Origin of the sequence: Undibacterium sp. Ji22W (genome assembly GCF_049340305.1) — a bacterium.
In the GTDB taxonomy this organism is placed as follows: Bacteria; Pseudomonadota; Gammaproteobacteria; order Burkholderiales; family Burkholderiaceae_D; genus Undibacterium.
In genome coordinates this window covers 1,383,976-1,499,318 of the sequence record NZ_JBMPOU010000001.1, presented here as the reverse complement: position 1 = coordinate 1,499,318, position 115,343 = coordinate 1,383,976, and the positions used below count along the sequence as shown (strand labels likewise).

Sequence of the window (115,343 nt, the reverse complement as noted above, 5' to 3'; positions counted from 1 at the left end):
TGCTGTTGATCGCATTGGATGACCATCGCAATATTCATCGCGCTTCCGATGCTTTGCATATGACACAACCGGCGGCTTCCAAACAGCTCAAAGATTTGGAAGAAATGTTGAACGTCTTATTGTTTGAACGCCTGCCACGCGGCATGGAACCGACGATTTATGGCGAGACCATGATACGTCATGCGCGTATGGCACTGAATAATTTGTCTCTAGCGCATGATGATATTGTCGCGCTCAAGGCGGGTCTTACCGGGCAAGTAGAGGTCGGTACGATTATGACTCCGGGTATGGGCTTGTTGCCAAAAGCAATCGCTCGTATTAAACAGCAAGCCCCTTTGATGCGTATCGGAGTGCATATGGAAACCAGCAATATCCTGCTCGATATGCTGCAAAGAGGCACACTAGATTTCGTGGTTGGTCGCATTATAGAAAGAGAAAACAGCGCCGAACTCAATTACGAAGAACTCACCGATGAGCCAGCCTGCGCGGTCGTACGGGTCGGGCATCCACTCGCGAAGAGCAAAAATTTACAACTTAAAGACATTTCAAATTTGCCCTGGATTTTGCCTCCGCATGGCAGTATCTTGCGCCATCGTTGCGATATGATGTTCCGGCGTGCAGGCTTAGAGCCGCCGATTAATGCTGTCGATTCGACCGCATTGCTTTTTATCGGTGCTTTGTTGCGCGAGACTGATTCGTTAAGTGTTATGCCTATCGAAGTCGCTAAATATTATGCGTCCTTGAATGTATTAAGTATTTTGCCCATCGAGTTGCCATGCAAGATGGACGCTTTCGGAATTATTACAAAGCAAAATTACTTAATGTCCCCAAGCGCAGAACTGTTAATCAATGCAGTGCGTTTTGCCGCTACCGAAATCTATTAGCTAACCAAAAAAATGGTAACCGGGCTCCAGATGCTTCGTCGCTTTTATAGCGTCGGATGAAGGGAGCCGGTGTCAAAAAATTGGTTGCAATCAATTTGACATCGTGCATTGCGAAATAATCTTTGTACGAAACAAGGACTTCCCCTAATTCGTAGACAAAACTTAACTTCTACATTGGCGTTGTTAAAAATCGAGGGAATTCATTCGATTTAATTACTGTGCTGCCACTTGCGATCGTAAAACGCTTTATTTGGATCAAGTTTTTAATCCAGTAGCCTAGCTTTGACCATAATAATAACTAACTATTAATTGCATTTAATGAAATTTTATGTGGGTATTTACAGTCTCTAACTTGCTATTTGTAATAGCTAAAAATGAGAAAAATCTATAAGCCATGCGGTTCTCAGCGTGATTGGCATCAATTGGCATTTTTAATGCGGACTTCGATAATGTATTAACCCTACTTCGCAATCTTGCGAAAATAAGTAGGTCAACAGAGGGGGGAGGGCGTCACAGTACAGCCGAGAAGTAACCCATTTTCGTTTGTTGAGACTGTTACTTCGAGTGACGGTTGTCCAAATTGATAAATGTTGTGTCAAACTGGTAAGCACTTGCCTCATGCAGCTTCCATGCTCCATCACCGAGCAACTGCAGAACATGGGTATGGTACTGCAGTACCGCGGGCCGATGCGCGATACTGATCAGTGTAACGCCGCTCTCGCGTAGACGCGCATACAGAGCCGACTCATTGGCACTGTCAAGCGCACTGGTTGCCTCATCGAGAATGACAATGCTAGGCGCATGGACCAAAACGCGTGCGAAAGCAATGCGCTGCTGCTCGCCGACAGACAATAGCTTCTCCCAGTCATTTACCGCAGATAAACCACCTACTCGTTCGGACAATTGCGGTAGATACACCTGACTCAGAATCTCTAGCAATTGCTTGTCGCTTAGTTCAGAGTTCACGCTAGGGTAGATCAATTGGCTGCGCAGCGTACCCATCTGTAAATAGGGTTGCTGCGGCAGAAAGAAGAAATCCGCCAACGGCGGATGATGGATGAGGCCGCTACCGGTGTTCCATAATCCGGCAATCGCCCGCAATAGCGAACTTTTGCCGCAACCGCTGTCCCCGGTAATAAGCAGCGCTTCACCGCGTTGCAATACCAAGCTCAGATCCTTGATAAGCACACGCTGCGAGTGCGGCGGACGCAGTGTGAGTGATTCTAGCGCGAGCTGTGTGCCAAGACGAAGTTGAATTCGCACGGACTCGACCTCAGTTGCTGATTCTGGTGTTAACGGCGGCAATACGAGGTCAGATAGCGCCTGCAGGCGTCCAACGCCAGCCACGAAGCGGCTCAGGCTCTCAAAGTTTTCCACTATCATCCCTACCGCCCCAAGCACGGCAGCGAATGCCCCGACCGCCTGCGTCGCTCTCCCTACCTCCAGCTCGCCGGATAAGACTTGCTGGGCAAGTATTGCCACCGGCAACACCAAAGTAAGTTGACTGAACGTGCGCTGATACAGATTAAGAGAACGCTGCTTCTTGATCAGTTTGTCGTAGTTTTGGATCACCCGGTGAAGCTTGCCGTCAATATGCGCGCGTTCCTGAGCTTCGCCGCGGTAAAAGGCGATCGATTCGGCATTTTCGCGTACACGCATCAGGCTGTAACGGAAGTCCGCCTCGCGTCGCAGTTGCCAAAAGTTTAGGTGAATCAATGGATTGCCGAATGCATAAAGTGCAGCACCGGTACCGATGAGGGCGTACATCACTAATACGCCGACCAGCAAATGCGAAATCGACCATAGCACAGTACTAAATGCCACTAGCTGCATGGCAGATCCCAAAAAAATGAGCAGGAAATTGATGGACCTACCTGTAAAGGTATTAATGTCTTCGCTGATGCGCTGGTCCGGGTTATCCAAATCGCTGTTTGCACCCAGTGCATAGTATCTACGATCTTTAAGATAGCCGTCGAGAAAGCGTCCGCTGAGCCAGAGTCTCCAACGATTCGCAAATAGGTCACGCATGTAATAGTAAAAAGCGTAAGTGGGCACTGCAAATACCAGCACAATCAGGCAGGTGCGCATGGATGCCCAAAAGCGTACGCCTTCTTTTGCCGCCAATGCTGAAGTCATCTCGCCAGCCTGATCGTTCAGCATGACTGCGAACTTAGTTTCAAACAGCATTAACACGATCAGCAGCACCAAGAGGATCCAGGCTGCCTTCCATTCTTCGCCCAGCCAGTAAGGCTTAGCGACAGCAATAAATTGCCGCCATGCATGGGGTGACAAAAACGCGGTGCGGCGCTTCTTAGGTGGTGTCCGCACATCTGCAGTTTCCACATTGGGGCGCATGTTGCTTAAGATAGTCATGGTCAGATTCTGTGGATGGTTCTTTTTAAGTATCGGATCTGGCACGATATCGTTCTGTGCGGAAACAGACATAGTCCTGCCAAGCAGGATGAAAAACGGGAAATTTACGATGCGTGGCAATGATGTGTGCTGGTCGCGCTTATAAAGCTTTGCAAGTTCGTTTTTGTTTAGCGAAAAGGCGTGTTTCCACTAATCTCTTTCACGTATCGTTCAATTATTTGTTAACAGTAATTCCAGTCAAACTACATGCATCTTTAACTGTAATGCGTTCATCTGGGTTTCAACCTCCTGTGCTCACATCCGTACCTTGTCTTTTGTTGGAAAGGATTTGCTGATAGACTTACGCCCCTTACGGCGGATATCTGCGACCCCTTAGCCATTTTTATGCGCTGAAAAATCCGTAATAGATCCGTAGTGCGCCTCCAAAAACGCATAAGTTTGATTAAGTTTAAATAAGATTGATTGTTGAATAAATGAAGTCTGTCATAGAGAAAAGCCCCGTAAAGCCAAGTAGACGCTTATCTGTAGCACCCATGATGGATTGGTCTGATCGCCATTGTCGTTTATTTCATCGCTATATTTCTCGTCATACTTGGCTGTATACCGAAATGGTAACAACTGGCGCTATTTTGCATGGTGATATTGCCCGTCATCTGGATTTTAATTTGGAAGAACACCCGGTTGCTTTACAACTCGGCGGGAGTGAGCCTGCTGATCTGGCACTTGCAGCAAAGCGTGGCCAAGAATGGGGGTACGACGAGATTAATTTAAATTGTGGTTGCCCTTCAGAACGCGTACAAAAGGGCGCCTTCGGTGCTTGCTTAATGGCTGAACCAACGCTTGTAGCCGATTGCGTAAAAGCGATGCGAGATGTGGTTGATATTGACGTCACAGTTAAGCATCGAATCGGAATTAATGATGTCGACTCATATCCATTTGTGCGTGATTTTGTCGGACAGATTGCAGATGCAGGTTGCAAAACTTTTGTTGTGCACGCACGCAATGCGATCTTGAAAGGTTTATCCCCTAAAGAAAATCGTGAAGTACCACCGCTTAAATATGAATACGCATATCAGTTGAAAAAAGATTTTCCTGCGCTGGAAATCATTATTAATGGCGGGATAAAAACATTGGAAGAAATTGACTTGCATTTGCAAAAAGTCGATGGCGTCATGTTGGGACGTGAGGCTTATCATAATCCTTACATAATGAGTAGTTTTGATGCCCGCTATTATGGCGACGATACTGCCGTGAAGTCGCGTGAAGAAGTCGTGAAAGCCATGTTGCCCTACATCGCACACCAGCTTCAAAAATATGGTGATAATGGTAAAGGCCTAAAATTAAATAGCATTACACGTCATATGCTAGGATTAACTTTCGGCTTGGTTGGTGCTCGCGCATTTCGTCAAACCTTGTCAGATACAAAAAAACTTGCCTCTGGTAATCCTGAGTTGTTATGGGAAGCAATGCTCAAAGTACAGGCTGCAAACGCTACTTAGTCGTTGGGTTTTATCTGATGTGGTGTGATGAGATGTTTCAAATTTGCTGAACTCGTAATAAATTGTAATAAATCCGATTGCGGCAGGCAGGATTAACTATATTGAAGATGTTTGTTGAGTTTGTTGTAATCCTGTCCTTGAGAGGATATTGACCCGCTAAATTTTAGCGGGTTTTTTTTGCTTTGAATTTATCTCGGTCTGCAACCGCGAAAATTGGCCTTTTTGATTAGTCATTCTGCTCCCACGAATCGAATTTTGAAAACATTTGCCTGAATTGACAATTTCTCGTATAATGCGAGGCTCGCTTGATGGCAACATCGTTAAGTTGAATTCAGTGGTGGTCGTAGCTCAGTTGGTAGAGTCCAGGATTGTGATTCCTGTTGTCGTGGGTTCGAGCCCCATCGTCCACCCCACTAGATTTAAATAAAAAAGCCCGCTTCTTGCGGGCTTTTTTATTTTCTGCATTTTTCTACACTTCCGTTATTTTTTGTACATGAGCCGTCAAGAATATATCGCTGGCAGTGATTTTTTACCCTCCCTACAATAAAAAAAGAAAATATTGAATTGATAAGCAAATGGCGTTTTGTCAGTGCCGCGTTCGGCTGATAGCCCAAATTGCGGATCAACTCTATTTTCACATTCAGAAAACTCAAGGGAGATGTAAATGAACAAAAGCAAAAAGATGGGATTCATAGCGTTGATTGCTATGGCAATGATCGGGTGTGGTGGGCAGTCAGACGCACAAAAGATGAGTGCAAGTGACAATATGGCGCCACCAGCAACCGCCTATAACGCCACGGTCAATTTAGGAGGTAATGCGTTTATTACGAGCGCAGGTACAGGCGCAGGGGAAATTATCAATGACAATGGTTTGGCGAATTGGACGAACGCATCGACGATCACCAGCGTCTATTTTCGTTTGACACAAACAGGGCAATTGAAATTAGGATTAGTTGCACGTTTGTCCGGTTCGACCGCAAGCACCGTCAAAGTGAGTATTAATGGGACTGCTTATAACGTTAATTTAAGTGGGTCGAATTCTAAAACCTATGATGTTGGTACTGTCAATATTGCCGCACCGGGATATGTCAGAGTGGACTTGCAGGGCGTCAGCAAAAACGGTGGGTATTTTGGTGATGTCTCCGCTGTAAAAATTGCCGGGACAGCAGCAACTAGCGGAATGAATTATGCAGACGATGCGGCGAATTATTATTGGTCGCGTCGTGGCCCATCGGTTAATTTTGGTTACAGCACACCGGCAAATACCGAGTATTTCTATAACGAGATGACGATTCCGGCGGGCGAAGATAAGATTGGTTCCTACTTCATGGCAAATGGCTTTTCGCAGGGCTATATGGGCATACAGGTTAAGTCCACCACTGAGCGTTGGATTTTGTTTTCTGTCTGGGATGCTGATAATGGTGGTAAAACGACTCTGGTGAGGAAAGGTACTGGGGTCGTCGACAATAGCTTTGGTGGTGAAGGCACCGGTGGGCAGAGTTATTTGGTATATAACTGGGTTGCTGGAAATACCTACAAATTTATCACCCGCGCTATTCCCGATGGGGCAGGCAGTACCTTATATTCTGCCTGGTTTTATGCTCCAGAGACCGCGTCTTGGCGTTTTATCGCAACGTGGAAACGTCCTAGTACAACGACCTATTTAACTGGGAATCACTCTTTCCTTGAGAATTTCATTGATACGAATGGCTATTTGGGGCGCAAAGTATTGGTTGGAAATCAGTGGGCACGCAATACGTCTGGTGTGTGGAGTGAGGTCACGCAAGGCCAATTCAACGGCGATGCAACTGCTGCAAACAAACAACGTATGGATTTTGCCGGTGGCTTGGAAAACGGAAAATTCTATATGCGAAATGGTGGTTTCTTCGCAAATTATGTCACCTTGGGACAAACGTTTAATCGCCCCGCAACAGGCATTGCGCCGAGCGTGAATGTAGCGACATTGCCGTAAAAAACTTGCGAACGAATCTGATTGGTTCGTTCGCAGATGTGTCATACACTCGTCATACTGAAACTTTACAATAGGAACATCTGCTGTACATACAACCGATATGTATGATGGCAGGCAGGTGTGCATTGTCCGGCTCGTTCCGGGCAGCACACCGATATTGTTTGCCTACTGCATCGATCTCATTCCTTGTGTAAAATCCCTGACCTTTTCTCTATATTTTATTGTCTTGCGGTAAGAAATTAGCTGCGATATAGTGATTTTTTCGTTTCTGAAAGATGACTATGCGTGCTATTTTTTCTCTGATGTTTTGTTTTGCTTTTCTGCCTTTTGCAGCACAAGCACAAAATCTTTCGCCAGTTCAACATCCATTGTCCGGTAAGATCGTGAATGCACAGGCTGCATATGTTACAGAGCAACGGGCCTTCGATTTAGTACGGCAATATCGATATGTCTTCGTTGGCGAAAAACACGATAATCCTACACATCATCAACTCGAACAACGTCTAATTCAAGAGCGGTTCAAAGCTCCAACGCAAGTGCCGCAAGGACGTGTCGTGTTTGAAATGTTGGATAGTAGTCACGAAGCCGCGATTGCTCAGCTTCAACCAACAGATACCTTGGAGCACATGAAAAGTACCCTTAATTGGCCTACAAAAGGTGGCTGGGATTGGGCGGCTTATTCACCGTCGTTTCAAGAAGCATTGAAAAATTCTGCTTTGGCCGCTGGGAATATTGATCGGCAATTTATTACTAGCGTCTATAAAAATGGCGAGAAGAATTTTGTCGATGTCCCTAGATTCTCTACCGCCATCAATCCACCAGAAGCGTTGAAAAACTATTTGCTTGACCAGATATTTGCGTCGCATTGTGGCATGCAAAGCCGTGAGACCTTGATGCCGATGTTGCACATACAATTAGCGAAAGACGCGAGTATGGCATCGGCAATGGCAGCGACGCCAGCCGCGATGCTGATCGCTGGCGGAGAACACGTACGTGCGGAAACTGGCGCCCCTTGGCATTTACGAAAAAAACAGCCAAGTGCTGAGGTGATGGTGCTACAAATTGTAGAAGTGCAGGCGGGCAACGTTGATGTGGCTAGCTATATTAAAAAGGCAGGCGTCGCTGATCTGTACTGGTTCACTGAGGCGACCGAAGCGAAAGATTATTGTGCCGGCGTGAAAGGAAAAGCGGCGCAGTAATTCATGTTCACTTTCTTTTAAATTGGCAAAAAAAGGCGCGCAATTTGAATTGCGCGCCTTTTTTTCTTGATTAAACTGAACTAGTAATTTAATCCACGTAATTAATTTTCGTGCTCAATTCAGTGAATTAATTTACGCGACGTTCGAAAGTCATTTGTTCGATTTCTACCCGGCGATTTGGCTCAAGGCATTTGATCAAGTCTGTGCGTTTTTTGTTGTTGCAAGTGACTACCGGATTCGCTTCACCTTTACCGACCGCGTTCAAACGGCCTGCAGCGACACCACTACTGACCAGATAATCACGTACAGCAATTGCGCGTTTCTCAGATAATTTCAAATTGTATTTGTCTGAACCTAAACGGTCAGTGAAACCTGAAATCACAACATTGGAAACATTCGGTGTTTCTTTTAATGCTTTCGAGATTTCATCTAATTTTGGTTGAGAGCTCGCTAATACGGCGCTATCAAAGGCAAATAATTCTGTCGACGACAAAGTGTATTTTTCAAATTTTGGTGCCGGTGGTGGTGCTGGCGGTGGAACTTCTTTTTTTACTTCGACGATTGGTTCTGGTTTTGGTTCTTCTTTAACGACTGGCACAGGTTTTGCAACTTTGTCGAAAAAGTAGTTCAGACCGACCGATGCGTAAGTTGTGTAAGCCCTTTTGAAATTATATTCAAGACCAGTAAGGTACGCCATATTGCGACGCACATCTGCTTGCAAACTTAACTGTTCAGTCAATTGTGCTTGCAAACCGATACCGGCACCGAGGAATGGTGCACTCTTAGATTTGACTGAGGATAGTTTAGAAAACTTGTCGTGTTGACCGCCAACGCTGAATAACAAGAATGGATGCACAGCTTCGCGCGATTGCATGTACAAAGCATCGATACTCATCAAGTTTTGCTTGTATGTCGTGCCAGCTTCTTTTGTACGAGCACTGATGCCGCCTAATTGAACATCCCAGCTTTGGTTAACAGCTTTACCAAAACGCAGACCGAGACCTTGGCCGTCTTTTGTTATGCCAAAACGATTGTCTGTATTGGTGTAATTTGCACTAGGAGCGACATACCAAGAAGGATTAAGGTCGAGATTTTGTGCTAAAACGTGAGCGCTGCTGGTTGTGCCGATGAGTGCAAGTGCTAATGCGATTTTTTTCATAGGGTTTCTCATGATTAGTTGCGAAATGGTCAGAAATTTGAACTGGCGAATTGTATCCTGAATGATAAAAGTTGAAGGTCAAAAATTGTTACATCTTCGACAATTGGATGTGTAAATTTATGCATCGTTTCGTCTGAAATTTGTTATGCTGCGGCACGCATAAACACGGTCAACATAGTTGATAAATCTTCTTATGAATATAAGCTTGCCTTTAATGTGGGGTTGGGTCACCACACCTCTTGAGTTAACCTCATTTCTCTTGTCTGTCATTACGGTGGCATTGAATATCCGGCAAATACATTGGGGCTGGATGTTTTCCATCTTGTCATCTCTCCTGTACTGCGCCGTATTTTTTGATGCGAGACTTTACGGTGATAGCGGTTTGCAAGTAGTGTTCGTGCTGGTCTCAATATGGGGTTGGGCACAATGGTGGCGTCATGGAGATGTGTCGCCACCATTGGTAGTCACACGGTTAGATCGCTTTGGGCGAATATTTTCGGTGCTGGCAAGTTTGCTGATTTTTGCCGCTTTATATTTCTTTCTAAAATCGGCGACAGATACAGACGTACCGTTGGCAGATAGTTTCTTAACCGCTGGTAGCTTAGCGGGACAAATTTTATTGTCGAGAAAGAAGTTGGAAAACTGGTATGTGTGGATCGTTGTCGATGTTTTGTATGTGGCACTTTACGTCTATAAAAACCTGATGTTGACTGCCGTGTTGTACGCTATTTTTGTCGTGATGGCGATCATAGGTGCACGTACTTGGAGGGCTTTATGTCCAAAATGATAGAAGTAAATTTTGTGCAAAGAATAGTGATTTTGGGAGCAGAGTCATCTGGTAAGTCGCAACTGGCAGAAGCATTGGCCAAGCATTATCAGACTGTGTGGGTGCCTGAATACCTGCGAGAATTTGTGGAGCTTAAGCAGCGTGTACCATTAGAAGAGGAGCAGCTGCAAATTGCAATGACGCAGCTTGAGCGTGAACATGACTTATCGAGCAATGCAAAAAAATGGCTTTTTTGTGACACCTCGCCAATGATGACGGCACTGTATAGCCGATATTACTTCAAGCGACTTCCCGCTCCGTTGGAGGTGCTTGATTTGCAGCATGACTATGACTTCACCATCGTGACCGCGCCTGATATCCCTTGGGTCGCAGATGGTCTGCAAAGAGAATCACCCGCTGTCAGGCAACAAATACATGCGCAATTGGTTGAGACGCTAGATGAACGTGACATCCCATTTTTGTTGGTGGAAGGGACTTTGGACGAGCGCCTTAAACAAGTAATTTTTACTTTAGATTTTTTGAGTTGAGAGGTGTATGCGATCGATCCTTCAGTTTCGCCTCAACGGCAGAAGCAGAAGGATCAATGCAGGGGAGAGTAAGCTTAAGTCTGCTTGAATTGTATTCGCTGAATTAGCTGTATTAACTGTTTTCGAGCAAGCTCTTTAATTGTTCCAAACGTGACGGGTGACGTAATTTTTTCATCGCCTTGGCTTCGATTTGACGAATCCGCTCACGTGTTACGTCAAATTGGTTGCCGACTTCTTCTAGCGTATGGTCGCTTGCCATTTCTAAACCAAAACGCATACGCAAAACTTTCGCTTCACGTGGACTCAAAGCATCTAAAATTTCTTTTAACTTGCCTTGTACCGACGCCTGCATTGCTGCTTGCATTGGCGATAAAGTGATGTTGTCTTCGATGAAATCGCCTAATTGTGAGTCACCATCGTCACCGATAGGTACATCGAGTGATACTGGTTCTTTCGCGATTTTTAAAATTTCACGGACTTTGATTTCTGGCAAGTCCATTTTCTCTGCAATCATCGCTGGATCAGGCTCAGTACCATTTTGTTGCAGGCATTGACGCTTAATCCGATTGAGTTTGTTGATAGTTTCTATCATGTGCACCGGCACGCGAATCGTGCGTGCCTGATCGGCGATCGCGCGTGAAATCGCCTGGCGTATCCACCAAGTTGCGTAAGTCGAAAATTTGTAGCCGCGACGATACTCAAACTTATCGACAGCCTTAAGCAATCCAATATTGCCTTCTTGAATTAGATCTAAGAACTGCATCCCGCGATTAATGTACTTCTTCGCGATCGAGATTACCAAACGCAAGTTGGCTTCCGTCATCGCTGCTTTTGCATCACGCGTGCGTTTTTCTGCCGAGATCATTTTTTTATGAATCGCACGTAAATCTGTCAGCGGAACTTTGGCGGTTTGCTCTAGGACGATAAGGCGGCCTTGCAGTTCACGTGCTGCATGAATATGACGTTTAAGGACCGCGCCATAGGCCTCACGTGATTCCACTTCTTGATCTAACCAATCACGATTAGTCGCATTTTTCATGAAATGATTGATAAAGTAGGCACGTGGCATGCCACAGCGATCTACCAATAATTCCAGCATGCGCTTTTCGGTCTGACGTAATTCCGTCATTTGTTTGCGCAAAATATCGCACCATTTCTCTGTCGTCTTAACGCTGAAACGGATGCTTTCCATTTCTTTTGCGACATTTTCTTGTGCGTCTTGATAACTTGGTGACTGATACGCATTTTTCTCAATTTGCGCAAACATATCATCAAAGCTAGTTTTGATGGAGGCAAATTTTTCTAAGGCCGTGGCCTTCATTTGCGCCAATTGTTCTGCACTTAAGGTGTTACTGCTTTCTGCGGCACCACCTTCATCATCATCGTCTTCGTCTTCGTCATCTTCCGCGCTTACCAAGATGGCCGGTGCAGGAATATCTAAGCTATCAGGAACATGGAAGCCATCGATGATGTCATCAATAATGACGTCATCGGATTTGACTTTCTCCGCTGTGATCAAAACCTCTTGAATGACGGATGGGCAAGCTGAAATCGCTTGTAACATATCTTTTAAACCAGATTCGATACGTTTGGCGATTTCAATTTCGCCACTACGCGTCAATAATTCTGCACCACCCATTTCACGCATATACATACGGACGGGATCGGTAGTACGGCCAAAGTCAGAATCAACGGTAGACAAAGCGACTGCAGCCGTTGCTTCGGCATCGTCGTCACTGACGGATGTCGCCACATTGTCGGACAACAGTAACATCGTTGCATCAGGGGCTTGTTCGTATACGGCGATGCCGACATCATTTAAGGTGCTGATGATGCCTTGGATCATTTCTGGATCATCCACATTTTCCGGTAAATGATCGTTGATTTCCGCGTGCGTCAAATAGCTGCGATCTTTACCAAGTTGAATCAACTTAGTTAAGCGCTGACGGTATTCTTCTAATTGCTCTTTGCTCGCCGTGCTGGTGCTGACTTTGCCTGATTTAACACGGGCAGCACGTTTCAATTCCGCCGATTCCAAAGCATTAAATGCATGAATTTCTTCGTTATATATCTGCGGAGAAGATGGTTTTCGGCCGCGACGCGCAGCTTCCTTCACAGTCGGAAACGCGTATGCAGAAGTATCAACTTCGGCACTGCTGCTGGTGACGTTACTGACAATAGGCGTTTTTGCGACGCGCGCTTTCGCTACTGTTTTTTCTGGAGCGCTCGCTATCGTGTTTGCTATGTTTGCGCTTGTTGCAGAAGCTACAGGCACGTCAGCGGCTTCGTTTGTCGCAGTTTCGACCAGCTTGGCGATGATTTTCTTTTTCTTGACTTTGATCACTGGCGCTGGGCCGGTTGGCACATTCGATAACATATTGTCGTATTCGTTATCATTCTCGGTAGACGCTTCGATCTCGGGCTGTGCGTTTGGCTCGATTATGGTTGCAGCGACGGCTGACGAACCAATTTCCGTGGTTCTGTCTTCTCGATTGGTATCAGTGACTGTATCCATGTCGAGGTCTACCGTGCCAAGTTCTGCGCTTTCGCCAGTAGTTACATCTGTAGCGCCTGTGCTGGTGATATCGGTGTTGCTAACCACCGCTAAGCGCGAACGTCGTTTAGTAACGACCGTGACGGATTGGACCTGGGTCTTAATGACATCTCCAGAATCGAGTTCTGGCGAATCTGTCAGTACCGGCAAAGCAAAAGTTCGTGTTTCTGCCTGAACTGCCGGAACCTTCACTTTTGAAATGGAGAGAGGTTTGCCTAATTTGAGTGTCTTAGAAGCTGGAGCGACAGTCGTAGTGCTATTGTGCGATTCGGATGGTGTTAAGCTGTTTTTCATGTAACAAATCAAGTGCGACAACAAATGCCAATCAAATTTGGATGGCAACAACAAAAGCAAAAGTATGATTCCTGGCAAGTACAGTGTTCGAATCGAGTAACAAACTTTGAACGAATTTCAAAGTATTTCTAGGCTCAATAGACACTCACTGAATCAATTAAATAAAAAACCCGCGATTGCGGGCGAGAGTATTAAATTGATTTTTTTGCGTATTTTTATGCGAGGTCGGGATTATCCACGGCTTACCTGTTCTTGACAAGTATTACTGACATTTAGTTTGAAGAGTTTCGTCTAAATTTTATACAGCTTTCACAGATGTATTGAAAAAAACGCAATGAACAATAAGGTGCTTAGTATTTTTTTGAATTTTCTGCAGCTTATTTTTGGTTTCTTGTGATCTCCATTTGTCTATATTGTGCTCGCTTCGACGATTCAAAATGAAATCATAGAGGAAATGCATGAGCCTTGTTACAATACGCGTTTCGTTTGTGCTGCCGTAACTTCTGACCCACAATATTTTAACTTGTCGTGTGAGGCGCGGAAGGATGAGATTGATTCATCTGGACAGGGCGCAGAAGTTCGATTCACATTTCACCACTTTCTTTTTTAGATCATGATTGATATTCAACTACTCCGTAAAGACATCGATGCCGTCGCCGCGCGTTTAGCAACGCGTAAATTTGTGTTAGATGTATCGACTTTTACTACTTGGGAAAATGAGCGTAAGCAGATTCAAATGCGTACTGAAGAATTGCAAGGGAAGCGTAATTCTTTGTCCAAGCAAGTTGGCATGTTAAAGGGCAAAGGCGAAGATGCTTCTGCAGTAATGGCGGAAGTCGCTGCAATTGCCGATGAGCTCAAATCTTCTGAAGTCCGCTTGGGTGAAGTACAAGCAGCCTTAAGTAATTTCATGTTGACGATTCCTAACTTGCCAGATGAGTCTGTGCCAGTCGGAACAGATGAAACGGGCAACGTGATTGTCCGCACCTTTGGTGCTGCACCGGTTTTTTCGTTTGCAGTAAAAGATCATGTTGATGTCGGTGCGAATCTGGGTTTGGAATTTGATGTGGCCGTTAAATTAACTGGTTCACGCTTTGCGGTGTTGAAGGGCGGCATCGCCCGTTTGCATCGCGCGTTAGCACAGTTCATGTTGGACACACAAACCATGGAGAATGGTTACACAGAACATTACACGCCTTACATGGTGAACGCAGATTCTATGCGTGGTACCGGTCAATTACCGAAATTTGAAGAAGATCTATTTGCGGTAAAAAAAGGTGGTCAAGATGGTGAAGGTGAATCTTTGTATTTGATTCCTACAGCAGAAGTCACTTTGACAAATACAGTTCGTGATGAAATTCTTCCTTTGGAAAGTTTGCCACTGAAGATGACTGCGCATACACCATGCTTCCGCTCGGAAGCGGGAAGTTATGGTCGCGACACGCGCGGCATGATACGTCAGCATCAGTTCGATAAAGTGGAGTTGGTGCAGATCGCACATCCAGAACAGTCATTTGAAGCCTTGGAACAGATGGTTGGTCATGCTGAAATGATTTTGCAAAAACTCGGTTTGGCATATCGTGTGATGAGCCTGTGTACTGGCGATATGGGTTTTGGGGCGGCGAAAACTTATGATTTGGAAGTCTGGTTGCCTGCACAAAATACTTATCGCGAAATTTCTTCTATTTCCAATATGGGCGCATTCCAAGCACGTCGTATGCAAGCGCGTTTCCGTAATGCCCAAGGTAAGACGGAATTTGTACATACTTTGAATGGTTCCGCATTAGCCGTTGGTAGAACGCTGGTAGCGGTGCTAGAGAACTATCAGCAGGAAGATGGCAGTGTAATCGTGCCCGAGGCTTTGCGGCCGTATATGGGCGGTATTGAGCGATTGCTGCCGAAGGCCTAAGGGCTAAGAAATAGAAAGCTTGAAATAAAAAACCCATCATCTCGATGGGTTTTTTTTGATCCGACAAGTGGCACAATTGGCCGAGTTTGCTGCTTTAGTCGTCTATGTTGGCATTGCGACTTCGTTATTGACACTAAATTGGTAGTCATGGAAGACGTGTTCGGCAGTCAATAATTCATAGCTACCATCAGGCAATTGGCGAGTCGTATCTTTCAATCGATACGTCGTCTGACCGCAAGTCCAGCATTTGAAGTTGCGCATATGAGTGCACAAACAAGTTTTGTCCATGACTTTAAAATCTTTGTTGTCAGGATTTGCTTCTACTTCGCGGTTATAGGCTTCGATGTAAGAGCAATTGCCATTGCCATCCAAAAGGTAACCGTAAGCTTCGCAGCCAGGTCGAATATTGGAACCGATCGCAGGCGTGTTGTTCAACATGCGCATCGGGTAGCCAGTCGGGGAAATCGTATTTACGATGATTTGCTCTTCTTGCGCTTTAAAATATTCTTGTTTCACGTCGTCAGGCAAGCCGCATTCTTTCGTCACAGTGAAGCGGGTAGCAACTTGCACGCCTCCCGCGCCGGCTTCTAAATAAGAAACAGCATCGCTGCCAGTGAAAATGCCTCCCGCTGCGATCACAGGAATTGCCAGATTTTCATCCTTCAAATATTGGATAACTTCAGCAACGATGGTGTGCAAATCGTATTTTGCCCAATCCAAACCAAATCCTAAGTGTCCACCTGCTAACGGACCTTCAACAATGATGTAATCGGGTAAGCGATTAAGTTTGGCATTTTTGCGCAAGAATAATTGCAGGGCACGTACCGAAGAGACAATAATTCCCAACTTCGCATCGCGGAAGCGCGGATGATCTTCCATTAGACCAAAAGAGCCTAAATGCAAACCGGCGCTTAAGGTGATTCCATCAATCCCGGCATCGAGAGCCGAGGCGAGGCGTACACGTAAAGTGTCGCGTGGGCCGTTCATCGTCAATTTTTCCATGCAGTTGACGAATATCATCCCGTCACCTTGCTTGGCTTCCATCGTGCGGCCTATATGTAATTTAGTCGCTTCTGCCAATAAATCTAAATCAAACTTGATATCTGTTTTGTCAGAGTTATTGATGTTGTATTTGTAGAGTTTGGTTTTATCTTTGATGAAACTTGTATCGAAACGACGATCAGAAACATCATGAACCAAGGCGTCGGAAATGTGACCAATACCATTTAAACGTGCTGCAACTAAAGCTAATTCTGCGGTTGAAATATCCACACCCATGCCGCCAATCATAATTGGGACAAGTTCATGTTTGCCTAGGCGCAGGCGAAAATCATCTACACGTTTCATTATTTTCCTTGGACAACTTGGTATTTAAATTATGTCGCGGCGCATTTATTATTCTTGAGCTTACTATGTGCGCACTGTCTGGTCATTATGCAATTTTGTGCAGTTTCATTAGTATCAGAAATCTTGGTTGAAATTCTTAACTAGAATTCGATTTCTAATCATGCTTTTTACTTATCGATAATTTGGAACTGCTCGAAATGGCACGGCACTGCAAAATTTCTACAGGCGCAATTCTACCCTAGGTGCTCTTTTTTGGGCTTGTCATGATTGAAAAACCCAAGATTAATAGGGTTTTCTGCGATTTTCTTTAATGCAGATCAGTTTTGCTGCTTAATTTTTGCTAGATAAGAGCGGCGCACGCTCTGTTACAATGCATACTTTGGTGAAATTGCATTTGACAGTGCGCAACCATATCTTTCACCCGTTTATTATTTTTCAATTTATTTTCTATGCAAATTTCTCAAGATTCCGTAGTCACTTTAAACTACACCATGTTTGATGAACAAGGCAATATCATCGACAAAAATCATGATCCTATCGTGTATTTGCATGGTGATTATGATAATATTTTGCCAGCAGTTGAAGCTGCTTTAGATGGTCAGGAAGCAGGTAAAACTATTTCCGTGACGATGGAAGCAGAAGATGCATTTGGTGAGGTTGATCCAAGTCTGGTACATGAAGAAGACGTAGGGTTATTTCCGCCGGATCTGGAAGTTGGCATGATGTTTGAAACGCGAGATCCCGAGACTGGAGAAGCGGCGCAATTTCGTGTGACAGCGATTGATGCAGGTTTGGTGACTGTTGATGGCAATCATCCTTTGGCAGGTATGAAGCTGCGATTTGACGCGGAAATATTATCGGTTCGTACTGCCACGGAAGAAGAAATCGCACATGGACATGTGCATGGTGAACACGGGCACCAACACGATTAATGAATAAGTATGCTTCATTTCGCACAGGCATAATGTGCGTGAGATGGCACGGGTTGGGCTGATGCAGTAGGTCGAGAGAGTCGTCCAGTAACGATTATTGCCGACTCTCGTTTTTTTGGCTGAAAAACTCAATATCAATTTTTCTGTAGTTCAATTTGACAGCAGTGTTTGTTTGGGTGAAGAACACGATCTGTTATTCGAGTGACTTTCATTGTGGGTATACAAGACATGAAAGACTATTACTTTATTCTGGGCGTGGCGACCAATGCGTCGTTGGCCGATATCAAAAAAGCTTATCGCGTCAAAGCGGCAGAATTCCATCCTGACCGCAATAGTTCGGAATTGGCTCCGGTAAAATTTCATGCCGTAAAAGAAGCTTATGACGTGCTTTCAGATGAGGCTGCACGCGCTTCCTACGATGAGAACCGTCGTCGCAATTTGTTAGAGTCGCCACTAGAAACTGCGACCGAAATTTGGAAAAATTATTTGTCAGGAGTATTGCAGTGAAATTCTCACGTTATTTTCAAGAGTTAATGTTGGCCTACAAGGCGGAGTTAGATGATTTGCGTTCGGATTCGGAAGGCAAAGACGTCATGCGTCATCGTCTAAAAGAAAAGCGTGAACAGTTGAGCTTTTTATTGCCGATGATGGCGAGCAATCCTGAAATGTTGGCGCCTGCATTTCATGATGCGTTTTTGTTCATGAATCCCTTGAGCTTCGAAGCATTGGCGTCGAAAGAAGCGAATAAATTACCAAACTGGAAAAGTTTATCGGGTGCGGTGAAGTTAGAGCCGTGGGCTGAAAAAATGGCGCAGATGGTTTTAGCCGAGGAAGCTGGCGATGCATTCATGGTGACGGCCGCATGTTTGGAATACCTGAGTCGTAGTCATCATACGCGCGCTTCTGCAGCGAGTAGTAATGAGGATGAGGCTGAATCCGACGAGCATGATCAAGATGGTGATGCAGACCTGCATGAAAACGGCGATCTAGATGGCAATTATGGACGCCATGGCCGCGACGATGGTGACGATGGCGATGATATGGATCTAGAAGAGGCGGGTGCAGATTGGCTGGCTGAGCAAGGTTTCGATCGCAAGGACTGAGGTCATTTTATGATTCAGGCCCAGTTAATTTCTATTTGAATTGTAATTCACATGGAATTTCGGCATACAAATTAAGACAGAAGGAATGAAAAATGAATCTCCCAGCTCTGGTAGAAGCACAACATTTAATTCAGGTCGGTGACATCGCCGGCGCGGAACATGCTTTGGCAACGCTCGCTGAAACCGAGGGTGACCAAGCTCTGGTTGCTGCCTTAGATGAATTTCCAGCCAAAGATTTATTGGCGATTATTCGCGAGTACGATGCATCCAAAGAGTCGTTAGTGAATTTACTCGTGACTCCGGAACAATTCGCACAAGCTGTTGTTTTGGAAAAACGTTATGCTGATCTTACGCATGAACAACTGCGCGGCATGATTAATTCTGTGATTTTCCGAGAAGGCGCGGATGCGGCCGAGTTTCTGTATGAAATTGCAGAAGTGGAGGGCGGTTATGATGCAATCGCCGATTATTTGCAAGATCGTACCCAAATGGTGGAACATTTCTATCGTTATGCGACTTTTGATTTGTATGAGTATGGCGACGACAATAAAACCCAGGCAATAGACGATGACCTTCTAAGCCTGACACGTGATACAGAAACGCGTGCTTCTGCCATTGATAGAGCTAGCGTGGAAGATCATGATTGGATGGAAGTCACGTATTTGTTACGTTACGAATTGCCAGAAATTTTCCGTGAAGTGCTGATGAAATTGCGTGCCCGCTATCAAGTGTATTTACGTAATCTGCAGAACGATGAATTTGCTGAAACAGTCGCTAGCGAAGAAAGTGAAGATGAAGACGTTGGTGCACCGAAGAAAAATAATGATGACGGTGATGATGACAATGATGAAGAATCTGCCTTGTAAGAGATAGATCAAATTATGTCTGAAACATTGCAAGCAATCGCACTTTACGACGACCGACCGTTTTTTGAAACGGCTCTGCGTCATGGATTGCGTTTTGCCATCATTACGCGAACTAAAGTTGATGCAATTGAAGCCGAAGCACCCAAAGGTCTGGTGCAAATTGCCGATACTTTTGGCAGTAAATACTTGCGCCCCGAGATAGAAACGGCACGCAAGCGTATTGTGAATCTCGCAAGCCTATATTTGTTAGAGACGTCCCAAGGTGATTTAGATATCGCTGCAAAATTAATTCGTGATAATACGTTTTTGAGTTTGTCGCGTGGTGGATCTGGTTTGCTCAAAGCGTTGCATGCTTTACCTGAATATGCATTGTTGGGGCGCGAGAGAAAAGCACCGATAGAAGAATTTCTTGAGGTTTGGTCTTTGAAGGAAAAGCCGCAAGAGTATCGAAATTTATTGGAGCACAGAAAAAACAATGCCTTAGAAATTGAAGCTGGTTTGTGGTTTGGTCGTAGCATGGACTTGACTCAGACAGAATTGCAAGAAGAGGATGTTGAGGCAAGTGCGGTTGTCCGTACAGCGATATTGAAGCGCTTGGTGAATGAAGGCGATGCTCCGATAGAAAATCAAATTGAATTTGCGATGATCCTCGAAGCACTGCGTACACAATCGAAATCTAAAACCAAGGGCAAAAAGAGCGTTATTTTCGATGTTGACAAAGCAAACGCTTTAATGATTTCGGACGACATTCCAGCAAAATTTCATGAGATGAGTTTGCAAATTCTTGATGAGATTTTGAAGCGTGATTTACCGCTGATTTTAGATGCCAAGAATTCTTTGGACCGCTTAGTCTTTGAATTGAAAGAACGCTATTTTATTTGCGCGCATGAAATCGAAGATACTTCTGATTACGATGCTCTAGTGTCGAAGGAGTGGTCTAAACTTACCAAGGGCAAGACCGATATTGATTCTTTACTGACCTTGTTTTTATGTATTGCAATGGATGTGCCTGCAAAGACGAGTTTGCCTGAGAAGTCAGCAAAATCTATCGTGAAAAAGATACGCGATCAGGGGTTGGATGGCGAGAAGGCTGTAGCGTGGATTAAGGCGACTGCGCCACACGAAAAACAAGAAGGTTTACTGGAAGACTGGCAAGAATTTGTGGGGGAGGCGCTAACGTATTTGCTCGATGATTGGGATACCAATTACAGCGGTGCTTTACGATTCTTGCAGGAAAATTGCCACATCGAAAAAGCGGCAAAAAAATAAACTATGGGTCGGAGTTGATAGTCGTTGATAGCTCTTGATCTTGGGATCAAATCCACAAAGAAACTGCCGCCAACATGCAATATGTTGGCGGCAGTTTTACTTCAGGTAACTCAATTAAAAGATCTAACTTACCATGCTGCCTGCAAGGTGTATTTGCCGTTGGTTGCGCCAGTTCCGCCAGCATAGTAGATCACTTTTGCATAAACAATTTTTGCAGTGGTGCCGGTATTGACATTGCTAATTGTGTCAGTTGCGCCTGTGCCATTGGTGCTGGAAGAAATTTTCGTGCCGGTGCTGCTATACAGTTCCAGATCATAGTCAGAAGTGGCGTTAGGTTTCATTGTCAGTGCTAATGTTTTTCCTGCTGGAATACTGACCTTAAAATAATCCACATCTGTTTTTGCACTCATCGTGGCATTGACCAATGTATTCGCAGTAGCGATATTATTGGCCGTTGCGGTGGTGTTATTGCTTTCTGTCTCACTGATCGTCGTGCCAGGTGGGACGGATGTTGATAGGATATTTTGTGCTTCAAACTTTGCTTTAAAAGTATTCGCGTAAGTAAGATCGGATGGGAATAAGGTAGTTGCTGCATTGACGATCGCGGCGGCCATGGCAGGCATCTTAATGTTAGAACCTAAACCAAAATGCGCTTCCAAGATGATTTTGTCGACGTTATCTCGAGGTTTGCCAGCGGCGACCAGTGAAACAAGTGATTGAAACAGGGGAGTAGACCACAATTCATCAGATTGGAAGGTGGCAGTACCTTCTGTGACGGATTGATGTGCACCGTAGGTTTTGCTGCTATTGTATTTTGCGTCAGTACGGTTGAGCATACGACCAGCCCAGCATGCGCCATGACCATCCCAGCTAAATGCCCATTCTGGATGATAGGTTTTTCCATTTGGTGTACTGTATGAATAAGACGCAGCCCAGTAATCGCCGAATCCTTCGCCCATGCCACCAGTATCTCCGCCGCTCCAGCCAGAATTGATATTGGCTTGAATGCCGTGACCATATTCATGCAAGATCACATCAGCGTCTTCAGAATCATTCACGCAGCCGTGACCAAAAGCCAAATAATCGTTGGTGCCACCACTGTAGTGGGAGTTGTCATCGCCATTCACGCCATCAGTATCAACATTCAACGGACGATTGATGATTGATTTTGTTCCAATGAATCCTAAAGTCTGGATGTAGCGTTGGTTTTGGTCAATATGAAAATAAACATTCGTGTCATCAAAAGCATTGTTGCCACGCTTTGCCGTCCACACACCATTTGCAGTCGTGCTCGGTGCGGTATTTGGTGCTTCGATATTCTTAATATTGATGTAAGGGCCAGATAAATTGTATATGCCGCTGCTCACCGTTAAATCCCGCAAAGTCTTTGTGCTGTATGCGGCGTCAAATGCACTGGCAGCTGAAGTGTCAGTCAAGGCGTCAGTATTGAGTACTGTGCGTGGATCAGGGTCAAATACCAAACCAGAACCATTGATGCCTGAAGCAATCGTGGCACCGACGGCGGTATTGTTGGCGGCGTTTGTGCTAGATGGTGCAATTCCTTTTGCGCTCAATTCTAGCAATGCATGTTGCAAGTTGATGCTTTGCCCTGCAAGTAGGCTACGGTTGCCTAATTGACGGTCAGAGTTTTTTCCCACACGCGGTAACGATGTGGAGTAGGAGTCTAATAGTTCCCCATTTTGCGCGTTGATATATTGTACGAAGCCACCAGTCGGCATTTGTGCTGCGATATTTACTTTATGTGCCAGTTGCACGCCATCTTTTGTTGGAACCCAAACCATTTGATTTGAGGGATTCGCAACCAAAGGATGCTGAACTTTCATATTGCCCCAAGCTCTGTTTAAAGCATCACTGGCGGAAATCTTTTTCTGTACGAATAATTGATTGATCGCATTTGTCTCCATCTTCTCGGAGATGTGCTTGGTTTCGTTGAAGATCTTCAGCAACTCGCCATTTTTCCCTATGGAAACGATAATTTCAGCGCGATCCACAGGCAAACCTCGCAACATTTGTTGATAGTAATAATGCTTGCCGAGCAATGAATCTTGGACTTTAGTCAGCACCAAATTGCTGAGATTTGCTGGTAAACCGAATTCTGCTGCATTTTGACGTAAAACATCGCTCGCTGACGTGGCTTTTAGACCGCTGAAAAATGTGATGTTGTCATTGGTGATTTTGTCGGCTGCACTTGCACTTTGTACAAAGGCTAGCGCTAAGAGTGAAGCGAGAATGTTACGGGTTGGATGTTGCATTATTTATCTCCCTAAAATAATTTTATGTAAGTTTGATTGCGCTCCGACAGGCTCTTGTTGACCTTGTTTTTCGGATAACGCCTAAGCAGTATAGGGGCATTTTTTGTCTGAAAATAGCCGTCACAAACAACGATAAACAACACAATTGCATACATTTTGACGTTACTTTGATTCAAAGTGACGAAAACATTTCCGTCTTGGAAATGTTTTTGAGGAGTTTTATTTTGACATCTATTTTCCTTTTCCGCGAAATGCTCTGTGCCAATTCGCGAAAGTCTGAAATGATTAGTGATACTGTATTTGCCTGAGAACGAGGTTCAAAATCCAATTTTGCCATTTGTCTGGCAAAATAATGGGTTTAGCTTGAACGGTGCGCTGAATATTGTGATGAGTTTGTCGTCAGGATGTAAAAGCGTCGGGCCGGAGGAATTGTGAGCAGTTGTTTTTGTGGATGTGTGAAAATTAGCTCGAATAACGGAATATCGCCTACTGCTGATAAGATCCTGTTATCCAAGCTGTTCTGTTTTATGCGTAAAACCTTGTGTGTCACGCCAGATACAAAAAGACCGTCGGCTTTTTGTGAAAATTCGGGGCAGCATTCGCTCGTATTTTCTTATTCCATTCAGCGGCAGTCTTAGTTTGAATTGATTCTGTTTCTAGAGTTAGATCCGTCGCAACACAAATTAATGTTGATGGAGCACATGTACTGGCAAGCGCCTCTAACATGGCGCTATTGCGATAGGGTGTTTCGATTAGGAGCTGTGTTTGTTTTTCTTTGCGGGATCGATCTTCCAGTTCTTTTATGCGTTTCGTGCGTGCATTTGCATCCGTTGGTAAATAGCCGTGAAAAGCAAAACTTTGCCCATTTAAGCCGCTACCCATTAAAGCAAGTAATAGGGAAGAAGGGCCAACTAAAGGGCATACTTTGATATGCTGCTGATGCGCCAGTCGCACCAGATTTGCGCCTGGGTCTGCCACTGCTGGTACGCCAGCCTCTGAGATCAATCCAACATCGTGGCCGTCAATCAATGGCTGAAGTAAGGCTTGTAATGCAGCATCCGGAGTGTTGACATTTAGTTCTGCTATCTGTAGTTCTTGCATCGGCTTTGTTAGGGGATGGTATTGATTCAAAGTCTTTAAATATGCGCGCGTTGTTTTGGCATTTTCAGCGACAAAATAATGTAGTTGGGCGCTCATCGCTTGTACAGTTTCTGGGATGATATGCGCCAAAACATTGCCTTTTGTCGATTCTGATTGGCCGAGTGTATTCGGAATTAAATAGAGAGTGCCGCTCATGGAGGTCCTTATTTATAATTGGTCTATATGATGATCAGATTGTGAATGTGAGTTGCGCGAAGCTTATAGAGGCGCTAAGCAAAAAATTTGACATCAAGATTGCGTAACATGCTACATAAAGTAATCAATGGCAGACCAGTTAGTGCGGTCGGGTCATCATTTTGTATTGATTCTAGAAGCGCTATGCCGAGGCCCTCATTTTTCGCACTACCTGCACAATCATACGGTTTTTCAATGTGAAGATAGGCGTCCAGTTCTGCATCAATTAAATCGCGGAAACGAACTATCGTTTGGCAATTTTGAATTTGAATGGCGTGATTTTTATGTTGCGATGAGTTGCTGAGTACGCAGAGTGCTGTATGGAAAATAACTGTTTTTCCTCGCATCATTTGTAGCTGTTGCAAGGCTCGGACATGGTTGCCAGGCTTTCCAATTTGCAGCCCCTCCAAGGTCGCAACTTGATCTGAGCCGATAATAATCGCATCAGGGTGAATTTGTGAGATGGCTTCTGCCTTTTCTATTGCCAGTCGCATCGCAGTTTGTTCTGGCCGCTCTGTCAGTTTGGGGCTTTCATCGATATCCGGACTAACCGCCAGAAATGGCAAGCCCAAACGGGCGAATAATTCTTTGCGATAGGTAGAGCTGGTGGCGAGTATGATTTGAGGGATTGATGTATTTGCTAATTTTTTCGGCATTGTGAAGTTCTTTTTCGTATTAAACGGCCATTTTTGTGAAGTTTGAAGAAAAATTTGACGTTCCTTTATGTCTAAATGCGCTAAGGCTTTGACTATCAAGGTGTAATCCTGTTATTATCGCAGGTTTTCTGGGTCTAGAAATCCTATGCAAGCATTTGTCATCGACGCTTTTACGTTTTGTCAGCACCGTGAACAACGTGAAGGTAGTACGAAAATTGCCGAATTTCCGCGTTTATCCGTGGAGTGCGCAAATGGTGATGGTGTATTGAACTGGTCTTTGCAAGGCGGTGTAAATCAATTGGGTTTTCCTCAACTGACACTGACTGTTAATGGACAGCTTCAATTGATGTGCCAGCGTTGCTTAACGTCTTACGATTTCGCAATAGATTCACAAGTAGAATTAATTCTCGCCAAAGACGATGATCATGCCGACGAAATTGAAAGCATGCTCGAAGATGACGAGATTGATGTAGTAGTAGGCAGCAAAGCATTCAACGTCATGGATTTGATCGAGGATGAAGCGTTGCTGGCAATACCCCAATCGCCCAAACATGCAGTATGCCCTGATGTAGTTGGTTCATTCAATCAATCAGAGGCAGCGAACGATGTAAATGCGGTAGATACAGCGAGCACTAGTACTAAAGTGTCTCCATTCGCTGTGCTGAAGAAGTTGCAATGAAAAGTAAGTGGGCGTACCTAGTGGCATTATTCTGAAAAAAACACTCAGGTCGAAGTATTGTTAGGGATTCTTGAGCGGCAAAAAAGATTTGATTGTCGATTCAAGTGTGTTAAATTTTAGAAACATTTTTTGAAGTATTAGGAGTTATCATGGCCGTTCAGCAAAACAAAAAATCACCTTCCAAGCGTGGTATGCACCGTTCACACGATTTTCTGACTGCACCGCAGTTGGGTATCGAGCCAACAACAGGTGAAACACATATGCGTCACCACATTAGCCCAAATGGCTTTTATCGTGGTCGTAAAGTATTGAAAACTAAGAACGACGAGTAATCTGTTCTTAGCGATAAAGCGGCGTTGCGAGTCTCGTACTTGACGCCGCTTTTTTTTATTCAAAAAATGTTCAAAACCAGCTTTTGTTTTTGTTCATTGATTCTTTCATTTTTCACCAACGAACTTAAATCGGATGATTCTTTGCGTCATTCTTGATAAGATAGTCCTCTTAGGGTGAAAAAATAGTAACAAATACATGACAATAAAAATTTCAATTGATTGTATGGGCGGAGATTTTGGTCCATCAGTCACTGTGGCGGCAGCAGTTTCATTTGCGAACCGCGAGCCCGATGTTGAATTTGTTTTGGTGGGGCAGGAAGCTGTCCTGCAGACAGAGTTAAAGAAATTGGGCGCGCAAAGTCATCCACGATTATCGATCGTGCATGCGAGTGAAATGGTAGAGATGGATGACCCCATCGAGATTGCCTTGCGCAGAAAAAAAGATTCCTCCATGCGTGTTGCACTAAATCAAGTGAAAGAAGGGCTGGCGCAAGCTTGTGTTTCGGCTGGTAATACCGGCGCCTTGATGGCGGTGTCTCGCTATGTTCTCAAAACTATGCCGGGTGTTGATCGCCCAGCGATTTGTAGCATACTGCCGAATCAGAAAAAGCTCCCAACTTACATGCTTGATCTTGGTGCGAATGTCGATTGCGAACCTTTGCATTTGCATCAATTTGCGATTATGGGCTCGGCTTTGGTGGCGGCGCTCGAAAATAAACCGCGCCCGACAGTTGGTCTGCTCAATGTCGGCGAGGAAGATATTAAGGGTAATGATGTAGTGAAACGCACTGCGCAGTTGTTACGTGCGGATCATGAGCGTGGTCTCTTAAATTTTTACGGTAACGTTGAAGGTAATGATATTTTCAAGGGTACTACTGATATTGTGGTGTGTGACGGATTTGTGGGTAACGTCACCTTGAAAGCAGTCGAAGGCTTGGGGCGCTTCGTTAAAACAACAATGACGGATGCGTTTAAGAGTAATCCGCTGAATATGCTGGGAGCACTGATCGCACGCGGTGCTTTGAAGCATATTTCAAAAACCATGAATCCATCAAATTACAATGGCGGTAGCTTATTGGGCTTACGCGGCATCGTTATTAAAAGTCATGGTGGCGCTGATAAATATAGTTATGAATGGGCAATACAACGTGCATTCGATGCAGTAAAAAATGATGTGCTTGCGCGCATCACAACATCCTTGGCGGAATTAATGCCAGTGCCCGTAGAGGCAAGTACAGATAGTTCCGGTTTGACTGAACAATAATACAGATAAAGACGCATGACTTTCTATAGCAAAATTATAGGCACAGGAAGCTACCTGCCACCGAGAAAAGTAACAAATCACGAACTAGCAGAACAATTAGCTGCAAAGGGAATTGAAACTTCCGATGAATGGATCGTGTCGCGTAGTGGGATTTCCGCCCGCCATTACGCCGAGCCGAACGTCACGTCCAGTGATATGGCAGTTGAGGCTGCGAAGCGTGCGCTTGAAGCGGCTGGTTTGCAAGCGAACGATATCGATTTAATTATTCTAGCTACCTCTACGCCCGATTTTTTTGGCGGTTTTCCAAGTACTGCTTGTGTCGTACAAAATAAGTTGGGTATCACCAACGGCGCTGCGGCAGTTGATGTTCAAGCGGTGTGTAGTGGGTTTATTTATGCGATGGCAATGGCCGACAGCATGATCAAGTCCGGCTCGCATAAGAAAGCGCTGATTATTGGTGCTGAAGTTTTCTCGCGCATTCTCAATTTTGAGGATCGTACGACCTGTGTTCTGTTCGGTGATGGCGCTGGTGCGATCGTCATGGAAAGATCAGATGAGCCCGGTGTTTTGGCCACAAAATTGCATGCGGACGGAAGTTACGGGCATATCTTATGCGTACCTGGAAGCGTCAATGCTGGTGTGATTGCTGGCAGCGCGTTTCTGTATATGGATGGTCAGGCAGTCTTCAAATTAGCAGTCAATGTGCTGGAAAAAGTTGCTAATGAAGCCTTGGAAATCGCGGGCATGGATGCGAGTCAAATTGACTGGTTAATTCCGCATCAGGCTAATATTCGTATCATGCAAAGTACCGCAAAAAAATTAAAATTGCCTTTGGATAAAGTAGTTGTGACAGTGGATCAGCACGGTAATACGTCTGCAGCTTCTATTCCGTTAGCTTTGGATGCAGCTGTGCGTGATGGCCGTGTCAAGAAAGGTCAGATTGTGATGCTAGAAGGTGTTGGTGGCGGCTTCACATGGGGCGCTGCACTGGTCAAGATGTAATCTTGATAGCTTTGTTGTTTTCATTTAAAAATATGTAGAGTAAAAATATTATGACGCAATTTGCATTTGTATTTCCAGGTCAGGGTTCACAAGCAATTGGGATGTTAAATGGCTTTGCTGGTAACCCCGTTGTTCAAGACACGATTGCAGAAGCTTCTGATGCTTTGCAAATGGATTTGGGGAAATTGATTTCCGAAGGTCCTAAGGAAGATTTGGATTTAACGACGAATACGCAGCCAGTGATGTTGACAGCAGCGGTCGCCACTTATCGTGCTTGGATTGCGGCTGGAGGTAAGCAGCCTGCTATCGTCGCAGGCCACAGCTTGGGTGAATATTCAGCATTGGTTGCAGCTGGCGTGGTCGCTTTCAAAGATGCGGTGCCGCTAGTGCGTTTTCGTGCGCAGGCTATGCAGAATGCAGTGCCAGTTGGCCAAGGTGGCATGGCTGCAATTCTAGGTTTGAGTGATTCGGATGTGATTGCTGCATGCGTAGAAGCTGCAGCGGCAACTTCTGAGGTGGTTGAGGCCGTCAATTTCAATGCGCCTGCTCAGGTTGTGATCGCTGGAAGCAAAGCTGCTGTTGAGCGTGCATGTGAACTGGCGAAAGCAAAGGGGGCGAAACGTGCATTGTCATTGCCGGTTTCAGCGCCTTTCCATTCTTCTTTATTAAAACCCGCTTCAGACCAATTGCGTGAGTATTTGACCAATGTGTCATTCTCCGCTCCTGCGATTGCATTGATTAATAATGTTGATGTTGCGATTGTTACTGATCCAGCCTTGATAAAGGATGCGCTTGTGCGTCAAGCAGCAAGTCCTGTGCGTTGGGTTGAAACGGTGCATGCGATTGCGGCGTCTGGTATTACGCAATTGATCGAATGTGGCCCGGGTAAGGTGCTGGCAGGTTTGACTAAGCGTATCAATAGCGAATTGATCGGTGACGCGATCTATGATCAAGAGACGCTGGAGAAGGTATTGGCTTCCTTAGACTCGAATTAAATTTTAATTAATTGTGGGTTGTGGTCAAGCAAGTAATTAAATTTATTAAATAAAAAATTGTGACAGGCGCATTGCCGCCGAGTCTGACAAGATAGTGAGGGAATATGACGCAACAATTGGCAAATCAAGTGGCTTTGGTAACGGGGGCTTCTCGTGGAATTGGAAAAGCAATTGCGCTCGCTTTGGCGCGAGCCGGTGCGAAAGTGGTTGGTACCGCCACTTCTGAGTCTGGTGCGCAAGCCATTACAGCTTATCTGCAAGAAGTGAGTCCAGAGGCTGGCAAGGGTGTAGCATTTAATGTCAACGATGTTGAGCGTTGTAGCTCTTTGGTTGATGAAATTCAGAAAGAATTCGGTTCCTTGTCTATATTAGTTAATAATGCTGGCATTACTCAAGATCAATTGGCTATGCGCATGAAAGAGGATGATTGGGATAGTGTTATTTCCACCAACCTGAATTCTGTTGCGCGTTTATCTCGCGCCGTTTTGCGTGGCATGATGAAGGCTAAACATGGCCGTATTATTAATATTACGTCTGTCGTTGGTTCTTCTGGTAATCCTGGGCAGATGAATTATGCTGCAGCTAAAGCAGGTGTGGCTGGGATGAGTCGCGCGTTGGCTCTCGAAATTGGCAGTCGTAATATTACGGTCAACTGCATTGCGCCGGGATTTATTGATACGGATATGACCAAGGCGTTAACCGATGATCAAAAGAATGCAATTTTGTCACAAATCCCTATGGGTAAATTAGGTCAGCCAGAAGATATTGCCGCCGCAACTGTCTTTTTGGCATCGCCTGGTGCTGGTTATGTCACGGGAACAACGATTCATGTGAATGGTGGCATGTATTTGTGTTAATATAGTTGTTGTAAATTGAGCGAATTTCGCTGAAATTGAGCGGAGTTGGCGATGCGGCATCTAAAAATGCTCTTTTCGCGCGCAAACCTGATAAAATGCGCGCACTTTCTGTAACCACTAATGGAGACCACATGTCTGATATCGAACAACGCGTTAGAAAAATCGTCGCTGAACAATTAGGCGTCGCTGAAGCTGACATCAAAATTGAATCTTCCTTTGTAGATGATTTGGGTGCAGACTCACTCGACACAGTTGAGTTGGTCATGGCTTTGGAAGATGAGTTCGAAATGGAAATCCCTGACGAACAAGCAGAAAAAATCACGACTGTTAAACAAGCAATCGACTACGCAACTGCGCACGTCAAAGCTTAATTCTGTCGGATTGCTTTATTAATTCCAGGAGAGACGCTTGAGCCTTACGAGTAAACGTCGAGTTGTAATTACTGGCCTTGGTTGTGTGTCTCCTGTCGGCAATAATATCGCTGATACGTGGGCAGCCATCCTCGCTGGTAAGTCTGGCATTGCAACAATCACTAAATTTGATGCGACGCCATTCACCACCCACTTCGCTGGGGAAGTGAAGGGCTTCAATATTGAAGATTATATTCCAGCAAAAGAGGCGCGCAATATGGATACTTTTATCCATTTTGGTATCGCCGCTGGTGTGCAGGCTTTTCAAGATAGTGGCATTATCGTCACCGAAGAAAATGCTGAGCGTATTGGTGTGATTGTTGGTTCTGGTATTGGTGGCTTGCCATTGATCGAGGAAACTAAAGAAGTGTTAATTGCGCGTGGACCACGTCGCATAACACCTTTCTTTGTGCCAGCTTCTATCATTAATATGATCTCAGGTAATTTGTCGATCAAATATGGATTGAAAGGTCCTAATCTGGCGATTGTTACTGCCTGTACGACTGGCTTGCATTGCATAGGTAACGCTGCACGTATGATCGAATACGGTGACGCGGATGTGATGATTGCCGGTGGTGCGGAATCAACGATTTCTCCTTTGGGCTTGGGTGGTTTTGCATCTGCCCGTGCTTTATCTTCCCGCAATGATGATCCATCGACGGCTTCACGCCCCTGGGATAAAGACCGTGATGGTTTTGTTCTGGGCGAAGGCGCTGGTGTCATGGTATTGGAAGAATACGAGCATGCAAAAGCACGTGGCGCTAAGATCTATGCAGAAGTGTTAGGTTTTGGTATGAGCGGTGATGCTTACCATATCACGACGCCTACTGTTGATGGTCCGCGTCGTAGTATGGTTAATGCATTAAAAAATGCCGGATTAAATACGGAGCAAATCAGCTACTTGAATGCGCATGGTACGTCTACACCTTTGGGTGATAAGAATGAAACCGACGCGATCAAAGCAGCATTCGGTGATCATGCCTACAAGATGACGATCAATTCGACTAAGTCGATGACCGGTCATTTGTTGGGTGGTGCTGGTGGTTTGGAATCTGTTTTATCTGTTTTAGCTGTTTATAATCAAGTTTCACCACCAACGATCAATATCATTAATCAAGATCCAGAATGTGATCTCGATTATTGTGCAAACACTGCGCGCGATATGAATATTCAGTATGCGATGAAAAATTCATTTGGTTTTGGCGGTACAAACGGAACGCTGATTTTTGCTAAGGCTTAAATTTCAAGATTGAAAAAATCTTGGTTTTAAACTGGATCGTATTAAAAAAACACCACATAATGTATGTGGTGTTTTTTTTTTGCGAACGGAACTTCTATGCGCTTGGCTATGACAGTGTTGGTTAAGTCATCACAGAGACTAAAGTTATATTTGTTGTGGATATTGGGTCTGGTTTATTGTGGATCGTCGTATGTGGGAATGATGCAGCATAAAAAATTTGGTTTTTATGGCTGGATGATAGTTGTCATAAGTTTGCTTTGGGTGGTGCGATTGATTCGAGGTCAATTGGCTGATACGGTTTCCTATAAATTAGAGATTGATGATGAAGGGCGTATGGTTTTGCACGATATGCATTTAACTTTAAATGAACAAGACTCTTACGCTATTTCCATAGATTCTCCCATATTGGTATGGTCCCAATTGATACTGCTGCACGTTCGTGATGAGTCCGGGATTCGGCGCCGCTTATTGATTTTTCGTGATGCTGTGAGTGCTGATGAATTTCGTCGATTGAGAGTCGCTTTGACATATCTGTCTCAGAGACGGCAGAGGTCTTTGATTGATCCGAATCAAATGTCTGAAGGGAACTTTTAATGCTTGTTAAAGTCAAACGACTAGTTACAATAAATCTCTAAACAAAAAATAAATAAGAACTCGGCAAAATGGGAATGTTTGTGTGACAAACGAGCGCGATATAGATCAACTATTAGTTGAGCGCGTTCAGCGTGGTGATAAAAAGGCGTTCGAGCTTCTGGTTTCTAAATATCAAAGGAAACTATATAGGCTTGTGTCTAGGCTCGTCCACGATCATGCAGAGGCAGAAGATGTGGTGCAGGAAGCGTTTATTAAGGCATATCGCGCTTTGGCGAATTTTCGAGGCGACTCAGCATTTTATACGTGGCTATATCGGATAGGAATTAATACAGCTAAAAACTATCTCGTGACTCAGGGGCGGCGTGCACCTACATCAACGGACGCGGATGTCTCAGAGGCGGAAACTTTTCATGACGCTGATGGACTAAGAGATATCAATACGCCAGAGTCTTTGTTGGCAAGCAAACAGATAGCAGCAACTGTAAATGCTGTAATGTTGTCTTTGCCAGAAGAGTTGCGCAATGCGATTACTTTGCGTGAGATAGAAGGACTAAGTTATGACGAAATTGCTGAAGTCATGCTATGTCCAATCGGAACAGTGCGTAGCCGGATATTCAGGGCACGCGAGGCAATTGCTGAAAAACTGAGGCCTTTGATTGGCACATCGATTGATCAGCGATGGTAGAAAAAATTGAATGTGAATGATCATAGTATAAAAAATAAATGAAGTTGAACCGGGAAGAAATGATGAACAAGAGTAACCATGACGAACTTATTTCTAGCTTGCTAGACAGCGAGCTTTCGGATGCTCAGCTAGATACAATGTTGGATCGTTTGAAGGGGCAAGATGGTCAACAGATAATGCAAACCTGGACTGAATATCATGAGCTTGGTGATGTGTTGCGGTCTGATGATTTAGCCGTGACGCTTAGTCCGAGTTTTTCTGCAAAAATGTCTGCTTTGTTAGATGCTGAACCAGTCCTTCTGGCACCGCAAAAAAACACGCTAAATAACAAAAAAAATGCCGTAAACAAATCTGCCTATTGGGCAGTAACGAGTGTTGCTGCGACTGTAATGCTGGCTTTTTTGATGGCGCCGCAAATCATTCCTTTGCTGAAATCTCCAGGTAACATGGAGGGCACTATGGCGAAAGTTGAATCGACTGATCCATTCTCCGCAGCTGGTGTAAAGTTGGCGTCCAATTCCGCTGCTTCGACTAGTGCTTCGGCTTCTGGCTCTGCGGTTGCTCATCTTAATAAGGATGCTGAGTTTGCCCCTAAATTGGAAAATCAGGTCGAAATGCTGCGTGATCCGCGCTTGGATAGCTATTTATTAGCGCATCAAAAAGTGTCACCAAGCTTAGATAATAGTGCGCGCTACGTTCAGCGTGCCAATGTTGTTTCTCCTACTGAATCCAATAAATAATCTTATGTGGTTTAAACACGTTTTCTTAGTCTTGTTTTCTTTGGCTCTGGTGTCAACATCGGGCAATGTCGATGCACAGGTTAATGAAGATCGTGAGCTCCAAAAAATGTTGCAATCAGTACAGAACGCCGCCAAGAAAACGAGTTACTCAGGGACTTTTGTTTATCAACAGGGAAACCAAACCAAGACATCTAAAATTACCCATGGTTTTGACGGCGACACTGAAGTCGAAAAACTTGAAATCTTGGATGCGAAACCACGTGAGTATATTCGTCGCAACGGCGAAGTTTCATGTTACCTGCCCGAGAGTAAAGTCATTCAAGTTGAACAGAATTTGAGTCAGGAAGAATTTCCTGCTTTACTCAATCAAAACGCACATTTATTGCCTGAGTCTTATTTAATCAAAAAGGCGCAAATGAGTCGTGTTGCAGGTACTGAGTGTCAGGTCTTAAGCTTTCAACCCAAAGACGCATTGCGCTATGGATTTCGCCTTTGTGTGGAAAAAAACTCAGGGCTCTTGCTGGGAATTCAAACATTGAATCCGCGCAATGAAGTGATTGAGCAAATCGCATTTACGCAGATTTCACTTGGTGATGTTGATAAGGCGAAGCTGAAGCCGAGTTTTGCCAATATCTCGCAGTGGAAAATTGAGAACATGACGGTGCAAGCGAATGTGCATTCTGGTTGGACAGTCAAAAATTTGCCAAATGGGTTCAAAAAGACTCTTGAAACTAAACGATTCATTCCTATCTCAGGCAATGCATCGGGCACAGATGCAAATCAAACTAAATCACATCAAGTCGTTCAAATGATGTTCTCAGATGGATTGTCAACAATTTCGGTTTTTGTAGAACCCAATACCGGTAGTCGGACTGAGGGCAGCTTGCAGCAGGGGGCAATGACTATCATGGGAAAACGGCTTGGTGATAATTGGTTGACGGTGGTTGGAGAAGTGCCAAATGCGGCAATTAAACAAGTAATCAATTCAATTCAATTTAAAAAATAGTCCAACACAATTCAGATTCATGGTGACAATATGAAAAAAGGTCGATCATTTCCGGTTGAAAAACATATTTCTATTCTTATCTCATCAGTATTAATCAGCGCATCGGTATTTTCAGCAGTGAGCCTTTTTGGCACGGCAAATAACGCGAATGCCCAAGCGTCTTCATCCGCGCAATCTAATCCGGTAACAACAGTCGCCCCACAAGCTCCCTTACTGGTGAGTGGCTTACCTGATTTTACGCAATTGGTCGAAAAAACTAGTTCTGCTGTCGTAAATATTCGTACCACACAAAAAATCACGCAGGTTCAAGGTGATCCTTTTAACGAAGATGAGCAGGCACAAGAGCTTTTCCGCCGTTTTTTTGGCATCCCAGCGCCGCAACAAGCTCCAAAAAATCGTCGTCAAGTACCTCGACCACAAGAGCAAGAAGTGCCACGTGGCGTCGGCTCAGGTTTCATCGTCAGTCAGGATGGGTATGTCCTGACGAATGCGCACGTCGTTGAAGATGCGTCTGAAGTGGTTGTGAAGCTCACTGATAAGCGTGAATTTAAGGCCAAGGTCATTGGAAGTGATCGACGCACTGATGTCGCAGTATTAAAGATCGAAGGCAACAAGTTACCGAAAATCGCTATTGGCGACTCCGATAAAATCAAGGCGGGTGAATGGGTCATTGCCATAGGTTCACCGTTTAATCTCGATAATACGGTCACCTCAGGAATTATTTCATCCAAAGCTCGCGACACTGGTGACTATCTACCATTGATACAGACTGATGTGGCGGTGAATCCTGGTAATTCGGGTGGACCGTTGATCAATATGCGGGGCGAAGTGATTGGTATTAATTCCCAAATTTATAGCCGCTCCGGTGGCTATATGGGTATTTCTTTTGCTATACCCATCGATGAAGCCATGCGTGTGGTGGAGCAATTAAAGAGCTCTGGCGTGGTGTCTCGCGGTCGTATGGGCGTCGAAATTGGTGATTTGAGCAAAGAAGTTGCAGAAAGCCTGGGATTAAGCAAGGCGCAAGGAGCTCTCGTTGCACGAGTTGAAACGAGCGGTCCCGCAGACAAAGCAGGCATACAGGAAGGGGATGTGATCCTTAAATTTAACGGTAATGCTATCGAGAAGCGCAGCGATCTACCGCGTATGGTTGGTGCAACCAAGCCTGGCAGTAAAGCCATCGTTTCAGTGTGGCGTAAAGGTTCTGCTAAAGACATTACGATGACGGTTGGTGAAGCAGATGCTGATAAGCCAATTCAGAAAAATGACAAGAAGATTAAAAAAGAGAAGGTAGAAAACCATCTCGGAGTTACTGTGTCTGATCTGAACGATGCCCAAAAACGCGGTATGCCCAATGGTAATGGTGTCGTGATTGACAGCGTTGATGGATTAGCCGCTGGCAGTGGCTTACGTCCTGGCGACATTATTTTGATGATGAACAATGTCGATATTAAAGATGCAAAGCAATTTGATGCAATGTTAGCGAAGTTAGACATAAAAAAATCAGTGGTCTTATTGGTGCGTCGTGGCGAGGCATCCCAGTTCTTGGTGATTCGTCCTGCCGGGTAGTCTTTCTGTAAAAAGAAGTAACTAAGGTCGCATAAGGCAACTTGTGCGGCCTTGTCTATTGTGAGAATTCAATTTAAAAGCAGTTCAGAGGCGATATAATCACGGCATTCTCAATTCGTTGCAATTTTTACCCCCATATGTCTGAAATCTCTAGCAATCCTGCAGTTAAATTCACGCTCTATTCGCGCACATACTGCCACTTGTGTGACGACATGCTGGAACAGCTCAAGGCCTATTTGAATGATACAACCATTATTATTGATGTGCTTGATGTCGACGCTGATGAAACTTTGGTCGCCAGATTTGATGAGTTGGTACCTGTTTTATTTGGTCAAAAAGGTGGATCAGACGGTGGACAAAAAGCGCAGCAGATTTGTCACTATTTTTTGGATATGGAAAAACTGAAAGCCTTCTTGCATGACTAAAAAATCCAAAGAAAAAGCTGATCCGACACAAGAAAATTTGTCCTTATTTGCTCTGTACGATTACCAAGACGAGGTGATTTGTGGCGTTGATGAGGCTGGGCGCGGCCCGTTAGCTGGACCGGTCACTGCTGCGGCAGTAATACTTGATCCGGCGCGTCCAATCACAGGTTTAAGAGATTCCAAGAAACTGAGTGAAGCACAACGGGATGCATTAGCGATTGAGATCAAAGAAAAGGCATTGGCGTGGGCAATTGCGGAATGCTCAGAGCAAGAAATAGATACTTTAAATATTCTGCAGGCAACCATGCTGGCCATGCGCCGTGCGGTAGAAGCATTGAAAGTAACGCCGACCTTAGCCTTGATCGATGGTAATCGTTGTCCGGTGATGACAGTGCGCTCTGAAGCGATCATTAAAGGAGACGATAAAGTTCCCGCAATTTCTGCTGCGTCAATTTTAGCAAAAACGGCGCGCGATTATTTATTGGCGCAGTTGCACTTGCAGTACCCAGAGTACGCCTTAGATCAACACAAAGGCTATCCCACTGCATTGCATTTAGAGCGGCTCAAACAGTACGGTGTATCGCCGATTCATCGAAAATCTTATGCGCCCGTGAAAGCGCTTTTGAAAGGCCTGTGACTATGAAACAAATTAGTTCACGCGATAACGCCTTATATAAAGAACTCAAACATTTAGCCGGAAGTGCTAGCGCAAGAAAAAAAGCGGCGAAGACCATGCTTGATGGTGTACATCTTTGCCAAGCATTTTTGCAGCATCGCGGCGCGCCTGAGTTATGTGTCGTTTCTGCGAGTTGTGTGGATCATCATGAAGTCGCGCACATACTTGCTTTATGTGAAGAAGACGGTCTGGATTGTATCGTATTGCCTGATAACTTATATCAGGCTTTAAGCCAAGTTGAGAATGGCGTTGGTATCCTTTTTGTGATTGCCGCGAATCAGGAACAAGCGCCGCTTCAATTAAGCGTGAATACGGTGTTGCTTGATAATTTACAAGACCCGGGCAATCTCGGCTCGATTTTGCGCAGCGCTGCTGGCGCAGGAATTCGGCAAGTATTTTGCAGCACCGGTAGTGCTTCAGCATGGTCACCGAAAGTCTTGCGAGCGGGTATGGGTGCGCATTTTTTATTAGATATTTTTGAAGCTGTCGATTTACATGCCTTGATTAGCGCGTCGAGTATTCCGGTGTTGGCCACCAGTTCACATACCGAGACGACGATTTATCAAATGGATTTGAATCGTCCATTGGCTTGGTTATTCGGGCATGAAGGACAAGGTGTTGATCCAGAATTGATGGCGTTAGCGACTGACACAGTCACAATTCCACAGAAAGCCGAGATAGAATCTTTGAATGTGGCTGCGAGTGCCGCAATTTGTTTTTTTGAACAAGTCCGCCAACAGATTGCGGGTGGTTCAAAATAAACTTGCTGGATTTGGTCCTGACCATTTGCAGTAAAAAAAGCTTGAAGTAGCATTCGTTACTTCAGGCTTTCTTGTTTTTATAGACGAGAATCTGGCTTTACTTCTTGCAAAATCGTGGTGGCGATTTCTTCGATGGATTTTGCAGTGGAAGACAACCAGCGTATGCCTTCACGTTTCATCATCGCTTCTGCTTCATTGACCTCATAACGGCAGTTTTCCAACGACGCGTACTTGCTGCCTGGACGGCGTTCATTCCGGATTTCAGATAAGCGTTCTGGAGCAATGCTGAGACCGAATATTTTCCCCTTAAATTCTGGCAATGCAGACGGCAATTTGCCACGCTCAAAATCATCTGGAATTAAAGGATAGTTCGCCGCTTTAATGCCATATTGCATTGCCAAATACAGCGTGGTTGGTGTTTTACCCGAACGCGAGACGCCAACCAAAATCACATCGGCCAGCGATAAATTTTTATTTGATTGGCCATCGTCGTGCGCCAATGAAAAATTAATGGCCTCAATCCGATTTTTGTATTCTTCAGTATCCGCAATGTTGTGGCTGCGACCGACCGTATGTGTCGATTTAATACCGAGTTCTTCTTCCAAAGGTGCGACAAATGTTTGAATCAAATCCATGTGTAAACCCTTGGATTTAAAAATGACGCCAGCTAAATCTGGTTTCACCAAGGTGGAGAAGACAATGGGCCGATTACCGGTCAGTTCAAAGGCTTCATTGATACGCCTAACCGCATCTTCAGCTTTGTCAATATCATCGATAAACGGCAAGCGAACTTGCTTGAACTTGAGGTCAAATTGCGTGATAACGGAATGCCCAAATGCTTCCGCTGTGATGCCTGTTCCGTCAGAAACAAAGAAAACCGTGCGGTTAGCGGCGGGAACTACGGGCGAATGATGGTCTGGCATAGAGAATAGTTGTGAAATTTAGGTCAAATGAAGAGTGAAAATTGTACAGTAATTGATTGGGTAAATAAGGAATGTAGGGGAAAATGGACAAACTAAATATATCAAATTGAAAAGTCCATAAAATTTTTCTGGCAAATGTGATTTTTGCAGCGCACAAGGTAAAATGCTGATCAATATCACGTTGATGCTGGCAACAAAATAATAAATTAGCCCACATGACAACGAATCAATGCGCAGCCCTGGTTGTGCGGCGAAGCAGTGCGAAAGATTTCTTATCATCAAAAAAGAGGTTGTTATGTCTAACGCAGCAAATATCGAGGCAAACAGTGAATCTGTGTACGTTGCCTCGTTCGAAAACTTACGGATGACCGATGTTGATTCCGTAGGTGGTAAAAATGCTTCACTTGGCGAAATGATTAGCCAGCTTGCTTCTGCAGGCGTGCGTGTTCCGGGAGGTTTCGCCACCACGGCACAAGCATTTCGTGATTTCTTATCGCATAGTATCGATGGTGGTTTGCCTTTGGCGCAGCGCATTGCAGATCGTCTTGCCACTTTGGATATCGAAGACGTCAAGGAATTGGCGAGAGCCGGTGCGGAAATTCGTCAATGGATTATCGATACACCTTTCCAGCCACGTCTGCAAAAAGAAATCGAAGAGTTCTATAACAAGCTCGTTGCTGACTCGACCGCTGAAATGTCGTTCGCAGTACGTTCTTCTGCAACCGCTGAAGATTTGCCAGATGCGTCTTTCGCAGGTCAACAAGAAACTTTCCTCAATGTCGTTGGTATCGACAATGTATTAGAAGCGATGAAACATGTATTCGCATCTTTGTACAATGATCGTGCGATTTCGTATCGTGTACACAAAGGCTTCACGCATGCGGAAGTGGCCTTGTCCGCTGGTGTACAACGCATGGTGCGCTCGGATCTGGGCGCGGCTGGAGTGATGTTCACAATTGATACTGAGTCTGGTTTTAAAGACGTGGTGTTTATTACTTCCAGCTATGGCCTCGGCGAAACCGTGGTGCAAGGCGCAGTGAATCCGGATGAATTCTATGTACATAAACCGATGTTGGAATTGGGCAAATTGCCTGTGATCCGCCGTAACATCGGTTCCAAATTGATCAAGATGGAATTCACAGGCGAAGCCAAAGCGGGTCGTTCTGTGAAGACGGTCGATGTGCCTATCGAACTGCGTAACCGTTATTCTTTGAACGATACTGAAGTCGTTGAATTAGCGAAATATGCAGTGATTATTGAGAAGCACTACGGTCGTCCTATGGACATCGAGTGGGGTAAAGACGGTCGCGATGGCAAGCTCTACATTTTGCAAGCACGTCCAGAAACCGTGAAATCGCAGCAAAAAGCCACTGACGCACAACAACGTTTCAAACTGAAAGGCACGGGCGCAGTATTGGTGTCAGGTCGTGCAATTGGTCAAAAAATTGGCGCAGGTCGTGTGCGCGTGATTCACGATCCATCCGAAATGGAACGCGTGCAACCAGGTGATGTATTGGTCGCGGACATGACCGATCCTAACTGGGAACCGGTGATGAAACGTGCGGCAGCCATCGTTACTAATCGAGGCGGCCGAACTTGCCACGCGGCGATTATTGCGCGTGAACTTGGTGTGCCAGCGGTGGTTGGTTGTGGTGACGCCACTGACTTGCTAAAAGACGGCACACTCGTAACCGTATCTTGCGCCGAAGGTGACGAAGGTAAGATTTACGACGGTTTGATTGAAACCGAAGTTACTGAAGAAGTTCGTGGTGAATTGCCGAAGTTACCTCTAAAAATTATGCTGAACGTGGGTAATCCACAATTAGCATTTGATTTCCAATCGGTACCGAACGAAGGCGTGGGCTTGGCGCGTTTGGAATTCATCATCAATAACAATATCGGCGTACATCCAAAAGCAATTTTGGAATACCCAAATATTGATCCAGACTTGAAAAAAGCGGTCGAATCAGTGGCTCGTGGTCACGCATCGCCAAAAGCGTTTTACGTCGATAAATTAGCCGAAGGTGTAGCAACGATTGCCGCAGCTTTCTGGCCTAAAAAAGTTATCGTGCGCTTGTCTGATTTTAAATCCAATGAGTACAAAAAACTCATCGGTGGTACACGCTACGAACCGGACGAAGAAAATCCAATGTTGGGTTTCCGTGGGGCGGCACGTTATTTGGCCAGCGATTTCGCCGAATCTTTCGAGATGGAATGCACGGCTATGAAACGGGTGCGTAACGACATGGGTTTAACCAATGTCGAAATCATGGTGCCTTTCGTTCGTACTTTAGGTCAAGCAGAGAAAGTCGTGAATTTGCTAGGCCAAAATGGTTTAAAGCGCGGTGAAAATGGCTTGCGCTTGATCATGATGTGCGAAGTACCTTCGAATGCGATTCTGGCTGATGAATTCTTAGAATTCTTCGACGGTTTCTCTATCGGTTCCAATGATTTGACGCAATTAACTTTGGGCTTGGATCGAGACTCCGGCATGGAGCTGTTAGCCGCAGATTTCGATGAACGAGATCCAGCAGTCAAAGCGATGTTGTCACGTGCGATTTCTGCTTGCCTCAAAGCAGGCAAGTACGTCGGCATTTGCGGCCAAGGACCTTCAGATCATCCAGATTTTGCGGAATGGTTGATGCAAGAAGGTATAGAGTCAATTTCCCTCAATCCTGATTCTGTGATCGATACTTGGAAGCAATTAGCTGCCGTTGCTAAGTAAAATGTCGAGGTAAATTCTCGGTAAGTTCGAGCGCGAAGATTCAATGGGGTCTTCGCGCTTTTTTGTTAGATAAGAATGACGAGTGTGGTCTCCGTAGCGATTTCATCCTCGCCGTACTTGCGCTTAAAGTCTTTAAAGCCATGACGAGCATAGGCTACTTCGGCTTAGTGCACTACCGATTATGGTGTCATGTCCACTTCGTAACGCAGGCATTGCCAGGCGTCATTCGAATCTGGCTCATCAATGCAGAGTAGGTTGGTAGCAAGGCGAAAACCTAGCGCCCAGCATACCTACCTGATTATACTATTGGCCATAACCCCACAAAGCGCAAACCGGAACACCAAGGAATCTTCCCAAATCGTTCACGCCTTCTTAGGGGCATCGGCATGTCCTGCATTGGGCGATTTTTCCTTCCCTTCATCTGTTTTAGGGGTATGGAAAATTGAAAAGAATGAGTGGGTAAAAGCATCATGGATTTTTTCCATATCGCTGACCATCGTTTCCCATGAATCTTCAGAAGATGCTTTTAGTTCCTCGAGCTTGGCGATAGCGCCTTTGGATTTCAGCCGTAATTTACCCATCTCCTCCTTGTACGTTTGACGGGCTTCCTCCTTCGCCTCTTGGGCCTCAGATTCCAGATTATTCATCTTTTGATTCAACTTAACCAATTGAGCTTCCATTTTGGAGATGTATTCCGCTCTTTGCGACATAATGGTGTTCCTTTGCTGTGAGTGATGCATCATGTTACGTTGAAAGTTCGGCATGATCGGTACGGTAAGACACGCAGCTCTGTGACATTGACGTGCGATTGGAGTTGGCATCCAGCAACGCATTTTTATGTCAATCCACTAGGAAAATGATGATCCAGATATAGCAAGTAGCTTGAAATGGCCAAAGTTGTATTGCACCATCCGACTGTCGTTAGATCAACAGTGAGGCAGTTTAGTTGTCGATGTAAAAAAGCGATGGTTCGTTATATTCAAGTACTCTATGACGCAATATGCCTTCGGTAATTGACGGCGTACGAAAAGATTGCCGGCTACCGAGTTAAGGTGACAGCAAGCTAAGCCGTCGAGAGTAACCATTTGTTCTTGAACCAAGCGGGTGATTTAATAAAACGATTTCATCAACTCGTCATAATCGGCTTATACATTAAGCCCATCAAAATAAGAAAACGCTAAAATCAGTAATCCCTCAAATTACCTGCAAAAAAACCCTCCACATCGTCGATGTCGAGGGTTTTTTTGTTTGTGAAATACCGATGACAATTTGTTAGTTATCGGGCAGACTGTTGTAATTCTTAATAAGGAGAATAAGAAATGGAAGCTTGGATTTGGTGGTTAGTATTAGCCGGTGTGGTGGTGATTCTTGAGCTGTTCACCGGGACTTTTTATTTGTTGATGTTTGCCGTGGGCTTAGTCAGTGCGTCTATCGCGTCTTTGCTTATCGGCTCGGTGCAATTACAAATGTTGATTGCTGCAGTGATCGGTAGTGCAGCCACGATAGCGCTACATAATAGTAAATATGGTTGGAAGGAAAGAGGCGATACCGCACGTGATCCGAATGTGAATATCGATATCGGGCAGCAACTAAAAGTCGATGAATGGCAAGATCAAGGTAATGGTGTTTTCGTTGCCCGAACCAAGTATCGTGGCGCTATGTGGGATGTGGAGTCGCGTCATGCCAATGGAAGCTCGGGTCTATTTGTGATTGAGGCTGTAGAGGGTAGCCGCTTAATTGTGCGCCCCTGCTAATGAAAAGTCGTAAGTTCGTTTTGATAATGATCTAAACAAAATAATAAAGGAAATAAAATGGAAAATTCTAGCTTTGTCGTGATGGTGTTATTTGTCTTGGCCTTGGTTTTTATCATGAAGACGATCAAGGTCGTACCGCAACAAGATGCATGGGTGGTCGAGCGTCTCGGTAAGTATCATGCAACCCTGGGCCCAGGTCTGAATATCGTGGTGCCATTCGTCGATCGCGTCGCTTATAAGCATATCTTGAAAGAGATCCCGCTTGATGTGCCGCCACAAGTCTGTATCACCAAAGACAATACGCAATTGCAGGTGGACGGTATCTTATATTTTCAGATTACCGACGCGATGCGTGCTTCTTACGGTTCGTCAAATTACATTGCAGCAATCACGCAGTTGGCACAAACCACGCTGCGTTCAGTGATCGGTAAGATGGAATTGGATAAAACCTTCGAAGAGCGCGATCACATCAATACGACGATTGTGAATGCGATTGATGAGTCGGCAGCAAACTGGGGCGTGAAAGTACTGCGCTATGAGATTAAAGACTTGACGCCACCAAAAGAAATTTTGCACGCGATGCAAGCGCAGATCACAGCGGAACGTGAAAAACGTGCCTTGATCGCTGCTTCAGAAGGTCGTAAGCAAGAGCAAATCAATATCGCTACCGGTGAACGTGAGGCATCGATTGCAAAATCTGAGGGTGAAATGCAAGCCTCGATCAACCGTGCACAAGGTCAGGCTGGCGCGATTTTGGCAATTGCTGAAGCGAGTGCTGAAGCGATACGCCAAACTGCGGCGGCGATTCGTGAACCTGGTGGTGCGGATGCGGTGAATTTGAAAGTTGCTGAGCAATATGTCGCTGCGTTTGCGAATTTAGCGAAGACGAATAATTCCATCATCGTGCCTGCTAACATGAGCGATATGAGCGGCTTGATTGCGAGTGCGATGCAAGTGGTGAAAGCTCAGAAATAGTTCTCAATAATTGAAGTGTCAACAAATTAGTTCTAGTTCGAGTACAACAGTTAAAGATTCATGATCAACAAAACCACCGGCGTCTTCGTGAACGGTGGTTTTGTTTTTTTGCTACATAGTCAATCATTTAATTGTAATTTTATATAAATGTTTTTATACTTTTAGTCTTTCAATCACTTAAATGGTGCGGAGATGGAACAGTTTAAAAACGACTTGGAAACTGAATTTAGCGTTGCTTTTCCCCATGACCTGAACAGTGAGGGCAAAAAGCGTCGCCTGATTCTTTTCTGTTCGTTGTTCCCACTAAATTTCGTAGCAGTATCGGGTGGAGCTAAGTCACTTAAAACTGTTGAAAGGTCTGCGACCAGACCTGCAGATTTTTTGATGATTGAACAAAGTCATACCCACGACTTAGCCTTGGTTCTACCACAATCATTGAAAGATATTCGTCAACTCAGTGCGAATGTCGGTGATTATTTGATGAGTGAAAAATTGGATGGTGTGCGTGCCTATTGGGACGGTAAACAATTGTATTTTCGTAGTGGTCGCGTGATCAACGCGCCCGAGTGGTTCACGGAAAATTTTCCTGTCCATGCTATGGATGGCGAATTATGGATGGGGCGTGCGCAATTTGAACGTTTGTCTGGTGCAGTGAGGCGCCAACAAGCCGATGATGCAGAATGGCGAAAAATTCAATACTGCTTGTTCGAATACCCCTTGGCGAAAGGTGATTTTCGTCAGCGTTTGCAAGAATTGCACATTTTGGTGGAAAAATTGCATATCCCTTGGCTACGAGTGATACAGCAAGAGCCAGTAAATTCAGTAGAGCAAATCGAAGCAAAGCTCAGACAACTGACTTTGCAGAAGGCGGAAGGACTGGTTTTACATCTAGCTGGTGCACAATTTCAGGCGGGACGCAGCGAATTTGTTTATAAGTTAAAACCACAACATGATGCAGAAGCAAAAGTGATCGCTATACAAACTGGCCAAGGAAAGTATCTAGGCATGATGGGCGCCTTGCTATTGGAAACACCTGAGGGGAAACACTTTAAGCTTGGTACAGGGTTTGATGATGAACTTCGGCGAAATCCGCCACAGATTGGTACTATGGTGACTTATCGTTATCGCGATTGGACTGCCAATGGATTGCCAAAATTTGCCAGTTTTGTGCGTATATATCAAGCAGATTAAACTGGATAAAAGCGGAGAAATCAGTCAACCATATATTTTTTCTTAAGTGTATCAATTAGCCCCGATGCTTTTACTTTTTCAAATGCGTGACGGATTTTTGCGACGATCATAGGATCAGTTTTTTTGTTTATCGCAAAGTAAAATAGAAATTCATCATTCAAGACATACACCGCTTCCATGGCATCCTTAGAATACGGTAATTGACTCAGTTCATAGTTTGCTCCGCCATTGGTCGCAAGGATAAGATCAACGCGTTTGAAAAAAAGTTTTTTAACGTTCGATGCAGTGGTCGGTGCCTCGTCGATTTGATTGCGTGGGAACAGACCGCGCTCCGTGACTAATTTTAAACTGGATGTGTCACGTACTATGCTGACCTTGTATTTTTTTAGATCATCTATTCCCTTGATCTGAATATCCTTACGATCTCTTAGCTTAAACAACCAGAGTTTTCTGACGCCAATTGGTCCTATCCACTCAAATAGATCTTCACGCTCAGGTGTTCTCGTGGTTGTGTAAAGTATGGTGTTGGCTTCAATACTGGCGTGTTGATAGGCACGACTCCAGCTTAATGTCGTGTAGTTTGCCTCAATCTCTGCTTCATGCAAGACCGCTTTTAGTAATTCGGTGGAATAGCCGGTGAGCTTACCCTGATGCTCATAGCTGTAAGGTGGCCAAGATTGTGTATAAACCTGTAGTGTTTGAGCTTGAAGAGACATGCTTGGCGTTAAAAGCGATAACGCTAAGAATATTTGAGACAGTAGCAAGCAGGGTGCACGCATGTTGCTCTCAACGTCGATGAATAATGATGCTGTATGGTAATGCTGAAAGCCTAGGCTTGCAAGGATTGCGCCATTCTGCGCAACAAACAACAAAATAAGGGACTCTAGCCCCTCATTTTATTGTTTCTTATATTTGGATTTCTTTTAGATTAAATTAAGCTCATATTAAGCTCAAATAGCGGCTTCCAAAAACTCTTGTTGCTCTAGCCAATCTACTTCTAATTGATTCAGTTCTTTCACTACATATGCTTGATCCAATAAGAGATTTTTCAGTTTCTCTTTGTTGACATCATCATAGATGCCGCTATCTTCCAATTGTTTGCTGTATTCATCTTTCTTGACATTCAACTTAGCCATTTGCTCTTCCAAGCGCTTGATTCTGGTCTCGATTGGTTTGCGTAATGCGGTAATTCGCTGACGTTCTTCGGCGTCGCGACGCTTGCGTTCTCTTTCATCGATAGGTGCACTTGGTACCGGTTGCGCTTGTGGTAGTGCAGCGGCTTTCTCTTTGGATTTCACTGGAAGTGCTGCAGCGTTGGCTGCAGCAGCGGCTTGTTCTAACTTGGTTTTGTAGAGCCAGTCTTTGTAATCGTCGAGATCACCATCGAAAGGCAAGAGTTTGCCATCGGCAACGATGATGAATTGGTCAGTCGTGGCACGCAATAAATGCCGGTCATGCGATACAACTACTAGCGTGCCTTCGAACTGCGCTAAGGCTTCAGTTAAGGCTTCGCGCGTTTCTAAGTCAAGATGGTTGGTCGGTTCATCAAGCAGCAAGAGGTTAGGGCGCTGCCACACGATCATGGCGAGTGCTAAGCGTGCTTTCTCGCCGCCGGAGAACGGGGCGATCGGGCTGGTCACCATGCTGCCGGGGAAGTTAAAGCCGCCTAAGAAATTGCGCAATTCTTGTTCGCGTACATCGGGTGCGATATGCGCTAGATGCCAGAGCGGCGATTCGTCATGACGTAGCATTTCGACTTGATGCTGAGCGAAATAGCCTACCGACAAACCTTTGCCGGTGGTGATCGTGCCCGTCAGTGGCGGCAATTCGCCCATAATGGTTTTGATTAGGGTGGATTTACCTGCGCCATTAATCCCCAACAAACCGATGCGCTGACCGATTTGCAAAGAGAATTTCACATCGCTAACGATTTTCTTTTCAGTAAAACTATGGTCAGTCTGTGATTCCATGCGATAGCCGCAATCGACATCATCCATGACCAGCATAGGATTCGGTGCACTCAGTGGTTCACGGAATTCAAATGAGAACTCAGCAGCAGCACGTAAAGGCGCCAACTCTTCCATTTTTTCCAAAGCTTTGATACGACTCTGTGCTTGTTTAGCTTTTGATGCTTTTGCAGCAAAGCGATCAATGAACGATTGTAAATGAGCGCGTTTGCGGCTTTGTTTTTCGATTGAGCTTTGCGCAAGGATTAATTGCGCAGCGCGCTGACGCTCAAATGCTGAATAGTTACCTGAATAACGCTTGAGTTTACGCTCATCGATATGCACAACGACATTGACGACGCCATCTAAGAAATCTCTATCATGTGAAATGATGATCAGCGTGCCGGCATAACGTTTGAGCCAATCTTCCAGCCAGATAATTGCATCCAAATCCAAATGGTTGGTCGGTTCATCGAGCAATAAAAGATCTGACTTGCACATCAGTGCTTGCGCCAGATTAAGACGCATACGCCAGCCGCCGGAAAAATTGGCGACCGATTGTTCCATCTGACTTAGGGTGAAACCTAAACCCAATAATAATTGTTCGCCACGTGAACGTACGGTATAGGCATCAGCATCGGCCAACGCGCCATACACTTCACCGATCGCTATTCCATTGTCATGTGACTCGGGTTGCGCTTCGAGTTCCGCTAATTGTGCCTCGAGCTTACGTAATGTGACGTCACCATCAATCGCATAATCAATCGCGCTGCGGTCAAGTGCCGGCGTCTCTTGGGCGACATGAGCCAGTTGCCATTTGGCAGGAAATTCTATGCTGCCTTGGTCTGGATGCAGTTCACCACGTAGCATGGCAAACAGACTGGACTTGCCAGCGCCGTTGGAACCGATCAGGCCGATTTTGTCGCCTGGGTTGAGGGTGACATCGACGCTGTCGAAGAGAGGTTTGGTACCGCGGGCGAGGATGACCTGTTGAAGACGTATCATTATTGACTAACAAAAAAATGGAGAAGTAGTGAACTACAAAAATAAAAATGCTCAAAACGCTTTTTTTGGGCGTTTTGAGCGATAAAACGATTTACACAAAAAAGTCTGGCAATTTCTGATGCGATCTTTGATGTGATTTAATTAGCCTCTTGAAGCTGCTCAGCCGTCAGCATGAAAACCATATCGTCACCAGCGCTGGTCGATAGCCAAGTTAAACCAAATTCGGCAAACGCCTCTTCAGCGAATAGCCGTTCATTCCCAATCTCTACCATCAAAATGCCATTTGGTTTGAGGCGCGATGCTGCACCGGCTACAATTTTACGCACCAGATCCATACCATCGTCGCCACCAGCCAAAGCAATTTGCGGCTCATGCAGATATTCTTTCGGCAGCTTGCTCATGGAGCTAGAATTCACATAAGGCGGATTGGTGATAATCATGTCATAGAGCTTGTCCGGTACATTGCAATACAAGTCGGACTCAATCAAGGTGATGCGATCCTCGAGTTCGTAAGTAGCGACATTTTTTGCTGCGACTTCGAGAGCGTCTTTAGAAATATCGACGGTATCAACATGTGCGTTTTCAAAAGCATCGGCCAACATGATAGGCAAGCATCCAGAACCTGTGCAGAGTTCAAGAATATCGGTGACTTCTTCAGGATCTTGTACCCAAGGTGTGAAGCGTTCTGGAATTAATTCTGCGATGAATGACCGTGGCACGATGACGCGTTCATCAACGTAAAAATTATACGTGCCTAACCACGCTTCATTCGTAATGTAAGACGCCGGAATTCTATCGGTAGCACGACGTTCGATCACCGCAATCGCAGCATCGATTTCATGTGGTAACAGACGTGCATCTAGAAACGGCTCGATTTTATCGAGCGGCAATTTTAAAGTGTGCAGCAAAAGGTAAGCTGCTTCGTCTAAGGCATTCGCACTGCCATGACCAAAAAAAAGCTGTGCCGTGTTAAAGCGTGTCACCGCATAGCGCAAAAGATCGCGCAGTGTTTGGAACGGGAGAGTATTGGCGTTCGTCATATTAATTTTTGTCTAGTAAAAGATTCTCTAACGCGCGGCGGTAGATGTTTTTAAGTGGATCAATGTAGCGCAACTCGATATGCTCATCAATTTTATGGATGCTGCCATTCGGCGGTCCAAATTCGACTACTTGCGGACAGATTTTGGCGATGAAACGACCGTCTGAGGTGCCACCAGTAGTCGATAATTCTGTGATCACGCCGGTTTCATCTAAGATTGCTTTGGCGAGAGCATCACTTAAATTGCCTTTCGGCGTTAAGAAAGGATGGCCACCTATGGTCCACTTTAAGTCGTAATTGAGTTGGTGCTTATCGAGTATCTCATGCACACGTTGCTGCAAACCTTCAGCCGTGCTGGCCGTCGAAAAACGGAAATTAAAATCAATTACCATGTCACCCGGAATGACATTGGAAGCACCCGTGCCACCATGAATATTCGACATCTGCCATGAGGTCGGCAAGTAGTAGTCGTTGCCTTGGTCCCAAACTTCAGCCACCAATTCTGCCATTGCAGGTGCTGCTAAATGGATAGGATTTTTCGCGAGATGTGGATAGGCGATGTGGCCTTGTATGCCTTTGACCGTGAGCTTGCCAGACATGGTGCCGCGCCGGCCATTTTTAATCGTGTCACCAAGTACTTCACTTGAAGTTGGTTCACCTACGATGCAATAGTCAATTTGTTCTCCACGTTCTTTGAGGCGGTTACATACCACGACGGTGCCATCGGTAGCTGGGCCTTCTTCATCGCTGGTGATGAGAAAGGCGATCGACCCAGAATGATTGGGATGTGCCGCGACAAACTCTTCTGTCGCTACGACAAAGGCTGCAATCGAAGTTTTCATATCGGCCGCACCGCGGCCATACAATTTGCCATCTCGATGCGTAGGCGCAAATGGTTCTGATTGCCACTGTGTGACTGGACCAGTTGGTACGACATCCGTGTGCCCTGCGAAAACGACTAAAGGCTGGGTCGTGCCGCGACGTGCCCACAAATTCGTCACGTCACCCGATTGGATGGTTTCGCAAGTAAAGCCGAGTGGCTCTAATAAATTGATTAATGTATTTTGACAGCCTTTATCTTCTGGCGTAACAGAATCTAGGGCGATTAATTGCTCAGTAAGTGCGAGTGTTTTGCTCATGAAAACTTAGATTTCTTTAAAAATGGTTTGGTATTGTTGTTCATTGAAACCAACGCCAATATGCGTCAGTTTATCGCCATAAATTTGTAACACAGGACGCTTGATTAAGGATGGATTAGCCAGAATTAAGTTCATTGCGTCGACCGGATTGTCGGCACTTGATTTTTGTTCTTCTGAAAGTGCGCGCCAGCTCGTGCCTTTGCGATTAATCAATGTAGTAAAGTCGATTTTTTTCAGCCAGATTTCTACTTGCTCGACAGTTAGTCCATCTTTTTTGAAATTGTGAAATTCAAAAGAAATCGTTTGCTGCTCTAACCAAGTGCGTGCTTTTTTCACTGTGTCGCAATTGGGGATGCCAAATAAGGTGATGTTAGTTGATGCACTCATAATTACATGTTCAAATTGAATTCGGTAAATGTCGCTTCAGTATGTTGTTCTGGCTCAGGTTCTTCTTTTGCTTTTTGCGCCAGCGCGGTGTCATTGTTGAGCAACCACAATAAATTATTTGCAGAATCCGCATTCGCCAAGCCTTCTTCCTGCGTGATTAAGCCATCTTTAATCAATTGCAAGAGTGCGCGTTCAAATGTTTGTGAGCCAGGCGCCAGACTTTTCTCAATCGCTTCCTTAATTTGGAAAATATTGCCCTGTTCGATCAATTCGCCTACATAGCGTGTATTCAACATAATTTCGACGGCAGGGCAGCGACCGCCATTGACTGCTTTGATTAAGCGCTGTGAAATCACGGCCTTAATCGCCGAAGCCAGATCGAGCAGTAAGGCACTACGGTTTTCAATTGGGAAGAAACTGATAATCCGATTTAAAGCCTGGTAACTATTATTCGCATGCAGAGTCGCTACCACAAGATGACCAGACTGCGCATAAGCAATCGCTGCCATCATGGTTTCCAAATCGCGAATTTCACCAATTAAAATAACATCAGGTGCCTGGCGCAGTGAATTGCGCAAAGCCGTTTTCAAACTATCTGCATCCGTGCCAACTTCACGTTGATTTACGATAGATTTTTTACTTCTAAACAGATATTCGATCGGATCTTCTATCGTTAATATGTGCCCAGTTTTGGTTTCGTTTCGGTAGTCGAGCATGGACGCGATCGAAGTCGATTTGCCCGAGCCGGTCGCCCCAACAACTAAAATCAGGCCCCGTTTTTCCATGATCAACTCAGACAATACCGGTGGCAAATGTAGGGTCGAAATTGGTGGGATATTTCCAGGTACAAAACGAAATACCGCGGATGTCGATCCACGTTGTTTGAATGCAGATAGGCGGAAGCGACCAACTCCCGCCATGCCTATACCGATGTTGAGTTCATTTTCACGTTTGTATTGCGCGATTTGTTCTGTGGAGAGAACTTCCGCGAGCAAGGCCATAATATTATCTTCATCCATCTTTTGTTGATTGATGGGGAGGAGATTTCCATTGATCTTTAAATGTATCGGAGAATTGATCGCGAAAAACATATCTGACGCGTTTTTTTCCTTCATCAACTGAAACAAACGATCCATTGCCATGATAATTCCCCTATGAAGATAAAGCCTGTTGTTCTAAATTAAGACTTTGCTTGATGTTGTGATCTAAACCTGCAGAATTAAGCGCCGCGCAATAACTCATTGATGCTGGTTTTGGAGCGAGTCTGTGCATCGACACGCTTAACAATGACCGCGCAATACAAACTATATTTTCCACATGCTGATGGTAAATTGCCGGAAACCACGACAGAACCTGCGGGAATACGACCATAAGTCACTTCACCAGTCGCACGGTCATAAATCTTAGTCGATTGACCGATATACACACCCATAGAAATGACCGAATTTTCTTCTACGATCACGCCTTCAACGACTTCTGAACGCGCGCCGATGAAGCAATTGTCTTCAATGATGGTTGGATTTGCTTGCATAGGCTCTAACACGCCGCCGATACCAACACCACCAGATAAATGTACGTTCTTACCAATCTGCGCGCAAGAGCCGACTGTTGCCCAAGTGTCGACCATTGCACCCTCATCTACATACGCGCCGATGTTGACATAAGAAGGCATCAACACCACGTTCTTGCCGATGAAACTACCGCGACGTGCGACTGCTGGCGGTACGACACGAAAGCCACCTTTAACGAAATCTTCGGCGGTGTAATTGGCAAACTTCGTTGGTACCTTATCGAAAAATTGCATGTGTTCGCCGGAGGGCATCACGATATTGTCTTCCAAACGGAAAGACAGTAATACCGCTTTTTTCACCCATTGATTGACATGCCACGTCCCGTCAATTTTTTGCGCGACGCGTAAACTGCCGGAATCGAGTTGTTCCAATACATGCGCAACCGCTTCACGTAATTCTGCTGGCGCATTTTTTGGTGAAAAACTAGCGCGGTCTTCCCATGCTTGATCGATGATGCTTTGTAATTGCTGTGTCATGACGTTATTTATGTAAAGTGAAAGAGAGAAAAATGATGATGTAGATTTTTGTCTTATGCTATTAGATGGGCTTGCTTTGCATTAATTGTTTGGTGTAGTTAGCTATTCTCTGCGCAGCTTCCATACACTCCTCAACTTCAGCCACTAGGGCCATCCGAATACGATTGCTGCCAGGATTGATGCCGTGTGCTTCACGGGCTAAAAAACTTCCAGGCAAAACTGTCACATTATAGTCTCGGTAAAGACCTTGCGCGAACTCTGTGTCAGAGATTTGAATATGCTTATCAACGCCTGCCCAAAGGTAAAAAGCAGCATCAGGTAAGGCAACATCGAGGACTTCTTGTAGAACAGGGGTGACCTGAGCAAATTTCTTTACGTACAAAGCACGATTGTCGATGACGTGTTGTTCATCATTCCAGGCTGCGATCGACGCGGCTTGAATGCTAGGTGACATCGCGCCACCATGATAAGTGCGATAGAGTAAAAATTGTTTGATGATATCTGCATCACCGGCGACAAAACCAGAGCGCATGCCAGGAACATTTGAACGTTTGGAGAGACTCGATAAGGTGATTAACCGCGTGTAATCCTTGCGACCTAATGCGCGTGCCGCTGCTAAACTGCCTAACGGAGGTGTTTCACCGAAATAAATTTCGGAATAGCATTCGTCCGCCGCAATAACAAAATTATAGCGATCCGATAATTCAAATAATTCTTTCCAATCATTTAGCGTTAATACTGCACCAGTTGGATTGCCAGGTGAACAAACATACAGTAGTTGCGTACGCTGCCAGATGGATTCAGAAATTTGACTAAAATCAGGAGCGAAATTTTTTTCCGGATTTGCATTGGCAAAATAAGGCTCTGCGCCAGCCAAGTAGGCTGCACCTTCATAGATTTGGTAGAAAGGATTTGGGCAAATTACGACCGGTAATCCACCTTTATTCGTGGTCGGATCAATCACTGCCTGTGCCAATGAAAATAAGGCTTCACGTGATCCATTAACAGGCAAAATCTGCGTTGCGGCATCTAAGGCGGGAATGTCATAGCGTTGCGTTAACCAATTGCTGATCGCAACGCGCAATCCCTCTACGCCATTAGTCGATGGATAATTGGCTAAACCATTCAAATTTGCTATCAAGGCATCTTTAATCAATTGTGGCGTGGCATGTTTAGGTTCGCCAAGGCCAAGACTGATGGGGCTGTAATCAGGGTTCGGGATAATGCCAGCAAACAGACGTTTTAATTTTTCAAACGGATAGGCTTGTAATTTTTCTAAATTGGGATTCACGGAGAAATTCACTTAAAAAATACGAAAAAATGAGATGTAAAATTAAAACGATGAAAATGCGGCAAAGTAAATAAAAATTCCAAACTTTGAGCGGCCTGTGCCTACGCATTCATTTCAGATTGCTTTAGGGACGTATTATAGCCGCGCTTGGCATACCCAACGCGGGCAAGTTCAAGGAAGTTTTGGCATTCCTTCGCTTAAAGTGTCAAGGCAGAAGATTTTTAGCGTCGCCTGCTTGCCAAAATCTGCAAAACTAGGCCGCCAAAATGTTATGATGCTCCGTCTTACTTGTCCGAACTATAAGTCGAGCAATAGGTAAATTGTCATCTATAATTTTGTTTTTTGCAAAAATGAAGAGCCTATTGACAGCCTGTTAGAAACGGATTGAATTTGTGCATCTTGATCTAATAATCGATAAATAAAAATAACGTGCGCTTAACTTCTATTAAATTAGCTGGATTTAAATCCTTCGTCGACCCCACTCACTTTCATGTTCCCGGTCAACTAGTTGGTGTGGTTGGCCCGAACGGCTGCGGCAAATCGAATATTATCGATGCCGTCCGTTGGGTCTTGGGCGAATCGAAAGCGTCCGAATTACGTGGCGAATCGATGCAAGACGTTATTTTTAATGGTTCGACGCATCGTAAGCCAGCCGGACGTTCTTCGGTCGAACTGATTTTTGATAACAGTTTAGGTAAAGCAGCCGGGCAGTGGGGCCAATATGCCGAGATTGCCGTCAAGCGCACTTTAACGCGCGACGGTACTTCGACTTATTACATCAATGGTCAGCCCGTGCGCCGCCGTGATATTCAGGATATTTTCTTAGGCACTGGCCTTGGACCGCGCGCTTACGCGATTATCGGTCAGGGCATGATTTCTCGGATTATCGAATCGCGTCCTGAAGAATTGCGCGTTTTTCTGGAAGAAGCCGCTGGTGTATCACGCTACAAAGAACGTCGCCGTGAAACTGAAAACCGCATCCACGACACGCATGAGAATCTGGTGCGAGTTGAGGATATTCTGCGTGAATTAAATAATAATTTAGAAAAACTCGAAGCACAGGCTGTCGTCGCCAACAAATACCATTCACTACAAGCGGATCAAGAAGAGAAGCAGAAATTATTGTGGATGTTACGCAAGCGTGAAGCTGCAACTGAACAGAAAAAGTATTTTGCTGAAATCGAAAAATGTCAGCTCGATCTGGAAGAACAAACTGCTAAGTTACGTCACGTCGAGTTAGAGTTGGATCAAATGCGTCAGGCGCACTATGCAGTCGGCGACAAAATGCATCAGGCGCAGGGCAATTTGTACCAAACCAATGCGGAAATTGGCAGTCTCGAAGCGCAGATTAAATTCGTCATCGAATCACGCGCACGTTTGCAATCGCAATTAAATTCCCTTTCCGCTCAACGCGATCAGTGGCAGCGCCAAGGTCAACAATTTCAAGATGATTTGTCCGATGCAGAAATGCACGTCGAAGAATTGGCGATGCGCAGTGAGGAGGCGCAGGAAACGGTAGCGCAACAAAACGAAAAAATTCCAGCGCTGGAACAAATTTGGCGTGATGCGCAACTCAAATCGACCGAATCTCGCGCTAAAATTATGCAGATGCAACAGCAGATCGAACTCGAATCTGCGCATCAACGCAATGCGTCAAATATTCTGAACACCTTAGCGGTACGTCGCGAACGCTTGAATCAAGAAAAGCAAGGTTTGGTCATTCCAGATTCTTCGCATTTGCAAAACCTCGCACTGCAACTCGAAGAGAGAAAGCAGATGTTAGAAGAAACGACGATGCAATTGGAAGAAGCGCAAGAGCGCTTGCCCCAGTTGGAAGAAGAGCGTCGTTCTGCGCAAGATCAAGTCAATAAAGATACAACGCAATCGGCGCAACTCGATGCGCGTTTAGCTGCTTTGAAATCTTTGCAAGAAAAAGTCGAAAGCCAAGGCAAGGTTCAACCATGGTTGGCGAAACATGAATTAGAAAAAATGCCGAAATTATGGCAAAAAGTGCAGATAGAAAATGGCTGGCAAACCGCATTGGAGTCTATCCTGCGAGAGCGTACTTCGGCCTTGGAAATGTCGAATTTGGAATGGGCAAAGGCCTTTTTTAATGACGCGCCGCCTGCGAAGTTAGCCCTATATGCCCCACAAGTTATCGCACCCGTGGCGATGGTGGAAGGATTGAAACCACTGCTCAGTTTACTGCAACTCAATGATGCGGGTGTCCGTAGCGTGATGCAAGATTGGTTGCACAATGTGTATATCGCCCCAGATGCGCCAACAGCTTTTGCCGAGCGGGCGAAATTGCCAGCAGGCGCGAGTTTCATTACCAAAGAAGGTCACCTCATCAGCGCGAATAGCGTGCGTTTCTACGCAGCAGATTCCGAACAAGATGGCGTACTCGCTCGTCAGCAAGAAATTGAAAACATCACGAAACAAGCTCGTGCTCAGCACCTGCTGGCCGATGAAGGTAAAACTCGTGCAGTGCGCGCGGAAGCGTTATTGAGTCAAGCAACTCAGACTTTACAAGAACTGCGTGTGCGTGTTGCTGGCTTAACCCAATCGGTTCACGGTCTACAAATCGAGTACATGAAGTTGGCAGAGGTGCAGGAACGCTTCAATCAACGCAGTACGCAGATTCATTCAGACTTGGCTGAAATTGCTGAGCAAGAGCAAGAACAGCAAACCGCACGCACAGAATCGGAAGCAAAATTTGAAGAGCTCGATATCGCTTTGGCCGAAATGCAAGAAACTCATGAAGATGGACAGACTGCATTCTTGGAAAAAGAGCAGCAATTGAATGATGCTCGTTCCCGTTTGCGTGACTTAGAACTAGCAGCACAAGAAGCGAGTTTTTCCGAGAAAACGCATCGCGTTAAAATGGAAGAACTAAGACGCAATATCGCCACTGCATTAGAACAGTCCTCGCAGTTATTTGCGAATATGCAGCAAGGCCAGCTTGAATTAGAAAGCATGGATGAGCAAACCGCGCACGCTGGTTTGCAAACCCTCTTAGAAAAACGTAGCGATCAAGAGCGCGTCTTGGCTGATGCACGTCATGAGCTCGATCAATTGACACAAAAACTGCGTCATTCGGAAGAATCAAAAATGCAGGTTGAACGTAGTTTACAACCGCAGCGCGATCGCATCGTGGAATTGCAATTAAAAGAACAAGCTGCGCGTCTTAACCAAGAACAATTTGAAGAACAGTTACGTAATTTTGAAGTCGATGAAGCGGCGCTCGAAGGAAAATTACACGATGACTTGAAACCGTCCTATTTGCAAGGCGAGGTCACCCGTTTAACCAATGCGATCGCAGCATTGGGCGCGGTTAATTTGGCTGCTTTGGATGAGTTGACACAGGCAACCGAGCGTAAAACTTTCCTCGATGCGCAGTATGCCGATTTGACAGAGGCGATCACGACTTTGCAAGACGCGATTCACAAAATTGATATCGAAACGCGTGATTTGCTACAAGATACGTTCAATCGCGTGAATCATCACTTTGCCGAATTGTTCCCTATCTTGTTCGGTGGTGGTCAGGCAAAATTGATTATGACGGGTGACGAAATTCTCGATTCTGGTGTGCAAGTGATGGCACAGCCACCGGGTAAAAAGAATGCGACGATTCACCTATTGTCAGGTGGTGAAAAAGCCTTGACGGCGACGGCTTTGGTGTTCTCGATGTTCCAGTTAAATCCAGCACCATTCTGCTTACTCGATGAGGTCGATGCGCCGTTGGATGACTCAAACACCGAACGTTTCTGTAATATGGTGAAACGTATGTCTAGCAATACACAATTTTTATTTATCTCCCACAATAAGATTGCAATGGAAATGGCACAACAATTGATTGGTGTCACCATGCAAGAGCAAGGGGTTTCTCGAATCGTTGCGGTCGATATGGAATCGGCAGCAAGTTTAGTAGGTGAGGGTTAAGCAGTATGTCAGAATTAACGATGAGTTTGATCATTGCAGGTGGCGCATTTGTAGTGGTGGTTTATATTTATAGTAAATGGCAAGAATATCGCGCGCGAAAAAGTGTCGATCGCGCCTTTTCTGGCGGTCATGATGATGTCTTGATGAATGCACGTGATGATGCTGAGCTGGTAAGGCAGGAGCCGCAATTCGATCAAGACGAATTAAGTGATATGAACGAAGGGGAAAATTCGAACACTCCCAGTACTGATCCAGTTATTGGCACTAAGCCTGACTTTGATGCCACGATGTATGGCAAAGAATTATCGGTAGACGATTTGATCGACTGCGTTATTCCACTTGAATTCGAAGCGCCGATTCGTGGTGAGAAATTGCTTAAAGAAGTGAGTGATTTGAAATATGTGGGACGTAAACCCGTGCATTTCATCGGTTTAACACATGATGGAAAACGTGATGAAATTGCGCATGGTGGGATCTACACCGCGCTGTTCGCTGGTGTACAAATTGTGAGTCGTAGTGGGCCGTTGAATGAATTGGAATACTCAGAATTCGTTAGCAAACTGCGTGAGATTGCTGATCGCCTCAATGCCCACTCTGATGTGCCCGATATGAATCGTGTGATGTCGAACGCGCGTGAATTGCATCAATTCGTAGCAGAGCATGATGCGCAACTTAGTGTCAATGTTCTATCCAATGGCGCGCCTTGGGATATCACTACTTTACTCGGAGCATTAGAGAAGCAGGGCTTTGATGTGCGCCCAGATGGTCGCTTAGTCATGCCTGATGGTGACGTCGGCAATTTGTTCACGTTATCGACCAATGTCAGCGCTAGCGAAACCGTAACCTCTAAATTAACTTTGTTACTTGACGTTCCATGCGTGTCCCCAGACTTAGAAGGTTTCGGAGTCATGGCAAAATGCGCGCGTTCTTTGGCATCTCGCCTTGGTGGAACGGTGGTTGATGATGGAAATAATCCTATTTCCGATCAAGCTTTAGCAGAAATAGCCGATCAGGTGCGCGAATTTTGTAATGCAATGGCGGTGGCTGAGATCCCAGCTGGCTCACGTCGCGCAAAGCGCTTATTTAGTTAATTGAGTAGAGCGCTTCAACATGCAAAATGATTTATTTGCCGGTAATGCCGCTCAGCAAACTGGTCGCAAGGAAGAGACTTTGCCAAACTTGGCGCAGCGTTTGCGTCGTGAATTAACACAACATGGCTACAACTACTACACGCTGGATGCACCAACGATACCCGATGCGGAATACGATAAGCTCTTCCAGCAATTGCAAACATTAGAAGCTCAGCATCCCGAACTAAAGACAACGGATAGTCCGACCTTGCGAGTGGGCGGTGCCATACTGCCGGAATTCTCTCAGGTCCAACATGCGGTTGCGATGCTGTCCTTGAATAATGGTTTCGAAGACGAGGATGTGATCGCGTTTGACCGTCGTGTGCGCGAGGGACTAGAGTTCAGTGAGCAAGATGTTGAATATGCGATCGATTTAAAATTTGATGGCTTAGCGATAAATCTGCGCTACGTAAATGGCGTATTCACACAGGCCGCGACGCGCGGTGATGGCTATACTGGTGAAGATGTGACTGAAAATATACGGACAATTCGTAGCGTGCCATTACGATTGCGTTGTGAAAATCCACCTGCGATTTTGGATGTGCGCGGTGAGGTTTTGATGTTTAAGGCTGATTTTGACAAACTGAATCAGCGTCAACGTGATCTCGGTGCCAAAGAATTTGCCAATCCTCGTAATGCTGCTGCGGGGAGTCTGCGTCAACTTGATTCGACAATTACGGCGCAACGTAATCTGCGTTTCTTTGCCTATGGAATCGGCCTGTTGGAAGGTTCAGAATTGCCAGCCTCGCATCGTGATTTGCTCGATTGGTATCAAAGCATAGGCATTCCTACTTGTGACGAAAAAGCCTTGGTTAAAGGTGCGCCTTCGCTGTTAGATTTTTACCGTAGCATACAAGAAAAACGCGCGCAGTTACCGTACGAAATTGATGGTGTGGTCTACAAAGTGAATCGCTTTGACCAGCAAGCAACTCTGGGTTTTGTGTCACGCGCACCGCGCTTTGCAATCGCGCATAAGTTCCCAGCTGAAGAGGCTTTAACGACAGTGCTCGATATTGAAGTTCAAGTGGGTCGCACAGGCGCGATCACGCCAGTTGCTCGTTTAGCGCCCGTGTTCGTCGGTGGCGTGACTGTCACCAATGCGACTTTGCACAATGAAGAGGAAATTCAGCGCAAAGATGTACGCGTTGGTGATACCGTTATTGTGCGTCGCGCTGGTGATGTGATTCCAGAAGTCGTTGCCAGTGTTTTGGAAAAGCGACCGGAACAAACTAGCGTATTTGTATTGCCAAAACAATGCCCGATTTGTGGTTCCGATATTGTTAAATTGGAAGACGAAGCCATTGCACGTTGCTCTGGCGGTTGGATCAAATGTGCGGCGCAGCGTAAAGGTGGTTTGTTCCATTTTGCGTCACGTAAAGCTTTGAATATCGAAGGCTTGGGCGAGCAATTGATTGAACAGTTGGTCGATAAAAATGTGGTGACGACGGCCGCTGATTTTTATAAGTTGGGCTTGATGGCATTGGCTGAGCTTGATCGTATGGCAGAAAAATCTGCTCAGAACGTGCTCGATGCCTTGGAAACTTCAAAATCAACCACCTTGCCCCGCTTTATTTACGCGCTTGGAATTCGCCATGTTGGGGAGTCGACGGCCAAAGATTTGGCGCTGAGCTTCGCCGATATGGAAACTTTGATGGCAGCGACGGAAGAACAGTTGTTGCAAGTGAACGATGTCGGTCCTGTGGTTGCGCAATCGATTATTCGGTTTTTTGCTGATCCGTTTAATGTCGAGTTGGTGCGTCAGTTGATTGCTTCTGGAATACACTGGCCAGTAATAGAAAAATTGGATTTAAGTAATTCTGTGTTTGCGGGCAAAACCTTGGTATTAACAGGGACTTTACCGACATTGAGCCGCGAACAGGCGGGTGCATTGATTGAGAAAAATGGCGGCAAAGTTGCAGGTTCCGTCTCCAAGAAAACCAGTTTTGTAGTGGCAGGTGAAGATGCGGGCAGCAAGCTATTAAAAGCCCGAGAGTTGGGTGTTGCCGTACTTACTGAGGAAGAATTGCTTGCTCTCTGCAAACAATAATAATGAAAAGTAGGTTGGCGCTGAACAAAGTGAAGCCCAACAAAGCAACATGGCAAGTTAAGCAAAAATATAAAAAAGTAAGACATTGGTGAGGGACACAAATGCAAAAAATTAAGAAAGCCGTTTTCCCAGTAGCTGGATTTGGTAGTCGGTTTCTACCAGCGACGAAAGCACAACCAAAAGAAATGCTGTCTGTCGTTGATAAGCCGCTGATTCAATATGCTGTGGAAGAAGCTGTAGAAGCAGGCATTACCGAAATGGTGTTCATTACAGGGCGCAATAAGCGCGCGATTGAAGATCACTTTGATACTGCCTATGAATTGGAAAGCGAGCTTGAAGCGGCTGGAAAACATGCCTTGTTAGAGATTGTTCGGAGCGTCATCCCGAGCAACATCAATTGTATTTACATCCGCCAGCAAGCTGCTTTAGGTTTAGGGCATGCTGTTTTGTGTGCTCGCCCCGTCGTGGGCGACGAGCCATTTGCGGTCTTGTTAGCGGATGATTTGATGGATGTGCGTCCCGGACAAAAAGGTGTTACTGCGCAAATGGCAGATTTGTACGCGCAAGAGGGCGGCAGTATCGTCGCTGTACAAGATGTTTTGCGTGAGTTCACCAATCAATACGGTATCGTTAGCGGCTCAGCTTATAAGCCGAATTTGGAACGCATGCATGGCATCGTGGAAAAACCAAAACCAGAAGATGCACCATCCACGCTTGCGGTGGCAGGACGCTATGTATTGTCGGGAAAAATCTTCAATTATCTAGAAAATTTGGGTAAAGGTTCCGGGGGGGAAATCCAATTAACCGATGGTATCGCAGCGATGCTTAAAGACGAGCCAGTGTTTGCCTATCGTTGCGACGCAAAACGCTATGATTGCGGCTCCAAATTGGGCTACCTCAAGGCTAGTGTTGCTTTAGGCTTAAAGCATCCTGATGTAGGTGAAGAATTTGCCAAATATTTGCATGAATTGATGGGTTCTAAGTAATTGCTATTGATACTAACTGGAGATGTGAAGCTATGATCTATCCAATTTTGAAAATGGGTGACCCGCGCTTACTCAAAGTATCGGATGCTATCCAAGAATTTGACACGCCAGCTTTGCATCAGTTAATTGCGGATATGTTTGACACCATGCAGCATGCCAATGGCGCGGGTTTAGCAGCTCCGCAGATTGGCATCAATCTGCAATTAGTCATTTTCGGCTTCAAAAAAAATCCACGTTACCCCGATGCGCCGAATGTGCCTGAAACTGTATTGATTAATCCCGTGTTGACGCCTTTGTCGGATGAAACTGATGATGCCTGGGAAGGCTGTTTGTCCGTGCCAGGCATGCGCGGTTTGGTACCACGCTGGAGTCGTCTGCGTTATGAGGGTTTTGATCAGTTTGGTCAGAAGATCAGTCGTGATGTGGATGGTTTTCATGCACGAGTCGTGCAACATGAGACGGATCATTTGAATGGGGTTTTGTATCCTATGCGGATTAAGGATTTGACGCAGTTTGGGTTTACTGAGGTTTTGTTTCCTGAGTTGGATCCTGATGAGGATGATTGAGTTTTTTTTGATTCGTATTAATTTTACGGTTGATTTATTGTCTGTAGGTCGGGGGTAGCCCGACAGCTAGTTACCTTTTTTGCTTCGCCAAAAAAGGTAACCCAAAAAAGGCGACCACGCAGCCACTGCCCTTCGGGTGCCCAATTGTGCAAGACAAAAATGGGGAGAGTCAGAAACTCGCTACGCTCAAACATCTGACTCTCTTTTTCCCATTTCTGCCTCGCACAATTGGCAGTGTCAGAAGTGGAACTGCGTCAAAGTCAAAGTCGAAAGCAACAGCAACAGCAACAGCAACAGCAACAGCAACAGCAACAGCAACAGCAAAACATTAAATACCGACAGACTTTAGTTTTCTATTAGCAGTTGTTTGTCGCTGTTTTTGACGTTGTTTTTGATTTTGCTTTTGACCTACCCCCGTTTGAGACGATGTAATTTGTGCTTGGCAGAAAATGGGATCAGGGTTGCGATTGTTTGAGCGAAGCGAGTTTTCGCAACACCCCATTTTTGGACACGCACAAATTATGCTGGAGCGAAGCGTAAGCACCCGAAGGGCGAGTCTACGGTCGCCTTTTTGGGATTACCTTTTTTGGCGAAGCAAAAAAGGTAATTGGCTGTCGGGCCACACCCGACCTGTGAACGATGAGTTTATGTGAAGGTGAAAAAGAAATTAGGCTCAACGCCTTTGACCCGCAAACGTAAATCAACAACAAAAAAGGAGCAAACCAATAAAGCCAGCTCCTTTAAAAAATCAAATCAAAAAATCAAAACGGCTCATCATCCCGCAAATACCGCCATTGCCCCTCAGGCAAATGCCCAAGACGCACTTTACCAATACGCACACGTTTCAAACCAACCACCCGCAATCCCACCATCTCACACATACGACGAATCTGGCGTTTTTTGCCTTCTTTGAGAATGAACTGTAATTGGTCTTCATTCATCCAGCGTACCTTCGCGGGAATCAGTTTCTTCCCATCTAAGCTTAAGCCATGATTGAGTAAGCGCAAATCACCAGCAGGTAATTTACCTGGCTTGGTGTACTCGACGCGAACCAAGTATTCTTTCTCAACATCGGTATTCTCACCAATCAAGATCTTCGCGACGCGACCATCTTGCGTCAGTACCAGTAATCCAACTGAATCAATATCCAAACGCCCCGCAGGTACCAGACTGCGTAATTGCGTTGGGTGAAATTCGTTTTCAACTTTGCATTCGCTCCAACGATTTTCTGCTTTGACTAATGCAATCGCAGGCTCATAGCCGTCTTCTGCTTGCCCGCTGACATAGCCAACTGGTTTGTTGATAAGTATCGTTACGCGCTTGGATTGCTCGGCTGCGGCCTGACGTTCTACAGTGACTTTTTGATCGGGAAAGACTTTGCTGCCTAACTCGGACACGACCTTGCCGTCTACGCGTACCCAACCCTTTGCGATCCATTCGTCGGCTTCGCGGCGTGAGCACAGTCCTAATTCGGACATGCGTTTGGAGAGTCTTAATTGTTCTGTCATAACTAATTTCTTCTTATTGATTTTGATGGTTCATCTAGATGCGCAGCGCATCTAGTAATTCAGATTCAAATTGGATTTGATTTTTAGGATTATGTAATGCGGCTCCATCGACCAAAAAGACATCTTCTACTCGTTCACCCAGCGTCATGACCTTGGCTGTGTGTAGATTGATTTTATATTTGGCGAGGACGCCAGCAACTGAATACAGCAAGCCATTTCTGTCATTCGCCGAAATCGATAACAAGAAATATTGACCTTTGTCGTCTGGGCGTAATTCCACGGTTGGCACCAAAGGGAAATTGCGAGACAAGCGTGACAAGCGTCCTTGATTCGGTGTGCTCAATGGAACCTGTTTGGCCAAGACTTCTGCCAATTCATGTTCGATTAAATTAATGATATCGCGATAATTGCTGGCAAATGCGGGTTCGGTTACTAGGAAGGTGTCGAGCGCATAACCACTTTTCGTGGTGTGAATTTTCGCATCGAGAATCGCAAAATTCTTACTGTCAAAATAATTGCAAATACGGGCAAACAAATCTGCTTGATCCGGTAAGTAGACAGTGACTTGCAGGCCTTCACCTATCGGTGCCACGCGACATTTGACGATGGGAGTAGGGCTGCCTAGTTTGTCATGCAATACGCGCGTTTGCCAGGCAATGTCGGACGCGTCGTGTCGCAGGAAGTAAACAATGTCGAGTTCGTTCCATAACTTTACATGGGCATCATGTTCTATGCCGACTAAACGCAAAGCCTTAAGTGCTTCTTCTTGGCGATTTTTCAGTTCACGATCCGAGGAAGGGGTTTCTCCTCCAAGCACACGTAGCGTAATCTTATACAAGTCTTCTAATAACTTGCCTTTCCATGCATTCCATACTTTGGGGCTCGTGCCACGAATGTCCGACACGGTGAGTAAATATAAAGCGGTCAAGTGGCGTTCGTCTTTGACCAAATTAGCAAATGCTTGGATGACGTCGGGGTCAGATAGATCTTGCTTCTGTGCGACCTGCGACATGGTTAAGTGTTGTTGCACCAAGAAAATGACTAATTCGGTATTGTCTTTGGAGATACCGTGGTCAAAGCAAAATTTACGTGCATCTGCCATACCCAAGACAGAATGATCGCCGTTGCGTCCCTTGGCAATATCGTGAAATAAGGCGGCGATATACAAGACCCAAGGCTGATTGAAATTTGCCATTAACTGGCTGCAGAAGGGGTATTCGTGCGCATGCTCAGTCATGGTAAAGCGACGCAGATTGCGTACGACCATTAGGATGTGTTGATCTACCGTATATGCATGAAACAAATCGTGCTGCATTTGCCCGACTATGCGGCGGAAGTTGGGTAAATAACGACCGAGAATGCTAGTTTGATTCATGCTACGCAGCACATGGGTAATGCCACGTGGTGACTGCAATATTTGTAAGAAAGTGCCGCGATTAAAAATGTCGTGACGGAATTCTGCGTCGATTAAATTCCGAGCGTGCCACAAAGCACGCAAAGTCTTGGCTGTCATGCCTTTTAGGTTTGCATTCTGCGATAAGAGTAAAAACACTTCTAACATTGCAGAAGGTGTTTGTTCAAACACGTTTTCTTCAACGATATCGATTAAGGCGTTGACTTCATTAAAGCGCTCATTAATGACTTTTGCCTGATGCGGCAAAGGAAATAGAACCGCTTCAATATTCTGCAATAAGATGGTGTTGAGCTGCGTAACCGCTTTTGCCGCCCAATAATAGCGTTGCATCAAATATTCGCTAGCGCGGCGCGATTCGGTGGTTTCAAAACCAAAAGTGGCTGCAATGGCAGTTTGCAGATCAAATACCAAACGATCTTCGCGACGACCTGCTTGTATGTGCAAACGCACGCGTATGTCTTTGAACGCGCGTTCATTGCGTTTAAGTTGATGCGCTTCAGTGGCGGTAATCAAACCGCGTGCCGCGAGCTCTGCCCAAGAGTCACCGAGTTTGGCGGCTTTCGCGACCCACAAAATAACTTGTAAATCGCGCAATCCACCCGGACTTTCTTTACAGTTCGGTTCCAGGCTATACGGTGTGTCTTCGTATTTGACGTGACGTTGATGTAATTCCAGAAGCTTAGCTTGGAAGAACTGTTGAGGATTCATCGCCTCATCATAGCGGGTTTTAAGTTCACGAAAACTATTGCGACTACCTGCCAATAAACGTGCTTCGAGCAATGCTGTTTTGACCGTGATGTCGGCCGCGGCTTCGGTCATGCATTCGTCTATCGTGCGTATGCTATGCCCAATGTCCAGACCGATATCCCAGAGTATTTGTACTAGGTTCTCGAGTTTCTCTTTAAGCGCTTTGTCTGGATCATTGGTTAGCAGAATTAAGACATCGACATCGGAATAGGGAAATAATTCGCCGCGCCCATAACCGCCGACTGCCACTAACGCAAGTTCTTTTGGAAAGTTAAAGTTTTTCCAGATTTCACTTAAGTTGGCATCGACGCAGCGACACAAATCTTTGAGCAAGGATTCAGCCTTCGGTTTATCTTTGAAGGATTGAATAATGATTTGCTGTTCGGCCTTGAGCTTTGCTTTGAAAGCCATGGCATTCGCGATGGCTGTTTTCATCAGGTTTTGGCTTGTGCTGTCGTTTGGTCCGAATTTTGCGCACTAATAAATGCTGGTGGTAGGGGCGAGCCTGCGGACAATGTTAATACTTCATAGCCGGTCTCCGTGACCAAAATCATATGTTCCCACTGCGCAGATAGACTGCGGTCTTTTGTCTTAATCGTCCAACCGTCATTCATTTCACGAATTTCTCGGCGACCTGCGTTGATCATTGGTTCAATGGTAAAGATCATGCCTGGTTTTAATTCGTCCAGAGTACCTGGGCGACCGTAATGCAAAATTTGTGGCTCTTCATGGAATACTTTGCCAATGCCGTGGCCACAGAACTCACGTACTACGCTGTAGCCGGCTTTTTCTGCATGTTGCTGAATTGCATGGCCAATATCGCCTAAATGATTGCCGGGTTTGACTTGTTGTATCCCCAGCCACATACATTCGTAAGTGATTTCGCTTAAGCGTTTTGCTAATATGGATGGCTCTCCGATGAAAAACATACGGCTATTGTCACCATGGTAGCCATCTTTAATGACGGTAATATCTAGATTTACGACGTCCCCATTTTTCAATACTTTATCGCCTGGAATGCCGTGACAAATTACATCGTTGACTGAAGTGCAAATCGCTTTTGGATAAGGTGTGTAGCCCGGTGGGCAATAATTCAGTGGTGCGGGAATTGAACCTTGCACGTTCGTCATGTAGTCGTGGCACAAACGATCGAGTTCGCCAGTAGTAACGCCTGCTTTGACGAAGGGGGTAATGTAATCAAGTACTTCAGATCCTAAGCGACCGGCAATGCGCATGCCAGCGATATCTTCAGCGGTTTTAATGGAAATAGATGACATGCGTTCTCTGCAATCAGAAGGTAATAAGGGAATTAGAGGAGTTTAAGGCTGAATTATAGACGAGGAGTAACAAGCGCGCTGTCATAGCTATAGAATAAACGCCATTTTTGCGAATTTATTTTTGGTCTACTCAACCTGTTTGGTGAGGGCGCAAGTACCAATGATGCTTGAGTTCGTCTCTGTACTTGATCAAAGTGACTGTTTCGGGTTAGAATAGATGGTTAGCTTGAATAAATTGCATGCTAATCAAATTTAGTAGTAAATATTTTGTTTCTTAAAGATCGAATCTGGTCGAAAAGGGTGTTTCTCTTCTAGTGTAAAAAGCAGAGGAATCACTGACTCGATTCAAGACCTAACCCTGGAGTTATTATGTCTGTAACAATGCGTGAAATGTTAGAAGCTGGTGTTCACTTCGGTCACCAGACCCGTTTTTGGAATCCAAAAATGGCACCGTACATCTTTGGTCATCGCAATAAAATCCATATCATGAATTTGGAAAAAACATTGGCGATGTATCAAGAAGCAATGAAATTCATCCGCCAATTGTCCTCTAACCGTGGTACGGTTTTGATGGTTGGTACTAAGCGTCAAGCGCGCGAATTGATCGCTGCTGAAGCAAACCGTGCTGGTATGCCTTTCGTAGATCAACGCTGGTTGGGTGGTATGTTGACTAACTTCAAAACAGTCAAAACATCTATCAAACGTTTGAAAGATATGGAAGCTTCTATTCAAGACGGTTCTGTAGAGAAGTTGTCGAAAAAAGAAGGCTTGATGTTTGAACGTGAAATGATCAAGTTGCAAAAATCTATCGGCGGCATTAAAGATATGGGCGGCGTTCCTGATGCAATTTTCGTGGTTGACGTTGGTTACCACAAAGGTGCGATCACTGAGGCAGCTAAATTGGGTATCCCAGTGATTGGTGTAGTTGATACTAACCATTCTCCAGCTGGCGTTACGTACATCATTCCTGGCAATGATGACTCTTCTAAAGCAATTGCTTTGTACGCTCGTGGCGTAGCAGATGCAATTTTGGAAGGCCGTGCCAATGCAGTGAATGAAGTGCTGGAAGCAGTTAAGCCAAGCGACGAGTTTGTTGAAGTAGAACAGGCTTAATTTCGCGCTGGCGCTTTTTAGGGTTTTTTTGAAATTCTTGATTGAGCGCAGCGTTTGAAAAGTAAAAAAGGGGCCAACGCGTGTTTGCCCCTTTTTTTAAATCGAATTTATATTGAACTTGTGCATCTTGTGATGCAATGAATTAGGAGAGAAACATGGCAGCAGTTACAGCAGCGATGGTGGGCGAATTACGTGCAAAGACAGATGCACCAATGATGGAATGCAAAAAAGCATTGACGGAGGCAGAAGGTGATATGGAACGTGCGGAAGAGATTTTGCGCGTTAAATTGGGTAGCAAAGCTTCTAAAGCAGCTTCCCGTATCACAGCAGAAGGCGTAGTTGCCTCTTTCATCTCTGGTGGCGTTGGTTCTTTAGTAGAAGTTAATTGCGAAACTGACTTTGTTACTAAGAACGATGACTTTATCGGTTTTGCAAACAAAGTTGCTAAATTGATCGCTGACGCAAACCCAGCTGATTTGGCTGCATTGGCCGCATTGCCATTGGAAGATGGCACAGTTGAAAGTATTCGCGCTGGTTTGATCGGTAAGATCGGTGAAAACATGTCAATCCGTCGTTTCCAACGTTTTGAATCTGCTGCAAAAGTCACTTCTTACTTGCACGGAACACGTATCGGCGTGGTAGTCGAATTTGACGCTGCTGATGAACAAATTGGTAAAGACGTTGCGATGCACATCGCGGCAATGAAGCCAGTTTCTTTGTCTATCGAACAAGTTCCTGCTGAGCTGATCGAAAAAGAACGTTCAGTCGCTTCTTTGAAAGCAGCAGAATCTGGCAAGCCAGCTGACATCGTTACAAAGATGGTAGAAGGTTCTATCCAGAAGTTCTTGAAGGAAGTATCTTTGTTGAATCAGCCATTCGTGAAAAACGATAAGCAGACAGTTGAGCAAATGTTGCAAGCTGCTGGCGCATCTGTAAAAGCGTTTACGATGTTCGTGGTTGGTGAAGGTATTGAGAAGAAGCAAGATGACTTCGCTGCTGAAGTGGCGGCGCAAGTTGCTGCTGCTAAACAAGCGTAAGCTGAATTAAAAAGAAAACGGGCCGAAAGGCCCGTTTTCTTAAGAGTAGTATTATTAATGAGTGTTAAAGAGTGGCATTTGTAGTATTGGCAGTAAAATGAAAAATCGTGCTAGTGCAAGCGATTATCGCAAATGTTTTATATTGGGTTTATCTTTGTTCTCTGAAAGCAGAGCAAACCTCACAGAATTTTTGCAATAATCCCTTCCCAACTTTAAAGGAGCCCAGATCGTGACTAAACCAGCTTATAAGCGTGTGCTTTTAAAACTCTCTGGTGAGGCTTTAATGGGGGATGATGCCTATGGCATCAATCGCGCTACCATTGAGCGTATGGTGGCTGATGTCGCTGAAGTTTCCCGTATGGGTGTGGAGCTGGCGATTGTGATCGGTGGCGGCAATATCTTTCGCGGGGTCGCACCTGGTGCGCAAGGCATGGACCGAGCCACAGCTGATTATATGGGTATGCTGGCGACTGTCATGAATTCTTTGGCTTTGGGTGATGCTATGCGTCAAGTTGGCGTGACTGCCCGCGTGATGTCGGCTATTGCGATTGAACAGGTCGTTGAGCCTTATGTGCGCCCTAAAGCCTTGCAATATTTGGAAGAGGGTAAAGTGGTGATTTTTGCTGCTGGTACTGGCAATCCTTTCTTTACTACCGACACCGCTGCAGCATTGCGCGGAGCAGAGATCGGTGCTGAATTGGTCTTGAAAGCCACCAAAGTCGATGGCGTGTACACTGCCGATCCTAAAAAAGACCCAACTGCCACTCGCTATACCACCATTTCTTTTGATGAGGCGATATCGCGTCATTTGCAGGTAATGGATGCGACGGCCTTCGCATTGTGCCGCGACCAGAAGTTGCCGATCAAGGTATTTTCCATTGTTAAACCAGGTGCTTTGAAAAATCTGATTATGGGTGGAGACGAAGGCACCTTAGTCCACGTATAATGCGCGGCTTTGGAACGCATTGCGTTTCATGGCTTGGTACCGCAAACTTAATTTGTTTTGAGGCCAATGAGAGCGTAAGCTCTCATTCTCATTTAGTTCAGGAGTAAATCATGACAGTTGCCAGTGTTAAAAGTAGCGCAGATCAGCGCATGCAAAAATCTATTGAAACCTTAAAGGCAGATTTGTCTAAGGTTCGTACCGGCCGTGCTCATCCAGGTATTCTGGATCACGTGATGGTAGACTACTACGGTTCACCGACGAATATCTCACAAGTCGCAAACATCACTTTGATCGATTCTCGTACCATCGGTGTGCAACCGTGGGAAAAGAAAATGTTGACCGTGATTGAAAAAGCAATCCGTGAATCCGATTTGGGCTTAAACCCTGCTTCACAAGGCGATTTGATTCGTGTGCCGACACCACCGTTGACAGAAGAGCGTCGTAAAGAAATGGTGAAATTGGTGAAGACTGAAGGCGAAGATGCCAAAATCGCCGTGCGTAATATTCGCCGCGATGCGAATGAGTCTTTGAAGAAATTGTTGAAAGACAAAGATATTTCTGAGGATGATGAGCGCCGCGCGCAAGATGATATCCAAAAATTGACGGACAAGTTTGTCGCAGAAGTTGACAAGCTCTTGGCTGAAAAAGAAAAAGAAGTGTTGACGGTTTAAGCGTCAGCGTCTTTCTTTCTTTTTTTGTCCAATCCCGGAGTTTCATGAATCATTCAAGCTCAACGAAAACAGTCCCTGATGCGGGACTGATGCCGAAGCATATTGCCATTATCATGGATGGCAATGGGCGTTGGGCTACTAAGCGATTTCTACCACGAGTAGCTGGGCACGTTAAAGGCGTTGATGCGGTGCGGGGCATCGTTGAAGCCTGTATTAAACGTGATATAAAATTTCTGACTTTGTTCGCTTTCAGTTCTGAAAACTGGCGACGTCCCGCCGACGAAGTGTCTTTGTTGATGCGTCTTTTTGTGACGGCTTTGGAAAAAGAAGTTAAGAAGATGCACGATAATAATATTCGTCTGAAAATTGTCGGCGACCTGTCCCGCTTTGATCTTCCGTTGCAAGAGGCGATTAAGCAGGCGCAGGAATTGACCGCGGCGAATACACGTTTGACCGTGACAATCTGCGCTAATTACGGTGGCCGTTGGGATATTGTTCAAGCAGTCAATAAGTTGATGTCTGACGAACAAGCTCCAACGGAAATCACCGAAGAAATGCTGGAATCGCAACTCTCGATGGCGTATGCGCCTGAACCAGATTTGTTTATTCGCACCGGCGGGGAAACACGTATTTCTAATTTTTTGTTGTGGCAACTCGCTTATACTGAATTGTTTTTTACCGATACTTTTTGGCCAGACTTTAATGCCAAATCTTTGGATGAGGCGATAGCGTCATTTCAGTCGAGAGAGCGGCGATTTGGTCGAACGAGTGCGCAGTTAAGTGAAAATCCTCAGACCTGAAGTCAGTGTTTCTGAAGGTGGAGTCTGCGCTTTAAATTAATCTACTTGGTCATTGCGTTTGCCCAATCATTCAACCTACTATTTACTCCAAATTCACCACGGGTAACTCCTATGTTAAAAACAAGAATTATTACAGCCATCGTGTTGTTGTCTATTTTGGTGCCCATCGTATTTTCTGGATCGAGTTTGGCGTTTACCGCTGCTGCTGCACTTTTTCTGGCTGCCGCAATGTGGGAAAGTCAGCGTTTATTTAACAAGCCCGGTGCGATTATTATTTCCGCGGTGTGGGCTTTCGCATTTGCCTATTTGACGTTACAAAATACCAGCTTCTCATTGCAGACTTTGTTTACTCTGTGCGTATTGTTTTGGGTTTTTGGATTGATTCCAAGCTTGAAATTTGGTTTGCCAAGTCTTACTAGTTTTGCCAGTGGTTTGATCAGTGGTGTGTATGGAGTAGCGATTTTCGGTTGCTTTGTCGCGATGAGTTATTTGTTTGGAAAATCGGCCAAGCTTTTATTGTCGGTGCTGGTGCTGGTTTGGATTGCCGATATTGGTGCTTATTTCGTTGGTAAGGCGATAGGAAAAAGAAAGTTGGCGCCGACTATCTCCCCCGGAAAATCATGGGAAGGGGCTATTGGTGGTGGAGTATTAGTGTTGTTGTTCGGCGTAGCATGCGCTTTGACGCCTGCGCTCGTCGAGACTTTGCCAGCTAAAATTTATGCGCATCAAGGCCCGATAGGATTGGTTTTGGTCATGCTCATGATTTCCGCTGCCAGCGTGATTGGTGACCTGTTTGAATCCTTACTAAAACGACGTATTGGCATGAAAGACAGCAGTAATCTTCTCCCCGGTCATGGTGGCGTGTTAGACAGAATCGATGCGTTGATCCCAGTATTGCCGCTAGCAGCCATGTTTGTTGCTATTTGGAATTTAGCGTGAAGCACCTCGTAGGTCATTAACCGTTCAACCAGACTTGTCGAATCGTATGCAAAAACAAAGAATCTGTATTTTAGGATCGACCGGGTCTATCGGTGTTTCGACGTTGGATGTGCTTGCACGCCATCCTGAGCGTTACCAGGTTTTTGCTTTAACAGCGCACACACAAATCCACAAACTTGCCGCGCAATGTCAGCAATTCGGACCGCAATTTGCTGTGGTGGCAAATGCTCAGCTCGCACAAGAATTGCGCGATTTATTGGCGCAGTTTGCTTCAAAAACGCAAGTCTTACATGGTGCACAAGCATTGTGCGACGTCGCAAGCGCCAGCGAGTGTGATGTGGTGATGGCGGCGATTGTTGGTGCGGCTGGGCTGCCAGCATCGCTTGCGGCAGCCCAGTCCGGTAAGCGCATCTTGCTCGCGAATAAAGAAGCCTTGGTCATGTCCGGGCAATTATTCATTGATGCGGTGGCAAAGAGTGGTGCGACCTTGTTGCCGATTGATAGCGAGCATAATGCGATATTTCAATGCCTGCCGCATGGTTATCAACGTGATTTAAATTCCGGTGGTATTACGAAAATCATCTTGACCGCTTCTGGCGGGCCTTTTCTTAAGCGTGATATTGCTACCTTGGCTCAGGTGACTGCGGCTGAAGCGATTGCGCATCCGAATTGGGTCATGGGGCGTAAAATTTCCGTTGACTCCGCTACGATGATGAATAAAGGCCTAGAAGTTATTGAAGCGCATTGGTTGTTTGGTGCGCCAGCCGATAAGATTGATGTTCTGATTCATCCTCAAAGTTTGATCCATTCTATGGTGTCGTATGCGGATGGTTCGCTGTTAGCGCAATTAGGTAATCCTGATATGCGTACGCCGATTGCTTATGGTTTGGCGTATCCAGAGCGTATCGCTTCTGGTGTTGAAGCTTTGGATCTGAGTCAATTTCTGGAATTAAATTTCTTTAAGCCTGATTTTGAACGATTCCCTTGTTTGCGTCTGGCTTATGAGGCTCTGCGGGCTGGCGGTTCAGCACCGACGATCTTGAACGCCGCCAATGAAATTTCGGTCGAGGCGTTTTTGAATGCGCAATTAGGATTTATGGATATAGAAAAAGTGGTTGCCGATACTTTAGGAAAAATTGCATCTCAAGCTTTGAATGCGCTCGATTCTATACTTGACGTCGATGGACAAGCACGACGCGTGGCATTAGACTTTGTCGCAAAGCGAGAGGTTTGAAATGGGTGAACGTATCTTGCAGGCGATACTGCCATTTGTATTCGCGCTCGGCATCCTGATTGTTTTTCATGAGCTCGGTCATTTTTGGATTGCGCGATTGTGTGGTGTGCGTGTGCTACGCTTTTCGGTCGGTATCGGCAAACCTTTGTGGATCAAAAAATTTGGTAAGAGCGAAACCGAATGGACACTTTCGGCAATTCCCTTGGGTGGTTACGTGAAGTTTTATGATTCACGTGAAATCGAAAATGCCACGCCGAGCGCAGCAGATCTTGCGGGAGATTTTTCCAAAAAAACTGTTTGGCAAAGAATCGCCATCGTCGCAGCAGGGCCAGTTTTTAATTTTGTGTTAGCGATTATCTTATTTTCTGCCTTGTTCATGCACGGCACGCCAGACCCGATAGCAAAAATCCGACTTGCATCCACTTCATCAATCGCTTATCAGGCCGGTCTGAGACATGGCGACACGATACAAACGATTAATGGTGAAGACGTGCAATCCTGGTCAGACATGCGATGGAGGCTTCTGCAAGCGGGGATGGATAAGCAAGACGTGCGAGTACAAGTGGCACGCAAAAATAGTGATCGCAGCACTAGCCAAGATCATCTGGAATTCAAACTTCCTTTGGCAAGTTTGAGTCAGGCGGACTTTGAGGCCGATTTCTTGCAAAAACTGGGAATGGAATTTTTTCGCCCGGCGGCGATTTTGAAAGAGGTGGTGCAAGGTGGTCCCGCGAGTAAGGCGGGTTTGAAGGCGGGCGATGAGATTGTGCAAATCGATCAACAACCGGTATTGGATAGCCAGGCTTTCCGCGACATCGTCAACGCATCTCCGAATAAATCGTTGACGATGTTAGTACATGGTTCAGGACAAGAATTTGAAGTGCAGGTGACACCCGAAGCGGTGAATGAAAACGGCAAGCTGATAGGTCGCGTACAGGTCGCGCCATTAGCGGACTTGCAGATGACTAGCTTATCGTTTTCCGCGACCGAATCGCTGTATCGCGGCACCGTTCGAACTTGGGATACCAGCGTCCTGACTGTGAAAATGATAGGAAAAATGCTGATCGGCGAAGTCTCATGGCGCAATATTACAGGGCCAATTACGATTGCTAAATATGCTGGTGAAACTTCCAGAGCTGGCTGGCTGTATTATTTGCAATTCATTGCTTTGATCAGTATTAGCTTGGGAGTGATGAATTTGCTGCCTATACCTGTGTTAGATGGTGGTCATTTGTTGTATTATTCGCTGGAAGTTTTAACTGGGAAACCAATCCCAGAGAAATATGTAGAGATGGCGCAGCGAGGAGGGCTAACTGTGCTGTTGTGTTTAATGCTTGTTGCTTTTTTTAATGATATCGTCTGACAGATGTCATAATACGCAAGTTAACTATTGTTGTATTGTAGAAAATGCAATCAAGTAGAAATATTGAGACTGAAAAAACCCCAATGAAATTACCATTAGAGAATTTAATTTTGCCAGCATTTCCTCGCCACCTCCTCGCCACAGCCGCCTTAGCTTTGTGTTCCGGTCATGCTCTTGCAATTGAACCATTTACGGTTAAAGAAATTCGTGTAGAAGGCTTACAAAGAACTGAGGCTGGTACCGTATTCAGCTATCTGCCTGTGCGCGTCGGTGAAGTATTCAATGACGCAAAAAGTATCGCTGCGATTAAAGCATTGTTCGCGACAGGTTTCTTTAAAGACGTGCAAATTGAAGTTGAAGATGGTGTACTCGTTGTCTTGTTGGATGAGCGTCCAACTATTTCAACAGTGGATTTCACAGGCACTAAAGAATTTGAAAAAGACCAATTGGTCAAAGCTTTAAAGGATATCGGTGTTGGTGAAACCCGTATTTTTGATAAGGCGACTGTTGAACGTGCCGAGCAAGAGTTGAAGAAGCAATATTTGTCACGCGGATTATACGGTGCGCAAATTACGACCACGATTACCCCTATCGAACGTAATCGTGTCAATGTGACTTTTGCAGTGGACGAAGGCGATGTCGCTAAAATTGCGCAAATTAATATTATCGGCAATAAGGCATTTTCTGACGGTGAATTGAAAGAAATGTTGGCCTTAAGTACGCCAACTTGGTTTAGTTGGTATTCCAAAGCGGATCAATATTCAAAACAAAAATTATCCGGCGACGTAGAAACGATACGTTCGTTTTATCAAAATCGTGGCTATCTGGAAATGCAGGTAACTTCGACCCAAATTTCCATTACACCTGACAAAAAACAAGTTTATATCACCCTGAATATCGATGAAGGTGATAAGTATAAAGTCACTGACGTCAAGATTGAAGGTGATACTTTTGGACGTGAAGATGAATTAGCATCACTCATGCTGGTGAGAAAAGGTGAAACCTATAACGCCGGTTTGCTGACTGCAAGTACGAAGCGTATTTCTGATCGCATGGGCAACTTTGGTTATGCGTTTGCGAACGTGGTAGCGAATCCTTTAGTCGATAAAGAAAAGAAAGAAGTCGCGTTCACAATTTTTGTGGACCCTGGTAAGCGCGTATATGTACGCCGTATTAATTTAGCTGGAAATACGCGTACCCGCGATGAAGTTATTCGTCGTGAATTCAGACAGTTTGAAGGCTCTTGGTATGACGGTGAGAAGATTAAGGTCTCGCGTGATCGCGTTGAATATCTTGGTTTCTTTAAAGAAGTTACGGTTGATACACCAGAGGTCCCTACGAGTATCGATCAGGTCGATGTTAATTTAACTGTGACTGAAAAACCGACTGGTAACATCATGATTGGTGCAGGTTACTCCAGCGCTGAGAAGATAACGATTACCGGTTCCATTCAGCAAGTTAATGCTTTCGGTAGCGGCGACACGATCGGTCTTGATATCAATACTAGCAAATATAACCGCACAATCGCCTTGACTCACGTCGATCCTTATGTGACCGACGATGGTATCAGCCGTAGTATTGATGCCTATATTCGTACCTCATTGCCGCCAATAGGCTCATATGGTTACTACCGTATTCAATCATCCGGCGGTAATATTCGTTACGGTATTCCATTTTCTGAGTTAGATACGGTATTTTTCGGTGTAGGTTTAGAACGTTCGAAAATTGATACCTATACTGATAGTCCGTATCGTTACTTAAAATATGTTGCCGATTTTGGTGGTAAAGATATTATTAAGGACCCGACGAATGCTTTGTGGGGCGTGGGTACTGCGACCAATGATTCGATTCCTTTGTCGATAGCTTGGCAACGCGATAGTCGTGACAATGTCATGACGCCATCGATTGGCCGATATCAGCGGATAAATCTTGAATTGTCCGCCTATGGCGAGTTCAAGTACTATCGTGCCATCTATAAACATGAGTATTTCAAACCTATCTATCGTTCTGTGATTTTGGCGATGAATGGTGAGATTAATTATGGTCATGGTTTATCCGGTAAGCCTTATCCAGTATTTAAGAATTTTTATGCTGGTGGTATCGGCTCCGTACGCGGTTATGAGCCTGGATCTTTAGGGACTAAAGATCCGCGTGGTGATACGCTGGGTGGTGCCACTCGTGTGGTCGGTAATGTAGAATTACAGATTCCTTTCCCAGGTGCCGATAAATCCTTGCGTTGGTTCACATTCTTCGACGTCGGTAATGTATTTGATGAAGGTCAGAAGATTCGTGCACAAGATATGCGAACATCCGTCGGTATGGGTATTAGCTGGATTTCCCCAATGGGACCGCTTAAGTTGAGTTTCGGTAAAGCTTTAAATGCTAAACCAGAAGATCGACGTCAGGGCTTCCAGTTCACTATGGGAACAGGATTCTAATTTGTTTAAACGATGTGCTTGTAAGTCGCTTGTTGGTAAGTTGAAGTTTGTAATCTGGAGAATATTTTGAGTCACATATCTAATCCGTCCAAATTCATGCGCAATTTTTTGCTGTGCGCAGCTTCTTTGTTGGCTTTTGCACAGGTTCAAGCGCAGGATTTTAAAGTGGCATTTTTTAATGGTCAGCGAGTCCTAGACGAATCGGTGCCTGCCAAAATTGCCTCTTCACGTATTGAACAAGAGTTTTCTAAACGCAAGAAGGAACTCGATGAAGTCAATGATCGATTCCGTACGGCTTATCGTAAATACGAAAAAGATGCGCCATCTTTGTCTGAAAGCGAACGTCTGCGGCGTCAGCGTGAGCTGACTGAGATGGATCAGGATTTCAATCGTAAACAACGTATTTACAACGAAGATCTGGCACAGCGTCGTCAAGAAGAAGCGATTGCATTAGGTGAGCGCGCTTTGAAAATTGTCCGTCAAATCGCAGAAGCAGAAAAAATCGATATTGTGGTACAGGATGCTTCTTACGTTAATCCACGTATCGACATTACAGATAAAGTACTGAAAGCACTTTCCAAATAAAAATGACAAATAAAAGCATTCGACTAGGGGAGTTAGTCGATCGCTTCGGTGGTCAGTTAATTGGTAATCCTGATATTCAGGTCGTCGGCATTGCCCCATTAAGTGATGCGAGCGATCGTCATATCACCTTCCTTTCTAATTCCAAATTCAGATCGCAAGCGGAAAAAACGCAAGCGGTCGCTTTGATTTTGTCGGAACAAGATCATCAGCACATCGGTGATACCTACCAAGGTGCTCGTATCATCGCGAGCAATCCTTACGTGTATTTTGCCAAGGCCGCGCAGCATTTTTTTGATTTAAATTCCATCGCTCCTTTGCAGTGGATCCATCCCTCGGCCTGGGTTAGTCCGCAAGCTGAAGTGGCCGCTACGGCGAGTATTGCAGCACATGTGTCAATCGAAGCTGGCGTGGTGATCGGAGAGCGCGTTGTGATCGCTGCGGGTGTGTCGGTGGGGCGTGGCGTCGCGATTGGCGATGGCAGTCAAATCAATGCGAATGTCAGTATTTATAATGACTGCATTATCGGTCAGCGTTGCATCATTCATTCCGGTGCGGTGATTGGTGCTGATGGTTTTGGTTTTGCCAATGAAAAAGGTAAATGGATCAAAATTCCGCAAACTGGTCGCGTGCTCATCGGAGATGATGTCGAGATCGGTGCGAATACAAGCATAGACCGCGGCGCTTTGGCTGACACCATTATCGAAAACGGTGTCAAGCTCGATAATCAAATTCAAATCGGTCACAACTGTCACATTGGTGAAAACACGGCCATGGCGGGTTGCGTTGGTGTGGCGGGAAGTGCCAAGATCGGAAAGAACTGTACCTTTGGCGGTGCTGCCATGGTCTTGGGTCATCTGACTATCGCGGATAATGTGCATATTTCCTCTGGCAGTATGGTATCCCGTTCGATCCATGAACCGGGTCAATACACTGGTTTTTATCCCTTGGCGAAGAATGCCGATTGGGAGAAAACCGCGGTGATTGTGCGCAATCTTGATAGTATGCGCGACAAGCTAAAACAACTAGAGAAGATTGTCAAAGCACAGACTTCTACCTCATCAACGCAGAATTTAAATACCTCTAACTCAGAAGAATAGTATGGAAAATATCGACAAAACCTTGGACATCAATCAGATTAAACAGTATCTGCCACATCGCTATCCGATGTTGCTGGTTGATCGCGTGTTGACTTGGGAAAGTGGTAAAACAATTACAGCAATAAAAAACGTCACAGCGAATGAAGAGTTCTTCAATGGGCACTTTCCAAATAAGCCAGTGATGCCTGGTGTGTTGATGGTCGAAGCGATGGCGCAGACTGCAGCGATTTTGTCGTTTCTGACGATGGGCAAAAAACCGGATGAAAATACCATCGTGTATTTTGTCGGTATCGACAATGTTCGCTTTAAGCGTCCAGTAGGTCCTGGCGATCAATTAAAAATGGATGTGGAAATTTTACGCGTGGCACGTGGGATTTGGAAGTATAAGGCTGTAGCAACAGTCGATGGACAATTGGCAGTAGAAGCCGAATTGATGTGTACTTTGCGTAGTACTGACGACGCAAAAGTAGTAACTGCAACAGCAGAAACAGCTAGTGAAACTGCCGCAGGAGCATAATCATGGCAATTCATTCCACCGCAATCGTTGACTCAAAAGCACAACTCGACTCCAGCGTGGAAGTCGGTGCCTATTCAATTATTGGACCGAATGTGCGTATCGATGCTGGTACCAAGATAGGCCCACATGTGGTGATTGAAGGCCATACGACGATCGGTAAAGACAATCAGTTTTTCCAATTTTCATCGATAGGCGCTGCACCTCAAGACAAAAAATACGCGGGCGAACCGACCCTATTAGAAATCGGTGACCGCAATGTGGTCCGTGAATTTTGCACTTTCAATCTGGGTACCGTGCAAGATGGTGGCGTGACACGCGTCGGTAGCGATAACTGGATTATGGCTTATGTGCATATTGCCCATGATTGCCACGTCGGTAATCGTACGATTTTCGCAAATAATGCGGCATTGGCGGGTCATGTGCACATCGGCGATTGGGTGATTTTGGGCGGCTTCTCAAACGTGCATCAATTCTGCAAAATTGGCGCACATGCGATGGTTGGTATGAGCACTAGCTTGACGCAAGATGTACCACCGTTTGTTATTTTGAATGGCAATCCGGCAGCCGCACATGGTATCAATATTGAGGGTTTGAAACGTCGCGGATTCAGTCGTGAACAAATTTCCGCAATTCGCCAAGCATATAAGACATTGTACAAATCTGGTTTGACTTTAGAAGAAGCCAAAACCGAGTTGGATAAGGAAATTGCTACGCAAACGGTAGAAATCGCGGAACACATTTCTGCATTCCGTCAATTTCTCGATACCTCAACGCGCGGCATCGTGCGCTAACTGCGACACCTGCGATAAACGCGTTAATCACTGTGAATTCATTATTGTGACTCGTCCCATCATCTCAATGGTCGCCGGAGAAACCTCTGGCGATATGCTAGCCGCTCGATTGTTATCGGGATTGCGTCCCCAATTACCTGATTCCTTGATGCATGGGATAGGTGGCAAACATATGGCGGAATACGGATTTCAGAGCGATTTTCCTATGGAGAAGCTCTCCGTTCGTGGTCTGTTTGAGGTCTTAATGCACTATCGTGAGATCTCGGGCATCCGCAAGCAATTAATGGCGCAATTATTGGATGAAAAGCCGGACGTGTTTATCGGCGTTGACGCGCCTGATTTTAATTTGGATCTGGAAGTTCAGTTAAAGCGTGCAGGTATCCCGACCATGCATTACATCAGTCCGTCGATTTGGGCTTGGCGTGGTGGAAGAATCAAGAAGATCGCTGAAGCAGTTTCGCACATGCTGGTGATTTTCCCGTTTGAAGAAGAAATTTATCGCAAAGCAGGTATCCCTGCAACCTACGTTGGTCATCCATTGGCTCAAGTAATTCCCATGGAGCCGGATGTTGAAGCCGCGCGTGAAGAACTCGGACTTGAAGCGGATGCGCGAGTGGTGACTATCCTGCCAGGTAGCCGTATGTCGGAGATTAAATACAATACGACTGCGTTCATTGCGACGGCTAAATTGCTTTTACAACGCGATCCACATTTGCAGTTCTTGGTACCCATGGTCGGTGCCAAACAACGCGCATATTATTCGGAATTAGTCTTGGCTGCGCAATTGGATGAAGTCCCGATTCTGCTCATGGAAGGCAAGTCCCATACTGCCATTGCTGCTGCAGATGTTGTTTTGGTAGCCTCGGGAACAGCCTCGTTGGAAGTAGCGCTATTTAAAAAACCGATGGTCATCGCCTACAAAATGATGGCGGCGTCATGGCATGTGTTGAAACACATGGGTTATCAGCCTTGGATAGGTTTACCGAACATCTTGGCCGAGGATTTTTTGGTGCCAGAATTTTTACAATCTGCAGCGACACCACAAAATTTGGCTGACGCATTGTGGCAGCAACTCAATGACGTGGCTTTGCAAAACCGTTTAAAACAACGCTTTACGGATATGCATCACGATTTGTTGCGTGACACCGCTGGGATTTCAGCGCAAGCTGTACTCAATCTTATTCAAAATCGCTAAGCGATTTTTACACGATTGAACGCGATGAATGATCAGCGTTCAAGATCAGCCGGAAATGTTCATTATGTATATCGATTCTCACTGTCACATTAATTTTCCAGAATTGGCAGCACGTATGCCAGAACTGTTGCAGCGCATGGAAGATAATGGTGTGACGCATGCTTTGTGCGTTTCGGTCGATTTGCCAGATTTTCCTCAAGTCTTGGCGTTGGCGGAACAATATCCACACATTTATGCTTCGGTTGGCGTGCATCCTGATTATGAAGATACAGAAGATCCTAGCGCTGAGCGCTTAGTCGAGTTGTCGCAGCATCCTAAGATTATTGCGATTGGTGAAACGGGGCTAGATTATTTCCGCTTGAAGGGTGATCTGGAATGGCAGCGTGAGCGTTTTCGCCAGCATATTCGAGCGTCGCGTTTGAGTCGCAAACCCCTGATCATTCATACGCGTGCGGCGTCCGAAGATACGATACGGATTATGCGGGAAGAGGGCGCTGGCACCGATCAGGCCGGCGTCGCAGGCGTCATGCATTGTTTCACTGAGTCTTTAGAAGTCGCACAAGCCGCGGTGGAGATGGGATTTTATATTTCTTTCTCTGGTATTTTGACCTTCAAGAGCGCAAAGGATTTGCAGGCGGTGGCGAAAGCACTCCCAATAGAACGTATATTGATAGAAACCGATTCTCCTTATCTCGCGCCTACACCACATCGAGGCAAAATGAATGAGCCTGGATTCGTGAAGCACGTTGGTGAGTTTTTGGCCGACTTAAAGGAATTGCCTCTAAAGCAGGTGCAAGAACAAACGACGCAAAACTTTTTCGATCTTTTTAAATTCGCACATGTCAATTGAGATGCAAGAAAAATCCATGTGCTACTTTAGCCAACTTAGCCGATTTACTGTGTGGATTTCTTTGCTGTTCTTCACGTCCGCAGCGTGGACACAGTCGTCGTTTTCTGTCGCAGAGCAAATTATTCGTGCTGCCCAATTTGATGATTTCAATACCATCAAAAAATATGCGGAACAACAAGGCGACGTCAATCTCGCAGAAACAGATCGTGGCGAAACTTTATTGATGATCAGCATACGAGAAAACTCACAACGGGTTTTTGAGTATTTGTTACAGCATCCCAAAATTCAACTTGATCAGCGCGCCAAGAATGGCGACACCGCGATCATGTTGGCATCCTATCTTGAACAAAAAAATACAGTACAGCGCCTAATTGATGCCGGCGCGCAGGTCAACCAAGAAGGATGGACAGCCTTGCATTATGCCGCGGTCGTCGGTCATCTTGAAATCGTTCAATTGCTGATAGCGCACTATGCCTATATAGACGCAGAGACGCCGAATAAGACTACGCCAATCATGCTGGCAGCACGCCGTGGTGAAATGAAAGTAGTGAATTTTCTGATTGAGGAAGGTGCGGATATTTCTTTAAAAAATATGCTGGGCTGGACAGCCTACGATTTCGCGGTGGAATCGGAACGACGTGATATTGCTGCCATATTGCAAAAACTAATGCAGGCAAGAATAAAGGAACGCAATTAATTTGCGAATTGCGATGAATGTTAATCTGCGCCGATTTCTGTTCACTCTTAGCTTCTTATTGACAGCTTGTGGCGCTCCGAAGACCGATCCCTTGAAGTCTGAAGCTTCGGTCGAAAAAGCAAAAATGCCAGAGACGATTCCTAGTAAGCCTGATCCGCAAGTGATTGTTAAATCGAATGCCAAAACTTTGGTTGCCTATCAGCTTGAATTAGCCACACATCTATCGCGTGTGAATACTAAGAAAATCTATGTTGGCAATCCGCAAGCCTTGTTACGTTCGGTGATAGTGTTAAGATTTGCTCTCAACGCGCAAGGCAATTTACTCAGTAAAACTATCGTGCGTAGTAACAAAGATAAAGAAACTGAAACCACCGCCTTATCCAGTTTAGTTAGCGCACAGCCATTTCCTATGCCACCATTGCTACTCTTAAAGCAAGGTAAGATCGATATAGTTGAAACTTGGTTGTTTAATTCGGATGGGCGCTTTCAATTGCGGACGATTGCTTTGCCTCAGGCGAGTCAGTGAGTGATTAAATCTGTATCTCCATCAAATCACTCCCCACAATAATTTCGCCGTCGAAATAGGGGCGAACTGCATCCAACCATACACTATCGTCCAGATAAGGGTCGCCGCCCGGCACAAAGTGCGATAGCACTAACTTTTTCACCTGCGCTTCAGTTGCGATTCGCCCTACTTGTTCTGCGGTGCTATGGCTGGCAAGCAAATGTTCTTTTAATCGCGTCGCATTGGGTTCAGTCGCGAGCAATTGGTCTAACGATGGTGTGTGCATAATTTCATGTACCAACACGTCAGCGCCCTGTGCTAATCGCACCAAATTATCTGAATAGCTCGTATCACCAGAAATCACGATAGATTTTTCTTGATGCTCAAACCGGTACGCAAATGAAGGCGTAACAGGGGGATGAACTACCTGTGCAGCAGTGACTTTCACCTGTTTATTTTGCATAACAAGACCACCGCTCTTGATTTCATGCGGGTAAATCAAGGACTTGAGCGGTTGACGACCTTCGTCCTGTATTCGAGTTTTAATATCAAATTCATTCAACGCTAAAAATTGCTGCGTCATGCGTTTGATGGGTGTCGGTCCATAAGTATCGATGCGATGATTCAGATCTGCCGCCCATGCCAGCAACATCAAATTGCCATAATCGGCATTGTGATCGGAATGATGGTGGCTTAAGAAGACGTGGCGTATTGCGGATAACTTAACCCCCGCTTTGACAATTTGTTGGGCTACACCATTACCGCAGTCAATAATATAAGCTTCTCCATTGATGAGTATCATTTGCGCAGGTGCGGCACGACTTTTCTTAGGGGTTGGACCGCCAGCGGTGCCCAGAAGTATTAATCGCATGCCCGGTGTCGTTTTGGCGTTGACAAGCCCTACTTGAGACAGCAATGTAAAACCGGTTACAAGGGAAGTTTGCTGCAGAAAATGACGGCGTGAATTCATGAGGGGTAAGAAAATAATTAAATTGCGTTAAAAACAACTGGCATCATGCCATAGTTTGACTGTATGAAATATGGTCTGACAAACGGAATGTCTTCTGCATTTAAGCGCGCTTTTTTTACGCCACGAATCATAGGTTTTGTCTCTATTTTTTGTCTTTCATCGGATAATACGCGAAATTCATTGGATGCTTGCTTATGCTGAGCAACATCTAATCCACGGAGAATAAAATGTTAACCAGTCTTTTCTTTATTGCGCGCATCACTTTCGGTTGGGGCTTCGCGGTTTTCTTTGTTTTGATGTCTCTGATGGAGTTACTGTTCCGGGTTAATCATATTCGTGGTATCGAATTACTGCCTATCGGTGCCGGTCTATTTGCGATGATAGGTGCGTTTTCGCATATCCGCCGCGTGCGACTGATCACGATGGATGTCAATGCGAGCACTCTATCGAATCGTCAACGACGCCAGATTGAGATCCCATTAGATGCGAACGCCGCGTTTGCTTTGATCGAGGCAGCAATTAAAGAATTGCCGGGCGTGGAGCGTGTAGAGAGCGCTGCTGATAGTTTGCAACTGCGTGCCAAGATTAAACGTATTCATCCATATCACAGCGATTTCTTGAGTGAATCTAGGCTGTTTGGTTGGTTGGAGAGTGGCAACAATCAAATTTTAGCAACAGTCTCGCCAGGTACGGATATTTGCAGTGTTACTATGATTTGTGAACCTGATCGTGCTGCCTGGACTGATTGGTTTTTGGTCGACAATGGCACGAATCTTGAAAATGCAGAGGCCTTGGGGCGCGCCATTTCACGTCGTATCGCAGATAGCCGCAAGCAAGAAAAAGCGAGTGCGCAGCAAACGGTGACTGAGAAGGAACTTACCGTCGCCAAATTGAATTTATTGCATGCTCAAGTTGAACCGCACTTTCTCTACAACACACTGGCGAGTGCCCAATTATTGACACGCTCAGATCCAGCAAGTGCCGATATTATGCTGGGAAATTTGATCACTTATTTGCGCCACTCTTTGCCTAAGACAGAAGACGCACCATCGACAATCGGTGCTGAGCTGGAACGCGCCAAAGCCTATCTCGACATCATGAAAATTCGCATGGGTTCACGCCTCAATTTACAGATTGAAGTTCCAGATTATCTGAAACCTGTCTTATTCCCAACAATGATGATGCAAACTTTAGTTGAGAATGCGATTAAGCATGGCTTGGAGCCAAAAACAGGTGGCGGCACAATTTGGATTTTGGCACGTGCACATGAAAATAATGTCGCAGTGACGATTGCTGATGATGGCCGTGGGTTTAGCGCAGAAGGTGCGGGGACGGGAATAGGTTTAAGAAATGTTCGTGAACGTTTGCGTCTGGCTTACGGTAATAACGCCAACTTCCATATCGTGGCGAACTTTCCTAGTGGCGTAGCGGCGACAATCACTGTGCCAACAAGTTTTCTGCAAGGAGAATGAGATGCCTAAATGTGTCGTAGCCGAAGACGAAAGTCTGTTGCGCGAAGCCCTGCTTGAGCAACTAAATAAAGCCTGGCCTAATTTAGAAATCGTTGCTGCTTGTGACGATGGCGCAAGTGCGCTGGAAGCGATCATCGAAAATCAACCTGATGTAGCTTTTTTGGATATTCGTATGCCGGGGTTAACCGGGATAGAAATCGCGGAAGCAATGGGAGAAAGTAGCCCGCATACGCAGATCGTCTTTGTGACGGCGTACGATCAATATGCGATAGATGCTTTCGACAAAGGGGCGGTTGACTATTTGCTGAAGCCGGTCACTTACGATCGCCTGTCCGCAACTGTGCAAAGATTACGAAGTCGCGCGATCAAAGATATAAACGCAGTTGCAAGTTTGCTGCAACAATTAAATCTTGGCAGTGGTAAAAATATGCAAGCAACGTTTCAGGGCGCCCAAAAAAGTGATCCCTTAGTATGGCTCACCGCTAGTTCAGGTGTCGAAACTAAATTGATCATGGTCGATGACGTGGCTTACTTCAAAGCAGATAATAAATACACGGTCGTCATGACTGCCGAGGGTGAATCTCTCTTACGCAAACCCATCCGTGAATTACTTGAATTACTCGATACGAATATTTTTAAGCAAATTCATCGTTCCACCATCGTCAATCTGAAAGCAATCGCCTCGATTGCGCGCGACGATACGGGCAAGGGCATCGTTAAGCTAAAAACGCGACCTGAGACTTTAACAGTCAGCCAGCCTTTCATGGTTTTGTTCCGCAATATGTGAGGTCATCATGCATGCTTCAGTAAATCCTGCCGCTGCCACTGCTACTGGCAACAGGCAGTGGCGGCGTGCCGCCTTAAGTTTTCTAGCCTTATCCGCTGCAGTACCAGTAGAAGTATTGGAGGAGCGCGATCAGAGGGGCGCATATCGTTTCATTCGAGGCCGACATAAGTACTATGGCATCGGCTCGCTAGTAATTTTCTTCGCGATTTTCTCTGGCTATGGCATGGGACATATGCTGGCGACCATGAACACAATTTCCAGTTGGGGTGCTGTGATTGCGGGACTTATCTGGGCGGTATTTCAATGGTGTTTAGAACGGCAAATGCTAATTAGTATTCGTGCCGATGCCGCATGGTGGAAGAAGTTATTTGGCTTAAGCTGGCGTGGACTCTTAGCCCTGTTATCGGCTTCGACTATGGTGTATCCCTTCTTTGTGGAGAGTAATCGTGCAGAGATTGATGTCAAAGTGGGCGAGATGGCACGCACACGTTTGATTGATAATGTGCAGTCGGCACAATTGGCTGTCGGCTTGCCCGCTTTGCGCAATGACGCGACACGAGTGGAAGGTGCAATTAAACAAGTCGATTTATTACTCGCCAGCGACCCTCCTGATCTAGCGGCCTATCGACAAAGAGCCAAAGTGTGTTGGCAAGTTTTTTCTAAAATAGATATCGCCTTGCAACGTCAACTGCGTCCTTTGCTAGTGCAAAAAAATATTAACTCACCAGACGCCTTATTGGATGCAAGGATTGATGCATTGAATCAAAAGTTGAATGCGGCAAAAGCGCCGTGTCAAATTGCTGATAGCGTCGTGATGACTAAGTTACTAGAGTGGAAACAACAGAAAAACGCTGATAAGAAAGTACTGCTTAATGAACAGAAACAGGTTCAAATATATATTGGTGAAGCAAAGCAAAAAGAAACTGCTTTGAGCGATTCGCAAGAGAAAAGAATCCAGCTCGCTGCGCAATCGGGTTTTGCGGCAGATTTTGCAGCAGTGGCTGATTTAGTGCGCAATGATGCCAATCGTCGTTTTCAATTGATTTGGTGGTTGACCTGGTTTTTTGCCATTGAAATGGTGGCGATTTTGGTGAAGTTTACGTCGACTACCGACGTTGACCTGCAATTCAATAGTTTAGAAACAGCAACCCAAGAGCAGATCAAAGCGCAACTATTAATCCAACAAGAGCAAATTGCAACTAGTCGTTTGCAGGCGAGTATGCAAGCGAAAGGTGAGCAAGCGGTGTGGTTGGCAGACGATGGTCAATCAGCGCGCGCGCGTGTGCAAATGGAGCAAGAACTTGAAATGCAACTGCATCGACAGTTAAAAGAGCTTGATGTCGATTTGCGCTTAAATGTTGAGGCCTTGAATTTACATCTATTGCAGCTTGCAGCAATTCAGCAATTGAAGAATACTTCTAGTGTGTTGAATACCGATAGTGTCGATCCACGTATTGAGAATATGGTGCAAGAAACAATTACGAAGATATTGGACAGTTTGTCGGGATTGCAGCGATCATCTGTAAAGCTTTAATGGTGTTGGATTGTTTAGCTTATCGTTCCCGCCTAAGCGGGAACGAATGTTAGAGCTCATTTGTGACATGTAGCAATACGCTTTTAATCCTTCATAAATCCAACCAAAACATCTAACACTGCATCGGCCTGTTCACTCATCATCGAGTGTCCACAGTTTTCAATGATGTGGATCTTTTTGTTATTGATCGCATTGGATAGCAAGGAGCTTGCTTTGACAGGCGTCATCATGTCTTGGCGTGCCAACACAAAAAGCGTCGGGCAATGCACTTTTTTCGCCGCTTCTTCGCCGTTCAAATAGGTATTGCAAGCAGTGAAGTCATTAAAAAAAACCTGCTCTGGATTGATGGCGGAAATTCTTTGCATCAAACGCATGCTGCCATTCATCACTGAGAAGCCGGGTCCTGGAGAAGACGGCTTATGCGCCATGCTGCTATGAGAAAAAATATTCACCATATCAATTGCTGATTGCTCATCGTGCTGTGCTGAAAACAATAAGGCATCTGACACTTTCATTGGGAATGCTGTGCCCAGCAATGCCAGTTTTTGTATGCGCTCTGGTGCCATGCTTGCTGCTTCTAATGCGATCAATGAACCCATGCTGTGACCTGCCACATACGCTTGTTGCACGCCACTGAGTTCGATTAACTCCAACAACCAACTCGCCAGTTTTTCTATGCTACTTAACGCCGGAGCAGCACTACGACCGTGACCGGGTAGATCGAGCGCTAACACACTAAAGCCATGATGCGCTAAATAGCGTGATTGCATTGCCCAAACCGAGTGATCGTTCTGTGCGCCATGCACCAGAATGACAGTTGGTAGATTAGGATTAAAGGCTTTGCCGCCAGTGTACGCGTAGACTTCTTTATTCTGTATCGTCAGGTACATCTTATTTGCCTTTCTGTGCCATTTTCAAACCACGTGCTAAGTCTTCGATCAAATCATCGACGCTCTCTAAACCAACTGAAAGACGTATTGTTCCTTCACCGATGCCTGATGCCACCAACTGTTCGGCAGGGACGCGGAAGTGGGTCGTGGAAGCGGGATGAATGACTAAGGACTTGGCATCGCCCACATTGGCGAGGTGTGAAAAGACTTTCAATGATTCAACAAAGCGTTGGCCTGCAGCGCGATCACCTCTAATGTTGAAGGAAAAGACAGCACCGCAACCTTTTGGAAGTAATGTCTTTGACAGCTCGTAATCGGGATGCGATGACAGTTCTGGAAATGCGATGGATTCCACCGCGGCGTGTGAGGACAAGAATTCAACAAGCTTACGCGCATTCGCGACATGTCTATCCATGCGCAGTCCTAAGGTCTCTATTCCTTGCAAGATCGCGAACGCATTGTGGGGACTCATGCAAGCACCGAAGTCGCGCAAACCTTCGCGACGGGCGCGTAGTGAGAACGCACCAACCGTGGACTCTTCGCTAAATACCATGCCGTGAAAACCTTCATAAGGTTCGCAGAGTTCAGCGAAACGGCCAGTCTTTTCATAGGCGGCTTGCCAGTCAAATGTGCCTCCATCAATTAAAACGCCGCCGATCGCCGTGCCGTGGCCACACAAGAACTTGGTTGCCGAGTGATACACGAGATCTGCACCGTGTTCAAACGGACGTAACAAGTAAGGTGTAGTAAAGGTAGAATCAAGCATCAAAGGCAAATGATTGTCATGGGCGATTTCTGCGATGGCAGGAATATTGAATACATCGAGGCCAGGGTTACCTAAGGTTTCACCGAAAAACACTTTTGTATTCGGTCGTATCGCATTGCGCCAGGCATCAAGGTCACGTGGGTCTACAAATGTCGTTTCGATCCCGAAGCGTTTCATAGTGTAGGCTAGCAAATTATGCGAGCCGCCATACAGCGCGCGTGATGCGACGATGTGTGAGCCGGCTCCTGCTATCGTTGATAAGCCAAGATGCAGTGCAGCTTGCCCACTCGCGACAGCGATGCCAGCAACGCCACCTTCCAGAGCCGCCATACGTTCTTCCAACACGGCGTTGGTAGGATTGGTAATGCGGCTATAAACATGGCCCGCGCGTTCCATATTAAAAAGGGACGCGGCATGATCGGAATCTTTGAATTCAAAAGAAGAGGTGAAATAAATCGGGGTAGCTCGTGCACCGGTAGCTGGATCGGCTACGGCGCCGGCATGCAATGACAAAGTGTCAAAGCCTGGGTATTTTGGACCGCTCATAAATTGGTATTCTCCCTAATTGGATGCCGACATCCTACGCACTTGCCTTGTTTTTGAAAAGACTTGACGTAGTATTCATTTTAGCAAACCACAGATCCCGCGAGATCTTGCAGTAAATCAAGAATACTTGTTCTTAATCACTAGATTTTTCCGGATGCTTGCGATACATTAGATGAAAGAAAGCAAAGACTGTATGGGAAATTCCTACAGTTGGGTGATAGCTAAGCTTTTAGGGTAGATTGGGTAGATCAGATCGGAGGAATAAGATGAAGGTTTCAGAGATTCTGCAGGTAAAGGGAAATATCCTTTTCACGATTACGCCTGATACACCAATGAAGGATGCAGTCAGCTTCATGGAAGAAAAAGACATAGGATCCTTAATCGTCATGGAGTTTGGCGATTTGGTGGGAATGTTGACTTTTCGCGAAGTGATTCGCGCCGTGCATAAAAATGGCGGTGCATTAGGTGAAGGCACCGTTCGTAAATATATGGATGACCATCCGATGACGGTCACTCCTGAGACAGAAGTAAATGAAGTGCGTCGCATGATGCTAGAAAAACATTCACGTTATTTGCCTGTGATGGATGCAAAGACCTTGATGGGCGTTATTTCTTTTTATGACGTTGCACGCGCCGTATTAGAAGCGCAAAGTTTTGAGAATAAGATGTTGAAAGCTTACATCCGCGACTGGCCAGTTGAAGATGAAAAAGAGCAGTCATAAATAGTGCGAAACCCACGATGTGAATTGTGGGTTTTTTTTTGTCTGTCGTTTCTTGAATTTGTTGAAGTGTAATTCCTGTTAGGTGATTTTTGTGTTGGATGAAAGTTTGATTAAGATTCGATAAAAATAAGGAGAAGAGTATGCAGGTAGCCATCATCGGTGCAGGTTTAGCTGGATTAACCGCAGCCCGTCAATGTCAGTCACAGGGGCATCATGTCACTGTGTATGAAAAAAGTCGTGGAGTTAGCGGACGTATGAGTACACGACAAACCGAACTCGGTGGCTTTGATCATGGCGCGCAATATTTTACAGCGAGCTCAGATCGATTCAAAAAAGAAGTCGGCGATTGGCGTAAATTAGAATGGGTAGTGCCATGGGATAGTAAGTTAGTCAACCTCGATCATGGTAAGACCAGCGCCGCAGTGGAGAGCACACAACGCTATGTACCAGTGCCGGGAATGAGTTCCTTAGGCAAACAGTTGGCACATGGTGTCGATGTGCGTTTGGAACAACAGGTCGTCGCATTAGAAGCTCATGGTGATCAGTGGATATTGTCCGTCAAAACAGACGAAATTCCGGTCGCCGCTTCTGCCGGTCCTTTTGATGTTGTGATCATGGCGATTCCGCCGGAACAAGCTTCAGCCTTATTGAAAGAGCACGCGAGTTTTAGTAAAGCAGTGGCCGCTGTGCATTTAAAACCGTGTTGGGTATTGATGCTGGGATTTCAACATCCACTAAACCTAGATTATGACGGTGCATGGGTTGCGAATTCACGGCTGGGTTGGATTGCACGTGATACGTCTAAACCTGATCATCGTGCCGGTGAACGTTGGGTTTGTCATGCGACATCAGCATGGAGTGTCGAGCATTTGGAAGATGATCATGAACGTGCTAAAGAGAAGTTATCCAAAGCGTTTCACGAAGCCACTGGCTCTCCAATCCAGGCGATCCATGCAGTGACACATCGCTGGCGTTATGCTCAGGCTGATGCGCCTTTGGCAGAGGCGTTTTTGTGGGACGCGAAGGCGAAGATTGGAGTTTGTGGGGATTGGTTTGCTGCTGGTTTGGAGGGCGGTGGACGAGTTGAGAATGCGTTTTTGAGTGGTTTGGGGTTGGCGCAGGAGATTGGTTGATTTTTGTTATTGTTGAGTTTTAGCTTTAAGAGGTGAGTTCGCGATGGCGTAACTTGCCTCTTTTGTTTTGATTCATGGAATTTCTTCATGTTTCTGTTTGTAAGATTTTTTGTATTTGCTTTACGGTTACAGGTCGGGGGTGGCTCGACAGCCACTTCCTTTCTTTGCTTCGCCAAAGAAAGGAAGCAAAGAAAGGCGACAGTTGATCACGATTGTTTTGATGTTGGGGTTGTTTTCGACCTTCCCCCGTTTGAGACGATGTAATTTGTGCTTCACAGAAAATGGATAAGAAAGAGTTGTTGTTTGAGCCGCAGGCGAGTTTCAACACTTTCCCATTTTTTGGGATGCACAAATTTTGCTGAAGCGTAGCGTAAGCACCCACAGGGCGAGTCTACGGTCGCTTTTTTTGGATTACCTTTTTTGACGAAGCAAAAAAGGTAATTGGCTGTCGGACCACACCCGACCTGCAAACGTAAATCAACGCAAAAAATAAAAAAGAGGAGAAAAAAATATCTCCTCCTTCTCGTTGCACTTTAATAGGACGCGCGTTAAAAATTTTAAAACTTATTCCTCACGACGCAAATGCGGAAACAAAATCACATCCCGAATGTTAGGTGAATCCGTAATCAACATCATCAAACGATCAATCCCAATACCGCAACCACCAGTCGGTGGCAAACCGTATTCCAACGCACGAATGTAATCGGCATCGTAATACATCGCTTCTTCATCGCCTGCATCTTTAGCGGCCACTTGCGCTTGGAAGCGAGCTGCTTGGTCTTCGGAATCATTCAACTCTGAGAAACCATTCGCGATTTCACGGCCTGTCATGAATAACTCAAAGCGTTCTGTAATTCCCGCAACCGTGTCAGAAGCACGTGCCAAAGGTGATACTTCAGCCGGGTAGTCGATAATGTAAGTCGGCTCCCACAACTGCGCTTCTGCCGTCTCTTCAAACAAAGCTAACTGCAATGCACCCAGACCTGCAGTCGCGAACGGTTTAACGCCAAATTTCTTCAATTCTGCTTTGATAAATTCTGCGTCACTCAATTGCTCTGCTGTGTAGTGTGGCGCGTATTTATTGATGGCACCGACGATGGTCAAGCGTTGGAAAGGTTTGGATAAATCTAGCTCTTTACCTTGGTAAGTCAATACTGCAGTGCCGTGTGCATCGACAGCAGCTTTGCGGATCACTTCTTCGGTGAAATCCATCAACCATTTGTAATCCACGTAAGCCGCATAAAATTCCATCATCGTGAATTCTGGATTGTGGCGTGGTGAAACGCCTTCGTTACGGAAATTACGATTGACTTCAAACACGCGATCAAAGCCACCCACAACTAAGCGTTTCAAATACAATTCTGGCGCGATACGCAGATACATTTCCATGTCCAGCGCATTGTGATGCGTGATGAATGGTTTTGCTGCTGCGCCACCTGGTATCACGTGCAACATCGGCGTTTCTACTTCCATAAAATCATGGCTATTCATGAAGCTACGGATGGAATTCATCGCTGCAGTACGGGCTTTGAATGTGCGACGTGTTTCTTCGCTCATGATCAAGTCAACATAACGCTGGCGGTACTTGGTTTCTTGATTCGACAAGCCGTGGAACTTATCTGGAAGAGGGCGTAGCGATTTGGTCAGCAAACGCAACTTCGTCACTTTGACGGTCAGTTCGTCAGTCTTGGTTTTGAATAATACGCCTTCAATCCCCAAAATGTCGCCTAAGTCATAATGACGGAAGGCTTCCATTTCCGCTTCGCCAGTTTTATCCGTTGTCACATACAACTGGATGCGACCGTCAGCTTTTAAGCCCGAAGCATCTTGTAAAGTCGCGAAGGCTGCTTTTTTGCCTGCTTCACGTTTGAGCATCATACGACCAGCAACGACGACTTCTACATTCTGTACTTCTAAGTCTTCACGACTGATGTCGCCGTACTGCGCTTGCAGATCAGCAGCCTTATGTTGCGGACGGAAATCATTTGGGAAGGCTACACCTTTCGCACGGATCGCATCGAGCTTGGCGCGACGTTCAGCGATGATCGAATTTTCGTCTTGTGGCAACTCTGCTGCTGTATTTTGTTGGTCGGACATGATTGTTCTCTAAAATTGAAATTGAATTTGTGTCGTTTGGTTGCGTAGACTAACTACACGCCTTGTTTGAGCGACGCTGCAATAAATCCATCTAAGTCGCCATCCAATACTGCTTTGGTATTACCCATCTCGTAATTGGTGCGTAAATCTTTGATGCGAGATTGATCCAAAACATAGGAGCGAATTTGATGTCCCCAGCCGACATCGGTCTTGGTGTCTTCCAGATTTTGTTTTTCACTCATACGCTTGCGTAATTCCAGCTCAAACAATTTCGCTTTCAACATTTCCCATGCTTCAGCACGGTTACGATGTTGACTGCGATCGTTTTGACATTGCACCACGATACCGGAAGGGGCGTGTGTTAAACGTACCGCAGAATCGGTTTTATTAATATGCTGACCACCAGCGCCCGAAGCGCGGTAAGTATCGACGCGCACATCAGCAGGGTTGATGTCGATTTCAAACGATTCATCTACTTCTGGATAGACAAATAAACTGGAGAACGACGTATGACGTCCGTTGGCGGAATCAAACGGCGATTTGCGCACTAAACGATGTACGCCAGTTTCTGTGCGTAGGAAGCCGTAAGCATATTCGCCTTCGACTTTCAATGTTGCGGTCTTAATGCCTGCAACCTCACCATCGGATTGTTCGAGAATGTCGACTTTGAAACCTTTGCGCTCGCAATAACGCAAATATTGACGCAACAACATCGATGCCCAATCTTGTGCCTCAGTGCCGCCAGCACCAGCTTGAATATCGATAAAACAGTTATTCGCATCCATAGGATTATTAAACATCCGGCGGAATTCCATGCCTTCGACTAATTCTTTTAGGTGTGCGGCATCGGCTTCGATGGCTTCCAGTGTGTCTTCGTCGTCTTCTTCGCGCGCCATCGCGAAAATTTCGTTGGCGTCTTTTAGATCGGCATCGATCTTAATGAGTGTGTGAACGATGGCTTCTAAGGATTTTTTTTCTTTGCCAAGTTCTTGTGCACGTTTAGGTTCTTCCCAAACTTTAGGATCTTCTAATTCACCGTTAACTTGTTCGAGTTTCTCTGACTTGACATCGAAGTCAAAGATACCTCCGAAGTTCGGCTTCACGACTGGTTAAGTCGATGAGCAGGTTGGCAATACTATTGAGGCGTTCGGCTTCCATGTGGGCTTCTTTTAGGTTGGATAAATAAACCCTTGATTATACCCGAGTGAGATGGGAACTTGCTTAACTTAGACTCAAATCGGTACCAATTCGGCCTTGATTCACTATAGATTGCGCTCAATTGGTCAGCCGTTTTCATGAGTCAAACCAAAAATTTCTGGATAACTTGATCATTCAGCGCGAAATGCCTATATCTGACCATATCTTTCAAGTAATAGTTTCTCCCATTACTTGAAAGGAAAATGATCAGAGAAAGCCTGTTAACAACAGTCTTTCTTACCAGACAGATTTTGAAACAGTGGGTTTTGATTGACGGTGACTTTCAAACCATACGCTAAGCTTGGTTTGAAAGCAGCTTGGGCAAATGTGATATTGCGTTTGTGTCGATTGACCACCATTTGGAAACGATTCTTCTTCGTCTAACTGCACAGTCGTCATCTTTTTCTCTGGTTCGGAACTTGACCAGTTTTCATCCCAATGGGATTCTGCACCACACACATCGCAAGTCAACTTATCAAATACCTCTTCGGTATGTTCTAAAATTAACACGGTTTTCATATGTTTCATTGCGGTGCTCCTTTGAAATGAGACTGCTGAGACAGTGGTTGTTACCGAAGTAGGTAGGATGTTCTAATCGATTATATTCCGTGGGGAAATTGTAGCGCGGGAACGTATCTCACGGTCGAGATTCTTTTTGAGTTGTTGTTTATGATAGCCAGTGATCCATGTTGTGCGTAAACGACCGGAACATGGATCACGAAATAGCTAGCGCCGGCCTGATTTAACTGGCGCTTTTTTAGGTTTTGCAGGATTGTAGGCAAGACCGGATTTAACGGTGACTGGCGCAACTTTTGCCGCCAGACGGGTCGCGGAACTCTTCCCAAAGGTGTTTAGCTTCGGTGCAGCACCTCGCTTGGCTGTTACCACGCCAGCATTGACTAAGCTTGCAACCACAGGTGCGCGCGAGGGAATGAGATGGCGTTCACTACTACCAATCAAATCTCCACGTCCCATGCGTAACAAACCTTCTTTGACGATCTCGTAATTCTCGGGTGCGTGATAACGTAATAATGCCTTGTGAAATTTACGAATCTTGCCTGAGCGGGCAGTTTCCACCACTTCGGAGTCTGCCGTAATTTTTTTCAGCGGGTTTTTTCTGGTGTGGTACATCGTGGTTGCCAACGCCATCGGTGTCGGCATAAAAGTTTGTACTTGATCGAGTTTGAAATCATTTTTCTTCAACCACAAAGCCAAATTGACCATGTCTTCATCCGTTGTTCCCGGATGGGCGGCGATGAAGTAGGGAATCAAGTACTGTTCTTTTCCTGCTTCTTTGGAGTACTTGTGGAACATCGCCTTGAATTCGTCATAGGCGCCAATACCTGGCTTCATCATTTTGGATAAAGTATTGGTTTCCGTATGTTCCGGTGCGATTTTCAGCAAACCGCCAACGTGATGCGTGACCAGTTCTTTCACATATTCTGGTGAACGGACAGCGAGGTCGTAACGTAAGCCTGAACTGATCAAAATTTTCTTTACGCCAGGTATCGCACGTGCTTTGCGATACAGCGAAATCAACTTGCTGTGATCGGTATTTAAATTGCTACAAATACCAGGATAAACGCAGGATAGACGGCGACAAGATTCTTCAATTTTCTTATCTTTGCAAGCGAGACGATACATATTGGCGGTCGGGCCACCGAGATCTGAAATGGTGCCAGTAAAACCTTTGGTCTTATCGCGAATTTCTTCGATTTCACGCAAGATTGATGGTTCTGAGCGACTTTGAATAATCCGTCCTTCGTGTTCGGTAATTGAACAGAAAGTACAGCCACCAAAACACCCGCGCATGATGTTGATGGAAAAGCGAATCATTTCCCATGCGGGAATTCGCGCTTTGCCATAGCTAGGGTGTGGTGCACGTGCGTAGGCACGATCATATACACCATCCATCTCATCCATCGCAAGTGGTAATGGTGGCGGATTGATCCATACATCACGATCACCATGCGCTTGAGAAAGTGCCTTAGCATTGCCGGGATTCGCTTCCAAATGAAATACCCGAGACGCATGAGCATACATCACGGGATCATCTTTGATGGACTCAAAAGACGGCAGGCGTATGACCGTATTGTTGTGTTTGTTACGTAGCATTGCTTGTCGTTCTTCGCGACTCATAATGCGTATGGCTTGCTGTTTGATAACATCAGGTTCAACAGTCGGTGTCGGTGCCGTTGCCGAACTGTCGCCAGTCGCACATTTTGCGTCTTTTTCCGGCATCATTTCATACGGATTGGTATGCGCTTCCACTTTGCCAGGCGTATCGATTTTGATCGATTGGATTTCTGCCCAGTCATCATTAGGTAACCAATTAGTTGGCGTCATGAATGCTGTGCCACGTAAATCACGGATGGTTTTGATCGATTCGCCCGCAGCGAGGCGATGAGTTAGATCAACAATTGCGCGTTCTGCATTTCCAAATAGCAGCAGATCCGCTTTTGAGTCTGGTAGCACGGAACGTTTGACTTTATCTGACCAATAATCATAGTGTGCAATACGGCGCAAGCTAGCTTCAATACTGCCAATCACGACGTTCACTTCGGGGAATGCCTCGCGTGCTCGTTGCGCATAGACGACTACGGCGCGGTCTGGGCGTTTGTTTGGATCACCGTCGGGTGTATAAGCATCTTCAGAACGAATCTTTCGATCGGCTGTGTAGCGATTAACCATCGAATCCATGTTGCCCGCTGTAATGCCGAAATAGAGATTAGGGCGACCCAATGCACGAAAATCCTCTGCGGAATGCCAATTCGGTTGACTGATAATTCCCACCCGAAATCCTTGTTGTTCTAATAAACGGCCGACCAAAGCCATACCAAAACTTGGATGATCTATGTAGGCGTCGCCAGTGATCAAGATAACGTCGCAACTATCCCAACCTAATACGTCCATTTCCGCACGTGACATAGGTAAAAAAGGTGCTGCGTGTTTGCCGCCGACGTCGGAACGGTAGCGCGCTGAGGCGAAGAGATTTTTAGGAGCAGGATTCATGGTCGCGATTTTACCTGAATCCTCAACTCTTCGCCCGCGTTATGTGAATTTCATCACTTGTAAGCCATTGTTTTTGTTACTGATTGTTAGATTTCGCATGAATCACGCCAAAGCCAGTCACTCTAAATACAATTGATCAACCGCCTTGGCGAATCATGGGCTCGGAGTTATGTGCATCTTTTGGATTTTAACTTTCCACATAGTGCGCTAGAACGCGGGTCGTTTTGCCGTCAGCAGAAGGTGTGAATTTAAGCTGAATTGATTTGTCGCTAGAAGTAAAAGAGGTGCTATTGCTGGGGATGAGTTGAATAGGGGCTTTGCCTGCAATTTCCACAAAATAATGGCTGTATTTCTGCGTCATGATGAGTGTCTTGCCGTTGTCGAGCGTATATTTTCCAATCAATTCTCTCGCTTCATCGGGGGATGCATATGCAGGCGTGTGTTTGGAATTTCCTTGGACTGTCACCTTTGCGTCTGTGTCACGATCTGTTGCGAGTGCGGTTGCTGAAATCATCAAGGTGACGAACGCGAACGCAGAGTAATGGGTTTTCATGAGAGCTCCTTGTCTGCTTTTGAAAGCAGGTTGAATTGACATTGATAGATAAAGACAGGGCGATAAGCAGTACGATAAGCAGAAAGACAAATTTCATGCGGTTTCGTATTACGTCAATCAAATTTGGCTTGATTGACTGTTTCAATTTAGAAGCTTTGATGAAAAGCGATAGGCCATCTGAGACAGGGTGTAAAAACTTATGGATTAACTGTAAAAAAAGGGGAGTAAATGCGGCAATGGTAAATAAATGTCATTTGAGGCAAGCTATGTATGACAAGTACAGGTAAAATCTTTTTGTTAGGAAAAAGCTACACCGTTTGTTCCTCATCCGCACATGTCGTCGTTACTCATTGTGACTTAATATATCGCTGAATTTGAGGAAATTATGAAGCTACAAAAATTTTGGGGATGTCGTGCGAGCTCGATTTTGTTGAGTTTGCTCATACTCAACTTGACTGCTTGTGCGACGTCTACATCAAACTCGCAAAAGAAAACTAGCAAAGTAGAGCAAGATGCTGCCTTTGATTCAAGAGTCGGCTCAGCAATGACTTCGCCTTTGAGTGATTTAAACATTGTGAGAATCGATATTCCCGAAGTCTTAATCAATGCGCGAAAAGCACCGTATCTAATTATCCCTGGTGCAGATTGCCCCTGGTATGAACGCGAAATTCAAAGTTTGAACGAAGTGCTGGGTCCTGATATTGATGCGGCAAAAATCGATGAAAATGGCAATATTGTTGAGCGAGAACTAGGAAATGCCACAATCAATGCATTAAAAAGTTTCACGGAAGGTTTTGTACCGTTTCGCTCATGGGTCCGACGCCTGACAGGTGCTGATAGCCATACGCGTGAAGTTGCAGCAGCAAGTATTGCGGGCATTGTGCGTCGTTCTTATTTGAAGGGTATTGTTAGTGGAAAATCGTGTCTAAACCAGGCTGCCGATATGGCGAAGTCGGCTACCGAAATTTCACTTGAAAAGAAGTAAGTTGCAGTATGAATGTCACGTTGTTGAATTGTTGATTGAATATGGTTAGCGTCTATAATTCATCACTATTTTTTTAATAGAAATTAAATTATGCAAAGAGACTCTCAGATGTTTAAAAAGGTTTTCTTAGGTTTGAATCTGATTCTAATAGGCATGCTGGTTGTTATAACGCCGGCTCATGCTTTCAATAGCAAAGCGGTTGCTACACCCGCAGTCGCGCATTTGGAAAAATCAGTTGTTAAAGTATTCTCAACATTGAGAGGCCCTGATCCATTCAAACCATGGGGCAAGGCTTCACCACAAGAGGTGACTGGATCTGGCGTGGTAATTGAAGGGCGACGGATTTTGACCAACGCACACGTCGTTGAGTATGCTAGTCAGGTACAAGTTCAGACTGGCCAAGAGGGCGATAAAGTATCAGCGACAGTCGTTGCCATTTCGCGTGGTATGGATTTGGCGATTTTAAAATTAGATGATGAGAAATTTTTTGAAACGCATGCGGCTGTGGTGCGCAGTAACAAATTGCCAGAAGTGACCGATGCGGTATTTGCCTATGGCTATCCGACGGGTGGTAATTCTTTATCGATCACGAAGGGCATTGTATCGCGTATTGAATTTGTTGATTATGACGGAAGCACTGGAGGGTTGCGGATTCAGATTGATGCCGCTATTAACCCAGGCAATAGTGGTGGACCAGTGATCGCAGGCGAGAAAATGATAGGACTGGCGTTTTCTGGTTTGATGAATGCACAGAATATTGGTTATATCATTCCGAACGAAGAGATAGAAATCTTTCTAAAGGATATCGTCGACAATAAATATGATGGCAAACCATCGCTGCTCGATGTGACGCAAACACTGGAAAATCCTACTGTACGTGAATATCTTAAGCTCGATAAGAATGTGGAAGGCTGTATCGTGCATAAACCCTATGATGGTGCTGCTAATGCAGGTCTGCATGAGTGGGACGTAATTACCCATATCGGCGATACCCCAATTGACAATCAATGCATGGTCAAGCTTAAGCCTAGTGTCAGAGTCATGTTCAAATACAAGGTTCAGCAAGTCGCAATCAATGGCAAAGTACCATTGTCAGTCATTCGGGCAGGTAAAGCTATGCAAGTACAGGCACCGGTATACACTGCGCGTCCACATTTGATCGGAGATTTGCAGGGCGGTTATCCCTCCTATTTTATTTTTGGTCCAATTGTCTTTTCACGCGCGACAGTCGAGTATTTGAGTTTTCTGAGTAACAATGCGCCGGCTCTTAATGGCTATGCCTACAATGCTAGTCCTTTGGTGACTTTGCGTGGTGAAATGCCTACGAAAGAGCGAGAGGAGCTGGTTGTCGTCAGTTCGCCTTTTTTTCCACATAAGTTGGTTACTGGATACAGTAATCGATTTGGCTCAGTGATTTATTCAATCAATGGTATTCCAGTGAAAAGTCTCAAGCATTTAGTGAGCTTACTGCGTGACATGCAAGATGATTTGATCGTGATTCACTACGATCAGCGATATGGCGAAACTATGGTGTTGCCACGCAAAGCCATGCTGGCCGAAACAGAAGGTGTTTTATCGGACAATGGCATTCGATCGCAAGGATCTGCAGATATGATGGCAATTTGGAATTCTAAATAAATGGCCGAAACTTCTCGTTTGAAGTTTTATAAGTACTAATAAAAAAAGCGCACGATAACTCGATGCGCTTTTTTATTGATAGTCGAGAATCGATAGGGGAATTAATCGAAACGCACGTCGATTAAAAAATATCGTGGAATTTTAGATTTTTTGCCTAATTCTTCAGGCTTAAAATTCGATTGCGTGACATCAGTGTAGGGTGTTGAGCCATTTGTTGATTTTGTAGGCATCATAAATATCAGAATGCTTTGGCTTTGACCCACTGGAAAATCAATTTCGCTTGAGCTTTCTTGAAAACTTTTTAAGATAAAGTCTTTTTGGTGAATGCCCAAGTTAAATTCTTTGACAACGCCGAATCCTAGAAAACGTAAATCGATTTTCGCGGTGCCAGCGTAAGTTCTTTGTGCTAAAACGCTAAAGCTAAATTCTTGCTCTTTGATTTTGAAGAATTCATCTTCTTTGGAATCAAAAACTTCATAAGTCTTTATTAATTTTCCCTTGGCAAAATCGCGAATAAAAATTTTAAAATTTTTACCCCATAGATGTGTGCCAGTGAACTTTATTTTGCTGACGGCAATTCCTTGAAAGCGTAAAACATTCATTAAGTCTTCATTGTCTACAGTATCTGTAGCACTTAATTTAATATTTGATTGCGCATTGGCAAGCGCAAATGGGAGCAATAGTGAGGCGATAAACAAAACAATTTTACGCATGATTCTTCCAGTCGAATTGAGAGAGTTGGAATTTATCGGGATCAAATTTAGGAGTGAGGCCGATGCCTGAGTTGAAGGTAGATGCTAATTTGTCCAAATATCTTATCATTGGTCGAAAGTTATCCCAACTAGCGTTAAATCAAAAAGCCTAAGATTGAGGTAATGTTGTCATGATTTTTTAATTAAGTGTACACATTGTTGCGTTGGAGACAAAATGGATCAGAAAAGTACGGAAGACTTCAAGAAAATACCCAAATTAAGTATGTTAGTCAAAGCGATGATTTGGCTATTTGCATTGAATTTGCTCGTGGAACGAGGATTGCAATTGCTACCGATTTATACGCTTGGTGATAATTTTAGCCTCAGCAATACGCTAGGAACCTCGTTGAGGTTGCCCTTTTTTTGGACAGGACTATTGGTGCCAATTCTGTACTTGCGTGCTTTATGGGCGGCCACAGATTTGTTGAAAAAGTATGAGCTAAGTCTTTCATTTGATTCTCTTTTATTCCGCGAGCTGCAAACACTCGGTACTTATTTGATGTATGCGGCGATGGCTGCAATACTGTTTGTGCCGACTATGGAAGCATGGTTCAATCAAGGATCGCATCGTCTTAGTTGGGATTGGAATATTGAAGCGGCGAGTGTTGGCATGATAGGCATGATTTTGAAATTTATTACGCAAAATTCCAAAGTCCTAAAACCATAAAAATCCATTGACGGAGAGAGAATGGGGCACTGATCCCTGATTACGCTTGTTCTACGTACTCGACCAATAATTGCACTTTGGTCACGCCGTTGTATTCATTAGCATCGAGCCTGAACGCTACTTTAATACGTTCACCAAAGCTGTCGGTATGTCCAAACCATATTGCATCGTAGCGCATGCCATTTTTTTCTAATACCATTTTTAAATGGCGCTCCTTAAGAATTCTTTGCGAAACAAGTTTGAATTCATCACAAAATATAGGGGGCGCAAAACCTTGACCCCATACTTGGCCGTCTAAAAGTTCGATAAAGTCGGTCGAGTAATATGCTTCCTCTAGGACTCCATCGGTTTCGATAATACGTTCTAGTTGTTCTTGCCTTAGCCACGTTTTTCCGACAGCTTCAAAGGCGATTTGAAATGCATCGAAATCTTCCGCGCGTATGGTCAAGCCAGCCGCCATTGCATGACCACCAAATTTTTGTATCAAGCTGGGGGCATGTTTAGATACTAAATCTAAAGCATCGCGTAAGTGAAAACCGGGGATGGAACGGCCTGAACCTTTGATTAAGCCTTCATCCCCTGGAGCGAAAGTAATCGTTGGGCGATAAAATTTATCTTTGAGGCGCGAGGCGACAATTCCAATGACTCCTTGATGCCAGGATGCATCGAATACCGTAATAGTGTGTGTGTCTTGTGCTTGAAAATCATCTAAATGCAGTAGGGCGACATCTTGCATTTCACGCTCGATGTCTTTGCGGTCAGCGTTGATGCTATTGAGCTCTTGTGCTATCTGCCAGGCGCGACCTTCATCGTCTGTGGTTAAACACTCGATGCCTAAAGACATATCTGCCAGACGACCTGCGGCATTCAATCTCGGCCCGAGCGCAAAGCCTAAGTCGAATGGACTGGCCAAACGCGGTTCACGCCCTGCAACCCGAAATAGCGCAGCGATCCCAGCATGCATGCGGCCGGCACGCATACGTTTTAAGCCTTGCGCAACCAGAATGCGATTATTCGGATCTAACTTTACCACGTCTGCCACAGTGCCTAATGCGACCAGATCAAGCAAAGTATCTAGCTTTGGTTGATTTTGTTGATCGAATTCGCCACGCTGACGCAATTCTGCCCGTAATGCCAGTAGTACATAGAACATGACACCGACACCCGCTAGATTTTTACTGGGGAAGTCGCAGAAAGGCTGATTAGGGTTAACGATGACGCTCGCTTGCGGCAACGTATCGGCCGGCAAATGATGGTCGGTTACCAGTACTTGTATGCCACGTGCATTTGCAGCAGCGACACCATCAATACTGGCGATACCGTTATCGACGGTGACGATAATGTCGGGTGACTTTTCACGTGCAGTGAGTTCGACAATTTCTGGTGTTAACCCATAGCCGTACTCAAATCGATTAGGTACGATGTAATCAACATCTGCCCCCAGCATTCTTAGTCCGCGAAGACCCACCGCGCAAGCGGTGGCACCATCGCAGTCGTAGTCTGCGACGATCACCAGTTTCTTTTTTGCGGCAATTGCATCGGCCAAAAATCTAGCTGCTTTTTCGCTGTTGAGTAACTGATTGGGCGGAATCAATGCCGGCAGTTCTGTCAATAATTCTTCAGCAGTCACGATACCGCGTGCGGCAAAAAGGCGTGCCAATACCGGATGCAATCCACTTTGTTTGAGTAATTCTGCTTGACGAAATGGATAGGGGCGGATGCTGATGCGTGTCATAGAGTAAAAAGTGTCGGTTAAAAGTTCACGAATAATTGCGCAGATTAACTTCTACATTTCTTGATTTTTTTGAATAGATGAACCTGTAAGATCTATTAAAAATTGAAGATTGGGCTTGCGCCAAAACTTCCATGCTTGCGGCGCACGGCAAGAAATTTGACACAGGCGTTGTCCATCACTGAGCACCAGCTTTAAACTCTTAATCTGTTTGTTCTGTAAGGCATTTAAAGCCGGTTTAAACCAGTTATTCTCGACCTGATTGATGCATGCTAACCAATTGCCCCAATCACTATTGAGTGCTGGTTCTAATAAGTCTTCAACTAAAATGCTAGCAGAATCGTTCTGATAGTTGATGGCATCAAAACGCTGCAGATTTCGCTGAGAGCGGTTAGTGTGAACTTCCGCACTGCCGCTATGCAACCAGACAGAATTAATGGTGTTGCGACCTTTTTCTTCGCGGGCATGATTAACTGGGTGTATATGCCACAGCATCTGAATTTCGTTTTGCAGCTTACGCCACGCCACTTCTTGTTCGCCCTTAGCAATCCAAATCTCCATATTATGCCCGGCCGCAGCATCCAGACTGGCCGTTTGTAATGATCGCCAATCATCTGCGCGTAAAAACCAAGTCTTTGCATCACCGTAGAGCAGAGATTTTCCTAACTCTTCGCAGATTTCACGTGCCGCTTCAAACAGATCGTGTGATTCTAGATCATTGATATCTAAACGGCGCTGATCCGTCATCACCATGTGATCGCGCGCAATGTGAATGTGGATAGGGCTTAAGGTGAACCAATATCCCGATGACATTTGAATACCTAATTCTTGCATGCGCTGATGCGTCAATGCAGGGCTGCTGGCGTTATTGTGTGGTGTTTCGAAATCGCGTGCCAACCAGTCTTCATGGGGCAACTGCCTAGCAAATTCATCATGTTCATGTATCTGCTTGTCCCGCGCATAAGCTAACAGACTTGCCAGTGCGGGCGTTTTCATATGCTTGACTAATTCTTTAGCCAGCGTGGCAGGGGGAATGCCAAAAGGCATGATAATTTCTAAATGGCTCATAGCGTCATTGTATGGCAAACTACGGGCTCTTGAAGGTTCGCAAGCAATTTTTCATCGTTTCATGTTATACATTTTTTGTGTGACAGTGACAGACAGACGAGATCTTGTTGTGATTGTTGAACTTTGCCTGAAGTATTTTGTGTCCGTTTTAAATTTATTGGGAATATCGATTTTGTGAATAACCTCTCCTTCGAATGGCTAGTTGGTTTGCGTTACACCCGCGCAGGGCGTCGCAGTAGCCGCAATAGTTTTATATCTTTTATTTCTCTTATTTCGATGGCTGGTATCGCATTGGGTGTGGCGGCTTTGATCATCGTCTTGTCAGTGATGAATGGCTTTCAAAAAGAAGTACGCGACCGCATGCTCTCGGTCTTGCCGCATATTGAAGTGTTTGATGCGAGCGGAGTCATTTCAGATTGGCAAGCGACCGCTCGGCAAACTTTAAAAAATCCGGCTGTTCTAGCAGCAGCGCCCTATGTCGATGCACAAAGTATGATCGTGAATGATGGTGTAATGCGGGGTGCGATGCTACGCGGTATTTTGCCGGAAGAAGAACCAAAGGTTTCGATCATCGCGAGTAAAGTTAAGTCGGGAAAATTAACGGATCTGAAAGAAGGCGCCTTCAACATCATTCTCGGCATTGACTTAGCACGGGCTATGCATGTTGGTATCGGTGACAAAGTGACACTAGCAGCACCTGAGGGACAGTTGACTCCGGCGGGCACTATTCCACGATTAAAAGGGTTTACAGTCGTCGCAGTGTTTGAGGCTGGTCACTATGAATTTGATTCTGGCATGGCTTTTATTCACATTGCGGACGCACAAAAATTCTTTCGTCAAGAAGCGCCGACTGGCGTGCGTCTACGAATTAAGGATATGTTAAAAGCTCCGCAAGTCGCGTTTGAATTGAGTCGTACGTTGGGAGGTAATTTGATTGCGCGTGATTGGTCACAACAGAATAGTAACTATTTTGCCGCAGTAAAAACTGAGAAAACGATGATGTTCATTATTCTCACCCTCATTATTGCCGTTGCGGCTTTTAATCTGGTTTCGACATTGGTGATGACCGTCACTGAAAAACAAGCGGATATTGCTATCTTACGTACATTAGGTGCATCACCCATGTCTATCATGAAAATTTTTATGGTGCAGGGCGGATTAGTGGGCTTGTTTGGAACCGCAGTTGGGGTGTTATCGGGAATTGTCGTTGCACTCAATATCGATATTATTGTGCCCTTTATCGAGAAAATATTGGGTGTGCAATTTCTCTCTAAAGAGGTTTATGTGATCAGCACCTTACCATCCGATTTACATTGGTCAGATGTCTGGACTATCGGCGGAATCGCGATCGTTTTAGCGTTCTTAGCGACTATTTATCCGAGCTGGCGTGCTGCCCGCGTTAAACCAGCGGAGGCTCTGCGCTATGAGTAAAATTCAAACGGTACTGTCGTGCAAAGATTTGACGAAGACATTTGGTCACGGCGAGCAGGCCGTTAAAGTACTGGAGTCTGTCGAGTTTTCGATACAAGCTGGAGAGCGGGTAGCCATTGTGGGTGCTTCTGGCTCAGGCAAGTCTACCTTGTTACACTTGTTGGGTGGATTGGATACGCCGAGCAAGGGTATGGTTAATTTATTGGGCCATGATTTTGCGAATATGAGCGAATCGGCGCGCGGCGATATTCGTAATAAATCATTAGGATTTGTGTACCAGTTTCACCATCTTTTGCCGGAATTTTCTGCGCTCGATAATGTGGCAATGCCTCTTCTAATCCGACGTATGCCGCGCAAGGAAGCTCAGGCAATAGCTAAAACGATGTTGAAGAAAGTCGGTTTGGAGCATCGTATAAGCCATGTCCCGGGTGAACTTTCTGGCGGTGAACGTCAACGCGTTGCGTTGGCGAGAGCTTTAGTGACGAATCCCGCTTGTGTATTAGCAGATGAACCAACTGGTAACCTCGATCGAGGCATTGCGGATCAGGTATTTGCTTTGATGCTGGAATTGTCGCAATCCTTTGGTACAGCATTTGTTATTGTCACACATGATGCAGATTTAGCGAAACGTTGTGATCGTATTTTGCGATTGAGCTCGAACGGATTAGCTGCAGGTTGACCGTTTGAAACAGTGATTACGTGGAAACAGTCAATATGGGATTTATGGAGATAGAAATGAAAAAAATAGCACACTCTTATGTATGGATATTTTTAACAAGTATGGCGATAAGCCACCTGGCCTATTCACAGGCAAATCCGCAGGTTATCACCGCAGCACAAATCGATGCTGTGGTCGAAAATGCGATGAAGGCCTTTAACGTGCCCGGAATTTCGGTTGCGGTAATTAAAGATGATCAAGTTGTGCATAGCAAAGGTTATGGTGTTCGTTCTATTAAATCGAAACAGCCGATGGATGCGCATACTTTAGTGGGAATTGCATCCAACTCAAAAGCCTTCACCGCGGCAGCACTAGCGATCTTAGTCGATGAGAAAAAGCTGCAATGGAATGAAAAAGTCACCAACATTATTCCAGAATTTAAACTTTACAATCCTTACGTGACCGACGAATTCACGGTGTTAGATTTGATGACACACCGTAGTGGTTTAGGTCTAGGTGCTGGTGACTTGATGTTTTTTCCGGATGGCAGTGATTTCACTCTTAAAGACGTGATTCATAATTTACGTTTTTTGAAACCGGTTTCTAGTTTTCGCGCTAAATACGATTACGACAATAATTTGTATATTGTCGCCGGTGAGGTGATTAAACGTGTCTCTGGAATGAGCTGGGAAGAGTTTATCGAACAGCGCATTATGAAGCCACTGGCAATGAATGAGAGCGCAGCGTCAATCACAAGATTAAAACACAGTGAAAATCAGGTTGATCCTCATGTGCCAGTGAACGGCATGTTACAAACGGTACCATTTAGACCGAATGAAGTGATCAATGCCGCAGGGGGAATTTACAGCAATATTCACGATATGAGTCAATGGGTTCGGATGCAGCTAAATAAGGGAACATATGGCGCAGAAAATAAGCAGAGACTCTTCAGTGAGAAAGTACAGCACGAGATGTGGTCGCCACAGACCATATTGCAAACAGGTACCAATACGGGATCTTACAACACTCATTTTGCTGCATACGGTATTGGGTGGGGATTAAGTGATGTTAAAGGATATAAGCAGGTGGCGCATACCGGTGGTTTATTAGGAATGGTCACGCAAGTAACTTTGATCCCAGAAATCAAATTAGGAATTATTGTGTTGACGAATCAGGAGTCAGGTGCAGCCTTTACATCGATTACTAACACGATTAAAGACAGCTATTTAGGCATGCCAGTAATTGACAGAGTGAAAGAAAATTATGAGCGTCAATTAAAACGTGATACCGAAAGTGAAAAAGAAGTGGCGGAAGTCTGGAAGGCGATCGAGACACAACAAAAAAATAAGTTGATCAATAAAGTCGATCAGTCAATTTACCTGGGAACGTACAGAGATGATTGGTTTGGTGATGTCCGCATAAGTGCAGAACACGGCAAAATGATTTTTAGCGCGAAACGTTCGCCCACGCTGACCGGGGAAATGCAATTCTATAAGGGTAATACTTTCATTGTGAAATGGAATGATAGAACCCTTAATGCCGATGCGTTCGCAAGTTTTGTATTGGATGTGGACGGAAAGCCGCTGACCTTGACGATGAAAGCAATTTCACCTGCAACAGATTTTAGTTTTGATTTTCACGATTTAAATTTCCGCCTGATTAAGTAGTAGAAGTAGCATCAAAAAGTTACTTAAAGAATTCTTCATTTGATAATAAACTGAGTCAAAACAACAGCTTATAAATACTGATTGCATGATCAGGTGTTTTCATTTAAAGTGACAACAACTGAATGCGCATACAGTATTTTAAAGTTTTTGATTACTTGTTCAGTTTTTGCAGTTTCGATATTTATCTATGGAGATTTCACCAAATGACTAACTTAGAACAATCTTTTGATACACGTTTTGCAGTGCAATTTTCACCAAGTACATTTTTGATGCGCTTAGGACGCCGTGAAATCTTTGTCTGTAATGATTTTCGAAATCGTCATTACCAAGTCAATCCTTTGATTGAGTGTTCCACGGGAGTTCAGGCTGGTCACCTAGAGATTCTATTGTTTCGTAAGTGGCTGGTGATTTTGTCAAAAGCAAGATGATGAGGTGCTTAGTTTTTATATTAGCTTTGTTCTTATTTTTTTCAAGACTGAGTTAACGCCTCGACCAAGGCGTTAACTTGCTAAGTATAGTTGTGCTTGATAGCCAAGGGAAGTTATTGATTTGACTTAATAAGTTGTAAGTTATTGTGAGAAAAAGCTAATTGGGTGTGTATTTAATTAAAATCCGAGATCTGACAATAAATCATCTACATTTTCTTGATTAAGTTGTACTCCGCCCACGGATCCTGGACCCGCTAATAGATCATCTTTTTTCATCGCCGAAATCGTACCTGCTGGTGCGCCGCTAATGAGCAATCCCAGTAGATCAGTTTCAGTTCTTTCGAGCAGACTCACCACCTTTTTTATTAGTTGTCCAGTGAGATCCTGGAAATCTTGCGCCATCATAATGTCAGATAAAGCCTTTTCCATTGTCTCGCTATTACTCTTGGCAGATGCGACAAAGCTGTGTGCCTGATTTACTATCTCCAGTAACTCATCTTTAGAGAGATTTTCTAGTGGTACACGATTGAATTGAGAAAGTAATTTTTCTGCATCTTTGGTCGCGGCGTGTTGTAAAGGTAAAGTGTCCTCGACTGTTGACAAAACAGTGTTGGCGGCCTTCTCTGTCAATACACCAATGTGGTTGAGTCTTTCTCTTGCGGAAGGAAATTCATTGGAGGCTTCGGCTAAGATGTCATTAGCACCAACCCAAGTCAGGGCATCATGCAGAGCGCGGACGACATGCCCTAATCCTTTATACATTAATTCGGGATTTTCTTCGACTGTCCCATTAACTGCAACTTGTGTTTGATTCATACGAAACCTTTTTTGAGCTTGTATTGATGAATCAATACTAAATCAGAAAGATTAATCCTTCAATATAAAAGATTGTTTTGGGGGGAAATACATCGTTAAGAAAAAATTTCCTTTCGATTCAAATTGGAATTTATATCTCAGAAGAAAACTGGGTCATGTGGTAAAGTGATGGAAAAATTAAAGGACTATTGTGGCCACTCCAAATTACGGATACGAAAAACGTCAAAAAGAATTGGCGAAGAAGCGCAAGAAAGAAGAGAAGTTAAAGAATCGGGCTGAGCGGGGTAGTGCGGAAACTGAGGGCGATGATCCTGATGAAGCAGCGGTCGGGGACGTACAAAATGATCACAAAAATAGTTCGGTTTAGCTAACGACGATTTGTGGATGTTAAAAAGGGAAGTGCACTGTAAGTGACACTTCCCTTTTTTATTTTGACGCTGATCTTCCGATTAAATCATTTTGTGGAGTTTAAATAGGTGTCTGGCAGGCTGAGTTGAGCGCGTTCTGCTTCAAACAGCAATGAGACAATCCACCAGCGTGTTCCATCGTACATCAATTGCACACTATTGATGCCGCGTTGTGTTGTTTTATTTTTGTCCATGGTAGTTTCATAGGTTGTGAATACCTGGGCTAGTTCACCCCATAGTTCTGTTTTTCGACTAATTTCTTTTTCTCTAAATCCCGTATCAACCAATATCGGGCCCGAATTGGCAATATAGTCACTTAGTGTGAGAATTCGTAGGCCTAAATCTTTGCTGTCGCGCTTTGGGCTGATAGCCATAATTCTTGCTTCGGGAATAAACAAAGAACGCATGCGGTTCCAATCACGAGCTTGGCCAATTCCACCTGAAATGACATCGTAAAGAGCGGCCATAATGCCGTCAATAGTCTGCACGTCCGCGATTCTGGCTGGCGGTGTAGCCACCGTGACCGGCGATACTTGTTGCAACATTATTGGTGTATCTGCAGCGTAACTTGAGGTCGTCAAAGTCAGACAGGAACTTAGTAGAATCCCCGCGATCGATATGTGTTGAATTATTTTCATTCCGAGTCCTTTTGATTATTTGTGCACTAATCGTTTGGAGTGTGATGAATTCAGAAAGTTCATCTAAAACTAATTTTGATTCTCTTTTTAATCTGTAAATCAAGTCCAAATTCTTAATTATGTTGACATCGTATTTCATTGAAATAGGCATGTATTGGTCGCTAATAAAGCAAATGTTGAGCTGAGAATCTCTTTATAATGCGTTTATCCTTGATTAACTAACTATGAATTTGTATCGTGAATGAACTTTTACGCAGAGAGCAGTCAGAAGAATTGTTTGAAGAAGTTGCCAATTATTTTTCACTTTTGTGTGAACCAACACGATTGAAGATATTGAATTCTGTTTGCAAAGGTGAAAAATCTGTTGGGGAAATTGTGACTGCAGTCGATTCGACCCAAGCAAATATCTCTCGCCAAATTAACCTTTTGTATCGGGGGAAAATATTGGCTCGACGTAAAGAGGGGACCCAAGTGTTTTATCGCATCGATGACGAAAAAACACTAAAGATGTGCCAATCAGTATGTCGACAGATCGCAGATCGCCTGGGTATTGAGGGAGATTTGATGGCGATTTGATGTACTGCCTCTCATCAATGTGAACATCTATCTCAGTTTTTGCGTCTCATTGACTTGGGGACTGCTAGTGTCAACGTGAAATTTGATAAAGGACTCGGGCATGAAAATATCTCTACTGCGGACATGTGTAAGCGCTATCGTCATTGAAATGATGAGCCCTTTCATCGCCAACGCTCAGTCGCCATCGGATCTGAAGGCCAGCATTAAGCTAAGCAGTGTAAGCATGGAAGCGGCGCAGGTTGCTGCTAATTCGGCATTAAAAGCATGCCAAAAAAAAGGCGCCATGGTGGCGGTCGTTGTGGTCGATCGATCAGGTGTACCTTTGATAATGCTAAGAGATAATCTGGCTGGGATGCATACGCCAGACACAGCAATGCGGAAGGCGTGGACTGCCGTCAGCTTCAAGAATTCGACGACAGAACTAGCGACAGTGACGGCATACAATCAGGCGAACAGCGGGATCAGACAATTGCCAAATGTTGCTATGATCGGTGGCGGTTTGCTGATTCAAGATGCCGGCAGCATTATTGGTGCAATTGGCGTATCAGGTGCTCCGGGCGGTGATTTGGATGAAGAATGTGCATTGGCGGGAATCAAAGCTATTCAAGATGCGATTGATTTAAATTGAGTTGATGACCTTTGTGCAAACTAGCGCAGAATCTCCGTCATCTTGTAATTTCGCTAGCATTGGGATGGTGCTTGACTCCATCAAACTCTGAACTTTGAAGTGTTCAGCGTTTTATAACTCATTGATTGCGAAGTGCTTCGTCGCCAAAGACGCTGCTGGCTCGATTCTCATGCTTAAATTATGTTCGCAGAATTCGCATAATTTATATTATGTCAAATTGCGTTGCGTGAATTGACCCGTAAATTACTGTCTAAAATTGCCACCGTATTTCGGTCGGCAAAACGGGCATTCTTTCCCAAGTTTGCAGCGATCGCGACAGCAATTTAAAAACAGCAAAATCTCAGACTTCAAAACGCCCGCTTCCCGCAGGCGTTTTTTTTCGTCTCCAATTTTACGATAAATTCGCCGCCGCTGTGCGTCGTTCGGTTTCCATTTTCTGAGGTTCCTAAGCCAGTAATATTCACGACGAATATTTTCAAAGGCGCGTTGTTTTTCCGCGACGCTTAGCGGCGCATATCCAAATAGATCGAGTTGTGTCATAAATTCGAGTACAGCAAAAAGAATGCCCGCGGGCAATTTTTGA

103 protein-coding genes and 1 tRNA gene (2 of these 104 only partly in view) are annotated in these 115,343 nt (G+C 45.1%); 70 read left to right on the top strand and 34 right to left on the bottom strand.

Translation table 11 applies throughout. The annotated features are described in order from the left end of the window. Window positions 1-884, top strand: the 3' portion of a protein-coding gene (locus ACO0KW_RS06435; RefSeq protein ID WP_423052001.1) for a LysR family transcriptional regulator. It extends 58 nt beyond the left edge of the window; only the last 884 of its 942 coding nucleotides appear in the window; its start codon lies off the left edge, out of view; its stop codon occupies window positions 882-884. Window positions 885-1,439: 555 nt separating this feature from the next. Here ACO0KW_RS06435 and ACO0KW_RS06430 read toward each other — a convergent pair. Next, window positions 1,440-3,329: an ABC transporter ATP-binding protein/permease gene (locus tag ACO0KW_RS06430; RefSeq protein ID WP_423051739.1), complete on the bottom strand. Its 1,890-nt coding sequence runs from the start codon at window positions 3,327-3,329 to the stop codon at window positions 1,440-1,442. Between the two features lie 401 nt (window positions 3,330-3,730). Between ACO0KW_RS06430 and dusA the strand changes: the two genes are divergently transcribed. The 4 genes from dusA to ACO0KW_RS06410 all read left to right on the top strand — a co-directional run bounded on the left by dusA (window position 3,731) and on the right by ACO0KW_RS06410 (window position 7,927). Continuing rightward, window positions 3,731-4,756 (top strand): tRNA dihydrouridine(20/20a) synthase DusA, encoded by a 1,026-nt coding sequence (dusA, locus tag ACO0KW_RS06425; protein WP_423051737.1) that lies wholly within the window; start codon window positions 3,731-3,733, stop codon window positions 4,754-4,756. A 337-nt stretch (window positions 4,757-5,093) separates the two neighbouring features. Next, window positions 5,094-5,169, top strand: a tRNA-His gene (locus ACO0KW_RS06420). A gap of 251 nt (window positions 5,170-5,420) precedes the next feature. Beyond that, window positions 5,421-6,728, top strand: a complete 1,308-nt coding sequence (locus ACO0KW_RS06415) for a DUF3472 domain-containing protein (RefSeq protein WP_423051735.1) — start codon at window positions 5,421-5,423, stop codon at window positions 6,726-6,728. 281 nt (window positions 6,729-7,009) lie between these two features. Then, entirely contained in the window at window positions 7,010-7,927 is a 918-nt protein-coding gene (locus tag ACO0KW_RS06410; RefSeq protein ID WP_423051733.1) for a ChaN family lipoprotein, read from the top strand. A 127-nt stretch (window positions 7,928-8,054) separates the two neighbouring features. Here the strand turns inward: ACO0KW_RS06410 and ACO0KW_RS06405 are convergent, their stop codons facing one another. After that, the gene (locus ACO0KW_RS06405; RefSeq protein ID WP_423051731.1) at window positions 8,055-9,086 is read right to left on the bottom strand and encodes an OmpA family protein; all 1,032 of its coding nucleotides are present in this window, start codon (window positions 9,084-9,086) and stop codon (window positions 8,055-8,057) included. 193 nt (window positions 9,087-9,279) lie between these two features. Here ACO0KW_RS06405 and pnuC point away from each other — a divergent pair, with 193 nt between their 5' ends. Then, entirely contained in the window at window positions 9,280-9,873 is a 594-nt protein-coding gene (gene pnuC, locus ACO0KW_RS06400) for a nicotinamide riboside transporter PnuC (RefSeq protein WP_423051729.1), read from the top strand. Then, window positions 9,861-10,400 carry an AAA family ATPase gene (locus ACO0KW_RS06395; RefSeq protein ID WP_423051727.1) on the top strand — a complete coding sequence of 180 codons (540 nt, stop codon included), beginning with the start codon at window positions 9,861-9,863 and terminating at the stop codon, window positions 10,398-10,400. The genes pnuC and ACO0KW_RS06395 overlap by 13 nt, the downstream gene beginning before the upstream one ends. A gap of 112 nt (window positions 10,401-10,512) precedes the next feature. Here the strand turns inward: ACO0KW_RS06395 and rpoD are convergent, their stop codons facing one another. Further along, entirely contained in the window at window positions 10,513-12,633 is a 2,121-nt protein-coding gene (gene rpoD / locus ACO0KW_RS06390; protein ID WP_423051999.1) for an RNA polymerase sigma factor RpoD, read from the bottom strand. 1,228 nt (window positions 12,634-13,861) lie between these two features. On the opposite strand from rpoD, the gene serS reads away from it, so the two are divergent. Beyond that, complete coding sequence (serS, locus tag ACO0KW_RS06385; protein WP_423051725.1) at window positions 13,862-15,157, top strand: serine--tRNA ligase; 1,296 nt, start codon at window positions 13,862-13,864, stop codon at window positions 15,155-15,157. 102 nt (window positions 15,158-15,259) lie between these two features. Here the strand turns inward: serS and ACO0KW_RS06380 are convergent, their stop codons facing one another. Beyond that, on the bottom strand, window positions 15,260-16,504 hold the full coding sequence (locus ACO0KW_RS06380; RefSeq protein ID WP_423051723.1) for a nitronate monooxygenase: 1,245 nt from the start codon (window positions 16,502-16,504) through the stop codon (window positions 15,260-15,262). 449 nt (window positions 16,505-16,953) lie between these two features. On the opposite strand from ACO0KW_RS06380, the gene ACO0KW_RS06375 reads away from it, so the two are divergent. From ACO0KW_RS06375 to ACO0KW_RS06355, 5 genes are all read left to right on the top strand, one after another. Beyond that, window positions 16,954-17,436, top strand: coding sequence for an FKBP-type peptidyl-prolyl cis-trans isomerase (locus tag ACO0KW_RS06375; protein ID WP_423051721.1), 483 nt, complete (start codon window positions 16,954-16,956; stop codon window positions 17,434-17,436). 228 nt (window positions 17,437-17,664) lie between these two features. Next, on the top strand, window positions 17,665-17,943 hold the full coding sequence (locus tag ACO0KW_RS06370; protein WP_423051719.1) for a DnaJ domain-containing protein: 279 nt from the start codon (window positions 17,665-17,667) through the stop codon (window positions 17,941-17,943). Further along, on the top strand, window positions 17,940-18,539 hold the full coding sequence (locus tag ACO0KW_RS06365) for a hypothetical protein (RefSeq protein ID WP_423051717.1): 600 nt from the start codon (window positions 17,940-17,942) through the stop codon (window positions 18,537-18,539). Before ACO0KW_RS06370 ends, ACO0KW_RS06365 begins: the two co-directional genes overlap by 4 nt. Window positions 18,540-18,631: 92 nt before the next feature. Then, window positions 18,632-19,405, top strand: coding sequence for a hypothetical protein (locus ACO0KW_RS06360; RefSeq protein WP_423051715.1), 774 nt, complete (start codon window positions 18,632-18,634; stop codon window positions 19,403-19,405). 15 nt (window positions 19,406-19,420) lie between these two features. After that, window positions 19,421-20,674: a hypothetical protein gene (locus ACO0KW_RS06355; RefSeq protein WP_423051713.1), complete on the top strand. Its 1,254-nt coding sequence runs from the start codon at window positions 19,421-19,423 to the stop codon at window positions 20,672-20,674. 128 nt (window positions 20,675-20,802) lie between these two features. Here ACO0KW_RS06355 and ACO0KW_RS06350 read toward each other — a convergent pair whose 3' ends face one another. The 3 genes from ACO0KW_RS06350 to ACO0KW_RS06340 all read right to left on the bottom strand — a co-directional run bounded on the left by ACO0KW_RS06350 (window position 20,803) and on the right by ACO0KW_RS06340 (window position 24,938). Next, window positions 20,803-22,947 carry a hypothetical protein gene (locus ACO0KW_RS06350; RefSeq protein WP_423051711.1) on the bottom strand — a complete coding sequence of 715 codons (2,145 nt, stop codon included), beginning with the start codon at window positions 22,945-22,947 and terminating at the stop codon, window positions 20,803-20,805. A 546-nt stretch (window positions 22,948-23,493) separates the two neighbouring features. Then, window positions 23,494-24,243: an SAM-dependent methyltransferase gene (locus ACO0KW_RS06345; protein ID WP_423051709.1), complete on the bottom strand. Its 750-nt coding sequence runs from the start codon at window positions 24,241-24,243 to the stop codon at window positions 23,494-23,496. Between the two features lie 74 nt (window positions 24,244-24,317). Continuing rightward, window positions 24,318-24,938: a Maf family nucleotide pyrophosphatase gene (locus tag ACO0KW_RS06340; RefSeq protein ID WP_423051707.1), complete on the bottom strand. Its 621-nt coding sequence runs from the start codon at window positions 24,936-24,938 to the stop codon at window positions 24,318-24,320. A 145-nt stretch (window positions 24,939-25,083) separates the two neighbouring features. Here ACO0KW_RS06340 and ACO0KW_RS06335 point away from each other — a divergent pair, with 145 nt between their 5' ends. The 16 genes from ACO0KW_RS06335 (at window position 25,084) to ACO0KW_RS06260 (ending at window position 38,173) form a co-directional block, all read left to right on the top strand. Then, on the top strand, window positions 25,084-25,617 hold the full coding sequence (locus ACO0KW_RS06335; RefSeq protein ID WP_423051705.1) for a YceD family protein: 534 nt from the start codon (window positions 25,084-25,086) through the stop codon (window positions 25,615-25,617). Window positions 25,618-25,766: 149 nt separating this feature from the next. Beyond that, window positions 25,767-25,949, top strand: coding sequence for a 50S ribosomal protein L32 (rpmF, locus tag ACO0KW_RS06330; protein WP_212678171.1), 183 nt, complete (start codon window positions 25,767-25,769; stop codon window positions 25,947-25,949). Between the two features lie 196 nt (window positions 25,950-26,145). Then, complete coding sequence (plsX, locus tag ACO0KW_RS06325; RefSeq protein ID WP_423051703.1) at window positions 26,146-27,213, top strand: phosphate acyltransferase PlsX; 1,068 nt, start codon at window positions 26,146-26,148, stop codon at window positions 27,211-27,213. Window positions 27,214-27,228: 15 nt separating this feature from the next. Further along, the gene (locus ACO0KW_RS06320; protein WP_423051701.1) at window positions 27,229-28,215 is read left to right on the top strand and encodes a beta-ketoacyl-ACP synthase III; all 987 of its coding nucleotides are present in this window, start codon (window positions 27,229-27,231) and stop codon (window positions 28,213-28,215) included. 50 nt (window positions 28,216-28,265) lie between these two features. Continuing rightward, the gene (gene fabD, locus ACO0KW_RS06315; RefSeq protein WP_423051699.1) at window positions 28,266-29,210 is read left to right on the top strand and encodes an ACP S-malonyltransferase; all 945 of its coding nucleotides are present in this window, start codon (window positions 28,266-28,268) and stop codon (window positions 29,208-29,210) included. 104 nt (window positions 29,211-29,314) lie between these two features. Next, window positions 29,315-30,067 (top strand): 3-oxoacyl-ACP reductase FabG, encoded by a 753-nt coding sequence (gene fabG / locus ACO0KW_RS06310; protein WP_423051697.1) that lies wholly within the window; start codon window positions 29,315-29,317, stop codon window positions 30,065-30,067. Between the two features lie 131 nt (window positions 30,068-30,198). Beyond that, on the top strand, window positions 30,199-30,438 hold the full coding sequence (gene acpP, locus ACO0KW_RS06305) for an acyl carrier protein (RefSeq protein ID WP_186889650.1): 240 nt from the start codon (window positions 30,199-30,201) through the stop codon (window positions 30,436-30,438). A 37-nt stretch (window positions 30,439-30,475) separates the two neighbouring features. Next, window positions 30,476-31,717 (top strand): beta-ketoacyl-ACP synthase II, encoded by a 1,242-nt coding sequence (gene fabF / locus ACO0KW_RS06300; RefSeq protein WP_423051695.1) that lies wholly within the window; start codon window positions 30,476-30,478, stop codon window positions 31,715-31,717. Between the two features lie 63 nt (window positions 31,718-31,780). After that, window positions 31,781-32,311 (top strand): protein YgfX, encoded by a 531-nt coding sequence (locus ACO0KW_RS06295; RefSeq protein WP_423051693.1) that lies wholly within the window; start codon window positions 31,781-31,783, stop codon window positions 32,309-32,311. Window positions 32,312-32,393: 82 nt separating this feature from the next. Then, window positions 32,394-32,996 (top strand): RNA polymerase sigma factor RpoE, encoded by a 603-nt coding sequence (gene rpoE / locus ACO0KW_RS06290; protein WP_423051691.1) that lies wholly within the window; start codon window positions 32,394-32,396, stop codon window positions 32,994-32,996. A 59-nt stretch (window positions 32,997-33,055) separates the two neighbouring features. Beyond that, the gene (locus tag ACO0KW_RS06285; protein ID WP_423051689.1) at window positions 33,056-33,736 is read left to right on the top strand and encodes a sigma-E factor negative regulatory protein; all 681 of its coding nucleotides are present in this window, start codon (window positions 33,056-33,058) and stop codon (window positions 33,734-33,736) included. A 4-nt stretch (window positions 33,737-33,740) separates the two neighbouring features. Continuing rightward, a complete protein-coding gene (locus tag ACO0KW_RS06280) occupies window positions 33,741-34,742 on the top strand; it encodes a MucB/RseB C-terminal domain-containing protein (RefSeq protein WP_423051687.1) in 1,002 nt (333 codons plus the stop codon). Window positions 34,743-34,772: 30 nt separating this feature from the next. Further along, complete coding sequence (locus ACO0KW_RS06275) at window positions 34,773-36,311, top strand: DegQ family serine endoprotease (RefSeq protein WP_423051685.1); 1,539 nt, start codon at window positions 34,773-34,775, stop codon at window positions 36,309-36,311. A gap of 137 nt (window positions 36,312-36,448) precedes the next feature. After that, window positions 36,449-36,736 (top strand): glutaredoxin family protein, encoded by a 288-nt coding sequence (locus ACO0KW_RS06270; protein ID WP_423051683.1) that lies wholly within the window; start codon window positions 36,449-36,451, stop codon window positions 36,734-36,736. Further along, a complete protein-coding gene (gene rnhB / locus ACO0KW_RS06265) occupies window positions 36,729-37,373 on the top strand; it encodes a ribonuclease HII (protein ID WP_423051681.1) in 645 nt (214 codons plus the stop codon). Before ACO0KW_RS06270 ends, rnhB begins: the two co-directional genes overlap by 8 nt. Before the next feature lie 2 nt (window positions 37,374-37,375). After that, entirely contained in the window at window positions 37,376-38,173 is a 798-nt protein-coding gene (locus tag ACO0KW_RS06260; protein WP_423051679.1) for a TrmH family RNA methyltransferase, read from the top strand. 77 nt (window positions 38,174-38,250) lie between these two features. On the opposite strand, the gene ppsR is transcribed toward ACO0KW_RS06260, so the two are convergent. Next, complete coding sequence (gene ppsR / locus ACO0KW_RS06255) at window positions 38,251-39,096, bottom strand: posphoenolpyruvate synthetase regulatory kinase/phosphorylase PpsR (protein ID WP_423051677.1); 846 nt, start codon at window positions 39,094-39,096, stop codon at window positions 38,251-38,253. A 295-nt stretch (window positions 39,097-39,391) separates the two neighbouring features. On the opposite strand from ppsR, the gene ppsA reads away from it, so the two are divergent. After that, window positions 39,392-41,821 carry a phosphoenolpyruvate synthase gene (ppsA, locus tag ACO0KW_RS06250; protein ID WP_423051675.1) on the top strand — a complete coding sequence of 810 codons (2,430 nt, stop codon included), beginning with the start codon at window positions 39,392-39,394 and terminating at the stop codon, window positions 41,819-41,821. 362 nt (window positions 41,822-42,183) lie between these two features. Here ppsA and ACO0KW_RS06245 read toward each other — a convergent pair whose 3' ends face one another. After that, a complete protein-coding gene (locus ACO0KW_RS06245; protein WP_423051673.1) occupies window positions 42,184-42,531 on the bottom strand; it encodes a hypothetical protein in 348 nt (115 codons plus the stop codon). A gap of 609 nt (window positions 42,532-43,140) precedes the next feature. Here ACO0KW_RS06245 and ACO0KW_RS06240 point away from each other — a divergent pair. The 3 genes from ACO0KW_RS06240 to ACO0KW_RS06230 all read left to right on the top strand — a co-directional run bounded on the left by ACO0KW_RS06240 (window position 43,141) and on the right by ACO0KW_RS06230 (window position 45,741). Continuing rightward, a complete protein-coding gene (locus ACO0KW_RS06240) occupies window positions 43,141-43,575 on the top strand; it encodes an NfeD family protein (protein WP_422994928.1) in 435 nt (144 codons plus the stop codon). Window positions 43,576-43,632: 57 nt separating this feature from the next. Next, window positions 43,633-44,550, top strand: coding sequence for an SPFH domain-containing protein (locus tag ACO0KW_RS06235; RefSeq protein WP_186920661.1), 918 nt, complete (start codon window positions 43,633-43,635; stop codon window positions 44,548-44,550). Between the two features lie 384 nt (window positions 44,551-44,934). Further along, complete coding sequence (locus ACO0KW_RS06230; RefSeq protein WP_423051671.1) at window positions 44,935-45,741, top strand: DNA ligase; 807 nt, start codon at window positions 44,935-44,937, stop codon at window positions 45,739-45,741. Window positions 45,742-45,761: 20 nt separating this feature from the next. Here the strand turns inward: ACO0KW_RS06230 and ACO0KW_RS06225 are convergent, their stop codons facing one another. The 8 genes from ACO0KW_RS06225 to dapC form a co-directional block, all read right to left on the bottom strand. Beyond that, on the bottom strand, window positions 45,762-46,457 hold the full coding sequence (locus tag ACO0KW_RS06225; RefSeq protein WP_423051669.1) for a substrate-binding periplasmic protein: 696 nt from the start codon (window positions 46,455-46,457) through the stop codon (window positions 45,762-45,764). 234 nt (window positions 46,458-46,691) lie between these two features. Next, window positions 46,692-48,692, bottom strand: a complete 2,001-nt coding sequence (locus ACO0KW_RS06220; protein ID WP_423051667.1) for an ATP-binding cassette domain-containing protein — start codon at window positions 48,690-48,692, stop codon at window positions 46,692-46,694. Window positions 48,693-48,829: 137 nt separating this feature from the next. Next, entirely contained in the window at window positions 48,830-49,732 is a 903-nt protein-coding gene (gene prmB / locus ACO0KW_RS06215) for a 50S ribosomal protein L3 N(5)-glutamine methyltransferase (RefSeq protein ID WP_423051665.1), read from the bottom strand. A gap of 1 nt (window position 49,733) precedes the next feature. Then, window positions 49,734-50,870, bottom strand: a complete 1,137-nt coding sequence (gene dapE, locus ACO0KW_RS06210; RefSeq protein ID WP_423051663.1) for a succinyl-diaminopimelate desuccinylase — start codon at window positions 50,868-50,870, stop codon at window positions 49,734-49,736. Window positions 50,871-50,876: 6 nt separating this feature from the next. Beyond that, on the bottom strand, window positions 50,877-51,257 hold the full coding sequence (locus ACO0KW_RS06205; protein ID WP_423051661.1) for an arsenate reductase: 381 nt from the start codon (window positions 51,255-51,257) through the stop codon (window positions 50,877-50,879). A 2-nt stretch (window positions 51,258-51,259) separates the two neighbouring features. Beyond that, window positions 51,260-52,399: a PilT/PilU family type 4a pilus ATPase gene (locus ACO0KW_RS06200; protein WP_423051659.1), complete on the bottom strand. Its 1,140-nt coding sequence runs from the start codon at window positions 52,397-52,399 to the stop codon at window positions 51,260-51,262. A 77-nt stretch (window positions 52,400-52,476) separates the two neighbouring features. Beyond that, the gene (dapD, locus tag ACO0KW_RS06195; RefSeq protein WP_423051657.1) at window positions 52,477-53,304 is read right to left on the bottom strand and encodes a 2,3,4,5-tetrahydropyridine-2,6-dicarboxylate N-succinyltransferase; all 828 of its coding nucleotides are present in this window, start codon (window positions 53,302-53,304) and stop codon (window positions 52,477-52,479) included. Between the two features lie 61 nt (window positions 53,305-53,365). Beyond that, window positions 53,366-54,595, bottom strand: a complete 1,230-nt coding sequence (dapC, locus tag ACO0KW_RS06190; protein ID WP_423051655.1) for a succinyldiaminopimelate transaminase — start codon at window positions 54,593-54,595, stop codon at window positions 53,366-53,368. Window positions 54,596-55,024: 429 nt separating this feature from the next. Between dapC and smc the strand changes: the two genes are divergently transcribed. The 5 genes from smc (at window position 55,025) to def (ending at window position 63,266) form a co-directional block, all read left to right on the top strand. Beyond that, the gene (gene smc / locus ACO0KW_RS06185; protein ID WP_423051653.1) at window positions 55,025-58,537 is read left to right on the top strand and encodes a chromosome segregation protein SMC; all 3,513 of its coding nucleotides are present in this window, start codon (window positions 55,025-55,027) and stop codon (window positions 58,535-58,537) included. A 5-nt stretch (window positions 58,538-58,542) separates the two neighbouring features. Then, complete coding sequence (locus ACO0KW_RS06180) at window positions 58,543-59,628, top strand: cell division protein ZipA C-terminal FtsZ-binding domain-containing protein (protein WP_423051651.1); 1,086 nt, start codon at window positions 58,543-58,545, stop codon at window positions 59,626-59,628. Between the two features lie 19 nt (window positions 59,629-59,647). Continuing rightward, a complete protein-coding gene (ligA, locus tag ACO0KW_RS06175; protein ID WP_423051649.1) occupies window positions 59,648-61,714 on the top strand; it encodes an NAD-dependent DNA ligase LigA in 2,067 nt (688 codons plus the stop codon). Window positions 61,715-61,815: 101 nt separating this feature from the next. Next, on the top strand, window positions 61,816-62,700 hold the full coding sequence (galU, locus tag ACO0KW_RS06170; protein WP_423051647.1) for a UTP--glucose-1-phosphate uridylyltransferase GalU: 885 nt from the start codon (window positions 61,816-61,818) through the stop codon (window positions 62,698-62,700). Window positions 62,701-62,732: 32 nt separating this feature from the next. Then, on the top strand, window positions 62,733-63,266 hold the full coding sequence (def, locus tag ACO0KW_RS06165) for a peptide deformylase (RefSeq protein ID WP_423051645.1): 534 nt from the start codon (window positions 62,733-62,735) through the stop codon (window positions 63,264-63,266). A gap of 761 nt (window positions 63,267-64,027) precedes the next feature. On the opposite strand, the gene ACO0KW_RS06160 is transcribed toward def, so the two are convergent. The 3 genes from ACO0KW_RS06160 to map are packed head-to-tail and all read right to left on the bottom strand — an operon-like array spanning window position 64,028 to window position 68,212. Next, complete coding sequence (locus ACO0KW_RS06160) at window positions 64,028-64,774, bottom strand: pseudouridine synthase (protein ID WP_315487460.1); 747 nt, start codon at window positions 64,772-64,774, stop codon at window positions 64,028-64,030. 34 nt (window positions 64,775-64,808) lie between these two features. Next, window positions 64,809-67,370, bottom strand: a complete 2,562-nt coding sequence (locus ACO0KW_RS06155; protein ID WP_423051642.1) for a [protein-PII] uridylyltransferase — start codon at window positions 67,368-67,370, stop codon at window positions 64,809-64,811. Beyond that, window positions 67,370-68,212 carry a type I methionyl aminopeptidase gene (gene map / locus ACO0KW_RS06150; protein ID WP_423051640.1) on the bottom strand — a complete coding sequence of 281 codons (843 nt, stop codon included), beginning with the start codon at window positions 68,210-68,212 and terminating at the stop codon, window positions 67,370-67,372. The genes ACO0KW_RS06155 and map overlap by 1 nt, the downstream gene beginning before the upstream one ends. 369 nt (window positions 68,213-68,581) lie before the next feature. Here map and rpsB point away from each other — a divergent pair, with 369 nt between their 5' ends. From rpsB to ACO0KW_RS06065, 17 genes are all read left to right on the top strand, one after another. After that, window positions 68,582-69,325, top strand: a complete 744-nt coding sequence (gene rpsB, locus ACO0KW_RS06145; RefSeq protein WP_423051638.1) for a 30S ribosomal protein S2 — start codon at window positions 68,582-68,584, stop codon at window positions 69,323-69,325. Between the two features lie 155 nt (window positions 69,326-69,480). After that, a complete protein-coding gene (gene tsf / locus ACO0KW_RS06140; RefSeq protein ID WP_395009450.1) occupies window positions 69,481-70,362 on the top strand; it encodes a translation elongation factor Ts in 882 nt (293 codons plus the stop codon). Between the two features lie 229 nt (window positions 70,363-70,591). After that, window positions 70,592-71,308, top strand: a complete 717-nt coding sequence (gene pyrH / locus ACO0KW_RS06135; protein WP_186920692.1) for a UMP kinase — start codon at window positions 70,592-70,594, stop codon at window positions 71,306-71,308. 110 nt (window positions 71,309-71,418) lie between these two features. Further along, on the top strand, window positions 71,419-71,979 hold the full coding sequence (gene frr, locus ACO0KW_RS06130) for a ribosome recycling factor (RefSeq protein ID WP_314863415.1): 561 nt from the start codon (window positions 71,419-71,421) through the stop codon (window positions 71,977-71,979). Window positions 71,980-72,023: 44 nt separating this feature from the next. Beyond that, window positions 72,024-72,779 carry a polyprenyl diphosphate synthase gene (gene uppS / locus ACO0KW_RS06125; RefSeq protein ID WP_423051635.1) on the top strand — a complete coding sequence of 252 codons (756 nt, stop codon included), beginning with the start codon at window positions 72,024-72,026 and terminating at the stop codon, window positions 72,777-72,779. Between the two features lie 111 nt (window positions 72,780-72,890). Further along, entirely contained in the window at window positions 72,891-73,718 is an 828-nt protein-coding gene (locus tag ACO0KW_RS06120; protein WP_423051633.1) for a phosphatidate cytidylyltransferase, read from the top strand. Window positions 73,719-73,764: 46 nt separating this feature from the next. Next, entirely contained in the window at window positions 73,765-74,952 is a 1,188-nt protein-coding gene (gene ispC, locus ACO0KW_RS06115; protein ID WP_423051631.1) for a 1-deoxy-D-xylulose-5-phosphate reductoisomerase, read from the top strand. Window position 74,953: 1 nt separating this feature from the next. Then, window positions 74,954-76,315: an RIP metalloprotease RseP gene (gene rseP, locus ACO0KW_RS06110; RefSeq protein ID WP_423051629.1), complete on the top strand. Its 1,362-nt coding sequence runs from the start codon at window positions 74,954-74,956 to the stop codon at window positions 76,313-76,315. An 83-nt stretch (window positions 76,316-76,398) separates the two neighbouring features. Then, window positions 76,399-78,753 carry an outer membrane protein assembly factor BamA gene (gene bamA / locus ACO0KW_RS06105; protein ID WP_423051627.1) on the top strand — a complete coding sequence of 785 codons (2,355 nt, stop codon included), beginning with the start codon at window positions 76,399-76,401 and terminating at the stop codon, window positions 78,751-78,753. Window positions 78,754-78,819: 66 nt separating this feature from the next. Further along, a complete protein-coding gene (locus ACO0KW_RS06100) occupies window positions 78,820-79,338 on the top strand; it encodes an OmpH family outer membrane protein (protein ID WP_423051625.1) in 519 nt (172 codons plus the stop codon). 2 nt (window positions 79,339-79,340) lie between these two features. Continuing rightward, window positions 79,341-80,435 carry a UDP-3-O-(3-hydroxymyristoyl)glucosamine N-acyltransferase gene (lpxD, locus tag ACO0KW_RS06095; RefSeq protein WP_423051623.1) on the top strand — a complete coding sequence of 365 codons (1,095 nt, stop codon included), beginning with the start codon at window positions 79,341-79,343 and terminating at the stop codon, window positions 80,433-80,435. A 1-nt stretch (window position 80,436) separates the two neighbouring features. Further along, window positions 80,437-80,952 carry a 3-hydroxyacyl-ACP dehydratase FabZ gene (gene fabZ, locus ACO0KW_RS06090; RefSeq protein ID WP_423051621.1) on the top strand — a complete coding sequence of 172 codons (516 nt, stop codon included), beginning with the start codon at window positions 80,437-80,439 and terminating at the stop codon, window positions 80,950-80,952. Then, complete coding sequence (gene lpxA, locus ACO0KW_RS06085) at window positions 80,952-81,743, top strand: acyl-ACP--UDP-N-acetylglucosamine O-acyltransferase (protein WP_423051997.1); 792 nt, start codon at window positions 80,952-80,954, stop codon at window positions 81,741-81,743. The genes fabZ and lpxA overlap by 1 nt, the downstream gene beginning before the upstream one ends. A gap of 46 nt (window positions 81,744-81,789) precedes the next feature. After that, window positions 81,790-82,938: a lipid-A-disaccharide synthase gene (gene lpxB, locus ACO0KW_RS06080; RefSeq protein WP_423051619.1), complete on the top strand. Its 1,149-nt coding sequence runs from the start codon at window positions 81,790-81,792 to the stop codon at window positions 82,936-82,938. Window positions 82,939-83,002: 64 nt separating this feature from the next. After that, window positions 83,003-83,788, top strand: coding sequence for a TatD family hydrolase (locus ACO0KW_RS06075; protein WP_423051616.1), 786 nt, complete (start codon window positions 83,003-83,005; stop codon window positions 83,786-83,788). 16 nt (window positions 83,789-83,804) lie between these two features. After that, on the top strand, window positions 83,805-84,485 hold the full coding sequence (locus ACO0KW_RS06070) for an ankyrin repeat domain-containing protein (protein WP_423051614.1): 681 nt from the start codon (window positions 83,805-83,807) through the stop codon (window positions 84,483-84,485). A gap of 13 nt (window positions 84,486-84,498) precedes the next feature. Beyond that, window positions 84,499-85,011 carry a hypothetical protein gene (locus tag ACO0KW_RS06065; RefSeq protein ID WP_423051612.1) on the top strand — a complete coding sequence of 171 codons (513 nt, stop codon included), beginning with the start codon at window positions 84,499-84,501 and terminating at the stop codon, window positions 85,009-85,011. A 4-nt stretch (window positions 85,012-85,015) separates the two neighbouring features. On the opposite strand, the gene ACO0KW_RS06060 is transcribed toward ACO0KW_RS06065, so the two are convergent. After that, window positions 85,016-85,960, bottom strand: a complete 945-nt coding sequence (locus tag ACO0KW_RS06060) for an MBL fold metallo-hydrolase (protein WP_423051610.1) — start codon at window positions 85,958-85,960, stop codon at window positions 85,016-85,018. 227 nt (window positions 85,961-86,187) lie between these two features. Here ACO0KW_RS06060 and ACO0KW_RS06055 point away from each other — a divergent pair, with 227 nt between their 5' ends. From ACO0KW_RS06055 to ACO0KW_RS06045, 3 genes are read left to right on the top strand one after another with little or no spacing between them, the layout of a single operon-like run. Next, window positions 86,188-87,432 (top strand): sensor histidine kinase, encoded by a 1,245-nt coding sequence (locus ACO0KW_RS06055; protein WP_423051608.1) that lies wholly within the window; start codon window positions 86,188-86,190, stop codon window positions 87,430-87,432. A gap of 1 nt (window position 87,433) precedes the next feature. Beyond that, window positions 87,434-88,219, top strand: a complete 786-nt coding sequence (locus ACO0KW_RS06050; protein ID WP_423051606.1) for a LytR/AlgR family response regulator transcription factor — start codon at window positions 87,434-87,436, stop codon at window positions 88,217-88,219. Between the two features lie 7 nt (window positions 88,220-88,226). Then, window positions 88,227-89,753 carry a DUF4407 domain-containing protein gene (locus ACO0KW_RS06045; protein WP_423051604.1) on the top strand — a complete coding sequence of 509 codons (1,527 nt, stop codon included), beginning with the start codon at window positions 88,227-88,229 and terminating at the stop codon, window positions 89,751-89,753. Window positions 89,754-89,836: 83 nt separating this feature from the next. On the opposite strand, the gene ACO0KW_RS06040 is transcribed toward ACO0KW_RS06045, so the two are convergent. Next, window positions 89,837-90,643 (bottom strand): alpha/beta fold hydrolase, encoded by an 807-nt coding sequence (locus tag ACO0KW_RS06040; protein ID WP_423051602.1) that lies wholly within the window; start codon window positions 90,641-90,643, stop codon window positions 89,837-89,839. A gap of 1 nt (window position 90,644) precedes the next feature. Beyond that, window positions 90,645-91,955, bottom strand: a complete 1,311-nt coding sequence (locus ACO0KW_RS06035; protein WP_423051600.1) for an O-acetylhomoserine aminocarboxypropyltransferase — start codon at window positions 91,953-91,955, stop codon at window positions 90,645-90,647. Window positions 91,956-92,221: 266 nt separating this feature from the next. On the opposite strand from ACO0KW_RS06035, the gene ACO0KW_RS06030 reads away from it, so the two are divergent. Further along, window positions 92,222-92,677, top strand: coding sequence for a CBS domain-containing protein (locus tag ACO0KW_RS06030; RefSeq protein ID WP_423051598.1), 456 nt, complete (start codon window positions 92,222-92,224; stop codon window positions 92,675-92,677). A gap of 140 nt (window positions 92,678-92,817) precedes the next feature. Continuing rightward, the gene (locus ACO0KW_RS06025) at window positions 92,818-93,810 is read left to right on the top strand and encodes an NAD(P)/FAD-dependent oxidoreductase (protein WP_423051596.1); all 993 of its coding nucleotides are present in this window, start codon (window positions 92,818-92,820) and stop codon (window positions 93,808-93,810) included. Between the two features lie 564 nt (window positions 93,811-94,374). On the opposite strand, the gene lysS is transcribed toward ACO0KW_RS06025, so the two are convergent. The 5 genes from lysS to ACO0KW_RS06000 all read right to left on the bottom strand — a co-directional run bounded on the left by lysS (window position 94,375) and on the right by ACO0KW_RS06000 (window position 100,669). Further along, window positions 94,375-95,907 (bottom strand): lysine--tRNA ligase, encoded by a 1,533-nt coding sequence (lysS, locus tag ACO0KW_RS06020; protein ID WP_423051594.1) that lies wholly within the window; start codon window positions 95,905-95,907, stop codon window positions 94,375-94,377. A 53-nt stretch (window positions 95,908-95,960) separates the two neighbouring features. Further along, window positions 95,961-97,065, bottom strand: a protein-coding gene (prfB, locus tag ACO0KW_RS06015) for a peptide chain release factor 2 (protein ID WP_423051592.1) whose coding sequence is annotated in 2 segments (ribosomal slippage) — window positions 95,961-96,983 and window positions 96,985-97,065 — 1,104 coding nt in all. Because the reading frame shifts where the segments join, the coding sequence is not laid out codon by codon here. Between the two features lie 276 nt (window positions 97,066-97,341). Continuing rightward, window positions 97,342-97,632 (bottom strand): hypothetical protein, encoded by a 291-nt coding sequence (locus ACO0KW_RS06010; protein ID WP_423051590.1) that lies wholly within the window; start codon window positions 97,630-97,632, stop codon window positions 97,342-97,344. A gap of 198 nt (window positions 97,633-97,830) precedes the next feature. Beyond that, on the bottom strand, window positions 97,831-100,032 hold the full coding sequence (locus ACO0KW_RS06005) for a YgiQ family radical SAM protein (RefSeq protein WP_423051995.1): 2,202 nt from the start codon (window positions 100,030-100,032) through the stop codon (window positions 97,831-97,833). 271 nt (window positions 100,033-100,303) lie between these two features. Next, window positions 100,304-100,669 carry a hypothetical protein gene (locus ACO0KW_RS06000; protein WP_423051588.1) on the bottom strand — a complete coding sequence of 122 codons (366 nt, stop codon included), beginning with the start codon at window positions 100,667-100,669 and terminating at the stop codon, window positions 100,304-100,306. 385 nt (window positions 100,670-101,054) lie between these two features. Here ACO0KW_RS06000 and ACO0KW_RS05995 point away from each other — a divergent pair, with 385 nt between their 5' ends. After that, window positions 101,055-101,654 (top strand): hypothetical protein, encoded by a 600-nt coding sequence (locus ACO0KW_RS05995; RefSeq protein ID WP_423051585.1) that lies wholly within the window; start codon window positions 101,055-101,057, stop codon window positions 101,652-101,654. Between the two features lie 108 nt (window positions 101,655-101,762). Further along, a complete protein-coding gene (locus ACO0KW_RS05990) occupies window positions 101,763-103,292 on the top strand; it encodes a trypsin-like peptidase domain-containing protein (protein WP_423051583.1) in 1,530 nt (509 codons plus the stop codon). 101 nt (window positions 103,293-103,393) lie between these two features. On the opposite strand, the gene ACO0KW_RS05985 is transcribed toward ACO0KW_RS05990, so the two are convergent. Further along, the gene (locus tag ACO0KW_RS05985) at window positions 103,394-104,005 is read right to left on the bottom strand and encodes a hypothetical protein (RefSeq protein ID WP_423051581.1); all 612 of its coding nucleotides are present in this window, start codon (window positions 104,003-104,005) and stop codon (window positions 103,394-103,396) included. 214 nt (window positions 104,006-104,219) lie between these two features. Between ACO0KW_RS05985 and ACO0KW_RS05980 the strand changes: the two genes are divergently transcribed. After that, entirely contained in the window at window positions 104,220-104,711 is a 492-nt protein-coding gene (locus ACO0KW_RS05980) for a hypothetical protein (RefSeq protein ID WP_423051579.1), read from the top strand. Window positions 104,712-104,751: 40 nt separating this feature from the next. On the opposite strand, the gene recJ is transcribed toward ACO0KW_RS05980, so the two are convergent. Then, complete coding sequence (gene recJ / locus ACO0KW_RS05975; RefSeq protein WP_423051577.1) at window positions 104,752-106,446, bottom strand: single-stranded-DNA-specific exonuclease RecJ; 1,695 nt, start codon at window positions 106,444-106,446, stop codon at window positions 104,752-104,754. Between the two features lie 51 nt (window positions 106,447-106,497). Beyond that, a complete protein-coding gene (locus ACO0KW_RS05970) occupies window positions 106,498-107,511 on the bottom strand; it encodes a hypothetical protein (RefSeq protein WP_423051575.1) in 1,014 nt (337 codons plus the stop codon). Between the two features lie 165 nt (window positions 107,512-107,676). Between ACO0KW_RS05970 and ACO0KW_RS05965 the strand changes: the two genes are divergently transcribed. The 4 genes from ACO0KW_RS05965 to ACO0KW_RS05950 all read left to right on the top strand — a co-directional run bounded on the left by ACO0KW_RS05965 (window position 107,677) and on the right by ACO0KW_RS05950 (window position 111,695). Then, the gene (locus tag ACO0KW_RS05965) at window positions 107,677-108,942 is read left to right on the top strand and encodes a lipoprotein-releasing ABC transporter permease subunit (RefSeq protein WP_423051993.1); all 1,266 of its coding nucleotides are present in this window, start codon (window positions 107,677-107,679) and stop codon (window positions 108,940-108,942) included. After that, window positions 108,935-109,621: a lipoprotein-releasing ABC transporter ATP-binding protein LolD gene (gene lolD / locus ACO0KW_RS05960; protein ID WP_423051573.1), complete on the top strand. Its 687-nt coding sequence runs from the start codon at window positions 108,935-108,937 to the stop codon at window positions 109,619-109,621. Before ACO0KW_RS05965 ends, lolD begins: the two co-directional genes overlap by 8 nt. Before the next feature lie 56 nt (window positions 109,622-109,677). Further along, window positions 109,678-111,267 (top strand): serine hydrolase, encoded by a 1,590-nt coding sequence (locus tag ACO0KW_RS05955; RefSeq protein WP_423051571.1) that lies wholly within the window; start codon window positions 109,678-109,680, stop codon window positions 111,265-111,267. A 203-nt stretch (window positions 111,268-111,470) separates the two neighbouring features. Next, complete coding sequence (locus ACO0KW_RS05950) at window positions 111,471-111,695, top strand: hypothetical protein (protein WP_423051569.1); 225 nt, start codon at window positions 111,471-111,473, stop codon at window positions 111,693-111,695. A gap of 177 nt (window positions 111,696-111,872) precedes the next feature. Here the strand turns inward: ACO0KW_RS05950 and ACO0KW_RS05945 are convergent, their stop codons facing one another. Continuing rightward, window positions 111,873-112,511 carry a protein phosphatase CheZ gene (locus ACO0KW_RS05945; protein WP_423051567.1) on the bottom strand — a complete coding sequence of 213 codons (639 nt, stop codon included), beginning with the start codon at window positions 112,509-112,511 and terminating at the stop codon, window positions 111,873-111,875. A 190-nt stretch (window positions 112,512-112,701) separates the two neighbouring features. Between ACO0KW_RS05945 and ACO0KW_RS05940 the strand changes: the two genes are divergently transcribed. Beyond that, window positions 112,702-112,878, top strand: a complete 177-nt coding sequence (locus ACO0KW_RS05940) for a hypothetical protein (RefSeq protein WP_423051565.1) — start codon at window positions 112,702-112,704, stop codon at window positions 112,876-112,878. A gap of 87 nt (window positions 112,879-112,965) precedes the next feature. On the opposite strand, the gene ACO0KW_RS05935 is transcribed toward ACO0KW_RS05940, so the two are convergent. After that, window positions 112,966-113,556 carry a hypothetical protein gene (locus tag ACO0KW_RS05935; RefSeq protein ID WP_423051563.1) on the bottom strand — a complete coding sequence of 197 codons (591 nt, stop codon included), beginning with the start codon at window positions 113,554-113,556 and terminating at the stop codon, window positions 112,966-112,968. Window positions 113,557-113,793: 237 nt separating this feature from the next. Between ACO0KW_RS05935 and ACO0KW_RS05930 the strand changes: the two genes are divergently transcribed. Both ACO0KW_RS05930 and ACO0KW_RS05925 read left to right on the top strand, forming a co-directional pair. Beyond that, a complete protein-coding gene (locus ACO0KW_RS05930; protein WP_423051561.1) occupies window positions 113,794-114,132 on the top strand; it encodes an ArsR/SmtB family transcription factor in 339 nt (112 codons plus the stop codon). Between the two features lie 100 nt (window positions 114,133-114,232). Next, window positions 114,233-114,760: a GlcG/HbpS family heme-binding protein gene (locus tag ACO0KW_RS05925; protein WP_423051559.1), complete on the top strand. Its 528-nt coding sequence runs from the start codon at window positions 114,233-114,235 to the stop codon at window positions 114,758-114,760. A 243-nt stretch (window positions 114,761-115,003) separates the two neighbouring features. Here ACO0KW_RS05925 and ACO0KW_RS05920 read toward each other — a convergent pair whose 3' ends face one another. Then, window positions 115,004-115,343 carry the 3' portion of a hypothetical protein gene (locus tag ACO0KW_RS05920; RefSeq protein WP_423051557.1) on the bottom strand. It continues 53 nt past the right edge of the window, so the window shows 340 of its 393 coding nt (coding positions 54-393); its start codon lies beyond the right edge, outside the window; its stop codon occupies window positions 115,004-115,006.

Bases quoted from the DNA above. Each gene is read 5' to 3' on its own strand.
- ACO0KW_RS06430 (WP_423051739.1), bottom strand. From the start codon at position 3,329: ATGTCTGTTTCCGCACAGAACGATATCGTGCCAGATCCGATACTTAAA.
- dusA (WP_423051737.1), top strand. From the start codon at position 3,731: ATGAAGTCTGTCATAGAGAAAAGCCCCGTAAAGCCAAGTAGACGCTTA.
- ACO0KW_RS06415 (WP_423051735.1), top strand. From the start codon at position 5,421: ATGAACAAAAGCAAAAAGATGGGATTCATAGCGTTGATTGCTATGGCA.
- ACO0KW_RS06410 (WP_423051733.1), top strand. From the start codon at position 7,010: ATGCGTGCTATTTTTTCTCTGATGTTTTGTTTTGCTTTTCTGCCTTTT.
- ACO0KW_RS06405 (WP_423051731.1), bottom strand. From the start codon at position 9,086: ATGAAAAAAATCGCATTAGCACTTGCACTCATCGGCACAACCAGCAGC.
- pnuC (WP_423051729.1), top strand. From the start codon at position 9,280: ATGAATATAAGCTTGCCTTTAATGTGGGGTTGGGTCACCACACCTCTT.
- ACO0KW_RS06395 (WP_423051727.1), top strand. From the start codon at position 9,861: ATGTCCAAAATGATAGAAGTAAATTTTGTGCAAAGAATAGTGATTTTG.
- serS (WP_423051725.1), top strand. From the start codon at position 13,862: ATGATTGATATTCAACTACTCCGTAAAGACATCGATGCCGTCGCCGCG.
- ACO0KW_RS06380 (WP_423051723.1), bottom strand. From the start codon at position 16,504: ATGAAACGTGTAGATGATTTTCGCCTGCGCCTAGGCAAACATGAACTT.
- ACO0KW_RS06375 (WP_423051721.1), top strand. From the start codon at position 16,954: ATGCAAATTTCTCAAGATTCCGTAGTCACTTTAAACTACACCATGTTT.
- ACO0KW_RS06370 (WP_423051719.1), top strand. From the start codon at position 17,665: ATGAAAGACTATTACTTTATTCTGGGCGTGGCGACCAATGCGTCGTTG.
- ACO0KW_RS06360 (WP_423051715.1), top strand. From the start codon at position 18,632: ATGAATCTCCCAGCTCTGGTAGAAGCACAACATTTAATTCAGGTCGGT.
- ACO0KW_RS06355 (WP_423051713.1), top strand. From the start codon at position 19,421: ATGTCTGAAACATTGCAAGCAATCGCACTTTACGACGACCGACCGTTT.
- ACO0KW_RS06350 (WP_423051711.1), bottom strand. From the start codon at position 22,947: ATGCAACATCCAACCCGTAACATTCTCGCTTCACTCTTAGCGCTAGCC.
- ACO0KW_RS06345 (WP_423051709.1), bottom strand. From the start codon at position 24,243: ATGAGCGGCACTCTCTATTTAATTCCGAATACACTCGGCCAATCAGAA.
- ACO0KW_RS06340 (WP_423051707.1), bottom strand. From the start codon at position 24,938: ATGCCGAAAAAATTAGCAAATACATCAATCCCTCAAATCATACTCGCC.
- ACO0KW_RS06335 (WP_423051705.1), top strand. From the start codon at position 25,084: ATGCAAGCATTTGTCATCGACGCTTTTACGTTTTGTCAGCACCGTGAA.
- rpmF (WP_212678171.1), top strand. From the start codon at position 25,767: ATGGCCGTTCAGCAAAACAAAAAATCACCTTCCAAGCGTGGTATGCAC.
- plsX (WP_423051703.1), top strand. From the start codon at position 26,146: ATGACAATAAAAATTTCAATTGATTGTATGGGCGGAGATTTTGGTCCA.
- ACO0KW_RS06320 (WP_423051701.1), top strand. From the start codon at position 27,229: ATGACTTTCTATAGCAAAATTATAGGCACAGGAAGCTACCTGCCACCG.
- fabD (WP_423051699.1), top strand. From the start codon at position 28,266: ATGACGCAATTTGCATTTGTATTTCCAGGTCAGGGTTCACAAGCAATT.
- fabG (WP_423051697.1), top strand. From the start codon at position 29,315: ATGACGCAACAATTGGCAAATCAAGTGGCTTTGGTAACGGGGGCTTCT.
- acpP (WP_186889650.1), top strand. From the start codon at position 30,199: ATGTCTGATATCGAACAACGCGTTAGAAAAATCGTCGCTGAACAATTA.
- ACO0KW_RS06295 (WP_423051693.1), top strand. From the start codon at position 31,781: ATGTGGTGTTTTTTTTTTGCGAACGGAACTTCTATGCGCTTGGCTATG.
- ACO0KW_RS06285 (WP_423051689.1), top strand. From the start codon at position 33,056: ATGATGAACAAGAGTAACCATGACGAACTTATTTCTAGCTTGCTAGAC.
- ACO0KW_RS06280 (WP_423051687.1), top strand. From the start codon at position 33,741: ATGTGGTTTAAACACGTTTTCTTAGTCTTGTTTTCTTTGGCTCTGGTG.
- ACO0KW_RS06275 (WP_423051685.1), top strand. From the start codon at position 34,773: ATGAAAAAAGGTCGATCATTTCCGGTTGAAAAACATATTTCTATTCTT.
- ACO0KW_RS06270 (WP_423051683.1), top strand. From the start codon at position 36,449: ATGTCTGAAATCTCTAGCAATCCTGCAGTTAAATTCACGCTCTATTCG.
- rnhB (WP_423051681.1), top strand. From the start codon at position 36,729: ATGACTAAAAAATCCAAAGAAAAAGCTGATCCGACACAAGAAAATTTG.
- ACO0KW_RS06260 (WP_423051679.1), top strand. From the start codon at position 37,376: ATGAAACAAATTAGTTCACGCGATAACGCCTTATATAAAGAACTCAAA.
- ppsR (WP_423051677.1), bottom strand. From the start codon at position 39,096: ATGCCAGACCATCATTCGCCCGTAGTTCCCGCCGCTAACCGCACGGTT.
- ppsA (WP_423051675.1), top strand. From the start codon at position 39,392: ATGTCTAACGCAGCAAATATCGAGGCAAACAGTGAATCTGTGTACGTT.
- ACO0KW_RS06245 (WP_423051673.1), bottom strand. From the start codon at position 42,531: ATGTCGCAAAGAGCGGAATACATCTCCAAAATGGAAGCTCAATTGGTT.
- ACO0KW_RS06240 (WP_422994928.1), top strand. From the start codon at position 43,141: ATGGAAGCTTGGATTTGGTGGTTAGTATTAGCCGGTGTGGTGGTGATT.
- ACO0KW_RS06235 (WP_186920661.1), top strand. From the start codon at position 43,633: ATGGAAAATTCTAGCTTTGTCGTGATGGTGTTATTTGTCTTGGCCTTG.
- ACO0KW_RS06230 (WP_423051671.1), top strand. From the start codon at position 44,935: ATGATTGAACAAAGTCATACCCACGACTTAGCCTTGGTTCTACCACAA.
- ACO0KW_RS06225 (WP_423051669.1), bottom strand. From the start codon at position 46,457: ATGTCTCTTCAAGCTCAAACACTACAGGTTTATACACAATCTTGGCCA.
- ACO0KW_RS06220 (WP_423051667.1), bottom strand. From the start codon at position 48,692: ATGATACGTCTTCAACAGGTCATCCTCGCCCGCGGTACCAAACCTCTC.
- prmB (WP_423051665.1), bottom strand. From the start codon at position 49,732: ATGACGAACGCCAATACTCTCCCGTTCCAAACACTGCGCGATCTTTTG.
- dapE (WP_423051663.1), bottom strand. From the start codon at position 50,870: ATGAGCAAAACACTCGCACTTACTGAGCAATTAATCGCCCTAGATTCT.
- ACO0KW_RS06205 (WP_423051661.1), bottom strand. From the start codon at position 51,257: ATGAGTGCATCAACTAACATCACCTTATTTGGCATCCCCAATTGCGAC.
- ACO0KW_RS06200 (WP_423051659.1), bottom strand. From the start codon at position 52,399: ATGGCAATGGATCGTTTGTTTCAGTTGATGAAGGAAAAAAACGCGTCA.
- dapD (WP_423051657.1), bottom strand. From the start codon at position 53,304: ATGACACAGCAATTACAAAGCATCATCGATCAAGCATGGGAAGACCGC.
- ACO0KW_RS06180 (WP_423051651.1), top strand. From the start codon at position 58,543: ATGTCAGAATTAACGATGAGTTTGATCATTGCAGGTGGCGCATTTGTA.
- ligA (WP_423051649.1), top strand. From the start codon at position 59,648: ATGCAAAATGATTTATTTGCCGGTAATGCCGCTCAGCAAACTGGTCGC.
- galU (WP_423051647.1), top strand. From the start codon at position 61,816: ATGCAAAAAATTAAGAAAGCCGTTTTCCCAGTAGCTGGATTTGGTAGT.
- def (WP_423051645.1), top strand. From the start codon at position 62,733: ATGATCTATCCAATTTTGAAAATGGGTGACCCGCGCTTACTCAAAGTA.
- ACO0KW_RS06160 (WP_315487460.1), bottom strand. From the start codon at position 64,774: ATGACAGAACAATTAAGACTCTCCAAACGCATGTCCGAATTAGGACTG.
- ACO0KW_RS06155 (WP_423051642.1), bottom strand. From the start codon at position 67,370: ATGAAAACAGCCATCGCGAATGCCATGGCTTTCAAAGCAAAGCTCAAG.
- map (WP_423051640.1), bottom strand. From the start codon at position 68,212: ATGTCATCTATTTCCATTAAAACCGCTGAAGATATCGCTGGCATGCGC.
- rpsB (WP_423051638.1), top strand. From the start codon at position 68,582: ATGTCTGTAACAATGCGTGAAATGTTAGAAGCTGGTGTTCACTTCGGT.
- tsf (WP_395009450.1), top strand. From the start codon at position 69,481: ATGGCAGCAGTTACAGCAGCGATGGTGGGCGAATTACGTGCAAAGACA.
- frr (WP_314863415.1), top strand. From the start codon at position 71,419: ATGACAGTTGCCAGTGTTAAAAGTAGCGCAGATCAGCGCATGCAAAAA.
- uppS (WP_423051635.1), top strand. From the start codon at position 72,024: ATGAATCATTCAAGCTCAACGAAAACAGTCCCTGATGCGGGACTGATG.
- ACO0KW_RS06120 (WP_423051633.1), top strand. From the start codon at position 72,891: ATGTTAAAAACAAGAATTATTACAGCCATCGTGTTGTTGTCTATTTTG.
- ispC (WP_423051631.1), top strand. From the start codon at position 73,765: ATGCAAAAACAAAGAATCTGTATTTTAGGATCGACCGGGTCTATCGGT.
- rseP (WP_423051629.1), top strand. From the start codon at position 74,954: ATGGGTGAACGTATCTTGCAGGCGATACTGCCATTTGTATTCGCGCTC.
- bamA (WP_423051627.1), top strand. From the start codon at position 76,399: ATGAAATTACCATTAGAGAATTTAATTTTGCCAGCATTTCCTCGCCAC.
- lpxD (WP_423051623.1), top strand. From the start codon at position 79,341: ATGACAAATAAAAGCATTCGACTAGGGGAGTTAGTCGATCGCTTCGGT.
- fabZ (WP_423051621.1), top strand. From the start codon at position 80,437: ATGGAAAATATCGACAAAACCTTGGACATCAATCAGATTAAACAGTAT.
- ACO0KW_RS06075 (WP_423051616.1), top strand. From the start codon at position 83,003: ATGTATATCGATTCTCACTGTCACATTAATTTTCCAGAATTGGCAGCA.
- ACO0KW_RS06070 (WP_423051614.1), top strand. From the start codon at position 83,805: ATGTGCTACTTTAGCCAACTTAGCCGATTTACTGTGTGGATTTCTTTG.
- ACO0KW_RS06065 (WP_423051612.1), top strand. From the start codon at position 84,499: ATGAATGTTAATCTGCGCCGATTTCTGTTCACTCTTAGCTTCTTATTG.
- ACO0KW_RS06060 (WP_423051610.1), bottom strand. From the start codon at position 85,960: ATGAATTCACGCCGTCATTTTCTGCAGCAAACTTCCCTTGTAACCGGT.
- ACO0KW_RS06055 (WP_423051608.1), top strand. From the start codon at position 86,188: ATGTTAACCAGTCTTTTCTTTATTGCGCGCATCACTTTCGGTTGGGGC.
- ACO0KW_RS06050 (WP_423051606.1), top strand. From the start codon at position 87,434: ATGCCTAAATGTGTCGTAGCCGAAGACGAAAGTCTGTTGCGCGAAGCC.
- ACO0KW_RS06045 (WP_423051604.1), top strand. From the start codon at position 88,227: ATGCATGCTTCAGTAAATCCTGCCGCTGCCACTGCTACTGGCAACAGG.
- ACO0KW_RS06040 (WP_423051602.1), bottom strand. From the start codon at position 90,643: ATGTACCTGACGATACAGAATAAAGAAGTCTACGCGTACACTGGCGGC.
- ACO0KW_RS06035 (WP_423051600.1), bottom strand. From the start codon at position 91,955: ATGAGCGGTCCAAAATACCCAGGCTTTGACACTTTGTCATTGCATGCC.
- ACO0KW_RS06030 (WP_423051598.1), top strand. From the start codon at position 92,222: ATGAAGGTTTCAGAGATTCTGCAGGTAAAGGGAAATATCCTTTTCACG.
- ACO0KW_RS06025 (WP_423051596.1), top strand. From the start codon at position 92,818: ATGCAGGTAGCCATCATCGGTGCAGGTTTAGCTGGATTAACCGCAGCC.
- lysS (WP_423051594.1), bottom strand. From the start codon at position 95,907: ATGTCCGACCAACAAAATACAGCAGCAGAGTTGCCACAAGACGAAAAT.
- ACO0KW_RS06010 (WP_423051590.1), bottom strand. From the start codon at position 97,632: ATGAAACATATGAAAACCGTGTTAATTTTAGAACATACCGAAGAGGTA.
- ACO0KW_RS06005 (WP_423051995.1), bottom strand. From the start codon at position 100,032: ATGTCACGTGCGGAAATGGACGTATTAGGTTGGGATAGTTGCGACGTT.
- ACO0KW_RS06000 (WP_423051588.1), bottom strand. From the start codon at position 100,669: ATGAAAACCCATTACTCTGCGTTCGCGTTCGTCACCTTGATGATTTCA.
- ACO0KW_RS05995 (WP_423051585.1), top strand. From the start codon at position 101,055: ATGAAGCTACAAAAATTTTGGGGATGTCGTGCGAGCTCGATTTTGTTG.
- ACO0KW_RS05990 (WP_423051583.1), top strand. From the start codon at position 101,763: ATGTTTAAAAAGGTTTTCTTAGGTTTGAATCTGATTCTAATAGGCATG.
- ACO0KW_RS05985 (WP_423051581.1), bottom strand. From the start codon at position 104,005: ATGCGTAAAATTGTTTTGTTTATCGCCTCACTATTGCTCCCATTTGCG.
- ACO0KW_RS05980 (WP_423051579.1), top strand. From the start codon at position 104,220: ATGGATCAGAAAAGTACGGAAGACTTCAAGAAAATACCCAAATTAAGT.
- recJ (WP_423051577.1), bottom strand. From the start codon at position 106,446: ATGACACGCATCAGCATCCGCCCCTATCCATTTCGTCAAGCAGAATTA.
- ACO0KW_RS05970 (WP_423051575.1), bottom strand. From the start codon at position 107,511: ATGAGCCATTTAGAAATTATCATGCCTTTTGGCATTCCCCCTGCCACG.
- lolD (WP_423051573.1), top strand. From the start codon at position 108,935: ATGAGTAAAATTCAAACGGTACTGTCGTGCAAAGATTTGACGAAGACA.
- ACO0KW_RS05955 (WP_423051571.1), top strand. From the start codon at position 109,678: ATGAAAAAAATAGCACACTCTTATGTATGGATATTTTTAACAAGTATG.
- ACO0KW_RS05950 (WP_423051569.1), top strand. From the start codon at position 111,471: ATGACTAACTTAGAACAATCTTTTGATACACGTTTTGCAGTGCAATTT.
- ACO0KW_RS05945 (WP_423051567.1), bottom strand. From the start codon at position 112,511: ATGAATCAAACACAAGTTGCAGTTAATGGGACAGTCGAAGAAAATCCC.
- ACO0KW_RS05935 (WP_423051563.1), bottom strand. From the start codon at position 113,556: ATGAAAATAATTCAACACATATCGATCGCGGGGATTCTACTAAGTTCC.
- ACO0KW_RS05925 (WP_423051559.1), top strand. From the start codon at position 114,233: ATGAAAATATCTCTACTGCGGACATGTGTAAGCGCTATCGTCATTGAA.